Here is a 115,343-nt window from a genome sequence, read left to right as displayed (position 1 = left end):
GAAGGACTCCTGGACATCGATGACGACGAGGGCTCGGTTCATGACCCCAGTCAACGCCGAGCCGGTGTGACCCGGGAAGCCCGGATCAGGTCCGAGACCGGACGCATCTGGTCACCCTGGTTTGTGGGCAGGTGATCGGCAAAAGGTCAGGTGATCGGTAACCCGGGTTACCGACCACCTGACCTCTTACCGATCACCCGCGGGGGCGTCGCTCACTTCAGTTCTTGACGAACCGCAGCAGCGCCTCGTTGACCTCGTCCGCGTGCGTCCAGAGCAGGCCGTGCGGCGCGCCCTCGATCTCCACGTACTCGGCCTCGGGGAACGCCTTGTGGAACGGGCGGGCGGTGGCGTCGATCGGGAGGATGTTGTCCTCGGTCCCGTGCAGGATCAGGGACGGCTTGCCGGCGGCGCGGACTGCCTCGACGTCGGCTCGGAAGTCCTCGATCCAGGCGGAGACAACCGCGTAGGCCGCGACCGGGGCGCTGCGCGTCGCCGTGTTCCAGCTGGCCGTGACGGCCTCCTGGCTGATCCGCTTGCCGAGGGTCTCGTCCAGGTTGTAGAAGCCCTGGTAGAACTCGGTGAACCAGGCGAAGCGGTCGGAGCGGGCCGCCTCCTCGATGCCGTCGAAGACGGACTGCGGCACGCCGTTCGGGTTGTCGTCGGTCGCGACGAGGAACGGCTCGAGGGAAGCCAGGAACGCGAGCTTCGCGACGCGCTCGTGGCCGTGGTTCTTCACGTAGCGGGCCAGCTCGCCGGTGCCCATCGAGAAGCCGACCAGGATCACGTCGCGCAGGTCGAGGGTGTTCAGGACCGTGTTCAGGTCGGCGGCGAAGGTGTCGTAGTCGTAACCGGCCCCGACCTTGCTCGACTGCCCGAACCCGCGGCGGTCATAGGTGATGACGCGGTAGCCGGCGGCGATCAGCTCGCGGGACTGGCGCTCCCAGCTGTTGCCGTCCAGCGGGTAGCCGTGGATGAGAACGATCGGCTGCCCGGTGCCGTGGTCCTCGTAGTAGAGCTCGGTGGTGGTGCTGTTCTCGGTGCCGACCGTGATGAAACCCATGATTCGTTCCCTTTCCCAGTCCTTCGCCCGGCGGAGAACGGTCGTTCTCTGCCGCTGTCCGCTACAGTAGAGAACGATCGTTCTCCGCGCAAGTCGTGCGGGGACGGAAGATGGGTGAGATCGCATGATCGACGAGAAGACCGCTCGGGAGAACGTGATCCGGGCCGCGGACGAGCTGTTCTACGCGCACGGTGTCCAGGCCGTTGGCATGGACGCGGTGCGCACGGCGGCGGGTGTGTCGCTCAAACGCATCTACTCGCTCTTCGCCTCGAAGGACGAGCTGATCGTCGCCGTGCTGCACCACCGCACCGAGACGTGGGACAACGGGCTCGCGGGCGCTGCCGAGCGGGCCACGACGGCGCGGGAGCGCATCCTCACGATCTTCGACTTCCTCGACGGCTGGTTCCGTGAGCCGGACTTCCGGGGGTGCGCGTTCATCAACGCCCACGGCGAGCTCGGCGCGTCCTCGTCCGCGGTGACGGGCGCCGTCCGCGCGCAGAAGCAGGCCTTCCAGGAGTACGTCGCCCGGCTCGTGGCCGACGCCGGCGCGCCGCCCGCCCTCGCCCCGCAGCTTGCGATCCTCGCCGAGGGCGCGCAGACCACGGCCGCCATCTCGGGCACGCCGGACGCCGCACGCCACGCGCGGGCGGCTGCGGAGACGCTGCTCGACGCCGCGGCACGTGTCCGTGGCTGACGGCGCGGGTGCAACGATTGGTCCCATGACGACGGACGAATCCACTCCGGAAGCGACATCGATCGCCGCCCAGAGCGCAGCGCCGGTCAGCGGCCACGACCCCGAGTTCGCGTTCCGCTGGGCGTACGGCAACCCCGAGGCGCCGTTCACGATCGTGGAGTTCGGCGACTTCGAATGCCCGTACTGCGGTGCGGCGAAGCCCGTGCTGGCCGAGCTGATCAACGGGTCCGAGGGCCAGGTCCGCCTGGTGTGGCGCCACTTCCCCCTGTTCGAGCCGCACCCGTACGCACTGACGGCGGCTCTCGCGGCCGAGGCCGCGGGCCATCAGGGCGCGTTCTGGCCGATGGCCGGCCTGCTCTTCAAGAACCAGGACAAGCTCGACGACGCGTCGATAGTCCGCTACGGGGAGCAGCTCGGGCTCGACACCGCCAGGCTGGTGGGCGACCAGGCCCAGCGCTTCGCCGACGCCGTCCGCACCGACTACCAGGACGGCATCGACGCCGGCGTGCACGGCACGCCCACGCTGTTCATCAACGGCGAGCCGTACACGGACGGCGTCACGGTCACCGACCTGCGGGACACGATGGGACTGTCCCGCAAGCGCGCATCCCGCTTCCGCCGGTAGGGCGGCCCGTCGGTCACGCCGGCGGGCGCCATGTCCCTTCGGGCAGCGGCGGCGGGCCCTGGGCCTCGTTCGGCGAGCACAGCGGCAGGCGGTCGCCGAAGTACCGGAGGATCACCGCGCCGATCACGCCCGACAGGATCGACCCCACGAGGATGCCGACCTTGGCCTCGTTGATCAGGGCCTCGTCGTCGAACGCGAGCTCGCTGACGAACAGCGCGATGGTGAAGCCGATCCCGCACAGGAACGCGCCCCCGGCGAGGTGCCCGTAGCGCACCTGGCCCGGGAGGGTGCCCAGCCCCGTCACCAGGGCGACCATCGCGCCGGCGAAGACACCGATCCCCTTGCCGAGCACCAGGCCGACGAGCACGCCGAGCGTGACGGGGCTGGACATGGCGGCGCTGATCGACTCGCCGGACAGCGCGACGCCCGCGTTGGCGAACCCGAACACCGGCACGACGACGTACGAGCTCAGCGGGTGGAGCGCGTCGAGGAGGCGGTCGCTCGTCGGGACGGCGGATCGCGCGGCGCTCACCGCGAGGCGCGAGCGCGCGGGGTTGAGCTCCTCCATGAGGGCACGCCCGTAGAACCCGAGGTGCCTACGCGCCTCGTCGTCGCGCCCGCGGAGGGCGGTCGGGAACGCGAGGCCCACCATGACGCCCGCCAGTGTCGGGTGCAGGCCCGACTCGAGGACCGCCACCCACAGGACCACGCCCACGAGCAGGTACGGGGCGATCTGCCAGATGCCGAGCCAGCGCATCGCGAACAGGATGACCACGAGCAGCGCCGAGACCGCCAGCGCGCCCATCGAGATCGCGTCGGAGTAGAAGATGCCGAGCAGGGCGATGGCCCCGATGTCGTCGAAGATCGCCAGCGTCAGCAGGAAGACGCGCAGCTGGTCGGGGCAGCGTGGCCCGACCAGCGCGAGCACACCGATGACAAACGCCGTGTCGGTGGACATCGGCAGGCCCCAGCCGGACGCGTCGGGCCCGGACGGGTTGAGCAGCAGGTACATCCCGATCGGGACGGCCAGCCCGCCGATGGCCCCGAAGAGCGGCACGGACGCGGCGCGGAACGTGCGCAGCTCGCCGACCGTGAGCTCGCGGTTGACCTCGACTCCGACCACGAGGAAGAACACGGCCATGAGGAAGTCATTGACCCAGTGGTGCAGCGTGAGGGACAGGTCCCAGGTGCCGACCGTGAGGTTGATCGGCGTCTCCCACAGCGCGTGGTACGAGTCGCCCGCGACGTTCGCCCAGACCAGCGCGATGGCCGACGCCGCGAGCAGGAGCGTCGCTCCCCCGCCCTCGGTCGCGAAGTAGCTGCGCAACCCGGGCGACAAGCGCGGGTACGGGATGTCGACCCTGGGCCTGGGACCGGGCCGGGTAGGAACTCCGGTGGGGATCCGGTCTGTCACGGCTCAAGAATGCCAGACGCCGGGGGTTGTCATCCGATCGTCCGGGTGGCGGCCAGCGTGCCGAGCAGGGACAGCGCCTGCGCGGCGGGCGAGCCCGGCGGCGCGTGGTAGACCACGAGCTCCTGCCCGGGCGCGCCGCGGACGTCGAACACGTGCACGCGCAGCTCCAGGTGACCGACCTCGGGGTGCAGGAAACGCTTCGTGGTGAGGCGTTTCCCCCGGGCGTCGTTCTGCTCCCACATCGTCACGAAGTCGGGGCTCTTCACGCGCAGCTCGTCGACGACCTCCCGGATGGCCGGGCTGCCCGGCGTGAGCCCGTCGGCCAGGCGCAGCCCGGCGACGGTGTTCTCCGCGACGAGGTGCCAGTCCGGGTAGAACGTGCGCGCCCGCGGGTCGAGGAAGGTCGAGCGGGTCAGGTTCCGGGAGAACTGGAACCCGCCGAAGAGCGCCTCGCCGAGGGGGTTGCTCGCCAGCACGTCGAACGCCCGCCCGAGCACTATCGCGGGGCTGTCCCGCCAGGAGAGCATGAGCTCCAGCAGCGAGGCATCCGCCTCTTCGACCGGCGCCGGCGGCTCGGGCCGGGGGCTGAGCCCGGCCAGCCGGTACAGGTGCTGCCGCCCGTCGTGGTCCAGGCGCAGCACCTCGCCGAGCGAGTCGAGCACCTGTGGTGACGGGCTCACCTCCCGGCCCTGCTCCAGCCGGACGTAGTAGTCCACGCTGACGCCGGTCAGCATGGCCACCTCCTCGCGGCGCAGGCCGACGACGCGGCGCCTCCCGTAGACCGGCAGCCCGAGCGCTTCCGGCGTCAGCTGAGCCCGCCTTCCGCGCAGGTAGTCGCCGAGGGGTGAGGAGGTCATGCCTTCGAAGGTACGCCTCACGCCGGGCGTATCCAGGGTGTGTCGCACCCAGGAAGACGGCGTCCTTCCTGGCCGCCCGGCGGCGCCGCAGCCTGGACGCATGACAACAACAGCACTCCCATCCAGCACCCCCCGCGTCGTCCTCGTCACCGGTGCGAGCAGCGGTATCGGCGAGGCCACGGCTGTCCGGCTAGCGTCGGAGGGCCACCAGGTAGTCCTCGGCGCACGGCGCACGGACCGCCTGGAGGCGGTAGCCGCCCGCATCCGGGCCGACGGCGGACGGGCCGGCGTCCGGCGCCTCGACGTGACCGACCCCGACGACGTCCGCGCCGTCGTGGACCGCATCGTCGAGGAGCACGGGCGCATCGACGTCATCGTTAACAACGCCGGCGTGATGCCGCTGTCCCGGCTCGACGCCCTTCTGGTCGACGAGTGGGACCGGATGATCGAGGTCAACGTCAAGGGGCTGCTCCACGGCATCGCCGCGGTGCTGCCGCACTTCCAACGGCAGGGCGGCGGGCACGTCGTGACCATCGCCTCGGTCGGGGCGCACGAAGTGGTCCCGACGTCGGCCGTCTACTCCGCGACGAAGTTCGCGGCGTGGGCGATCACCGAGGGGCTGCGGCTCGAGTCGGACCCGAGCATCCGGGTCACCACCATCACGCCGGGCGTGGTCGAGAGCGAGCTCGCCGAGCACATCTCGGACCCCGGGGCGCAGAGCGCCATGCGGACCTATCGCCGCAACGCCATCCCCGCGGACGCGATCGCGCGGGCGATCTCGTTCGCCCTCGCCCAACCCGCCGACGTCGACGTGAACGAGATCATCGTGCGCCCGGCGGCCCAGCGATGAGCACACCGCACGATCTCGACGGCATCGCACCACCTCGCCGGGTGCGCCAGGTGGCCTGCTAGCATCTCGGGAAACCGGTTACCGAGAGGCAAAGACGCCATGAATCGAAAGTCCGACCCGAGCCGCCGCACCTTCCTCCTGACCGGCCTCGCTGCCGCGTCGCTAGGAGCCACCGCCGGACCCGCGGCAGCGGCACAGGCGCCTCGGACCGCCGCCGGCAAGACGTCCCCCGTCGGCACCATCTACATCGCGGGCGACTCCACCGCCGCGCCCAAGGACCTGGCGAACGCCCCCGAGACCGGCTGGGGCATGGCCCTGCCGTTCTACCTGTCACGACGCATCGCAGTGGCCAACCACGCGCGCAACGGCCGGAGCTCCAAGAGCTTCGTCGACGAGGGCCGCCTGGACGCGATCGCCAGGACGATCACGGCGGGCGACGTCCTGGTGACCCAGTTCTCGCACAACGACGAAAAGATCGCGGATCCCGCGCGCGGCACCGACCCCTGGACCACGTACCAGGAGTACCTGACCATGTACGTCGACGTGGCCCGGTCCGCCGGCGCCCTGCCTGTGTTCGCAACCAGCGCCGAACGCCGCCGGTTCGACGCGAGCGGGAACGCCGTAGAGACCCACGGCGAGTACCCGCACGCCATGCGTGCCCTCGCGGAGCGGCTCGAGGTGCCGGTGATCGACGTCCAGGTCCAGACCCTCGCGCTGTGGCAGGAGCTCGGGCCGGAGGAGACCAAGAACTACTTCCTGTGGACCGACACGAAGCAGGACAACACGCACTTCAAGCCGCATGGTGCATCCGCGGTAGCAGTCATGGTGGCGCGTGGGCTGGCCCGCACGAGCCTGCTGGGCCCGCGTGACCTGCGCCGGCTGGACGAGGTGCCCGCCGACGACTGGTTCACCTGGCTTCCCGCGCCGCCTGAGTGACCGGTGAGCTCGTCGGTTACGCTCGCCGAAGTCAGAGGACCGCGGCCCGGTCGACGCGACCGGAAGATGCCGCACGGCGCAGAGGGGCAGCGGACATGGCGCGGCAGACAGTGATCGTCGGAGCAGGAGTTGTCGGGACCGCCATCGCCGCGGAGCTGGCCGCGCTCGACGGTTTCGAGGTGACGGTGCTCGAACGGGAGACCGGCAGCCCGCGCGGTTCGACAGCCTTCGCCCCGGGGCTCGTCGGCCTGTACAACGAGGCGGCGATCCTCACCACGCTCGCGCGCGAGTCCGCGGAGGTCTACTCGTCGCTCGGCTCCGGGTTCGCGCGGTCCGGCGGGATCGAGATCGCCACCTCGACCGACGGCGCCCACGAGCTGGCGCAGCGGGCGGAGCAGGCCCGCGCCGTCGGTCTGCTCGTCACGGAGACGGCGCCCGGGGACCTCCCCGCGTCCGTCGCCGCGGTGGTGAACGCGGATCGCGCCGTAGCGGCATGGCAGTACGCGCTGGACGGCACTGCCGCTCCCGTCGTCCTCACCGCGGCGCTCCGACGTCGGGCGGCCGACGCCGGCGCCCGGTTCGTCACGGGCGCCGAGGTCGTCGGCATCACCCCGGGGCAGCCGACCCGCGTCCGCACCCGCGACGGCAAGACCTGGGCGGCCGACGACGTGATCCTCGCGGCCGGTGTGTGGGGCCCGACCCTCGCGGATCTGGTCGGCCTCGACCTCCCTCTGGTCCCGGTCGCCCACCCGTACGTCTACGGACCCCGGCGCGCGGACCTCCACGAGGGGCCGTTCCTCCGCTGGCCCGAGGACCACGTCTACGGCCGCGTGCACGGCGATCGGCTCGGCCTGGGGACCTACGACCATGCGCCCGTCGTGATCGGCCAGGACGGCCTCGACCAGGGCACCGGGCTCGCCTGGTCAGCGAACCTCACCCCGGCGATCGACGAGGCGCAGCTCCTGCTCGATCCGGCGGTGCGCTTCGAGCCCGAGGAGCGGGTCAACGGCGTCTTCGCGATCACGCCCGACAACCTGCCGTTCCTGGGCCCCCACCCCGAGGCACCCGGCGTGTGGGTCGCCCAGGCGATCTGGGCCACGCACGCGGCGGGCGCGGCCCGGGCCCTCCGCCACGCGCTGACCGGCGCCGCACCTGTGCCGGCGGCCCTGGCGGTCGGCCGGTTCGCCGGCCACGACCGCCAGGAGCTCACCACTGGCGCGCTGCGCCTCTACCGGGACATCTACGCCAACGACACAGCGTCCACCACCGCACCGTACTGAAGGGTGTTCAGCAGGCCCGAGCGACCATTATCCCCGGGATAATGGTCGTCCAGAGCCTGCTGAACACCGGTCAGAAACCCCCGGCGGCCGTACGGAGAGCGGCGCCCGTCAGCGCCGCCGGGGCAGGGGCCTCGGCTCGTCCGGGCCGGCTCCGCCGTCGGACCCCGCGCCCGGGGCCATGGCCGTGGCCAGCTCGCTCTCGTCCGCGGTCGCCCGGCAGTAGACGCGCCTGCCGCTGCCCTTGCACAGCTCGTGCAGGCCGGCGGCGAAGGCGTGCAGGTCCTCCGGGGCGGAGCGGCGGAACCGCCGCGACAGGGACCAGTGCCTGACGACGTCGTCCAGCGTCGTCGGCCGCACCATCCCGAACAGCGACACCAGGTGGTTGGACAGCCGGATCACGAGCCGGGCGCCGTCAGGGCTCTCGGCGACGAGCTGTGCGCTGCGCAGGCCGTCGTCCCCGACCGGACCGCCGAGCAGGCGCTCCAGCTGCCCGAGCACCGAAGCGGGGTCGACGACGTGGGATCCCACACTTCCGACGATCGCCTCGCCGTCGATGGTCTGGGCCGCGGTCTCGTCGTCTGGGACGGAGAAATACTCGAACCTCATGCGCGCATCTTTCCGCATGTCAGGGGGTGCTCAGTGCCACGGCCGCCGTCGGTCCCTGGCCGAAAGTCCGCCCCGACCACGCGGTTGCGCATGCTTCTGGCGCCAGAAGCATGCGCAACCGCGTGGTCGAAGCGGACTTTCGCATGATCGGCGCCGGGTCAGCCGCCGTTCGACTGGCGGATGCCGTCGGCGAGCGCCTCGAACTCGCCGCGAGCGCCGACAGCGCGACCGGCAGCGCGCCGAGCCTCATTCGGCGCCCACCAGGACGTCGCTCAGGTCGCTCGCGCGCCAGTCCCGCAGCAGGCGGTGGAAGGCGACCGGCCCCGGGCCGTAGGCGGAGCTGCCCTGGGTGCCAGCGCCCTCCCGGTTGTAGTAGCCGGGGGTGCACTCCGCCTGGAAGGCGCTGTTGTCGTGGCTGGAGTCGCGGATGGTCTGCGACCAGCCGGCCTGCGCCTGTTCCGAGGGCTCTACGTAGCGGGCGCCCGCCGCGCGGCTCTCGGCGATGACGGCGGCGATGTGCTCGGCCTGCTCCTGCAGGATGTGCACGAAGTTCACGGAGTTGGCGTTCTGCAGGGATCCGAGGTGGAAGAGGTTCGGGAACCCGTGGCTGTAGAACCCGTGCAGCGTCATGGGGCCGCGGCGCCCCCAGGTCTCGAGGAGCGTCTGGCCACCGCGGCCGGTCACGGGCATGGTCCCGGACAGGACGCCGGAGACGCCGACCTCGAAACCCGTGGCGAAGATGACGCAGTCGACCTCGTACTCGACGTCGCCCACGACGACGCCGGTCTGAGTCATGCGCGTGATTCCGCCGAAGTCCGCCGTGTCGACGAGCGTGACGTTGGGCCGGTTGAAGGTCGGCAGGTAGAGGTCGCTGAAGGTCGGTCGCTTGCACATGTAGCGGTACCAGGGCTTGAGCAGCTCGGCGGTCGCGGGGTCGGTGACCACCTCGTCGACGCGGGCGCGGATCTGATTCATCTTCGCGAGGTCGACGAGATCGTCGATCCGCTCGCGCTCCTCGGCGGACACGCTGGTGTCCACGGCGCCGGAGACGACCTTGCGCTGCAGCTGGGCGGTCGACGTCCAGCCGTCCTGCGTCAGGTCCCCGTCGACGGGCTCACCGGAGACGACGGCGAGGAAGTTGTCCATGCGTTCCCGCTGCCAGCCGGGGCGGAGCGATGCGGCCCACTCCGGGTCGGTGGGGCGGTTGTCCCGGACGTCGACCGACGAGGGGGTGCGCTGGAAGACGACGAGCTGCTCGGCGTCGCGCGCCACGAACGGGATGACCTGCACGCCGGTGGCGCCCGTGCCCACCACTGCCACCTTCTTGTCGGCGAGCCCGGTCAGGCCGCCGAACTGGTCGCCGCCGGTGTAGCCGTAGTCCCACCGGCTCGTGTGGAAGGTGTGGCCGCGGAAGGTCTCGATGCCGGGGATGCCCGGGAGCTTGGGCTCGGTGAGCGTGCCGGAGGAGGTGATCACGTAGCGGGCGCGCATGCGGTCTCCGCGATCGGTCCGCACCACCCACTCGTCCGCCGCCTCGTCCCAGTCCAGCGCGGTCACCCTGGTATGGAACACCGCGTCGCGGTACAGGTCGTACTTCCGCGCGATGGCGACGGCGTGCCGCCGGATCTCCTCGCCGGGCGCGTAGCGCCACTCCGGCACGGAGCCGACCTCCTCGAGGAGCGGCATGTAGACGTAGGACTGGATGTCGCAGTGGATGCCGGGGTAACGGTTCCAGTACCAGGTCCCGCCGAAGTCGCCGGCCTCGTCCATCATGCGCAGGTTCTCGACGCCGGCCTGGCGCAGGCGTGCACCCGTGACAAGGCCGCCGAACCCGCCGCCGACGACGAGCACCTCGACGGTGTCCGTCAGCGGCTCGCGCTCGACCCGAGGGGTGTACGGATCAGTGGCGTAGTAGCCGAAGGAACCGGCCGTGCGCCGGTACTGGGTTGCCCCGTCCGGGCGGATGCGCCGGTCCCGCTCCGCGGCGTACTTCGCCCGGAGCGCGTCGACGTCCAGCTCCTCGATGGTCGGCGTCGCCTGGGAAGAGGTTGTCATGTGTGGCCCCTCGCTGGGATCGGTTGGTCCGGCCACCGTAAACTTAACCTGGTCCTAAGTAAATAGGTTAGGCTGATCCTAAGTAAACACGGCCGGACATCCCTGCACGAACTACGGTGGGCACGTGAAAGAGACCGGCGACGACGAGCGCATGCGGCTGGCCGAGCAGATCCGCGTCCTCAGCATCGCGTTCGAGACCGGGGCGCTGCCTACTCTCCTCACGCCGTTGCTGACGGTGGAGCTCACGATCCAGCAGCTCAAGGTCCTCACGATGCTGGTCACCACGGACGAGGGCATGACGGGGAGCGGGCTCGCGGAGGCGTTCGGCGTCTCCATGGCCTCGATGTCCGGGCTGCTCGATCGGCTCGTGGCGCAGGGCATGGCCGAGCGCTCGAGCGACCCCCACGACGCGCGCGTCCGCCGGATCCACGCGACGGAGCACGGCCGGTCCGCCATGCGTCGCCTGGTCGCCGCGCGCCCCGAGTTCGCCGACGACGTCCTCATGCGCATCCCGCTCGACGACCTTCGAGGGCTCGCCCGGGGCATGGCCGCCGTCGGCGCCGAGCTGGAACGCCTCCACTCCCGGAACCAGTGAACCGACCGGGTCAGGCCCCGAACTCGCGGGCGCGCAGCCGCTCCAGGTGGGCGTGGATCAGCGGCAGCACCGACGCGCCCTCGCCGCTCGCTGACGCGACACGCTTCATGGACCCGGCGCGCACGTCGCCGACCGCGAAGATGCCCGGCACCGTCGTCTCCAGGCTCGCGGGCGGGTCGCCGTCGATCCAGGCTTCGCGGGGCACGTCCCGGCCGGTCAGAACAAAGCCTCGCTCGTCGAGCGCCACGCCGTCGGGCAGCCAAGAACAGTCCGGCTCGGCGCCGAGCAGGCAGAACAGGCCGTCGGCGAGCGTCTTGCCGGCCTCGCCGGTATCGAGGTCCTCGAGGCGCAGCCACTGCAGCCGCCCGTCCCCGCCGCCGTCGGCGACCACGGTCCGGGTCCGCACCTGGATGTTCGACGTCGCCGCGATCTCGCGCACCAGGTAGTCCGACATCGTCTCCGCGAGGGCCGCGCGTCGGACCAGGATCGTCACCGCGCCGGCGAACTTGGCGAGGTGGACGGCGGCCTGGCCGGCCGAGTTCCCGCCCCCGACCACGTAGACGTCGCGGTCCTGCATCTCACGCGCCATCGACGTCGCGGCCCCGTAGTACACGCCGGCGCCCACGAGGTCGTCGACGCCGGGCACGCCCAGGCGCCGATAGGTCACCCCGGTCGCGAGGACGACGGTGCGGGCGCACATCTGGGCACCGGCGACGTGCACGTGCTGGTGCTCGGGCTCGTCGGCGGGACCAGGCGCGACACTGATCGCCGGGCGCCCGGTGTAGAAGCGCGCGCCGAACCGGCCGGCCTGGATGCGGGACCGCTGCGCGAGCCGCATGCCCGAGATGCCGCGCGGGAAGCCGAGGTAGTTGCGGATCATGGAGCTCGACCCGGCCTGGCCACCGATCGCGTCGCGTTCGAGCACTACCGTGGCCAGCCCCTCGGACGCCGCGTAGACGGCCGCCGCGAGGCCCGCTGGACCGGCGCCGACGATAGCGACATCCGCGATCACACCCTGCGGGATCGTGTCGAACCCGCCGTACATCGCCTCGGCGACCGCAGCCGGCGTCGCCGCGGACAGGACCCTGCCGGTGAAGGCCCGGACCAGGGGCAGCTCCGCCCCGGCCCCGGCCGCCTCGACGATCTCCTCCGCCTCGTCGTCGCCCGGAGCGAGCACGCGGTGCGGGATGCCAAGTCGCTCCAGGAGGTCCCGGATCGCCGCCGCACCACGGTCGCCCGACTCCGCGACCAGGTCCGTCACGGTCACCAGCGGCCGCCCCACCGACCATCCCCACTCCGACAGCAGCTCGATCAGCGCCGTGTGGAACTCCTCGTCCCGCGGGCCGCGCGGGATGAGGATGAAGGTGTCCATGTCGCGCCGCAGAGCGGCCGCACGCAGGTCGCCGATGGCGTCGGCGAAGTCCTCGAACCCGACGAGAGCCACGCGCCGCGCCGTCGCGACGATGGCCGGCACATGGTGCAGGAACTCGATCGACGTGCCCTCGTCCAGGTGGTGCTCGGCCGCGATCATCGCGATCTGCGCGCCGTCGGCCACGAGCTCGCGCGCACGGTCCAGCCCCGCGTCGAAGCCCACGGCCGTCTCGATGCGGTAGTCGCGGTCGTACCGGGCGCGGAACTCCTGCTCGACGACGTCGGCGTGCTCGCCGACGACCAGGAGGATGACTGGCCTGTCGTCCATGGCGCTCAGCGTAGAGGCTGCCGATTGCGAGTGCGCCCGGCCGGGCATCTCATCGAAGTGTCGGAGGACCGGCCGCACGCGGGGGGCACAGGGTTGGGGACGAGCACACGACACATCGAGGACGGCGTCCTGCTCGAGCAGGACGTGGAGATACCGGCACGTGACGGCACGCGGCTGCGCGCGAACGTCTTCCGCCCCGACGACGCCGAACGCCGGCCCGTCGTCGCGTCCGTCACGCCGTACGGCAAGGACCTCATGCCGAACCAGATCGGCATGGCCTTCATGCGGATCTCGGGCGTGCGCTTCGGCCGCCTCGCGCACTCCCGGTGGACGAGCTTCGAGGCGCCGGACCCGCTCTTCTGGACCCGCGCCGGCTACGTGGTGATCCAGGCCGACGTCCGCGGGATGCACAGCTCCCCGGGGAGCGCCGGCCTGCTGACCAGGCGGGACGCGGACGACTACGAGGACGTCATCACCTGGGCCGCCGAGCAACCCTGGTCGACGGGTGACGTCGCGCTGTGCGGTGTGTCGTACCTGGCGATGTCGCAGTGGCGGGTCGCGGGGCGCCGCCCGCCCGCGCTCCGCGCGATCATCCCGTGGGAGGGCGCCACCGACCTGCTTCGCGAGTTCGGCTATCAGGACGGCATACCCGAGACGCGGTTCATCAAGGTGTGGTGGCGGTTCCGGATGCGGCGTGGGCGCCATATCGGCGGCCACATGGTCGAGAACTTTCCGCGGGACCGCGACAAGCACCCGCTCGACGACGCGTACTGGGCGGCCAAGCGCCCCGCGCTCGAACGGATCGAGGTGCCTGCACTCGTCGGCGCAGGATGGGGCGACCACGGCCTGCACACCCGCGGGTCGATAGTGGGCTTCGAACGCATGGCCTCGGAGCGGAAGTGGCTGTACACCCACGGTGGACGCAAGTGGGAGACCTTCTACAGCGAGGAGGCGAAGCAGCACCAGCGGCGCTTCCTCGACCATGTCGTCAAGGGCGAGGACAACGGCTGGGCGGACCAGCCGCGGGTGCGCCTCGAGACGCGCCGGACCCGCGACGACCGGCCCGTGCGGTACGTGGACGCGTGGCCGGTGCCCGCGGACCACCGGCCGCTCTACCTGACGGCCGACGGCCGGCTCGCCCCGGCGCCGCCTGCGGAAGCCGGCTCGGTGACCTACCGTGGGGAGGGCCACCGACCCGGTGACCGCGCCTCCTTCTCCTACCGGTTCGAGCAGGAGACAGAGCTCACGGGCGGGATGAACCTCGTGCTCTGGGTGAGCACCGACGGTGACGACCTCGACCTGTTCGCCGTGATCAGGAAGTTCGACGCCGCAGGCCGCCACGTGCCGTTCTTCGGCTACAACGGCTTCGCGGACGACGCCGTCGCCAAGGGGTGGCTCCGAGCGTCGCACCGAGAGCTCGACCCCGAACGCAGCCGGCCGGACCGCCCGTGGCACACCCACGCCCGCGAGGAGCGCCTCCTGCCAGGACAGATCGTGCCGGTCGAGATCGAGATCCTGCCCTCGAGCACGGTCTTCGAGGCAGGATCGCAGCTGCGCGTGGACGTGCTCGGCCACGACGCCGACCGGTACCCAGGTTTCCGGCACCGCCGCAACCGCAACCGCGGCCGGCACCACATCCACGTCGGCGGACGCTACGACTCGCGCCTCGTGGTCCCGGTGGTCAGCCGGCCGGGATGAGCGGCGCGCCCTGCCTCACCACGCGACGCCGTCGTGCCGGGTAGGTCAGCGGGTGGGCGACCACGAACGCGGCGCCCGCGCAGACCAGCTCCTTGTACCGGGCGGCGAGGCGCCCGCCGGGCGCGGCGGGCTTGGCACGGTCGTCTGCGGTGACCAGCTGGATGAGGGCGTCGTTCCGGCCCAGGCTGATGCACTGGTGCACGTAGCCCAGCGGCATGTTCGGGAGCTTGCCGCCGGTCAGGCGCGCGACGATGGAGTCGGCGGCCTGCCACGCCATCGGGATGCCCGACGCGCACGACATCCGCAGCGGGGTGCTCAGCGGCCCGTGGGCGAGGGCGGCGTCGCCCACGGCGTAGACGTCCGGGTGGGAGACGGACCGCATGCTTCCGTCGACGACTATCCGACCGCGCTCCGAGACCTGCAGGGCCGTGGCGGCGGCGGTCGGGTGCACGGTGAAGCCGGCGGTCCACACGGTGACGTCCGACGGGATCCTGGTGCCGGTGTCGGTCACCACCTCGCCTGCGCCGACCCGCTCGACGTCGGCGTGCTCGTGGACCGTGACGCCGAGGCGACCGAAGGCCGCGCGCAGGTGCCGACGCCCCGCGGGCGAGAGCCAGTCGCCGAGGCCGCCCCGGACTGCCAGCGCGACGTCCAGGTCGCCGCGCGCCTCCGCGATCTCGCTTGCCGTCTCGATGCCGGTCAGGCCGCCCCCTACCACCACCACGCGCCGTCCGGGGGCGAGATCCCCCAGCCGCTCGCGGAGCCGGAGCGCACCCGGCCGGCTCGCGACGTCGTAGGCGTGCTCGGCGACGCCTGGCACGCCGCAGTCGTCGAGCGAGCTGCCCAGCGCGTAGACGAGGGTGTCGTAGCCCAGCTCGTCCGCGCCGTCGGCGCCGGTGAGGGCGACGGTCCGGCGGTCGACGTCGACGGCCGTGACGCGCGCGACGCGGAGAGTGGCGCCCGTGCCGGCGAGCAGATCGCGCAGCGGCCGGTGGCGCAGATCCTGTCCGGTCGCTACCTGGTGCATCCGAACCCGTTCGACGAAGTCCGGCTCTGCGTTGACGAGGGTGACGTCCACGTCGTCGGCGTGCAGGCGGCGGGCCAGGCGTCCCGCGGCGGAGGCCCCGGCGTACCCGGCTCCGAGGATGACTATGCGGTGCTTCATGGGATCTCAGCTCCCTGTCGTGGGGTGGGTCATGCCCCCTGAACTGGGCGGCGGCCCGATCCCTGACACCTGCACGGTGTGACGCCGGTCACCAGCCGCTGAGCACCGGCTCGCCGTGGTCCGCCGCCGCCCACTGCCGGCCGGCGCGGCCGAGCTTGTCCGGGTTGACCTGGCTGAGGACTGCGGCGATGCCGTCGGGGGTCACCTCGAGGGTCATCACGCCGACCAGCCGGCCGTCGACCACGGCGACCAGCGCCGGGCTGCCGTTGGCGGTCCAGGCGTAGATGTCGGGGCTCCCGCCGAGGAGCGCCCGCTTGGCGGCGGCAGGCCGGAACAGGCCGCGCAGGAACTTGGCGACGGCCGGGGCGCCGAAGAACGGCTTCGCCCGCGCCGGGATCTTGCCGCCGCCGTCGCCCACGCCCATCGCGTCGTCGGTCAGCAGCCGCACGAGCGGCTCGGTCCGCCCGCTCGCGGCGGCCGTGAGGAACTCCTCCACGACCTGCCGGGCGGCGGCCAGGTCGACATCGGCGCGGGTCCGCTCCGCGGCCACATGCTGCTTGGCACGGTGGAACGTCTGCTGGCTGCCCACCTCGGTGATCCCGAGCATCTCGGCGATCTCCGCGTGCGAGAAGGCGAACGCCTCCCGCAGCACGTAGACCGCCCGCTCGTTCGGGGTGAGGCGCTCCATCAGCACGAGCACCGCGGTCGAGACCGTGTCGCGCTGCTCTGCCGTCTCCGCCGGGCCGAGCATCGGGTCGCCGCCCAGCACGGGCTCCGGCAGCCACTGGCCCACGTAGACCTCCCGCCGGGCCCGGGCGGACCTGAGCTGGGTGAGGCACAGGTTGGTCAGCACCCGGGTCAGCCACGCCTCGGGCACCCGGACCTGCTCGCGGTCGGCGGCCTCCCACCGCAGGAAGGTCTCCTGGACGGCGTCCTCGGCCTCCGCGGCGGAGCCCAGCAGGCGGTACGCGATCGCCTCGAGACGGGCCCGGAGGCCCTCGAAGAGCACCAGCTCGTCCTGCCGAAGCGGCTCCTTGGTCATGTGCCCGACCCTACGACGTCGGCGCGCCGGGCTGGAGCGACGCGGCAAGTTCGCCCACAGGCGCGGGCCTGTTCCACGCGCACCAGGGGGACCGGCGGCAATACGCTGTCCCAACAGCCAGTCGGGGCCGGGGAGCTCGGCCCGGTCGACCAGATGGGAGCCGGCATGTCGTTCGCCACCCGTGGTTTCTCCGGCCGCAGACGCGCACCGGACGACCGCCTCCCTCCCGGCCAGACCCTGGTCCAGGACTGGCCGGTCCTCTCCGCGGGGCCCACCCCGCACGTCGATACCGCGGACTGGGAGTTCACCATCCGCGACGAGACGGGCGACGACCACCGGTGGACCTGGGACGAGCTCCTCGCGCTCGGGGCCGAGGACGTCACGCTGGACATCCACTGCGTCACCCACTGGTCGAAGCTCGACATGCCGTGGCGCGGCGTCAGCCTCGACAAGCTGTTCGAGAACGTCGAGTCCGAGCACGAGTTCGTCATGGCGCACTCCTACGGCGGCTACACGACGAACCTGCCGCTGGAGGACCTGCTGGACGGCAAGGCCTGGATCGCCACCGAGGCCGAGGGCGAGCCCCTCGACCCGGAGCACGGCGGGCCCGCCCGGCTGCTCGTGCCGCACCTCTACTTCTGGAAGAGCGCGAAGTGGATCCGCGGCCTGACCATGATGCCCAGCAACGATCCCGGGTTCTGGGAGCAGTACGGCTACCACATCTACGGCGACCCGTGGAAGGAAGAGCGGTACTGGTGAGCGCCCAGCCGGTAGCGCCACTCCGTCGGTCCCGGCCGCGCCCCGCGTGGCACGTCGCTTCCGTCGTCGAGACCCGTCCCGAGACCCCGACTGCCGCGCGGCTCATCCTCGACGTACCGACGTGGCCCGGGAGCGACGCGGGCTCCCACGTCGACCTGCGCCTCACCGCTCCGGACGGCTACCAGGCAAGCCGGTCCTACTCGATCGCCTCGTCGACGCCGGCGGGGCGCGTGGTCCTCGCGATCGACGAGCTGCCGGACGGCGAGGTCTCGCCGTTCCTGGTCCGCGAGCTGCGGCCCGGGGACAAGCTCGAGCTGCACGGCCCACTGGGTGCGTTCTTCGTCTGGCGGCCGGGCGAGAGCAGGCGGCCGGTACAGCTCATCGGGGGCGGCTCCGGCGTCGTCCCGCTCTACGCGATGGCCGCCGCGCACGGTGCCGGCGACGACCCGTCGCCCTTCCGGCTGCTGTACTCCGTCCGCACGCCCGCGGACGTCTTCTTCGCCGACGAGCTCGCCGCTCTCGCCGGGCAGGCCTTCGGGCTGGACCTCGTCTACACGCGCGAGGCACCGGACGGCTGGCCGGATGCGGCAGGGCGTCTCACCAGGGAGACCCTCGCCGCCCGCACCATCCCGGCGGAGCAGCGACCAAGCGTCTACGTCTGCGGCTCGACGGGGTTCGTCGAGGCCGTCGCGAGCTGGCTGCAGGATCTCGGCCACTCCGCGACGGATATCCACACCGAGCGCTACGGAGGCCTTTAGATGACACATCACCTCGACGGCAACGTTCTTGCGGGCGCACTCTCCGAGGTGTTCACCACCGACGTGACCGCCGCGCGCGCACGATGCGGCGGCTGCGGCCGCATGTCCCCGATCGCCGAAGCGATGGTGTACACCGACGCGCCCGGGCTCGTGGCCCGGTGCGCCGGGTGCGACCAGGTGCTCGCGACGGTCGTCGACGCGGGCGACCGCCTCATCCTCAGCCTGGCAGGGCTGAGCGCTATCGAGCTCCGGCGCTGACCACGTCGGTCGCGGCGGCCCGGTCAGCCTCGCGCCCGGCCGCACGGCGGGTGAGGAACTCGTCCAGGCCCGCCAGGTCGTCGGTGTTGATGTGGTCCACGCCGGCGTCGGCCAGCTCGGCCCACACGGCGTCGCGGGCGGCGCCGGCCTGATCGGGCGTGGCCCAGAACCGGACCCGGTAGCCGGCGGCGTGCGCCTGGTCCACGAGCTGGTGCAGGCGCTCCCGCTCGGCGTCGGGCATGGCGCCCACGCCCTGCCAGGTGAAGAGCTTGGTCCAGTTGTCGCTGACCAGCGGCATCAGGCCGGCCGGAAGGCCGGAGCCCAGGTCGCCGGACCGCCCGTCGTAGAACGCGTACCGCACGGCCTGCGAGCGCATGGTCTCCAGCGGCCGGTTGCCGCTGATGACCGCGGTCACCGGGCCCGGCCGCACACGGCCGTGCACTGACCGCTCCAGGATCGCCCGGTGATCGGCGAGCGCCTCGTGGACAGCGGCATAGGTGGGCTCGCCGGCGGACTTGATGTCGATCAGGAGCTGGAGGCTGCCGTCCCAGCCGGGATAGACGCTCCGGCCACCGCTGCCGACGAGGTCATGTAGCGGGTCCAGGTACAGGCTCTCCAAGGTGCGCGACGGGTCCACGTCCGCAAGGTCGTGCGCAACGAGCAGCTCGCCGTTGACCAGCCACACGTCCGCCTCCACGCTGGTGAAGCCGTGGGCCAGGGCATCGTAGAGCGGCCGCTCGTGCTCGTAGTCGTTGTGGGCGTGCGCAGCGTCGTGCGGGTCGCCGAGGGCGACGCCTCCCGCTGGCGGCGCGGCCGACGACGGCGCCGCCAGCCCCGCGAACAGGGTCACGGCCGCCAGGGCCGCGCCGACGATGGTTCTTCCGCGCATGGTCGTCTCCTCGAGACTCTGTGGTGTCGGCTGAACCAGCTCATGCAAGCGCCGCACGCTGACCCGCAGGTGAACGCGGCGCGACCTGGACCCGTCGGAGAGCGAAAACCCGAGGGCTGTATCGAGTCACTCGACACTCCGGCAAGGCCTACGCCGTCAGGCTTACGCGGGTGGCAGAAAGGCGCGCGGATGTCAGTGGTGAACCATATGATCGAACAAACGTCCGTAGCAATGAGATGCTTTCACAGTCTCATGGGCCTGACAGGGGAAAGGTGTCGGCATGGGTGAAGGACGGTCCAACGACGGTGTCGGCGGCGCGCTCCGGAACGACATGTTCGTGGGCGGCGCCGTCATGGCTGACGTCGTCGTGGACGAGGACGTTCCTGGCGAGGTGGTCGTCGACGGTGTGCTGGTGCGCCGGGTGCCTGATGGGGTGCTGCCGCCGGGGGAGCCGTTCGAGGACGCGACGTTCGACGATGCGTGGTTCGAGGGCGCGTGGTTCGAGGGTGTGGTGCGGGCTGGGGAGCCTGACGTGTCAGCGCGGCTGGATTCCGTGCCGAGTGCTGGGCTGGACTGGCCGCCGGATACTGTGCCGGTCGTGTTGTGGCCCGTCGAGGTCCTGCGGGCGGCGTTGAGTAATGCGCCGGGTGCTGGCCTGGCGAGGGTGGTGGCCGAGGTCACGGACCCGGACATCGGTGTCCTGGCCGACCTGCCCGACGACGCCCTGGGCGACCTGGTCGCCGCGTGCGGCCGGTTGCAGTCGTGGTCGGCGGGGGTGCAGGCCGGGGTGGTTGCCGAACGCGCCGCCCGGGAGAACAGCCCGTTGGCGCACAGCTCGCTGGTGGGCCAGGTGACCAGTGAGCTGATGGTGACCGAGACGGAAGGCACGGAAGTCGTGGTCCGTGCCGAGTCCGGGGTCCAGCACCCCACCGTGATCGGTGCCCTGTTGGCGGGGCGGATCGATATGCGCAAGGCGCAGACCCTGCTGCGCTCCGCGTCCCAGCTGACGATCGCCGAGCGGACCGAGGCGATCGCAAAGTTCCTGCCGCACGCACCTCGGCGGACCTGGAAGTGGCTGCAGGCCCGGATGCTCGCGTTCGCCAAAGCCCGCCACGGAGCAGCCGAGGCAGCACGGGCTGAGGCGCAGCGGCGGGCGGTGCATCTGGACCGGGCGGAGAACGACATGGGGTGGCTCTCGGCCTACCTGCCCGCCACTGACGCGGCGGCGGTGTGGGGCGTGGTGGACGACATGGCGCACCAGCTCCGGCACGTCACCGGTGAGGACCGCACCCTGGCCCAGCTGCGCGCCGACTCCCTGACCGGGATCATCACCGGGCGCCTGCTGCCCGCCGACCGGTTCACCGACACGGACACCGACCCGGACAGCCCGACCGCAGGCGGCGACACCGCACGCAGCGACGGGGCGTGCGACGACACCAGCACGGGCGCTCCCGCGTGTACCTGTGGTGGCAAGGCACCCGTCCAGCAGGTCGTCCAGGAGGTCTCGCAGGTCGTGCGGGTGACGCCGACCCGGCCGGTCGTTCGGGTCACAATCCCGGCCAGCGCACTCCTCGGTGTGGACGACGCGCCCGGCGACCTGGCCGGGTTTGGCCCCATCCCCGCCGAGACCGCACGCATGATCGCCCAGGACGCGACCTGGCAACGGCTGGTCACCGACCCCGTCACCGGAGTCCTGACCGACTACTCCACCACCACCTACAAGCCTGGCAAGGTCCTCCGCGCAGCCGTCGAAGCCAGGGACGACACCTGCACGTTCCTGACCTGCGACACCCCAGCCACACACTGCGATCTGGACCACATCGTGTCCTTCGACCACGACCTCAACCCCGCGACAGTCCTGCCGGGCACACCGGGCCAGACCCGCGCGGCAAATCTTCAACCCCTCTGTCGCCGGCACCACCTTCTCAAGACCCACGGCGGCTGGGGCGTCGTCCGCGACCCCTACACCGGGATCACCACCTGGACCACTCCCACCGGACGCGTCCACACCGGACCACCGACCGTGCTGGACACCCATGTTCAGCTCGACCAGGTCGACCAAGACACCAGCTACGACCTCACCCTCCACGCCCTCACCGGCCAGCACCTACCCCGGCAGTACGCCACCGCAGAACCCGGCGCAGCACCGATCGACCCCGCCAGTCCCACCGACTCCGACGAGCCACCTTTCTGACCTCGTCACCCTGGACCTGATCGACTGCTACGGGCGCCGACCGCTTCATGCAGAGCGAGCGCCAGCGGCGAGCCCACCGACGGCACCACCAGTGCGGGGACCCACGACGCGGCCGGTTCCGCGCCGGGCAACCGGTGCACCGACCCGAACCACGCGCGGGTCTGCCTGGTCCTCCCGGAACCACGAGAGGTCAGCCTCGTGGTCGTGCGGACGCCGTTCGCCCCGCAAGGGCTGGTCGTACAGCTGCTCGACGCCGAGCATCGGACCCTGCGCAGCCGTGCCGTGGAAGGGGAGGCGTTCGACGAGGTGTACCCGGTCCGTTTCAAGAAGCCCGTAGAGGCCGGCTTCGTATGCATCCACGACGAGGCCGGGACCAGCGGCACCCTGAGCGAGGTCTCCGTCTGGTAGCAGGCAGCGGGGCTGGACCGCACTCGTGTCAGTGGCTCGTGCAAGCATCGAGGCATGGAATCCATCCAGCGCCTCCGCCCGCCGGGGCTCGTCTCGAGCCCGGCCTTCAGCCACGTCGCCGTCGTGCCGCCGGGCGCGACCACCATCTACGTCGGCGGTCAGAACGCCGTCGACCAGGACGGCTCGATCGTCGGCGCGGGCGACGTGGCCCTGCAGTCCACCCGCGCCCTGGAGAACGCGAAGATCGCGCTGGCCGCGGCCGGTGCCACCTTCGCCGATGTCGTGCAGTGGACCGTGCTCTTCGTCGACGGGGTCGACCTCGCGGCGGCGTACGGGGCGATCGCGCCGATGCTCGCGTCCGATGAGCCGCCACTGGTGCTCGGGGCGCGTGTCGCCGGGCTGGGGGTACCCGGCGCTCTCATCGAGATCAGCGCGGTCGCCGCTGTGCTGCGCTAAGACAGGTCAGGTCTCGTCGGCGGTCCGATCCTCCTTTGCGACCAGCGTGAGCACGTCGTACGTCGCGACGACCTCATCGCGCTGATTGGTGAGCACGGCGTCCCACCGCACCTCGCCGTACTCCTCGTTCTCGCGAGGCGTGATCTCGGCGGCCGTCAGCCGCACCCGAATCGCGTCTCCCGGCACCACGGGCGTGAGGAAGCGCAGGTTCTCGAGGCCGTAGTTCGCGAGCACCGGCCCCGGTGCGGGATCGACGAACAGCCCCGCCGCGAACGACACGAGGAGGTACCCGTGCGCAACGCGCCCCGGAAAGAACGGGTTGGCCGCGGCTGCGTCCTCGTCCGTGTGCGCGTAGAACGTGTCGCCGGTGAAGTCGGCGAAATGAGCGATGTCGTCGAGGGTGACCACACGAGCCTCGGACTCGACCGCGTCGCCGATCCGGAGGGCGGACAGCGACTTGCGGAACGGATGGACCGAGCCGGTCTGCGACGGGGCACCTGCCCGCCACCGGCCGGTCAGACCGGTGAGTGTTTTGGGTGTCCCCTGGATCGCCGTGCGCTGCATGTAGTGCTCCACCGCACGGACGCCGCCGAGCTCCTCGCCCCCTCCGGCACGGCCCGGGCCGCCGTGGACCAGGTGCGGCACCGGCGAACCGTGGCCTGTCGACGACCGCGCGTCGTCACGGTCGAGCACCAGCACCCGTCCGTGCATCGGCGCGATACCCACGACGAGATGGCGGACCACGTCGGGATCGGCGGACGCGACAGTGGCGACGAGCGAGCCGCCGCCGAGGTTCGCGAGGCGAACGGCGTCGTCGAGGTCGCGATAGCCGACGACCGATGCGACGGGCCCGAATGCCTCGATGTCGTGCACAGCGCGCGCGTCGGGGTCGGCGAACCGCAGCAGGACGGGCGCCACAAAGGCGCCGCCCGGTGCGATCGCCACCGTTCCGTCGGCGTGCACCACCTCGGGCTCGGCAAGGTCGCCGACCACGATCTCTCCGCCGCCGGCGACGAGCTCACGGATGCTGCGCAGCACCTCTTCCTTCTGCGAGACGCTCGCCAGGGCACCCATCGTGACGTTGTCCGCGCGCGGATCGCCGATGACGACGCGCTTGGCCACGCGCTCGCGAACGGCGTCGATGAGGGCGTCCTGGCGGTCGGCCGGAACGATCACTCGCCGGATGGCCGTGCACTTCTGCCCGGCCTTGACGGTCATCTCCGTGACCACCGAGGCGACGAAGGCATCGAACTCCGGGCTCCCCGGCTCCGCGTCCGGGCCGAGGATCGCAGCGTTCAGCGAGTCCGTCTCCGTCGTGAGAAGAACGCCCCGGCGGAGGACGCCGTCGTGGGCGGCCAGCAGTCTCGCCGTGGACGCCGACCCGGTGAAGCTCACGGCGTCGCGCACGTCGAGGAAGTCCATGAACCCCCGGGCGGGGCCGCTGACCAGCTGCAGCGAACCCTCCGGGAGGATCCCGGAGTCGACGATCGCCCGCACCGCCGCCTCCGCGAGATACGCGGTCGACGACGCCGGCTTGACGATCGTCGGCACTCCGGCGAGGAACGCAGGCGCGAACTTCTCGAGCATGCCCCAGACGGGAAAGTTGAACGCGTTGACCTGGAAGGCGACGCCCTGCCGACGGACGCGCACGTGCTGCCCGCCGAACGACCCGTCGCGCGACAAGCTCTCCGGCGGACCGTCGACGAGGAGTCGCGCATTGGGGAGCTCGCGGCGCCCCTTCGACCCGTAGGTGAAGAGCACGCCGATGCCGCCGTCGATGTCGACCATGGCATCTCGCCGGGTACCGCCGGTGCGCAGGCTGACTTCGTAGAGCTCCTCCTTCACGCCGGTCAGGTACTGCGCCAGCTGCTTGAGGAGGAGCGCCCTCTGGTGGAAGGTGAGCTCGCCGAGGGTGTCCTGGCCGACTCGCCGGCCGTAATCGACGGCCGCCCGCAGATCGATCTCCTCCCAGGCGACCGCCGCGATCGGCTCGCCGGTCGACGCATCGCGGACCACCTGTGCCTCACCGTCCGACGCCGGTCGCCGCCACGATCCCAGGATGTAGCTGTCGAGCGGGCGAACCGGGGTTTCAGTCGCGGTCATGACTCATCCTTTCAACTGTCGATGCGTTCATCGGTCTGTCTCCTCGTCCCATCGGAAGAACCCCTCGCCGCTCTTGCGACCCAGCCGGCCCTCGGCAACCATCGCCCGAAGTAGCGGCGGCACCGCGAACCGCTCCCCCAGCTCGCGCTCGAGGTGCTCCGCGATGCCGAGCCGCACGTCGAGGCCGACGATGTCGGTGAGGCGGAGCGGCCCGACCGGGAACTTGTAGCCGCGCACCATCGCGGTGTCGATGTCGTCGGCGGAAGCGACGCCCTCCTCGAGCATGCGGATCGCCTCGAGCGCGATCACGACGCCGAGACGCGAGCTCGCGAAGCCGGGCGAGTCGCGCACGACGATCGAGGACTTGCCGAGGGCGGCGACCCACTCCCCCGCCTCCTCGACGAGCATCGGGTCGGTGGCCCGGCCCCTCACGATCTCCACGAGCGTCGAAGCGGGGACCGGGTTGAAGAAGTGGAGCCCGACAAAGCGCTCGGGCCGCTGCAGGTGACCAGCGAGGGCATCGATGGACAGCGACGAGGTGTTGCTCGCCAGCCATGCGGTCGGCGACAGGCCCTTCTCGATGCGGGTGAGGACGTCGACCTTGGTCGTGATGTCCTCGGGCACGGCCTCGACCACAAGATCCGCTGCGTGGACGTCCGCCATGTCGGTGGTGACGCGCGCATGGCTCAGCAGCTCCCCGGCGGGGCGCGGGGTGGTCTCGCGCTCGACGCTGGATGCCACCGCACGTTCCAGCCGCGCAAGCGCCGTCGCCGCCGACTCCGCGTCGCGCTCGAGGACTACGACGTCGGCTCCCGCGAGCAGGAAGGCGTGGGCTATCCCGACGCCCATCCGGCCCCCACCCGCCAGGCCGACGGTCTGCGGCAGAGTCATCGCTTCTTCCGTTCCAGAAAGTCGGTCATGCGCTCGCGCTTCGCAGGCGACTCGAACAGCACCGACTGCGCGAGCTCGTCGACGTCCGGATGCGCCTCACGCGGGGCGCGGAACACCCGCTTCGTGTAGCGGACGGCGAGCGGGTCCTGCTCCGCGATCCGGTCGGCAAGCCCGTCGGCCGCGGCGATCAGGGCGGACGGCGGATGTACCTCGGTCACCAGACCCGCCGCCAGGGCCTCCTGCGCATCAAGGACACGTCCGGCGAGGAGGACCTCGAGCGCGAGCGACTCGCCGACGAGCTCCTTGAGCCGCCAGGTCGCACCTGCCGCGGCGATGATGCCGAGGCCGACCTCGGGATTGCCGAACCGGGCGTTGTCGCCGGCGAGGCGAAAGTCGGCCGCGTAGGCGAGCTCGGCGCCACCGCCGAGCGCCCATCCGTCGACGGCGGCGATCACCGGCATCGGGAGCGTCGCGATCCGCAGGAACAGCCGCGAGTTGATCCCGGCCAGCGCATCGTCCCGGCCGCGCTCACGCAGCTGGGCGATATCGGCCCCCGAGGCGAAGACCCGCTCCGTCCCCGACAGGATGAGGATGCGCGGCCGGGCCTCGAGCTCGCTGCAGACCTCGTGGAGCTCGTCGACCATCGTCTGATCGATCGCGTTGCGCACCTCGGGTCGGTCGAGACGGATGTGCAGGCGGTCGGCCCGGTCGTCGACGCGCCGCAGAGAGGTAGCCATCACACGGCCTCGATCGCGAGTGCGGCGCCCTGCCCGACACCCACGCACATGGAGGCGAGACCTCGCGTCGCGCCTTCGCGCTCCATGCGGCCGAGCAGGGTGACGAGGATGCGCGTGCCCGAGGCCCCGAGCGGGTGCCCGAGCGCGATCGCGCCACCGTCAGCGTTGACGATCTCCTCGTCGAGCCCCAGGCGACGCACGCACGCGAGCGCCTGCGTCGCGAACGCCTCGTTGAGCTCGACGGCGCCCATCGCGCCGATGCCGAGCCCGAGCCGGTCGAGCAGCTTCGTCGTCGCCGGAACGGGCCCGAGTCCCATGACCGACGGTTCGACGCCCGCGTTCGCGCCGCCCAGGATGCGGGCGCGCGGCGTGAGCGCCAGCCGCTCGACGGCTCGCTCGCTGACGACGAGCACGGCGGCGGCTCCGTCGTTGAGGGATGACGCGTTCCCGGCCGTCACGAGCTTCCCGCCGCGAACGACGGGACGCAGTCCGGCGAGGATCTCGGCGGAGGTGTCGGAACGCGGACCTTCGTCCGTGTCGACGACTCCGCTCGTCGTCGGCACTCCGACGATCTCCGGCGCGAAGCGGCCGGCCTCGATCGCGGCGACCGCGCGCTGATGGGAGCGCAGGGAGAAGCCGTCCGCGTCCTCGCGGCTGATCCCGTCGATCTCGCCGACCTTCTCCGCCGTCTCGGGCATCGAGAACGTGGTGTCCGGGTCGAACGCCTCGGTGTCGCGAAAGCGCTTGTTCACGAAGCGCCAGCCGATCGAGGTGTCGACGATCTCGCCGGGCCGTGCGAAGGCCTTGTCCGGCTTCGCGAGCACCCAGGGGGCACGCGACATGGACTCGACGCCGCCCGCGATGACGACGTCCGCCTCGCCGGAGCGCACGAGAGCCGACGCCAGGTGCACTGCGCTGAGACCGCTCGCGCAGAGCCGGTTGACGGTGATCCCGGGAACGGAGTCGGGAAGCCCCGCCAGCAGGGCTGACATTCGACCGACGTTGCGGTTGTCCTCGCCGGCCTGGTTCGCAGCGCCGAGCATCACGTCGTCGATCGCCGTCGGCTCGATCCCGGTGCGAGCGACCAGCTCGCGGACCACGAGAGCCGCGAGGTCGTCGGGCCGAACCGATGAGAGCGTGCCGCCGTACCGCCCGATCGGGGTGCGCACCCCACCGACGAGGAACGCTTCTGCCATGGCTTCATCACCTTGGGAACGCATCGGCGTAGCGCCGTCGGGCTACTTACTGACCGTTCGTTCTGCTGCAGCATCGCATGCGTGACGGCCTGGTTCAAGGGCAGGGGAAGGAGCGCCGACGGGCTACGCGCGCAGCCCCTCGAACGCCATGGCGACAACATTGTCCGCGAGCCGGTCCGCAGTGAGCCCTCCGCCAGGCCGGTACCACTCGACCACCGAGTTGACCATGCCGAAGAGCAGTCGCGTCGCGGTGCGCGCATCGACGTCGGAACGGAGAGCGCCGTCCTCGATCGCTTCTTCGACCAGCTTTGCGACGGCGTGGTCGAACTCGCGCCGGCGGGCAAGAGCTTCGCGCTCGACGTCGGTGTTCCCGCGGAGCCGCAGCAGGAGCGTCACGAAGGGCAGCTCCTGCACGAGCACGTGCACGGCGCCCCGAATCACGCGCTCGAGCCGCTCCGTGGCGGCCGCCTCGACCACGTCCGGCTGCACGAGGAGGCGCTCGAGGTTGCCGAGCGCGTGCTCCAGCGCGAGCCGCAGCAGCTCCTCCTTGCCGCTCACGTGGTAGTAGATCGCTGACTTGCTGGTGCCAAGGCGCTCCGCGAGCTCGCCCATCGACGTCGCGTCGTACCCGCGCTCGTTGAAGGCCTGAACGGCCACGGACAGCACCGCGTCGAGGTCGTACGCAGCGCGCCCCGCGCGCCCGTTCCCGCCCCGTCGCGCAGGGGCAGGAGGGCTGGTCGACTCGTCCATACGTCGCAATTTAGTGGACTCCCGGTTCGTTGCCGTCGCTCCTGCACCGATGATAGCCTGACTGAACGATCGGTAAGTAGGGTCTCAGGTCAGGAGACGGCATGTCCGCAGCAACCTCGCCCACGGCCTCCCCCAGCGAGGCTTCGAAGCTCGCGGCGTTCGACGCGCTCATCGCCGAGAACCAGCGGATCGAACCCTCAGACTGGATGCCGGAGGCGTACCGGAAGACGCTCGTCCGGCAGATGTCGCAGCACGCGCACTCCGAGATCATCGGCATGCAGCCCGAGGGCAACTGGATCACGCGCGCACCGAGCCTCAAGCGCAAGGCGATCCTGATGGCAAAGGTGCAGGACGAGGCCGGACACGGGCTCTACCTCTATTCGGCCACCGAGACCCTCGGCATCACCCGCGACGAGATGCTCGACCAGCTGCACACCGGCAAGGCGAAGTACTCGTCGATCTTCAACTACCTCGCACCGTCCTGGGCGGACATGGGTTCGATCGGCTGGCTCGTGGACGGCGCCGCCATCGCGAACCAGGTGCCGCTGTGCCGCGCGTCCTACGGACCGTACGGGCGCGCGATGGTGCGCATCTGCAAGGAGGAGTCCTTCCACCAGCGACAGGGCTTCGAGATCCTGCTGGCGCTGATGAACGGCACCGAGGCCCAGCAGCGCATGGCGCAGGAGTCGGTCGACCGCTGGTACGCGCCGGCGCTCATGATGTTCGGCCCGCCCGACGCGGAGTCGCCGAACTCGCAGCAGAGCATGGCCTGGAAGATCAAGCGCTTCTCGAACGACGACCTGCGCCAGCGGTTCGTCGACATGATCGTTCCGCAGGCCGAGTTCCTCGGGGTCACGCTGCCCGATCCCGACCTGAGATGGAACGAGGACCGCGGGCACTACGACTTCGGCGAGCTCGACTGGGACGAGTTCTACGCCGTCCTGCGCGGTAGCGGGCAGGCGAACGCCCTACGTCTCGCGAAGCGCCGCGCCGCACACGACGAAGGCGCATGGGTACGAGAGGCCGCCCGGGCGTACGCCGAGCGCGCCGCATCGAGCGAACGGCTCGCGTCATGACCGGGGCGGAGCGCCGCGAGACGTGGCCCCTCTGGGAGGTGTTCGTGCGCTCCTCGCGCGGCCTCTCCCACGTCCACGCCGGCTCGCTGCACGCGCCGGACGCCGAGCTGGCGGTGCGCAACGCCCGCGACCTCTACACCCGCCGGAGCGAGGGCGTCTCGATCTGGGTGGTACCCGCCTCCGCGATCACGGCGTCGGACCCCGACGAGAAGGACGCGTACTTCGAGTCACCCCGCGGAAAGGACTTTCGGCGCGCCACGTACTACACCGCGTCCGAGTCCGTTCCGCACCTCTGATCCGGGAGAAGCATGGAGCATCAGCGCCAGCCCCCCACCGAGGTTCTCACGCCCGAGGCCCTCGCGGCGTCGGTGGGCCAGCAGGGCGGTTCTCCGAGCCCGCCCGACGCGGTCGCGCGGTATGCGCTCGGCCTGGGTGACGATGCCCTGATCCTCGCGCAGCGGCTGGGCGAGTGGATCGCCAACGCGCCCGAGCTCGAGGAGGACGTCGCCCTCGGGAACATCGGGCTCGACACCCTGGGTCACGCCCGGAGCCTGCTGACCTACGCCGGTTCAGCGTGGGGCAAGACCGAGGACGACCTCGCCTACTTCCGGGACGAGGCGGACTTCCGCTGCCGGCAGATCTTCGAGCAGCCGAACGGCGACTTCGCCCAGACGATCGCCCGTCAGCTCATCGTGTCCGCTTATTTCACCGTGCTCTACCGCGGGCTGGTCGACAGTGCCGACGGCACGCTGGCGGCGATCGCGGCCAAGGCCGCCAAGGAGGTCGACTACCACCTCGACCACAGCGAGATCTGGTCCGTGCGCCTCGCGCTCGGCACCGAGGAGTCACGACGGCGGACGGTCGCCGGGCTCGAGGCGATCTGGCCGTTCGTCGACGAGCTGTTCGCCGACGATCCCGCCGCCGACGCCGTCCCGGCAGTCGCGGTTCGGCCGGGCACCCTGCGCGAACCGTTCGACGCGATAGTGCTCCCGGTGCTCGCCCGCGCCGAGCTTGCCGTCCCGACCACGCCGGCCGTGGCCGGCGGGGGGCGGCTCGGCGTGCACTCCGAGGCGCTCGGCCACCTGCTCGCGGAGATGCAGGTCCTGGCCCGTCAACACCCGGGGGCGGTGTGGTGATGAGCACCCTCGATCAGGAGCGGGTCGCACGCCCCCGCCCGGACACGGAAGCGGAGCGCGCCGTGTGGGACGCCGCGGCGACGGTCAACGACCCCGAGGTGCCGGTCCTGTCCATCGAGGATCTCGGTGTCCTCCGCGCTGCGCGGCTCGTGGAGGGACTGCCGGTCGTCGACATCACGCCGACGTACTCGGGCTGTCCCGCCGTCGACACGATCCGCGACGACATCGTCACCGCGCTCGACGAGCACGGATTCCCGGGGGGCCGAGTGAACGTCGTGCTCTCCCCCGCGTGGACAACCGACTGGATGAGCGAACAGGGTCGCCGCAAGCTCGAGGAGCACGGGATCGCACCACCCGCGCGGCGGGCCGGCTCAGTCGTGTCGCTGGACTTCGGCATCCGGTGCCCCCGCTGCGGATCGCTGCATACCCGCCAGCTGGCGCGATTCGGCTCGACGTCGTGCAAGGCGCTGTACGTCTGCCAGCGCTGCCGGGAGCCCTTCGACCACTTCAAGGAGCACTGATGCCGCTCACTGACGCCACGGTCCCGGCCGCATCCGTCGGGCGGCGGCGCGCACGCTTCCATGCGCTCACCGTCGCCGAGGTGCGCCCGCTGACCGAGGACGCCATCGAGGTGACCTTCGACGTTCCCGACCACCTCGCTGACGCGTACTCGTACGCACCGGGGCAGTACATCGCGATCCGCGCGGAGGTCGACGGCGAGCAGGTGCGCCGCAGCTACTCCATCTGTCACGCACCGGCACACGGGACGCTCAAGGTGGGCATCAAGCGCGACATGGGCGGACTGTTCTCGCCCTGGGCGATCGACAACCTCGCGCCGGGAATGACCCTCGACGTCATGAGCCCCGAGGGCCGGTTCGTCTCGCACCGCCGGCCGGACGGGAGCGGGCGCGTCGTCGGGGTCGCAGCCGGCTCCGGCATCACTCCGATGATGTCGCTCGTGGAGCACACGCTCGCCTCGGACTCCGAGAGCACGTTCGACCTGGTCTACTCCAACAGGACGACGATGGACACGATGTTCGTCGACGAGCTGGCCGACCTCAAGGACCGGTACCCCAGCCGCCTCGCCCTCCACCACGTGCTCACCCGCGAGCGCAGGGGGTCGGAGCTGCTCTCGGGCCGGCTGGACGTCGATCGGTTCCACCGGATCGTGACCGTCCTGATCGGGCCTGACGACGTCGACGAGTGGTTCTTGTGCGGTCCGTTCGAGGTGGTGCAGACCTGCCGCGACGTGCTGAACGGTCTCGGCGTGCCGCCGGAGCGAGTGCGATACGAGCTGTTCACCACCGGCCGGGTCGATCGTCCGACCCCCCAGCGCGGAAGCCCCCCGCCGCAGGGCGGGCCCGACCACGAGTCGCACACGATCGCATTCCGGCTCGACAGCACGACGGCGACCGTGACCACTCCCGTGCACGCACGCGAGAGTGTCCTCAACGCGGCCCTCCGTGTCCGCGGTGACGTGCCGTTCGCCTGCGCCGGCGGTGTGTGCGGCACGTGCCGGGCGAAGCTGGTCTCCGGCACCGTCGAGATGGTCGAGAACTACGCGCTCGAGCCCGAGGAGCTGGAGCGTGGTTACATCCTGACCTGCCAAGCGATCCCGACCAGCAAGGAGATCTCCGTGGACTACGACTCATGATCACGCTGACCATCGACGACGGGATCGCGGAGGTCGTGCTCGACGCTCCCGGCAAGCTCAACGCGCTGGACGAGGTGGCGCTGGCGAAGCTGGACGACTCCTACCAGCGGGCGGAAGCGGCCGGTGCGCGGGCCCTGCTCCTGCGGGGAGAGGGGCGCGCCTTCTGCGCCGGCCGGGACATCTCGGCGGTCGACCCGGCAACGGACGACGCGCTCGGTTATCTCCGGGACCGCGTGACTCCCCTCCTGCGGCGGATGGCCGCCTTCCCGGCGCCGACGTTCGCGGCGGCCCAGGGCGCGTGCCTGGGAGTCGGGCTCGGCCTGCTCATCGCCACCGACGTCGTGTACGTGGCCGACGATGCCAAGATCGGGTCGCCGTTCGCCGGCCTCGGAGCGACGCTCGACTCCGGCGGGCATGCGCTCTTCTTCGAGCGCCTCGGCGCGCATCGCACGCTCGACCTCATCTACACGGCCGAGCTCATGAGCGGTTCCGAGGCAGTCGCCTCGGGTCTGTTCTCGCGTGCCGTGCCGAAGGACAAGCTGCTTCCCTTCACCCGGGCACGCGTCGAGAAGGTCGCGCGCGGGGCGACGGGCGCCTTTCTGGCCTCCAAGCGCCTCGTGACGGAGCTGCGCGACGAACGTGTCGCGTTCTGGACCTCCGTGGCCCACGAGAACGAGGCGCAGGGGGACCTGTGCCTGACGGAGGACTACCGCGAGGGCTTCGCCGCCTTCCAGGAGAAGCGCGCGCCGCGGTTCACGGGCTCAGAGCCGCACGATCGCTGAGGCGGGGTTCTCGATGGCGTCGGCGACGGAACGCATGAAGCCCGCCGCCGTGCCGCCGTCGCAGACCCGGTGGTCGAAGACGAAGGACATCTGCGTGATCTTCCGCGCCACGATCTGGCCGTCGACCACCCACGGCCGGTCGATGATGCGGCCGAAGCCGATCATGGCGACCTGCGGGTGGTTGATGATCGCCGCGCTGCCGTCGACCCCGAGACTGCCGTAGTTGTTCAGCGTGAAGGTCCCCGCGGCGAGCTCCTCGGCCGTCGCCTTGCCGACGCGAGCGCGCGCGGTGAGGTCGCGGATGGCCGCATCGAGCCCGGCAGTGGTCATCGAGTCGGCACCGAGCACCGCCGGGACGACCAGCCCGTGCTCGCCCTGGACGGCAATGCCCAGGTTGACGACATCGGGCACGACGATCTCGTCACGCTCGACGTCGAGCTGCGAGTTCAGCACCGGGTACGCCTTGAGGCCGGCGACGACGAACCGGGCGAGGTAGGCGAGCAGGCCCGGCCCTGGGTCGGTGGCGGTACGGGCGGCCTCGCGCAGGTCCCAGAGGGCCGTGGCGTCGACGTCGACCCAGACGGTCGCCTCAGGGATCTCCGCGCGGCTCCGCGACAGCACCGCGGACGCCGCCTTCCGGAAGCCGTTGAGCGGGATGCGTCGCTCGCCGGGAGCGGCGGCGGGAGCGGCGGCGGGGGCGGGGACCGGGGCGGGGCGCGCGCTCTCGAGAGCGGTCTGCACGTCGGACCTGGTGACGACCCCGCCGGTCCCGGTGGGCCGGATCGCGCGCAGGTCCAGACCCGCCTCCTGGGCGAGCCGCCGCACGATCGGCGAGATCACCTTCACCGGCCGGTTGTCCGGCGCGGCGGCAGCGGGCGCCGGCTGAGCCCCGCGTGGCCGCCGTCGGCCCGGCTCGCCGGGTGCCGACGTGCCGTAACCGATGAGCACGTTGCCCGAGCCGGCCTGCTCGGGCTCCGGCTCGGCCGCACCAGCGCTCTCGGCGACGATCGTGATCAGCGGCTTGCCGACCTCGACGGTCTCCCCCTCGGCGGCATGCAGGGTCAGGACCCGGCCGGAGTACGGGCTCGGCACCTCGACCACCGACTTCGCCGTCTCGACCTCCGCCACCGGCTGGTCGGCGGCGACGAGATCGCCCTCGGCGACGAGCCACTGCACCACCTCAGCCTCGGTCAGCCCCTCGCCGAGGTCGGGCAGGAGAAAGGTCTGCTGGGTCGCGGCGCTGGTCATGCGTCCTCCCACTGGAGGTCGTCGACGGCGTCGAGGATCCGGTCGACCGACGGCAGCTGGAAGTGCTCCAGCTTCGGTGGCGGGTACGGGATGTCGAACCCGGTGACACGCCGCACCGGCGCCGACAGCGAGTGGAAGCAGCGCTCGCTCACCCGGGCCGCGATCTCTGCGGCGACGCTGGCGAAGCCGACCGCCTCCGCGATGACGACGGCGCGACCCGTCGACTCGACGGCCGCGCAGACGACTCCATCGTCGAACGGCACGATCGAGCGCAGGTCGACGACCTGCAGGCTACGCCCGCCGCGCGCGGCCTCCTCGGCGGCCTCGAGCGCGACCGGCACCGCCGGGCCGTAGGCGATCAGGGTGGCGTCGGTGCCCGGGCGGCGCACGACGGCCTTGCCGATGCCCGGCTCTCGACCGCGGCCCAGGGCGACCTCGCCCTTCGCCCAGTAGAGCTTCTTCGGCTCGAGGAAGACCACCGGGTCCGGCGACGCGATCGCCTCGCGCAGGAGCGAATAGGCGTCCGAGGGGTTCGACGGCGCGACGACGTGCAGGCCGGGCGTGTGCGCGAAGTAGGACTCCGACGAGTCGCAGTGGTGCTCGACCCCGCCGATACCGCCGGCGTATGGGATCCGGATGACGAGGGGCAGCTCGACGCGTCCGCGGGTCCGGTTCCGCATCTTGGCGATGTGGCTGACGACCTGCTCGAAGGCGGGGTAGGCGAAGGCGTCGAACTGCATCTCGATCACGGGACGCATGCCGTTCATGGCGAGACCGGTGGCGAACCCGGCGATCCCGGCCTCGGCGAGCGGGGTGTCGAAGCAGCGGTCCTCGCCGAACTCCGCGGTCAGCCCGTCGGTCACCCGGAAGACGCCGCCGAGCGGGCCGACGTCCTCGCCGAGCACGAGCACCGTGGGGTCCTCGGCCATCGCGTCGCGCAGGGCGCGGTTGATCGCCTGCGCCGTGCTGAGCGTCTCGTGCTCAACGGCTGTGCTGGTCATCGCCTGTCCTCCTCTCGGCTCAGCGCGTCTCTGCTCATCTCGTCGTGGACCACGGCGAGCTGGTCCACGAGCTGGGAGGTCGGCCGGGAGTAGACGAAGCGGAACAGGTCGTCCGGGTTCGGCTCGACGTCCCGGTTGAGCCCGTCACGCGTGCGGCGGGCGATCTCCTCGGCGGCCTCCGCGAAGGCGGCTGCGCGAGCATCGTCCAGGATCCCCTCGGCGCGGAGGTAGGTCTCCAGCCGTACCAGCGGGTCCTTGGCCACCCATTCGGTGACCTCGTCGTCGGTGCGGTAGCGGGTCGCGTCGTCGGCATTGGTGTGGGCCTGTATGCGGTAGGTGCGGGCCTCGACGAGCTGGGGTCCCTGGCCGGCTCGCGCGCGCTCGACCGCCCCGGAAAGGACGGTCAGGAGCGCCGCCAGGTCGTTGCCGTCGACCTGCTCCCCGGGAATGCCGTAGCCCACGCCTTTGTGTGCCAGCGACGGAGCTATCGACTGCCGCGCCAGTGGCACCGAGATCGCGTACTGATTGTTCTGGATGAAGAAGACGACCGGCGCCCGGAAGACTGCCGCGAAATTGAGGGCTTCGTGGAAGTCGCCCTCGCTCGTGGCGCCGTCGCCGCATATCGCCATCACCACGGTGCTCTCCCCGCGTAACCGCGCCGCGTGTGCCACGCCCACGGCGTGCGGCAGCTGCGTGGCGAGCGGTGTCGTCAGGGGCGCGACACGGCGCTCGTACGGGTCGTACCCCGAGTGCCAGTCGCCCTTCAGCAGCCCGAGCGCCTCGACCGGGTCGACACCTCGGGCGACCACGGCAGCGGTGTCGCGATACGTCGGGAAGAGCCAGTCGTCGTCCGCGAGCACCTGCGCAGCGGCCACCTGGCAGGCCTCCTGCCCGTGGGACGAGGGGTAGACGGCCAGGCGCCCCTGCCGGACCAGCACGTAGGCCTGCTCGTTGAAGCGGCGGGCAGCGACCATCCCCGCCAGACCACGGAGAAGCTCCTCGCCCGCAGGAAGAGAAGCCTTGCCGGCGGCCGTCGGACGGCCGTCCGGATCAAGAAGCATGACCGGCTCCAGCGACGGCAGCATGCGATCTACGTCACTCTTCATACAGATATACTCGCCACTGCTCCATTCGGATTCTACTTATCGTAAAGATCTGAGAAACCGTCCAGCACTTTTCGCCAAATGCGAACCAAATGTCCAACTCAGAGAGGAGTTGGGGCGTGGCCGCGAGACAAGTGGCCGGGGGTCTCGACGACGTCGACCAGCGCATCATCGACGAGCTGCGCCGGGACGGCCGCATGTCCATGAGATCGCTGGCCGAGAAGCTGCACATCTCGAGAGCGAACGCGTATGCGCGAGTGCAGCGACTCGAGTCCAGCGGCGTCATCCGCGGCTACGGCGCGGACATCGATCCGGTGCTCGCCGGCCTGGGCACGTCGGCCTATGTCACGGTCAACATGAGACAAGCGGAGTGGCGCTCTGTTCGCGAGGAGCTCCGGAACCTGCGGGGCGTCGAGCACATCGGGCTGGTCGGCGGGGAGTTCGACCTCGTCCTGCTCGTTCGGGCAAGGGACAACGCCGATCTGCGGCATCTGATCCTGGACCAGATACAGGGCATGAAGGGCATCGTGAACACCCACACGCTGCTGGTGTTCGAGGAACCGATCCCGGCTGGGCCCACGCCGACCGCCCCCGTCGACGACTGAGCCGGCGCGAGACTTTTGGCCGGAGATGTCTTGTATGCGGCACGACAGATCGCTACTGTAACGGTAAACCTACCGCTGCCGAGAACCGTTCGCGACAATGATGTTAGCGCTCACATAGTCCGGTTCCAGGCAGGCGGCTCCCATGGGCCGCGGCACTGATCATGCCGCCGGTAGGGCATCTCACCATGCCCAGGCACAGCCGTTGCAGGCTGCGCCCTGACAGGAACAGGAGCGAAGGATGAGGAAGTCCATCGCACGTATCGCACTGGGATTGGCCACAACCCTGGCGCTGGTCTCGGCGGCAGGGTTGCCGTCCGAGGTCACCACTCCTGCCGCAGCGGCGAGCAGCAACCTGCTCACCAACGGCGACATGGAGAATGGCACGACCGGCTGGTCGGCCTTCGGCGCCGGGTCGCTGGCGTCCGTCACGAGCCCGGTCCACGGTGGGTCCCGCGCGCTGTCGCGGACCGGTCGCACAGCGGCGTGGAACGGCCCGGCCCAGACCGTGACCTCGGCGCTGACGAACAACAACAGCTACACGGCGAGCGTGTGGGTGCGGTCGCAGAGCGGGACCCCGACCGGCCGGGTCACGTTGCAGGTGACCGCCGGCGGCACGACGAACTACGTCAACCTGGCGCAGGGGACCGTGAACTCCTCCGGCTGGACGCAGCTGACCGGCACCACGAACGTGTCCTGGACCGGGACCCTGTCGTCCGCCACGTTCTACGTGGAGACGGCCGCAGGTACCGACAGTCTTTTCGTCGACGACGCCTCGCTCATCAACAACTCGACGCCGTCCGGGACGTGCGACCTGCCGTCCACCTACCGCTGGACGTCCACCGGCGTCCTCGCGAACCCGAAGGCTGGCTGGGTCTCGCTCAAGGACTTCACCACCGCGCCGTACAACGGCCAGCACCTCGTCTACGCGACGACCAACAACGGGGCCGCGACAAACTCGTGGGGCTCGATGAACTTCAGCCTCTTCAGCAACTGGTCCGACATGGGCTCCGCCACGCAGAACACGATGTCGTCCGCGACCGTGGCCCCGTCGCTCTTCTACTTCGCCCCGAAGAACATCTGGGTGCTCACCTACCAGTGGGGCCCGGGGGCCGCCTTCTTCTACCGGACGTCGAACGACCCCACGAATGCCAACGGCTGGTCGTCACCCAGCGCACTCTTCACCGGGTCCATCTCCGGCTCCAGCACCGGTCCCATCGACCAGACGATCATCGGTGACGGCACAAACATGTACCTGTTCTTCGCCGGGGACAACGGGTTCATCTACCGGGCCAGCATGCCGATCGGCAACTTCCCGGGCAGCTTCGGCAGCTCGTCGACCGTCGTCATGAGCGACACCACGAACAACGGGTGGAACCTGTTCGAGGCCCCCCAGGTCTACAAGCTCAAGGACCAGAACAAGTACCTCATGATCGTCGAGGCCATCGGTGCCAACGGCAGGTACTTCCGCTCGTTCACCGCGACCAGCCTGTCCGGTTCATGGACGCCGCAGGCCGCGACGGAGAGCAACCCGTTCGCGGGCAAGGCCAACAGCGGGGCCACCTGGACCAACGACATCAGCCACGGTGAGCTCATCCGCACCAACGCCGACCAGACCATGACCATCGACCCCTGCAACCTGCAGCTCCTGTACCAGGGTCGCTCCCCCAGCTCCGGCGGGGAGTACGGCCAGTGGCCGTACCGGCCGGGTCTGCTCACGCTTCAGCGATAGGTCCGAGACGTCACGGCGCCGCGCACCCGTGGGTGCTCGGCGCCGGCGACGACATCAAGGAAGAGAAGCCGTGCCCGATCGACGACTAACCGCGTACGCGAGAGAGCGTCGACTCCCGCACCACGATCCGAGCCGACATCACCGCCTCCACCACCTCGCCGACGGCGGGCGCACCGGTCTCGAGGCGCTGCAGGAGCAGCTCCATGATGCGTTCGGCCATCAAGTCGTTTTCGGGGTCCATGGTGGTCAGGCGTGGGATGAGGTACTCACTCTCCGCGTCGTTGTCGAAGCCGACCACCTGGACGTCGTCGGGGACGCGCAGGCCGACGTCGGCCAGCGCGCGCAGGGCACCCATCGCGGCCGCGTCGGTCAGGGCGAAAGCTCCGTCGAACGAGACGCCGTCGCGATGGAGCCGCATGACGGCCTCATAGCCGTCCTTCGTGTTGTACGAGGCCGCGTCGACGATGAGCCGCTCGTCGACCGGCACGCCCGCCCCGGCGTGCGCCTTGCGGTAGCCGCGACTGCGCAGCGTCGCCATGCTGTCGACGCCGTCCTCTCGGCGGCCACCGATCAGGGCGATGCGCCGAGCGCCGCGTTCGAGCATGTAGGACGTCGCGAGCTCGGCACCGCCGACGTTGTCCATCATCACGTGGTCGAACTCGCCGGACAGGCGCCGCTCGCCGAGCAGGACGACCGGGACCTCGATACCAGCACGGCGCACGTCCGCCGTGTCGACCTGTACCGGGCTGAACACGACGCCGTCGTAGGGCTGCACCCGCTCGGCGGAGATGGCAGCAAGCTCTCCCTCCCTGCTCGCGCCGGTGCGCTCGAGGATCACGTGGTACCCCCGCGACTGCGCCAACGTGTCCAGGCGAGCCGCGAGGTGCGAGTAGTAGGGCCCGTCCAGGTGAGGAACCAGCAGACCGATCGCGCCGCTGCGGCCGGCCCGCAGCTGCCGCGCGGTCGCGTTCACCTGATAGCCCAGCCGGGCCACGGCGTCGAGCACGCGGGCACGCGTGTCATCGCTCGCCCCCGGCCGCCCGTTGATGACATTCGAGACCGTCATCTTCGAGACCCCGGCTTCGAGTGCCACATCGCTCATCTTCACCACGCCGACATCATGACACCCCGCGATCGACGGCCTCGTCGGTTGTCCGTGCGCATCCCGATTCGCTACCGTGAAGGTTCACGGACCGCCCGTGCCTTTTCCCCAATGGAGTGAGACAGTGACGTCTACCGAGCCGCAGCACCGCGACCGCGAACCTGCCATCGAGTGGGCCCAGCCCGGACTGCACCTGCGGTTCGACCACGGCGACGACCACCCCGTCCGGCTCGTCCACTGGGCGACCGGCCCGGACTCCGCCTCCGTGGCCGCGCCCTCGGCGATCGTCGACGTGAGCACCGCCGGGGAGCACCGCGCCCGCCACAACCAGAGCCTCCTGCTCTGGGGGGCCGGGCTGCGGCTCCGCTACACCGGCCACGAAGCGCTCGGCGACGAGCTGCGGATTCGCCAGCACGATCCGGCGAGCGGCCTCGAGGTGACCAGCGTCTTCCGGGCGGCAGGGCCGGGAGTCCAGATCCGGCACACCGTTCGCAACGGCACCCCGAGCGATCTCATGCTCCTCTCCGTGAGCTCCGGGCTGGTGTCCGTCCCGGAGGGGGCGCACGACCTGCTCTGGGGCGAGAGCGAATGGCTCGCCGAAGGGCGCTGGCAGCAGCGCCCTGTCGCGGAGCTGCTGCCGAATGTGAACCCGGAGTTCCACGGCCGGCGCAATCGCGGGAACTTCGCGGTGACCAGCCACGGCTCCTTCTCGAGCGGCGAGTTCCTGCCCACCGGCGTCCTCGCGATCGATGACGGGCCTTCGATCGCTTGGCAGGTCGAGACCAGCGCGGGCTGGCACTGGGAGGCGACTCAGAACGAGGGCGCGGTCACCGTCGGTGTGTACGGCCCGACCGACCTGTACCACCAGTTCGCCGAGCGCCTGGCGCCCGGCGACGAGTTCACGACGGTGCCCGCCGGGTTCTGCGTCGCGGACGGCGGACGGGACGCGGCCTTCGCGGCGCTGACCGACTACCGGCGCGCGATCCGCCAGCTGCGGCCGGTCGATGCGGGGCTTCCCGTGGTCTACAACGACTTCATGAACACGCTCATGGCCGGTCCGTCGACGGAGAAGGAGCTGCCGCTCATCGAGGGGGCGGCCGAAGCGGGCGCGGAATACTTCTGCATCGACGCCGGATGGTTCGGCAGCGGCAACTGGTGGACGGACGCGGGCGACTGGCACGAGGCCCCCGGGCAGTTCGACGGCGGCCTCATCTCGGTCATCGACGCGATCCGCGCCAAGGGGATGCGCCCGGGGATCTGGCTCGAACCCGAGGCGGTCGGCGCCAATGCGGCGCTGGGACAGCAGCTGCCCGAGGAGGCGTTCTTCCGGCGGTTGGGCCGGCGTGTCAGCGAGACCGGGCACTTCCAGCTCGACTTCCGGCACCCTGCGGCGCGTGCCCACCTGGACGAGGCCGTGGACCGGCTCGTTGCGGAGTTCGGGATCGAGTTCTTCAAGCTCGACTACAACGTGAACTCGGGCGTCGGCACCGACGTGGACGCCGTCGGGCCCGGGGCCGGGCTCCTGGGGCACACCCGGGCCTTCCGCGACTGGCTGAGCGACGCCCAGGTGCGGCACCCCGAGGTCCTGTTCGAGAGCTGCTCCTCGGGCGGGATGCGCATGGACTACAACCTGCTGTCCGTGGCGCACCTGCAGTCCACCAGCGACCAGCAGGACTTCCGGCGGTACGCGCCGATCGCAGCCGCCGCGCCCGCGAGCGTCCTCCCCGAGCAGGCCGGTAACTGGGCCTACCCGGCCGAGTCGATGAGCATCGATGAGACAGCGTTCGCGATGACGGCGGGAGTCATGGGCCGGCTCTACCTCTCCGGGTTCCTCGGCGGGCTCAGCGAGGAGCGGTTCGCGCTGGTGCGCGAAGCCGTCGCGCTCCACAAGGACTGGCGGCACCGCATCGCCGAGGCGCACCCGGTGTGGCCGCTCGGCCTCCCGGGTTGGGACGACGACGTGATCGCGCTGCAGCTGGACGCCGGTTCCGAGTCGCTGCTGGCGCTGTGGTCGCGCGGCGCGGCCGCGGAGATCACGCTGCCGGGGCTGCGTGGGCGGACCGTCAAGCAGGTCTATCCGGTCGCGTTGCCGGAGTGGCCGGTCCGCACGGCCGGTGGTGTGCCGGTCGTCGAGGTGCCCGCCGGTCCCGCCGCGCGGATCTTCGAGATTGAGTGACGCCGCCGTCGCCCTCACCCGAACCGGACTCAGATTGAGACGATCGCACCCGGACCTCGAAAGAGGCGAATGAAAGACCAAGGGCCCCAAGCTTGAAGCTTGGGGCCCTCGGCGTCGAGCAGCTAGGCCCTTCTCAGGCCGGCGATCGCGTCGGCGAGATCTCCGGCGGCAGCGTCCACCTCCTCCTGGGTGGCGCCCTTGTCATCGGCGACGGCTAGGGCGGCGTCACGCGCGGCCGTCAAGGCGGCCCAGGACTCCGGGGTCCAGTCGGCCTCGGTCAGCCCTGCGGCGTCGTCCAGATATACGGCGAGGCCGGACTTGTCGATGACCTCCACGATGAACTGGAGCTCGGCCACGTTGCAGAAGCCGTTGCCGCCGCTGAGGCGCAGGCCCCCGTAGTGGACGGGTTCGGTCAGGTTGACCGTGTTCCAGCCACGGACCGGGGTCCCCGTGCTCGCGAACTGCGTCCAGGTGGCGCCGTCGTCGTTGGAGCCCTGGATGCCGATGCCGGTCGCCCGCGCATACGCTCTGTCCCGCGGGAAGTACTTGATGCCGACCACCTTGAACGCGGTCCCGTCGGTCGGGAGCACCGTGTTCGTGCACGACGTCGTGGTCGTGTCGGTGTACGTGCCGGTGTTCCCGTCGAACATGCGCCAGCCGTTCGCCGCCGCGCTCGTCGCGCCGTCGGCGGTCGCGGTGCTCGCGGTGACCCAGGACTGCTCGAACGTCGCGGGCGCCTCGGTCTCCAGGGTGTCCAGGAGGTCCCAGGCGTCGACGAGACGCTGTGCGAGCGCCTGCTCGTCGGCGTCCGGTTCGGCGAGCGCCTCGCGGACCGCGGCGACCTCGCGCGGGAACAGGAGCCTGGACCCCTGGGTGTAGGTGCTCAGGTCCACGGCGTCGGCGCGCTCGAGGAGCGGGTCGATGTCGTACACGGGCTCACCGAAGAGGCGGAGCTCGGCGATATGGATCAGCATGCCGTTCCTGACCCGGAGGTAGCGGTAGGCCTCGTCTCCGGAGGACTCGAGGTTCTGCCACGCGAGGGTCTTGCGCGTCGGGTCGGTCAGGGTCGTCCAGTTCTCGAGGTCGTTCGAGCCTTCGAAGACCAGGTTGTCCATCTGCCGCATGCCCTCGTCGTGCTGGCGCGCCAGGTAGTCGAGGCGGTCGACGGCGATCTGCGTGCCCTCGCCGAAGTCCCAGACCAGGTCGGCCTGGCCGGCGACGGTGGCGATGTTGCTGAAGGTCGAGGCCTTCCCGTCGAACATGGTCGCCGACTGGGTGGCCTTGTCCGGGTCGGGTGAACCGTCAGCCTTGATCACCTGGGCCTCGGAGAGGTCGACGAGGTTGCTCTCGTCCGAGGCGTACAGCTGTTTGCCGTCGGTCGTGCCGAGCACAGTGGCCGCCGTCGTGCCGTCCGCGGTGGTGTGGTCGACGGTGATCGGGACCATCCCGCCGCCGGTCACGTCGGCGAGCTCGGTCGTGGCCGCCCAGGTGGTGCCCTGGTCCGGGCTGGTGACCTCGGCTTCCTGGCCGCCGATGGTCACCGCGACGTCCGAGACCGGGGTCGGGCTGAGCAGGTTGACGGTGACGGTGTCACCGTTGGTGACCCTGCCGTCCACGGCGTCCGCGGAGGCCATCGTGACATCGGTGATCGTCCCGGGGACCTCGCTGCGCTCGCCGAAGATGTGGAATTCGGCGAACGACCAGATGCCCGGGTAGGCAGGGTCGATCGGCGGCGCAGGCTCGTCCAACTGGACCTTCAGGTAACGGAACTCCTTGCCGCGGTGCTCTTCGACGACCGGGATGGTCTCCATCTCATTGGTGTCCGACGTCATCCGCTCGGTGAGCAGGACCCAGGTGACGCCGTCGTTCGAGCCGTACACATTGGTCCCCGCCGAACGCATCCCGAAGGTGAAGCGCGCCTGGACACCGAACTCCTCGGGCGAAACCCGGTACCGGGTCCCGAAGTCGAGGGTGAAGTACCCCGCTCGCAGATCGCCGACGCTGGAGTCTGCGTCATCGGTGAGCGCGTCGACCGCACCGTCGTTGATCACCGTGGGGGTGACGACGCCGTTGCCGTAGTCGAGCGATCCGTCCCCCAAGGTGGGGTTGAGCAGCTCGAGCTCGTCGATCCCGACGAGCAGCGCCTCGAACGCGGTCCGGAACTCCTCGTCCGTGCCGCTCTCGGAGGCATCCCGGGCCGCCCTGAGCATGGTCTCGTACGGTGCGTGCGTCTCGGTCGTGTAGACCGCGTCCGCATCGACACCGTCGGCGACGGCCCTGTCGATCATCTTGGGACGGTTCTTCTCCACGATCAGCTCGAACGTCCGCGCGGCGATCGACTCGCCGTCGTCGGCGACGATCTGCACCTCGTGGCTGCCCCGGTCGCCGTCCGCGGGATTCCAGCTGACCTTGCCGGTGCCCGCGTCGAGCGTGGCGCCCTCGGGGAGGCCGGCGGCTTCGTAGGCGACCGATCCGCCCGCGTCGGCGGCGGACAGATCGAACTGGGACTCTGCTCCCGCCCATAGGTAGTAGGCGTCCGTGGTCTGCTCGAACTTCGGCGAGGTGAGGGACTTGTCCGCCTGGAGCCTGACGGAGTCGAGGTCGACGGTGGTGCCCTCAGCGCCGATGAGGCGGTAGAAGCCGGTGTAGGACCCGCCTTCCGGGTAGGTCACGTATCGCCACTCGCCGCCGGTGTCCGGAACCTCCACCGTTGCCATGGCCGTGGCCTCGTCCTCGTAGGGGTTGAGCCCCGAGGCCTCCTCCTTGTCGAGCACTTCCAGGGTGGCCCGGCCGTCGCTGCGCAGCAGCAGCCCGTTGACGCCGTTGTGGTCGTGCATGAGGCGGCTGATGACGCTGGTCGTGCCCTCCTCGGTGACGTGGGCGCGCGCGAACGTGGCGTCGCCCTCGGTCACGATCTCGGTCCGGTCGTCGAGCTGGAGGCTCCAGCGGTCGAAGCCCAGGTCCGGATCGGCCGGCTGCGCGACCGGCGCCGTCCCGGCGAGCTCCTCGGGGAAGGCGACCCAGTACTCGGGGTTCTTGTCCCCCTGGCCCCAGAAGTTCGACGCGCCGGTGCCGTTGTAGTACAGCGGCCCGTCGCGGCGCGAGTGGAGCTTAGCCAGCCAGGGCGCTTCGGCCTCGACGTCGACGCCCCGCTCGTACTTGTACTGGTAGTACAGCTCCGAGAGCGGGTCGAACAGGCGACCGCGGTAGGCCTGGGAGATGGTGCCGTTCCAGCCCTCGCCGCGCTCCTCGACCCAGGGCGTGAAGGCGCCTTGCATGAAGCCGTACATGGTGTTCGCGCCGTCGAGCAGACGCTTGTCCAGGAAGTCGTAGGAGCTCACCGCGTCCTCGGCGGTCGAGACCGTCCCGGCGGCCGGATCGACCTTGGTGTCCTGCACGTGGAGCATGCGGGCCAGGGCGGTGAAGTTGTCGATGTTGGCCTCGCCGTGGGCCTGGTCGCGGCCCATCTCGCGGACCTGCACGAAGTCGTGGCCGTACGGGTTGATCGGGTCGTCGGCCTCGATGAGCGGCATCAGCGGGGCCATGGCGCCGTTGTCGTACGCGGTGTCACCGGAGTTCACGGTGAACCACTCGACGCCCTTGGCGTAGCCCTCGGTGTCGTCGGCGTAGATCGCGGTCGCGACGCGCCCGATCACGCCGAAGTTGTGCTGGTTCATCCAGCGCTCGTTGGAGAACAGGAACTTCTCCACCACGGGGTTCGCGAAGTTGGTCAGCAGGCGTGCGTCGTCCTCGGCGCTCCAGACGACGTCGTAGCCGTCCTGGGTGCCGGGGGTGTCGTCGGCCAGCGGTTCGGTGGCCCGGACGATCTCGGCTGCCATGAGGAACTGGTAGAGCGGATGCCCGGTGTGGATGTGGGCGTCCGCGAAGTACTTGTAGCCGTCCGGGTTCATGCTCGCCCAGGTGCGCAGGACCTGGATCGTGTTCTTGCGGTAGACCTCGTTGCCGGTCATGACCCACATGAGGGACTGCGTGAGCGCACCGAAGGAGTCCCTGGTCTCGCGGCCGCGCAGGCCCCCGTGGTTGAAGTTGGGGTCGAGGGCCACGTCGGGCTGGGCGGCGGACTTGGAGTTGGACGCGCGGTAGGTCGTGGACGCGGCGCCGGTCGTCGTCATCGCGTCGAAGTAGGAGGTCCATGGTTCATGGCCGGTGCGGACCATCTCCTGGGCGTTGCGGAGGTGGTTGGCCGACAGGCCGACACCTGGGTGGACGAAACCGGCGTCGCTCACGGTCTCGTTGATCGACACCACATTGTCGGTGAGCAGGTCCTCGTACCCGGCGGCCGCCGCTGAGGGTGCCACTACGAGAGTGGTCGCCACGATCGCCAGTGCGGCGATCGTGGCCGGTACCCGTGATCGTTCACGTCTGCGAGCTTGCTTCATTGCAGGCTTCCTTTCGGGGACTGGGGCGCGGCTCGAGTATTGCGGGAAATCCGGGTCTCGTGCCAATTTCTTCGGGATATCGTTATCCCGCGCTCGAAGGCTAGCGGCTGCGCCGTCGTGTGACCAGTACTGCTAGCGTGAAGGTTCACGGACGGACTCGAAGGAGAGCTTGTGTCACCTGAACTTCAGCCCGATGACCAGGCGATCAGTCTGGAGCGGCCGGCCGCCGGGTTCCCCGAGGCCTTCCTGCTCGGCAACGGCTCGCTCGGCGCGACCGTCTACGGACGACCGGGGGTCGAGGAGTTCGACCTGAACCTCGACACCGTCTGGTCCGGCGGCCCGGGTCGAGGGCCGCTGAACGAGGTGCGCCCTGTGGCCCTCGCCGAGCTGCGCGCGGCGGTCGCCGCCGGAGAGCACGCGAGAGCCGACAAGCTCGCCCGAGAGCTCCAGGCCCAGGGCTGGACCGAGTCGTACCAGCCGCTCGGACGGCTGTCCTGGCGGTGGGGTTCGCACGACGAGTCCGGCCCCGACGAGTCAGGCACCTATGGGCGCCAGCTCGACCTGGCCTCGGCCACCGCCCGGGTCGCCACCGGATCGGGTTCGATGGAGACGTACGTCAGCGCCCCGGACGGCGTGATCGTCGCCGAGGCCGACGGCGCCGAGGCCCCGCCCGGTGCCGCGCTCGGCTTCGACTCCCCCCATCCCGGCGTCGACGTCACCGTGTCGACGCAGGACGGCGTCGAGTGGCTGGTAGCCGTCGGACGCGCGCCGAGCACTGCCCTGCCGAACTACGTCGCGAGCGATGACGCGCTCGCGTACGACACGACCGCGCCCGACAAACACGGCCTGGTCGACGCCGGCATGGGCTGGGCGGTCGTGGCCGCCGTCACTGGTGACCGCCGGCTCGTCGCCTCGGCGGCGAGCGGCTTCCGGGGCGTGGGCGAGCGGCCGAGCGCCAATCTGGCGGCCCTCGCCTCCGAGGCGCGGGCCCGGGTTCGCGCCGCGCTCGCGCGGGAGGCCGCCGACCTGCGACGTCGCCACCTCGAGGACTACACCGAGCTGTTCGACCGGGTCCGGCTCGACCTGTCCGCGTCGGACGACTCCCGGGCGACCGCGGCGCAGCGGTACTTCGACCTCGGCCGGTACCTGCTCATCTCCAGCAGCCGCCGCGGTACGCAGGCGGCGAACCTCCAGGGCATCTGGAACGTCGACGTCCGGCCGGGCTGGAGCTCCAACTACACGACCAACATCAACGTCGAGATGAACTACTGGGCCGCCGAGTCGACAGCCCTGCCCGAGCTGCACGAGCCGCTCTTCGACCTCGCCCGCGACCTCGCCGAGGCCGGCCGCGCCACCGCTCAGGCGGTCTACGGCGCCGGGGGCTCGACGACACACCACAACACGGACATCTGGCGGTTCACGCCGCCCGTGGACGGCGAGCCGCAGTGGTCGAACTGGCAGTTCGGCCTGGCCTGGATCGCCGCGCACGTCGGCGACCGGCTCGAGTACAGCTGGTCCGACGAGTTCGCTCGGTCCGTCGCGCTGCCGGTCACCCGCGCGGTCGTGGAGTTCGCGCTCGACCAGCTGGTCGAGGACGCCGAGGGCAAGCTCGTCGTGAGCCCGTCGACGTCCCCGGAGCATCCCTTCCTCGCAGGCGGCGAGCGCGGCACCGTGACCGCCGGGTCCACGCTCGACCAGGAGCTCGCGGCGCAAGCGCTCGACCGGTACGTCCGGCTCGCCGAGCGCCTCGACGACGTCGGCGACCTGACAGAGCGCTGCCGCGACGCCCTCGCCCGCCTCCGGCTCCCCACGGTGGACGACGCCGGCCGCCTCAGCGAGTGGGCGCAGCCGCTGCAGCCCAGCGAGCCCGATCATCGGCACCTCTCGCACCTGTACGGCGCGTACCCGGGCACTCGCATCACGGAGACGGCCACGCCCGCCGAGTACGAGGCCGTGCGACGGGCGCTGGCCTACCGCCTCGAGCACGGCAGCGGGCACACGGGCTGGAGCCAAGCGTGGGTGCTCTGCCTGGCCGCGCGGCTGCGCGACGCAGAGCGGGCCGAGCGGTCGATCGGCATCCTCGTCGACGAGCTGAGCTCGGCATCGCTGCTCGACCTGCACCCGATGGGCAGCGGTGCCATCTTCCAGATCGACGGGAACCTGGGCGGAGCTGCCGGGCTGGCCGAGCTGCTGGTGCAGAGCCACGACGGCGCCGTCTCGCTGCTACCGACGCTGCCGCCGTCGTGGCGAAGCGGTAGCGTCCGGGGTCTCCGTGCGCGCGGGGACCGGACCGTCGACGTCACCTGGGAGTCGGGCGTCCTGCGACGCGCCCGTATCCGTACCGCTGTCGACGACGAGCTCGTGATCGAATTGGCCGCCGGACCTCGGCCGTCGGTCCTCGACGACACGGGCGCAGCGATCGAACCACAGCCCGCCGGACCCGCACCGCGCGGCCGCGCGCGCTGGGCCTGGAGGTCCGTGGCGGGCCGGACCTATGAGATCGAGAAGGGTTGATCGGTGGGCAAACGTGTGACGATCCTCGACGTCGCCGCAGAGGCCGGGGTGTCCCGGCAGACGGTGACGCGAGCGATGAACGACATGGCCGACATCAGCGTGTCGACCCGGCAGCGTGTGCTCGACGCGGCCGACCGCCTCGGGTATCGCCCGAGCCGGTTCGCCCGCAACCTGGTGACCCGGAAGAAGACGAACGCGCTGGGACTCGTGGTCGCGTCGTTCCGCAACCCGTACTACACCGACATCGCCGCGGACATGCTGTCGGGGGCCGCCGAACGCGGCTGGCAGGTGCTGTTGGCGCCCGCCGTCGGCGAGCTCTCGGACATCCTGGAAAGGCTGTCCGGACAGGTCGACGTGCTGGTTGGGCACTTCGGCGGGCCCGAGGCCGACCTACGCGAGGCGTGCCGCGGCCTCCCGGTGGTGAACCTCGAGACCGTGAGCACCCTGCCTGGCCTCCACTCGGTCCATGTCGGCCTCGAGGCGGGGATCGTGGAGGCGATCGGAGCGCTGCGGGAGCGCGGGGCACGTCGGTTCGGCATGGTGGACGCGGGGTACTCGCGGGGAACACTCGGTGCCTACGAACCCACGCCTCGGCGGGGATGGTTCGAGCGCGCGGTCGGGGACCAGCTGACCGGTGTCGTCGTCGCTGACGAGGACACGATCTCCGGGGGCGGCCACGCGTTCGGGGAGCTCCTGCGCAGGCACCCGGACACCGACGCCGTCCTGATGTTCAACGACCTCATGGCCCTCGGCGCGGTGCAGAACGCGCACGCCCTCGGCATCGACGTCCCCGGCCGCGTCCGCATCGTCGGCGTCGACGGCCTCTCCCTCGGCGAGGCCGTCAACCCGCCCCTTACGACGATCTCCATCGACCGGCAAGGGCTCGCATCCAAGACGCTGGACATCGCCGAGATCCTGGCGGAGGCCGATTTCGCTTCGATCGCTCCGATTCATCGCACCGTCCGCACCGAAATGCTCTGGCGCGCCTCGGCCTGACTTAAAAATCTCGGCGTCGCCGCCTTGACACAGATGATGCCGTTTCCCTACCGTGAACCTTCACGGTGCCGTGAATGTTCACGGCACGTCGCAAAGGAGCGATGATGACGATGAAGGCGACGGCCCCATGACGGCCGTGCTCGACCGCCGGTTGGCGGCACCCCCGGGCTCACGGGAGGTCCGAACGATGAGCCGCCGGCGATCCCTGGAACGCAGCCTGCGCCGGCACTGGCAGCTCTACGTGCTGCTCATCCTCCCCGTGGCGTACCTGGTCATCTTCGAGTACATCCCCATGGCGAACAACGTGATCGCGTTCAAGGAGTACAACGTGGTCGCCGGAATCTGGGGCAGCCCCTGGGTCGGGTTGGAGAACTTCGAGCGGTTCTTCGCCAACCCGGTCGCGTGGGACCTGATCAACAACACGCTGATGCTGAGCCTGTACGGCTTCCTGGCCGGGTTCCCCATCCCGATCATCCTGGCCCTGGCCCTCAACGAGGTGCGGCTGCGTTTCTTCAAGCGGACAGTCCAGCTCGTCACCTACGCGCCCCACTTCCTCTCGACCGTCATCGTCGTGTCGATGATCATCCTGATCTTCTCGCCGCGGATCGGGTTCATGGCGGACGTCCTCGGCTTCTTCGGCATGCCGACGAACCTCCTGGCCGACCCCGACTCCTTCCGGCACGTCTACGTCTGGAGCGACGTCTGGCAGACCGCCGGGTACTCGGCGATCATCTTCATGGCCGCGCTCGCCGGCATCGACCCGAGCCTGTACGAGGCCGCCCGCCTCGACGGGGCCAACCGCCTGCAGAAGATCTGGCACATCGACCTGCCCGGGATCGCGCCGACGGTAGTGGTCGTGATGATCCTCAGCGTCGGCAGCATCATGGCGATCGGCTTCGAGAAGGCGTTTCTGCTGCAGAACCCGCTCAATCTCTCGCAGGCGGAGATCATCGCGACCTACACGTACAAGATCGGCCTGCTCAGCGCCGACTTCAGCCTCGCGACGGCGATCGGGCTGTTCAACTCCGTCATCAATCTCATCCTGCTCCTGGCCGTCAACACCGTGTCCAAGCGCGTGACCGGCAACGGGCTGTGGTGAAGGGAGCGCATGCAATGACCCTCGAGACCGCAACCCGACCGGACTTCGGAGCCGAGCCGGAGACCGAGCGCCGAAAGCCGCGCCGCCGCACCCGGATGCACGACACCGGCTTCGACCGGGTCTTCATGGCGGCCGTCTACATCCTCCTGACAACCTTCCTGCTCATCGTGCTCGTCCCGCTGATCAACATCCTGGCCAGCTCGTTCTCCAGCCCGGCGGCAGTCTCGGGCGGACGGGTGTTCCTGTGGCCGGTCGACTTCACGCTCCGCGGTTACCAGGCGGTGCTGGACAACTCCGCCATCCTCACCGGTTTCGGCAACTCGCTGTTCTACGTCGCCGCCGGGACCCTGGTCAGCCTCGCGCTGACCGTCATGATCGCCTATCCGCTCTCGCGCTCCGACCTCGTGGGGCGGCGCGTGCTGACCGGCGGCGTCCTGTTCACGATGCTGTTCAGCGGAGGACTGATCCCGACCTACATGGTCGTGCAGTCGCTCGGGATGCTCGACACCCGGTGGGCGATGATCATCCCCGGCGCGCTCGGGGCCTGGCAGGTGCTGATCGCGGCGACCTACTTCCGGTCGTCGATCCCCGGGGAGCTCTACGAGGCCGCCCAGCTCGACGGCGCCAGCGATCTGCGGTTCCTGTGGTCGGTGGTGCTGCCGCTGTCGAAGCCGCTGCTGGCGGTCATCGCGCTCATGTACGGCGTCGGGCAGTGGAACCAGTACTTCAGCGCGCTGATCTACCTCCGCGACGAGGATCTGTATCCGCTGCAGCTGGTGCTGCGAAACATCCTGGTCCTCAACAACAACGCCGGGGGCTCGGACCTCACGAACCTGCTGGAGCGCAAGCAGCTCGCCGACCTCATGAAGTACTCGCTCATCGTGGTCTCCACAGTGCCCGTGATGCTCGTCTACCCGTTCGTGGCCCGCCACTTCACCAAGGGCGTGATGATCGGCTCGGTCAAGGGCTGAATCTGTGCGGGCTCAACAATCACCCCTAAATCCCATCAGCTCGTCAACGAAAGGCAGTCAAAGATGACCAGCAGATTCGCCCGAGCGGCGGCGGCCGGAGCGGCGTTGGCCGTTTCTGCGGGCGCGCTCTCCGCCTGCTCGTCGGGGCCGGAGACCTCGCCCGACGACGTGATCACCATCTTCGCCCCCCAGGGTGCCGATGCAGACTTGGACGAGAACGCGTTCACGAAGGTGCTCGAGGAGAAGTTCGACGTCGACCTCCAGTTCGAGACGACTACCTACGATGCGGCCGCGGCCGCCGAGAAGCGGCAGGTCTCGCTCGCCAGCGGCGAGTACCCGGACGCCTACATGCTCGTCCCGTGGGTCAACCAGTTCACCAACGAGGAGCTGGTGAAGCTCGGCGGTCAGGGTGTCATCCTGCCGCTCGACGACCTGATCGGGGAGGACACCCCGAACATCACCGCCGCGTTCGAGAAGGAACCAGACTTCAAGGAGATGGCGACGTCCACGGACGGGACCATCTGGGGCCTTCCCACATGGAACGACTGCTATCACTGCTCGTACGGTGCGAAGCTGTGGATGAACTCCGCCTGGCTGGAGACCCTCGACCTCGAGCAGCCCACCACGCCCGAGGAGCTGAAGACGGTGCTGGAGGCGTTCAAGACCGAGGACCCTAACGGCAACGGAAAGGCCGACGAGATCCCCCTCACCGCGGATGTCGGCAGCTCGCCCCTCCCGTACCTGATGAACCCGTTCGTCTACACCCCGCTCGTGAACCCGCAGGGCACCACCCCGGCCTCCCTCGGGGCCGTCGACGGCGAGGTCGTCCTGCAGCCGACCCGCGAGGCATGGCGCGCGGGGATCACGTATGTCGCCTCCCTGTACAAGGACGGACTGATCGACGAGGCCACCTTCACGCAGAACGGCGAGGCGCTCAGCGCCAAGGGCAACAGTGCGGACGGGGTGGTCGTCGGATCTGCCACCGTTCTGCACCCGGGCTTCGTCAGCGCCGACAACGAGGACGGGCGCTACGAGCAGTACGACGCGGTCCCGCCGCTGACCGGACCGAACGGCTCCGACACGACCTGGGCCGGCCCCGTCAGCGCGGGCGGCGCGACCTTCGTCATCACCAACCGCGCCAGTGAGGCCAAGCAGCGCAAGCTCATGCAGATCGCGGACTTCATCGTCTCCTACGAGGGTCACCTCCAGGCCGAGTACGGTGTCGAGGGCGTCAACTGGGCCAAGCCCGAGGCGGGCGACGTGGCCCTCGACGAGAGCATCGAGCCGCTGTTCAAGACCCTCGCGCCGCCCGAGGGCGAGGGCCAGAACAACTCTTGGGGCGCGATCGCGCAGATCTACAGCAGCGCGGAGTTCCGCGGCGGACAGGTCACCGCGACCGACATCTACGACCCCGCGGGCTACGAGCGCCGCCTCTTCGAGGCGACGAAGCTCTACGAGGGCCACGAGTCCGACGAGGCGTTCCCGTACTGGGACGTCCCGGTGACCGGCGACACCGCGAAGGAGCTCGCGACGGTCCAGACCAACGTGGAGGGCTTTGTCGTCCGGGCCGGCGCGGAGTTCGTCACCGGCGCTCGTGACATCGAGAGCGACGAGGACTGGGCCGAGTTCCAGCAGAACCTCGCCGAGCTCGGCGCCGAGCGTTACGTCGAGATCTACCAGGAAGCCTGGGACGCCGCCAAGTAGTCGTACCCGATCAACGCCAGGCGGGCCGTCCACGAGTGGGCGGCCCGCCTGTCGCACCAGACACCCTGAAAGGCCGGAAACCGAGTGATCCGCGAGCAGCGCTTCATCAACGACGACTGGACGTTCGGCTACGGCGAGCATTCCGGCGCCGAGCTCGAATCTCCTGACCCTGAGTGGTACGACGTCGGACTGCCCCACTCGTTCGACCTGCCGGACTTCCGCGAGCCCCGGTTCTACGTCGGCCACGGCTGCTACCGCCGGAGCATCGACGTGCCCGAGGCGTGGACGGGCAAGTGGATAGCCCTGGAGTTCCTCGGGGTGTTCCAGGTCGCCGAGGTATTCGTCAACGGGCGGCTCGTCGGGCGCCACGAGGGCGGCTACACGCCGTTCGTCGTCGACATCTCTGACGCGGTGGTCGCAGGGGTGAACGGCGTCTTCGTCCGAGTGGACAACCACTGGAACCCGCGCCTGGCACCCCGGGCCGGCGACTACAGCTTCGCCGGGGGCATCTACCGCGACGTCAGCCTGATCGTCGCCGACCGGGTCCGCCTCGACTGGTACGGCATCGGCGTGACCACCCCGGTGGTCGGCGCCGAGCGGGCCGAGGTGAACGCCTCGGTCGAGGTCGTCAACGACGAGCCCGGTCCGGTCGCGGTCACCGTCGCGGCCGTCGTCTCCGACGCCGCTGGGTCGGTCGCGTCGCTCGCGCCCGTCCGCCGCACGATCGCAGCCGGCTCGACCGAGGTGGTCGAGCTCGCGGGCGCAGTCGACCAGCCAGTGCTGTGGCATCCGGACCATCCCGACCTGTACACGCTGACCGCCTCGGTCGTCGTCGACAGCACGCTGCGCGACCAGCAGACGACCGCGTTCGGCGTGCGCTGGTTCGAGTTCACCGCAGACCGCGGGTTCTTCCTCAACGGCGAGCACCTCGACCTGCACGGCGCCAACGTGCACCAGAACCGGGGCGGCTGGGGCGACGCGGGGACCCGCGCAGGGATCCGCCGGGACATCGCCATGGTCAAGGACCTGGGCATGAACATCATCCGCGGCTCCCACTACCCCCACCACCCCTACTTCGCCGAGGAGTGCGACCGTCAGGGGCTCCTGTTCTGGTCCGAGCTGCACTTCTGGGGCATCGGCGGCGAGAACGTCGAGGGCTACTGGTTCGCCAGCGCCTACCCGGTGAACCCCGAGGACGAGCCGGAGTTCGAGGAGAGCCTGCGCCGCGCGCTGCGCGAGATGATCCGCTCCCACCGCAACCACCCGAGCATCGTCACCTGGAGCATCGGCAACGAGGCCTTCTTCAGCGACGACCACGTGATCGGCAAGGCGAAGGCGTTGACGAGCGAGCTGGTGGACCTCGCGCACGAGCTCGACCCGACCCGTCCGGCCGCGGTCGGCGGTGCGCAGCGCAAGGGGTTCGACGTCCTGGGTGACATCGCCGGCTACAACGGCGACGGGGCCGAGATCTTCCACGACCCGGGCATCCCCAACCTCGTCTCGGAGTACCACGGCGTGCTCGGTCGGGGTCCGGGAGAGTACGAGGTGACGTGGGAGCACGGTGTCGAGGTCGACCACCCGTGGCGCTCGGGCAAGATCCTGTGGTGCGCCTACCACTACAAGTCGATCGCGCCAGGCGCCGGGCTCCAGGGCCTTGTCGACTACTTCCGGATGCCGCGCAGACCCTACTACTGGTACCGCGAGAAGCTGCGCGGCATCGCCCCGCCGACGTTTCCCGGACCCGGTACGGCGGTCGCGCTGCGCCTGAGCTCCGACGCGGAAGAGATGCCGACGGACGGCACAGGCGACGTGCGGCTCGTGGTGGAGCTCCTCGACTCCGGCGGCACTCGCGTCGCCGACGACCGGGAAGTGACCCTCACCCTCGTCGAAGGCGAAGGCTTTTTCCCCTCGGGTCGCAGCATCACGCTGTCTCCTGAGACCGACAGCCTGTGGGGCGGCGCGGGCGCGATCGAGTTCCGCTCGTACGCGCCCGGCATGCAACGCATCCGCGCGACCGCGCACGGCGTGACGCCCGCCGAGCTCGTCGTCTTCGCTACGGGGCCGGCCAAGCCGCAGCGCACCTGGCGGCTCGCGCCGCACGCTCCGTGGGTCACGGGACGGCCCGCCGGCACTGGTGAGGTGTCCCTGACCGCTTCCCGCCCGGTCGCCGCGAGCAGTGCGTTGCCAGGTTACGAGGGTGCCAACGTGACCGCGCTCGGCAGCCGCACGTTCTGGAGGGCGGCCTCGAGCGAACCGGGTGCGTGGATCGCGGCGCGTCTGGAGTTCACGTACGAGATCAGCCGGATCGTGATCGTGTTCCCCGAGGTCCCGAAGCAGCCGTGGCTGGTCGAGACCAGTACGGACGGCCGCGTGTTCGAGCCGATCCATGAGGCCGGACCGGGCGGTGAAGAACTGTCGGTGCGGCTCGAGTTCGAGCCGCGCCGGGCCTCTACCGTGCGCCTGACCTTCCCGGAGGCGCCGGTCGACGTGGAGGAGATCCGTGCCTATTGAACAATCTGAAAGGCCTGGTTGGACCCCATGACATCCGATGAAGCACGCCGACAGCCCCAATACGCCGGCTACCTCTACGTGCACTTCAAGCGCGAGTCGGTCGACGGCGAGCAGATCCACTTCGCCCTGAGCGCGGGCAACGACCCGCTGCACTTCGACGACCTCAACGGCGGCAAGCCCGTCCTGTACTCCAGCCTGGGCGAACGTGGCGTCCGCGACCCGCACGTCGTTCGCTCCCCGGACGGCGACCGGTACTACCTCGTCGCGACCGACCTGCGGGTCCACGGCCGTGACGACTGGGATGAGATGCAGCGCTCGGGCAGCCGCTCGATCATGGTCTGGGAGTCGACGGACCTGGTGGACTGGGGCGAGGGCCGGCTCGTCGAGGTCGCGCCGCCCGAAGCCGGCAACACCTGGGCACCGGAGTCGGTCTGGGACCCCGAGCAGGACGCCTACGTCGTCCACTGGTCCTCGATGCTCTTCGACAACCCTGAGCACAAGGGCCAGAGCTACAACCGGATCATGTGCGCCACCACCCGCGACTTCCGCGAGTTCTCGGAGCCGCGCGTATGGATCGATCGAGGATGGAGCACGATCGACGCCACCGTCATCGAGCATCGGGGCGTGCACTACCGGTTCCTGAAGGACGAACGCAGCCGCATCGCGGGCGCGCCGCTGGGAAAGTCGATCTTCTCCGAGACTGCCGCCTCGCTGACGGCCGCCGACTGGAAACCCCTGGCCGAAGGCATCGGCCTGGGCGCGGTCAGCCGGGGCGAGGGCCCCCTGGTGTACAGGTCGAACACCGAGGAGAAGTGGTACCTCTGGATCGACGAATTCACCCCCGAACGCCGCTACGTCCCCTTCGAGACGACCGACCTCGCCGGCGGTGAGTGGGCTCCCGCAAAGGAGTACCGCCTGCCGCCAGACCCGTGCCATGGTGTCGTGCTGCCGGTGACCGCCGCAGAGTACGACCGGCTCAGCGCCGCCTGGGCCTGACGAATCCGCGAACCCGAAAGGAACGCTCTTGACCGAGTCTCTGCCACCACTCGACATTGCCGCACTGCCCGATCCGGTCGATGTCGCAGACAACACCGAAGCACTCGCCGACGTCCAAGCCGTCATCGACGCCGGCCCCTACACGGACACCTGGGAGTCCCTCAGCGGTTACACGCCACCGCAGTGGTACCAGGACGCGAAGCTCGGCATCTTCATCCACTGGGGCGTGTACTCCGTCCCCGCCTTCAACAACGAGTGGTACTCGCGCAACATGTACCGCGAGGGCACCGCGGAGTTCGAGCATCACGTCGCGACCTATGGTGACCACCGCAAGTTCGGGTACAAGGACTTCATCCCTTCCTTCACGATGGATCAGTTCGATCCCGACGAGTGGGCGGAGATCTTCCGACGGGCAGGTGCGCAGTTCGTCGTGCCCGTCGCCGAGCATCACGACGGTTTCGCGATGTACGACACGCAGCGTTCCCGGTGGAGCGCAGCGCGGATGGGGCCCGAGCGTGACGTGTTCGGAGACCTGAGCGCCGCCACCGACCGGGCGTGGATGGTGCGCGGCGCCTCCTCGCACCGCGCCGAGCACTGGTTCTTCATGAACGGTGGAACGAAGTTCGACTCCGACGTGCTCGCTGGCCAGACGCAGGACTTCTACGGTCCGGCGCAGCGCGAGGAGACCGCGCCGAACGAGCGCTTCCTCGAGGACTGGCTGCTGCGCACCGTCGAGATCATCGACCGCTACCGCCCGCAGGTCTTGTGGTTCGACTGGTGGATCGAGCAGCCCGCGTTCAAGCCATACGTGGCGAGGCTCGCCGCTTACTACTACAACCGCGCGGCCGCCTGGGGCCGCGAGGTTGTCATCAACTACAAGTGGGACGCCTTCGCCGAAGGCTCCGCCGTCTACGACATCGAGCGCGGCACGATGGGCGCCATCCGCCCCACGGTGTGGCAGAACGACACCTCCGTGTCGAAGACCGCGTGGTCGTGGGTGACGAACCACGAGTACAAGAGTGCCCACGACCTGATCGTCGAGCTCGCCGACGTCGTCTCCAAGAACGGCATCCTGCTCCTGAACATCGGCCCGAAACCGGACGGCACCATCCCCGCGGCGGAGCAAGAGCTCCTGCTGACGATCGGTGGCTGGCTCTCCACCAACGGCGAAGCGATCTACGGCACCAGGCCCTGGGTCATCTCCGGAGAGGGACCGACACAGGTGGCTGTCGGATCGTTCGTCGATTCAGAGTCCCGGAAGTTCACCGGAGCCGACTTCCGGTTCACCAGCCGCGCGCACGTGACCGGCGACTACGTCTATGCGATCCCGCTGGCCGAACCCGACGACAACGAGCTGCGCATCCGCGCCTTCGGCAGCGGCGCGGGACTTCTCACCCGCCCGGTCAAGGAGGTCACCATCCTCGGCGAATCAGGTCCGGTCGCGTGGGAGCAGACAGCCGGCGAGCTCGTCGTCCACACCTCTCGCGCCGCCGTCGTCAAGCTGTTCCTCGAGGCCGAGGCCATCCCGCCGCGCAAGGACTTCCTGCACCAATGACGCATTCACCACCGAACGAAGGAACCATGGCATGACGACGACGACGCCGTCCGCGACCACCGGACCCGGGTCACAGACCGCCGCACCCTGGCACGTGGACGGGACACGGCTGACATGGCGCGGAGGGGGTGAGGTCCTCGTCGTCGAGCCGTGGGGACCGAACAGCGCGCGCGTCCGGTCGGCGATGGGCGAGGTCGTCGACGCCGACTGGGCGCTGCTCCCGGCACCGGAGGTGGAGCACGCACGCGTCGAGGTCGACGGTGCCGTAGCCACCCTGGTCAACGGTGGGCTGCGCGTCGTCGTGAGCGCGTACGACTTCTACCACTGGCAGGGTGGACAGCGCCGCTTCGGGTGCCGCGTCAGCTTCCAGGACGCCGAGGGTCGCGAGCTGCTGTCCGAGCGCGACTCCGGTGGCGCACTCGCCCTGAACGCCCGCCAGTACGACGCGGTCGCCACAGGCGGCGGGAAGGCCGCGCTCTTCCTGGAGAGCCCGGCCGACGAGAAGCTCGTGGGGATGGGCCTGTACCAGCAGGACCACATCGACCTCAAGGGGTGCTCCCTCGAGCTGGCGCACCGCAACTCGCAGGCCAGCGTCCCGTTCGTCATCTCCAGCGCGGGGTACGGGATGCTGTGGCACTCCCCCGCCATCGGGCGAGCGACGTTCGCCCGCAACGGCACCGAGTGGTCGGCCGAGTCCGCCCGCCAGATCGACTACTGGGTCACGGCGGGCGAGACGCCGGCGCAGATCACCCGGGCGTACGCCGACGCGACCGGACACGCGCCGGTGATGCCCGATCGCGGGCTCGGCTTCTGGCAGTGCAAGCTGCGCTACTCCTCTCAGGCCGAGCTCCTCGAGGTCGCGCGGGAGCACCACCGACGCGGCCTGCCGCTGGACGTCATCGTCGCGGACTTCTTCCACTGGCCGGCCATGGGCGACTTCCGGTTCGACGAGGAGTTCTGGCCCGACCCGAGCGGGATGGTGGAGGAGCTGCGGCAGATGGGCGTCGAGCTCATGGTCAGCGTGTGGCCCCAGGTCGCGCTCACGTCGGAGAACTTCGACGAGATGTCCCGCCTGGGCCTCCTGGTGCAGAGCAACCGGGGCATCGACGTCCAGATGTGGTTCGAGGGCCCGAGCCGGTTCGTCGACGCGACCAACCCCAGGGCTCGGGAGTACCTGTGGGACAAGCTCCGCGCCGGGTACGGGCGGCACGGCATCCGCACATTCTGGCTCGACGAGGCCGAGCCCGAGTTCGGGCTGTACGACTTCGCCGCCTACCGGTACCACGCAGGCCAGGCGCTGGAGGTCGGCAACCTCTACCCGCAGGCGTTCTCCCGCGCTGTCTTCGAGGGCCAGCAGGGCGACGGCGAGACCGACATCGTCAACCTGGTGCGCTGCGCATGGGCGGGCAGCCAGCGCTACGGGGCGCTGGTCTGGTCGGGCGACATCCACTCGTCGTGGACGGCGATGCGCCGGCAGATCACCGCGGGTATCCACATGGGCGCCGCCGGCGTGCCGTGGTTCACCACGGACATCGGCGGCTTCGGCGGCGGGCGCACCGACGACCCCGCGTTCCAGGAGCTCCTGGTCCGCTGGTTCCAGATGGGCGCGTTCATGCCGGTGATGCGCCTGCACGGAGACCGTGGCCCGCAGGTGCCGGTCGTCGCGGCTGACGGGACCCGTCGGTTGCCGTCGGGCGCCGGGAACGAGCTGTGGAGCTTCGGCGACGAGAACTACGAGATCCTCGCGCGCTACGTCCATCTTCGGGAGCGCCTGCGCGACTACACCCGTGCGGTGATGCGCTCGGCGCACGAAGACGGGCAGCCCGTGATGCGGGGCCTCTTCCACGACTTCCCCGGCGACCCGCAGGCGTGGGAGGTGGGTGACCAGTTCATGCACGGGCCGGACGTGCTGGTCGCGCCCGTCATCGAGCCCGGCGCGACGTCGCGGTCCGTGTACCTGCCGGCGGGCGCGACCTGGACCGACCTGCACACGGGTGCCGTGCACACCGGTGGCCAGTGGATCGAGGCCGACGCCCCGCGGCACCTGGTTCCCGTGTTCACCCGTGACGGCGCCTTGCCCGAGCTCCGCGGGTTCCTCCTGCCCTGACTCACCCGCAGTCCGGTGCGGCTCGGGCAGGCATACCGCCTTGCTCGAGCCGCCTCGGGCCGACGGTCAGTGCATCGCGTCGAGGACCTCGGCGCTGTCCGTGATCTGCTCGAACTTGACGGCCCTGCCGCCCTGTACTCGCCAGATGTGAGCGACACGAGCGCTGCAGGACTTACCCGTCGCCTTGTTCGTCCCCGTATAGGTGCCGATCCCGACCACGGTCTCGCCGTCGACCACGAGCTCGTCGATCGCGACGGCCCAGCCGTCCCATTCCTTGGCGAGAGCGACGAACACGTTGTCGCGCACGGAGTCCACGCCGACGTACGTGCCGGCCATGGGAAACCCGTCGGCTTCGGTCCAGACGATGTCCGTCGCGAAGTCCGCGAACATGCCGGGCAGATCGCCTCGCTCTCCGGCGGCGTAGTGCGACTCGATGACCTCACGGGGGCTCTTCATGGTTGCGACTCCTTGTGCTTGGCGGATGCGGTGATTGGTGGGTGCGCCAGTCAGTCGGCGAGGACCAACACGGCTTTGATGACGTCGTCACGTTTCTCACGCACGACGTCGTACGCGTCACGCACCTGCTCCAGCGGATACCGGTGCGTGACGAGATCTGCATACGGGTATGCCGCGTCGGTGAGCGCGGCGATCGACGGCTCATAGCCGCCCGCTGAGAGAAACGAGGGCAGCACGTCGATCTCTCGTGTGAGCAGGTCGCGGTCGGCACCGAACGTGACGTCAGCACCCCACCCGCACGCGCCGGCCAGCACAACGCGGCCACCACGGCGCACGAGGGTCACCGCCAGCGACTGCGCAGCCGTGACTCCGGCGCTCTCGATCACGACATCGGCCAGCCCGTCGAGCTCCTGCGCGACAGCGTCTCGCACGTCATCCACGACCCGGGAGTTCACCGCCGCGTCCGTACCGAAGCGGCGGGCAAGATCCAGCCGGTTCTGCCGGGTGCCCACCATGACGACGCGCGCCGCACCGGCGATCTTCGCCGCGGCTGAGATCAGCAGGCCGACCGGCCCTGGCCCGATGACGACGACCCGGTCACCCTGGGCGACCCGGCCGCGCTGCACCGCCCGGAACGACACCGCGAGCGGCTCGACGAGCGCGGCAGTGTCCCACGGGACGGTATCGGGAAGGCGGTGGACGATCGCTTCGGCCGGTACGTGCAGATAGTCCGCGTAGCCGCCCCACAGGCCCGGCGCTGCTGTGCGCGGAATGTTGACGCCGTACTCCCGGCCGACGGGAACCCCGGCCGCCGGGTCGTCACGGTCGCACAGGTTGTACCGGCCCTCCGCGCACCGCGAGCAGGCACCGCACGGCAGCAGCATCTCCACAGCGATGCGATCGCCGACCGCAAGGCCACGACGGTGCGCCGCGTCGCCGCCGATCGCAGCGACCTCTCCCACGAACTCGTGCCCAGGCACCAGGGGGAAGGGATCCCCGATGTGCCCTTCGAGGAGATGCAGGTCTGTTGCGCAGATACCCACTCGCCGTACCCGCATGATCAGCTGATCCGATGCAGGCGGCGGCACCTCGATAGTTGCTAGCTCAACGACGCCCCGCTCGGGGAACACGGCTTGCCGAGAGAATGTCGGAGTAGGGGCAGCGACCACGAGAAGCTCCTCACGGCGTCGGGGCTCGTTCGACGCCGCCCCCACCATCCCTCGCGGCGACCTCGACCTGGTTGTCCCAGGCGGAACGTCCCTTGTCTCACAGCGAACAGAGACCCGTCCTGCCTGGTCTGGCCTCGTGCGCCCTGCCACGGTCGTGCCCTGGAGAGACCTTGATCGGTCAAGTGGTCACCGAAGTCCACCTGCCGCCGAGAGTCCCCTTGCACTGACCGTTTCGAGAGAAGGGAAGGCAACGATGTCCGAACAGATCCCCGGAAACACCCTCGGCGAGGAGTCCGCCGACTGGCTGAGCATGGAGGACTTCTCGGCCGGAATCGACGCCAACCGCATCGCGCCGAGCGACGACCTTGCGGGCCGCTCGCTGGTCGTGCGCGGCGCCGATGGCGCACTGAGCCTCACGTTCGGCGAGAGCGGAACGGTGACGTGGAGTGCTGAGAACTTCGCCTGGGCCGGCTCGGGAACGGACCCCTACGAGGCGGTCCCGGTCGGCGACGGCGCCTTTTGGATCGACTTCTCGCTCGGGGAGCGACAAGTCGAGACCCTTACCGTGGCAGTCCATCCGGATCGGGGGTGGGCACTCATCGTGCACTCACGCATCCACGACGACGGCGCGGACGTCGAGACGCGTGTCATGCAGTCGTTCCACGGCGGACGGGTTGATGGTGCCCCTGGTTCCCCCGAGACGCCCGCCCCGACACGTGACCTCATCGGACGACGCACGCTGTTCCGCTACAGCCCGAACCACCTGTACGAGCACATCTATCTGAGCTCACGGCGCTTCGTCTGGCACAACCTCGTCGGCGAGCAGCGCGGCCACGCCGCCGCAGAGCTCGCTACGACCTACAGGCTCGACGACGGTCTGTACCTGTTCACCTGGCGCGAGGAGAAGATCCCGGTCGGCACGGTGTTCGTCTTCGACTACGCGGGCGGCCGCTCGACCGGCAAGTTCATCGGGCTCGAGAGCGACGGGACGGTGTCGAACACGCCCGGCGGCGCACTCATCATCCCCTTCGGCGCATCCGACTACTCGGAGCACCAGGATCCGGTCTGATCCGGTTCGAGCTCATGCCGCAAGCGCAAGTGCGAAGGCCCTGACCTGTGCATCTGCACTGGTCAGGGCCTTCATTTTGTAGCGGGGGCAGGATAGAGACGGGCGAGCCCGCGGAGCGGAGTCCACCCCGCGGCCCGTCAGATCCCACAAAAGGGGCATCGAGTCAGCACAACTCGATGCCCCTTCGTGATGGAAGAATCGGCGTGGCCTCGTATCACGACACTCCCTAGATGCCTCGCCGGAAGGACGGCGACCCCGCGCGCTGGGCGTTCTTCTCCGTGAGGTTGTGGACGCCGGAGGGGGCGCCTCGGCACGCGTCTGCGCCGTCGCAGTTCCACGCACTCTCCTCGATGACGTCCCGTGGGACGTCGGAAGCCCGGTCCCGAGGCTGGCCTCGGGACCGGGTTCTGAGTGACACGGACCTGGTCGCAGGGTCCGTGCCGCTCAGATCAGTTGCATGTGCGAGCCGAGTACGGCGTCTCGAAGGCGACCGTGATCGGCACCTCCTCCGCGTTGGCCGCGAGCACCGTGACGACCACCTTTCTGGCCACGCAGCGGGTGCCGGAAAGGTGGTCGTCATCGAGTCACGGCGCCGGTGCCTTCAGTGTTCCGAGGCGGGCGAGCTCATAGCTGAGCGCTCGCTCGGGGGCGTCGATCTGGTTCTGCGTGCCGACCACCCCTGCCGCCACCGTGCGCGCCTTTGCAAGTACGTCGCGCATCGCCGCCCACGCCTCGGCGGGATAGTCACCCGAGTCGAGCGATTCGGCGTAGGCGATCGCAGCATTCAGGTCGCTCTTGTCGAGCGGCTGGTTCTGCGAGGTCAGCGTGTCGCTCAGCAGGAAGCGGTCGAAGTCGACGTGGCCGCCTGTCTGCTGGGTCGCGTAGTTGAACAGTGCGACCCGGTGCCCCATGAAGTGTGTCGATCCGGCGAACTCGAGCGGCCCGACGGCGTTGCCGAGCTTGGTCCAATCGGTCCCGTTCAAGCTGTAGTAGAAGGTCGTGAAGAGCTGCCCCGGACTGCGGGCGAAGTCCAGATCTGCCTTCAGGTGCACCTGCGTGGCACCCCCGAGCGCCGTAGCGGTGCCGGGGACGAAGCTCTCGATCGCCGACTGGTCGACCGGTGCGGTGAAGGGACGTCCGCGATGGACGACCCCCACCGTGTTCACCCCGCTCACGCGCTTGACCGCGATGTAGGAGAAGTCGTGGCCGAACGCTGCAAGACCGGCGACGTCGCCGTTGTTCATGCCCGAGATGTCCAGCTTCGTCTCGGCCGACGTCCGAGGCCCGAAGGAGCGCTGCGAGAGCGTGTTGCGCGCTTCTTCGAGCCAGGTGAGCTCGCCACCGGGGTCGCGGTGGGTGTACGCACCGGTCACGACCTTGCCGGCCGTCAACCGCAGCCACCCCTGGCGGTCGGTGAGCGACCAGTACCGGTTGTCGGGCGCGTGGTTCCACTCCCAGGCCAGGTCGAGGTTCGACCCGTTCGGCGCGATCTCATCGGGATGCGGCGGCTCGGCGGCTGGCCGCCCGACGAGTGACACGTCATCGACCTTGTAGTCCATGAGGTGCGTGTTGGGGTCTGCCGACGGATTGCTCACCCAGGGGGTCTCGATGAAGATGCGCACGTCGGAGAGGGCCTGGGATGCAGGAATCGTGAACGACCCGGACACCTTGCCCCAGCTCCCGCGGGTCACGGCCGTGGCGGGCGTGAGGTTGGTGAAGGTGGTGTTGTTGCCGCCGTACCGAGCAGTGATGAGGAACTGCTTGGTCGCCGGGCTCGCCGGGTTGTCGTACTTGATCCACGCCGAGATGTCGTACGTGACGTTGTGCTGCACCTTGCCGGTGACGTTCTGCGCCGGCCCCGACCCCGTGGCGTTCCGCCCGGTGACCGCGAGAGCCCTCGAACCCGTGTGCGCGTCCGTCGTCGTCGAGAGCGTCGCACCGTCGTTGGCGATCCAGCTCGCCGTGCTTCCGGACTCGACGCCGGGATTGCCGAAGAGTTCGACTCCGACCAGCGTCTCGTCGATGTCGGGCGCTGTCGGAAGCGTCCACCGCTCGTCCTGGAAGGCACGGTGCGGTGCATCGTTGTCGAAGTCGTCGGACACGACGACGCTCTTGAGTCGTTCGAAACGCTCCTGCTCGGGGGTGAGCCTGATCGGCTTCTCGAAGACGCCGTCGACCGGCACTACGCCGTTGTTGCCGAAGGTCGGCCACCCGTTGCTCCAGGTCGCCGGGATCAGCGCCGGGATACGACCGACCGGATACGAGTCGCGGAAGAAGAAGCCGTGCCAGTCGTCGCCGCCCGCGTCATTCTTGATGGGCACAAGGCTGCCCTGCGCGAATCCGTTCGAGGCCAGCGCCCCATAGGACTCGTAGGGCGCCGGGGTGGCCGCGAGGCGGCCGAGCAGCTCGGGCGAACGGAACATGACGACCTGGCGGCCGTTGCTGCGCCAGGTGATCATCACCACGTAGTAGTAGCCGTCGATGTAGGACACCTGGGCGCCCTCGAAGATCCCGTCGCTGCCGACGTACGGCTTATCCGCGTAGTCACTGCGCCGGATGAAGTCCGGGAAATCCTCCTCGACCGCCGTCAGCGTCGGGTTGAGTCGAACGGCGCTGACGCCGCCGTAGATGATGTACGGCGTTCCGCCGTTGGCGTCGTCGAAGAAGAGCGATGGGTCGTGGAAGCCTCGACCGAACGCCGTCTTCGTCCACGCTCCGTTCTCGATGTCGTCGGTGCGGTAGAGGAAGGCGCCGCCGAGGTTCAGCGAGTTGATGAGCACGTAGTAGGTGCCGTCGTGGAAGCGGATCGACGACGCCCATTGCCCCTCCCCGTAGGAGTTCTTGCCGTTGCGCAAGGACGCGGCATCACTGATGTCGAGGCGATCGAACGCGTAGCTCACGGTCTCCCAGTTGACCAGGTCGTACGACTTCATGATCGGTGCGCCAGGACTGAGATGCATCGTCGTGCTGACCATGTAGTAGATGTCGCGACCTTCGTCGTTCTGCGACGCGGGGACGCGCTCGACACTGACATCCGGCACGTCGGACTTCAGCATGGGAACCGTGTAGGTGCCGTCGCCGGCATCCGTCGTCGTATACGACGAATCGGGATTCCATTCTTCGGCGACGCGGACGAGCTGCCACTGCTGGTTGCTGCCGCCCCAGTCGCTGTACTGCACGACGCCTGCGCCGTCGTTGGTCGCCGCGTTCTGGACCTCGACCGCCTTGTTGCTGTTGCGGTTGATCAACCGGACGTAGCCGTTGTCGGAGTCGGCCAGCCGGAACTGCTGGTTGGCGCCGCCGGTGTCGGTCCACTGGTGGATGGCGGCGCCGTCGGCCGTCGACCAGCTGGACACGTCGATGACCTTGCCCGAGTGCCGGGCCTTGAGCTTGTAGTAGCCGCCGCCGGCGTCCACGAACTGGAACTGCTGGTTGTTGGCGTTGGTGCGGGTCCACTGGTGGAGCAGGGCTCCGTCGGCGGTGGACACGCCGCTGACGTCAAGGGCCTTGCCGCTGTTGCGGTTCAGCAGCACATACCAGGCGGTGGGGTCGACCGTGGCGGCTGCGGCCGTCTCGGTGACCGCGAAGATGCCGCCTCCGGCCACCAGTGCCGCCACGGTGGCGGCGACGAACCGCTTCAACCACCGAGGTCGCCGCGACGGCGGCGCGATCGATTGAGAACTGGAAATCGATTGGGAACTAGAATGGGCAGACATGATCCTCCTTGATCAAGAGAGCCGGACGGTTCACCCGGAGAGGGGTGCACCGCGACCCATACCCGTGCGCATGCGGGAGAACTGTTAGGACATCTGTGCTGCTCATGGCGCGGCCACGCCTGATCGAAACTCCAACGAAGCAGGACGCCCTGTCACCCAGACTTCGTCGGCTTCGACCAGATTGTGAGCGCTAACACGCCAGCTCGTCAAGGCGTTCGCGCCTTCCCGCAACCCACTACAAGGCTGGATTCCGCTACTCGACGACTCGTACGTCGGATAGGGGACAGGAGGCCGGGCTCCGTGTCCGGCAACGTCATGCCTCCGCGAGCGGCGCCTTCCGGTTGGTCCGGATGAACGCCTTCGACGCGGCAGGCGCCAGATCGGCGCCGGCAAGTGCCTCGCCGTTGCGCAGGTCGACATGCTCGACCTCGTACGTCCCGCGGGTCGGTTCCTGGAACTCCGGGCCCGACCGCAACGCCAGGTCCATCGAGACAACCCGCGCGAGAAAGTAGTGGTGCACCGCGACCCCGGCGTCCTTGGGCTGGGCCGTCGCACCGAGCTCCTCGGACAGCTCCCGCCCCTAGGGGTCTCCACACCAGGCAAGTGGAGGGTTTGTGGTGACTGGTTCAGGTTCCAGATACCTCACAGGCCCGGGAATCCAAGGATTCCCGGGCCTGATTTCGTAGCGGGGGCAGTGTTGAGTCTCAGGACATCGGAATGGGGTGTCTCGGGTCATCGGAATGGGCGTGTCTCGGGACATCGACATAGCCGGGCCAGTACACCCCGGCCATGTCGAAACGACGTCTGGTCATCACCGCGGTCGCCCGCCGCTACGGCGTCTCCCAGGGTTGGGTTTCCCGGCTCCTGAAGCGCTACCGAACCGAGGGTGAGGCCGCGTTCGAGCCCCGCTCCCGCCGCCCGCACACCACCCCGGCAGCGACTGCGCCCGAGGTCGTCCAACAGGTTCTGACGCTACGCAAGCAGCTGCGCGACAAGGGCCTGGACGCCGGCGCCGACACCATCGCCTGGCACCTGACCCACCACCACCAGACCACGCTCTCACGGGCCACGATCCATCGGATCCTGTCCCGCGAGGGCGCCGTCACCCGCGAGCCGAAGAAACGCCCCAAGAGCTCGTACATTCGGTTCGCCGCAGCCCAGCCCAACGAGACCTGGCAGTCCGACTTCACCCACTACCGACTGGTCACGCCCGCCGGCCGCCCGGGGCCCGACGTGGAGATCATCACCTGGCTGGACGACCACTCGCGCTACGCCCTGCACATCAGCGCCCACCAGGCGATCACCGCCCCGATCGTCCTGAGCACCTTCCGGCAAGCGTGTGACCAGCACGGACACCCCGCATCAGTGCTGACCGACAACGGCATGGTCTACACCGTGCGCCTAGCCGGTCACGGACGCCAGGGCGGTCGTAACCATCTCGAGCACGAGCTACGCCAGCTCGGCATCGTCCAGAAGAACGGCCGGCCCAACCACCCCACCACCCAGGGCAAGGTCGAACGCTTCCAGCAGACGATGAAGAAATGGCTCCGCGCCCAACCGGCCCAGCCGGCCACACTCACCCAGCTGCAGACCCTGATCGACGCCTTCGTCCAGGAGTACAACCATCACCGCCCGCACCGATCCCTGCCACACAGGCAGCCCCCAGCAGTCGCCTACCGCACCACACCCAAAGCCACGCCCAGCACCAGCGCCCGGACCGACAGCCACGACCGGCTCCGCACCGACAAGATCGACAAGACCGGCTGCGTCACCCTCCGCATCGCCGGCAAGCTACGCCACATCGGCGTCGGACGAACCCACGCAGGAACCCACGTCCTGCTCCTGGTCCACGACCTCGACGTCCAGATCATCAACGCCGCCACCGGCGAGATCCTGCGCGAGCTCACCATCAACCTCGCCCGCGACTACCAGCCACGCGGCACCAACCCCGGACATGACAATGGCCCGAACCCATATTTCGTGGGTTCGGGCCATTCCGATGTCCTGCGACATCACATTCGTAGCGGGGGCAGGATTTGAACCTGCGACCTCTGGGTTATGAGCCCAGCGAGCTACCGAACTGCTCCACCCCGCGGCGGTAACCCCTACTTTACGCACCCCCAGCAGCTGAGTGCAAACCGGGCCGGGCGGTAGAGACGCAGGTCACAGGCGATCGAACCGATCCGGCCTGGAACGATCGTCCCCATGACGACGGAGCTGAGCGATACCACCCTGACCGCGGACCGGATCGTCCACCTCACCGACCAGCTTGCCGCACTGCCCCACCTGCGGCCGGATCCCCGCACTGACGCACTCTTCGGCGACCTGGTGCAAACGGTCCTCGCGACGCCGGACCGCCAGGCACAGGACATCCTGACGCACCCCGGGGTGCACCGTCGCAGGGCGGCCGTCCGCGACCTCGCCGCGCGCGGCGAGACCGCGCTCGAACACGCCTGGGCGGAACAGATAGTCACCGCGTCCGACCCGCGGGCCGCGCTCGCCGCGTTTCCCTACCTCGACAACTACCGCCGGCTCACTGCCCTCGAGGCTCGCCTGCTTACCCACTCGGGTGGCACGCCGACGTCGGTGGCCGTCCTCGGCAGCGGACCGCTTCCCCTCAGTGCCCTCGGGTACGCCGACGCGCTCGGCGCCTCCGTCGTCGGCCTGGACCGGGATGCCACGGCGGTCGCCCTCGCGCGGCAGGTGGCGGACCGGCTCGGGTCGACGGCGGTCCGGTTCGAGCAGGCCGACGCCGCCGACGTCGGACTTACGGGGTACGACGCCGTGGTGCTCGCGGCGCTGGTGGGCGAGACGCCGTCGGCCAAGGCCGGGATCCTCCGGAAGGTGGCCGCCTCGATGCGGCCCGGGGCACTGCTGCTCGCGCGCAGCGCGCGCGGCCTGCGCACCCTCCTGTACCCGCCCGTGGACCTGGGTGCCATGCCGGACTTCCAGGTGCTCGAGGTGGTGCACCCCACCGACGAGGTCATCAACTCGGTGGTGGTCGCCCGCCGGCTCGGCTGAGAGCGACTTCGGGAAAGGCAGAGGCTCCCCGGTGCGGACACCAGGGAGCCTTCGCCGTCAGCGCTCAGGGCGCGAGGGACGTCACGGAGCGGAGTTCTGCGCCTCCTCGGCCGCTATCGCGTCCTCCAGGGCCTGCTGGAGGCGGTCCTGAGCCTCGCCGTAGGCGGCCCAGTCACCTTCTCGCTGTGCCGCGTTGGCGTCCTCCATGGCGTCGGCCGCCTCCCGCAGCGCGGCCTCCAGCTCGGTGGAAGGCTCGCCGGTCGGCGCTTCGGTGGGCTCCTCCGTGGGCTCGGTGGTCGGCTCCTCGGTCGGCTCCGCGCCCGGTTCTGCGGTGGGCGGGGCGGTCGGCGCCTCGTCCTCTGCGGTGCCCGCGTCGCCCGCCTGAGCACCCGAGTCACCGCCGAACACCTGGTCCAGCGCCTCGTCCAGCGTGTCGGCGAAGCCGATGTCGTCACCGAACGCGACCAGGACCTTGCGCAGCAGCGGGAACTGCGTGCCACCGGTCGACTGGATGTACACCGGCTGCACGTACAGCAGACCGCCACCCACGGGCAGGGTGAGCTGGTTGCCGCGCCGCACCGTGGACGCGCCGATCTGCAGGATGTTCAGCTGCTCCGAGATCGTCGGGTTCGAGTCGAAGTTGTTCTGCACCTGGCCGGGGCCGGGCACCGTCGTATCTCGTGGCAGCTCGAGCAGGCGTAGCTTGCCGTAGTCCTCGGCCTTGACGCCGGCCTCGTTCCCGGCGTCGGCGTCCACGGCGAGGAACCCGGTGAGCACCTCACGGTCCGTGTTACCGCCCGGGATGAAGGTCGACGTCAGGGAGAACGACGGCTCCTCCTGCCCCGGCATCTGCAGCGTCAGGTAGTACGGCGGCTGCAGCGGCGCGGTGGTCGACTCCGACGTCGGGTCGGTCGGGTTGTTCCAGAAGTCCTGGCCCGAGAAGAACTCGGCGGAGTTCGTCACGTGGTACTGGCTGAGAAGGGTGCGCTGCACCTTGAACAGGTCCTCGGGGTACCGCAGGTGGCTCATCAGGTCGCCGGAGATCTCCTCCATCGGCTTGACCGACGTCGGGAAGACGTTGGTCCAGGCCTTGAGGATCGGGTCCTCGGCGTCCCACGCGTACAGGTCGACCGACCCGTCGTACGCGTCGACCGTGGCCTTCACCGAGTTGCGGATGTAGTTGACCTCTTCGGGCAGCTCGACGGGAGCGCCGGTCTGCGTGGTGAGCGTGTCCGCCACCGCCTCGTCGAGCGGGGTCGACGACGAGTACGGGAACTCGTCGGTTGTGGTGTACGCGTCGATGATCCACTTCACGCGGCCGTCCACGACCGCCGGGTACACCCGGTTGTCGAGGGTGAGCCACGGCGCGACCTTGTGGACGCGCTGCTGCGGGTCACGGTCGTACAGGATCTGCGACTCGCTCGTCACGCGGTCGGAGAACAGGAGCTGCTCCTCGCCGAACTTCAGCGCGAACAGCAGCTTGCTCCCGAACGAACCGACGCTGGGGCCGGCGTCGCCGGTGAACGTCGTGTTGACCTGGCCGCCGTCGTCCGCCTGGTCGGCCTGGTAGTCCAGCTCCCATGCCTTGGTGCCCTCAGGCGCGCCGACAACCGAGTAGGTCTCGGTCTTCGGGCTGAAGTAGATGCGCGGCTCGTAGCCGCCCTCTTCGTCGGTGATCGCACCCTGCGACGGGATACCACCCTCGAAGAACGCGGGGCGTCCGTCCGGGCCGGGCTGGTTGCCGTAGGCGGCGACGACGCCGTAGCCGTGCGTGTACACGGTGTGGTCGTTGACCCAGTTGCGCTGGTCCTGGCCCAGGCCGTCGAGGTTGAGCTCGCGCACCGCGATCACGGTGTCGCGGGACTCGCCGTCGATCTCGTACTTGTCGACCGACAGGGAGTCGTCGAAGTTGTAGTACTGCTTGTTCTGCTGCAGCTGGCGGAACGAGGGCGACACGACCTGCGGGTCCAGCAGGCGGATCGACGCCGCGGTGTCGGCGTCCGACCGCAGGGCACCTTCCTCCGCCTGGGTCGTGGCGTCGTACTGCTCCTTCTCGACGTCGTCGATATCGAACGCCGAGAGGGTCGCGTCGATGTTGCGCTGGATGTACTCGGCCTCAAGCTCCTGCGCGTTCGGGTTGACCTGGAAACGCTGGACGACGGCCGGGTAGATGCCGCCGATCGCGATAGCGGACACCACCATGAGCCCTACGCCGATCGCCGGCAGGCGCCAGTCGCCACGGAACGCGGTGACGATGAACAGGGCGGCGACGAAGATCGCGACCACCGTGAGGATGCCCTTGGCGGGGATCACGGCGTGCACGTCGGAGTACGAGGCGCCGTCGAACCGGTCGCCCGCGTTCGTCAGGATCGAGTACCTGTCGAGCCAGTAGTTCGCGGCGATGAGCAGCAGCAGCACCGCGCCGACGATGGCCAGGTGGATGCGCGCGGCAGGCGTGGTGCGGGGCCCGCCCGCGGCCGCCGGGCCGACCCGGAGCCCGCCGTACAGGTAGTGCGTGATCAGCCCGGCGATGCCCGCGATCACCACCACCGAGATGAGGAACCCGACGCTGAACCGCAGCGCGGGCAGCAGGAAGACGAAGAACCCGAGGTCCATGCCGAACTGCGGGTCGGTCTCGCCGAACGGCTCGCTGTTGAATGCGAGCAGCACCGTGCGCCACTGCGCCGACGCCGCGACACCCGCGAAGAAGCCGACCAGGACCGGCGCGGCGATCATCACGACCCGGCGCAGCGGCTCCACCGCCTCGCGGTACTGGTCGAGCGTCGCCTGCTCAGGGGTGCTCGGCGCGTAGATGGGGCGCGCGCGGTAGGCCGCGGTGAACGACCAGAACACGGCGCCGGCCATGACCACGAAGCCGACGGCGAACAGGGCTGCCCGCATGCCCCACTCGGTCCAGATCACCCGGGAGAAGCCGGCCTGCCCGAACCACATCACCTCGGTCCAGAACTGGGCAAGGAGGAGCAGGGCTGCGATCACGATGGCGACCGCAACGATCGCCACCCCCAGCGGACTGCGTCGTCGGGCTCGGGGGGCGCCGCCGGAAGGGCGGCGAGGTGCTGCGGCGAAGGACACGACTGCGTTACCTCACGTCATCAAATGGTTGGGCCGTACCCAGATGGAACGGCCAGGCGCTGCTCAAGGTTCCCAGCACAAGGTTCCCACATCCTCCAGATGTGCAACACGTGGTCAACGGTTCGACACCCAGGTCACGAACACATCACGCGCACATCAGGAGCACGTCGGGAGGTCCGCGCCCTCGCCGCGCCCGATCTGCTCGACGGCGTCCCGCGCCTCCGCGAGCGTCGCCACCTTCACCACGTTGAGCCCGTCGGGCACGTTGCCCACCACCTGCTCGCAGTTGTCAGCGGGGGCGAGGAACCACTCCGCGTCGTCCCGGACGGCGCCGTACAGCTTCTGCTCGATGCCACCGATGGCGCCCACCGTGCCCTCCGGACTCATCGTCCCGGTGCCGGCGATGATCTCGCCGTCGGCCTCGTCCTCGGGTGTGAGCTTGTCGATGATGCCGAGAGCGAACATGGTGCCCGCGCTGGGTCCGCCGATGTTCTCGATCTCGATGGAGACGTCCACGGGGAAGTCGTAATGCGGGTCGATGAAGACGCCGAGCACTGCGCGCTGGCCGTTGCCGGCGGTCGTGATCGTGACGTCCAGCGTGCGGTTGCCGCGCTGGACGCCGAGCGTCACGTCGTCGCCCGGCGTCGTCTCGGCGAGCCCGTCGATGAGGTCCGCGTAGGTGCCGACGGGCTCGCCCTGGAACTCCTCGATGACGTCGCCCTCGTTGAGCTTGCCCTCGGCCCCGGAGCCGGGCTCCGTGCCCGCGACGTCCAGGACGGCGGGCACGTCGTAGCCGAGCTCGGTGAGCGCCGCGGCCGTGGCCGACTCCTGCGACGACACCATCTCGGCCTGGCTGACCTCCTGCTGCTCCTCCTTGGTGGTCGCCTCGGGGAAGACCGCCTCCACCGGAAGCACCGAGCGCCTCGGGTCCAGCCAGCCCTGGATCACCTGTCCCGACATCATCGGGTAGCCCGGTCCGCCCAGCACCGAGACCGTCGTCAGACGCAGCTGCCCGGTGGACTCGTACGTCCGGGCGCCGTCGATCTGGATGAGGTCTCGCCCCAGCGTGTCCTCGGTGGGCCCCGGCGAACGCATCGCGTACGGGGTGGGCACCACCAGCGCGACCGCGGCCAGGACGGCCGTGGCCAACAGGGACACACCCAGCGTCACGGTGCGGCGCGTGATCGGTGCCACCTCCACCTGCGAGTCGTCGAACGGCGACGGCTCGGGATGCGAGGCGTGCTGGAGGTCGCGCATGTCGGTCACCGGCCCATCATTCCTCAGTTGACTGAGGGTTCCGTGAAAGCTGCCCCGACGGCGGTTCCGACGGGCGTTCGGCCAACGCTACCCATTACGACGTTGTGCAAAGATTTGCCACCAGAACGGTGTGTTATGCCCCACGTCGCGCCGATAACCGCTACGGTCATTCCGTGGCCCACGACGCCCTGACGTCCGTGGAGGTGCGCCGGAGCCGCCGTCGCACCGCCACGGTGAGCGCATATCGCGACGGTGGACGAACCATCGTCGCCATTCCCGCGCGCTTCTCTCGGGCTCAGGAGCGGGAGTGGGTGGCCAAGATGGTAGCCCGGCTCGAGGACAAGGAACGGCGCCGCCGTCCGTCCGACCAGGAGTTGATGGACCGCGCGAGCGAGCTCTCCACCAAGTACCTCGACGGCAGGGCCAGGGCGTCCAGCGTGCGGTGGTCGTCGAACCAGGGCCGGCGCTGGGGGTCGTGCACGCTGCTGGACGGCTCCATCCGCGTCTCCACCCGGCTGCAGGGCATGCCCTCCTGGGTGCTCGATTATGTGCTGCTGCACGAGCTCGCGCACCTGCTGCACGCCGGCCACGGCCCGGAGTTCTGGAAGATCCTCGAGGTCTACCCCCGGACGGACCGGGCGCGCGGCTTCCTGGAGGGTGCGTCGTTCGCGCAGGACGAACCCGGCCAGACCACCTCCGACGACGAAGAAGACGACGGGGAAGACTGAGCTACTTCGCCTCGTCGGTCGGGCCGTCGGCGGGGCCGTCCTCGTCGGCCGGCAAGTCGTTCGCGGCCGGGTCCTCACCGAAGATCTCCTTGAGCGCCGCGTCCACGTCGGCGTGCTCGTGCTCCGTGGCCTCCCGGCGCACCAGGTAGCCCGACGGGTCGTCCAGGTCCTCGGTGCCGGGCAGCAGGTCCGGGTGGTCCCACACGGCGTCGCGCCCCGCGGGACCCTGCGCGCGGGCCACTATCGAGAACAGGGTCGCGGCGTCGCGCGACCGGCGCGGCCGCAGCTCCAGGCCGACCAGCGTCGAGAACGTCTGCTCGGCAGGCCCGCCGGCCGCGCGCCGGCGCCGGATCATCTCGCGCAGCGGGATGGCGTGCGGGAGGTGCGGCAGGGCGGCGATGGTGCTGACCTCGTCCACCCAGCCCTCCACCAGCGCGAGCGTGGTCTCGAGGTTGAGCAGCACCGCCTTCTGCTCGGCCGTGTTCTGCAGCCCGAACACCCCGCCGGACAGGGCGCTGCGCAGCGCCTCGGAGTCGGCGAGGTCGATGTCGCGCACCTGTGCCTCGAGCGCGTCGAGGTCGATGGTGATACCGCGCGCGTAGCGCTCCACGATCGACAGAAGGTGCGACCGGAGCCACGGGACATGGGTGAACAACCGGGCGTGGGCGGCCTCGCGCACGGCCAGGAAATGCCGGACCTCCTCGATCGGGGCGTCCAGGCCCTCCGCGAAGGCGGCCACGTTGGTGGGCAGGAGCACGGTGTCGGGGCTGTCGAGCAGCGGCAGGCCGACGTCGGTGGCGCCGAACACCTCGCGCGAGAGCGTGCCGGCGGCCTGGCCGACCTGCATCCCGAACACGGCCGAGCCGAGCCGCCGCATCATCTGGGCCGGGTCGATCGCGCCGCCGAGATCATGCAGCACGCCGGCGGGCATCCCGGGGATGGCCTCGCCGTCGTCGACACCCTCGGGGAGCTGGTCGCGCAGCACGGTGGCCAGCGCGTCCGAGACGGACGAGGCGACGGGCGCCGCGAGCTCGTTCCACACGGGGAGCGTGGCCTCGACCCACTCGGACCGGTTCCACGCGTGCCTCGTCCCGCCCGCGGGCGGGAGGTCCGTGACAGCGTCGAGCCAGAGCTCAGCCACCGCCAGCGCTTCCGTGGCGTCCTTGGCCTGCTTGCCCGTCAGGGACGGGTCGCCCTCGCTGACGGCTACCTGCCGCGCGACGTCGTGCGCGACGTCGGCGTTGACCGGTCCGGTGCCCTCGGCCGAGAGCATCTTCTGCACCTGGGCCAGGGCGTACTGCATCATCACCGGGTCGGGCGGTCCGCCGAGCGCCGTCGGGTCGATGCCCCGCTCGCGCATCTCGGCCATCACTTCGTCTGCGCCGTCGCCGAGCATGGAGCGCAGCATCTCCTCCCAGGACTGGGGAGTATCGCCGGGCTGGTGCTGGTCGCTCATAGTGTTCACCGTAACGGGGTCGGCAAGCCCTGTGTCGTCCATTTGGCTCTGGGCGCACAGGGGAACTTCCGGTCCGCGCGATGCTTTGGATATACCTCTGGAACTGTGGACGAGCGCCGGGGGTGAGCAGCGGCGTCGGGCATCGTGGTGGCATGAAGCGCACACCCCTCCTCCGGCTGCGGCCCGGTACGCCCGTGCTCAGCCGGGGCGGCGGCCAGAAGCAGTGCGGATCGGACCCCCGCTGGTCGTTCGTGCTGTCGGGCCTGACCCCCGCCGAGGAGACGTGGCTCGAGGAGATCGCCGAGCGGCGGCACGTCACGGTCGAGCAGTCGGCGGCGCGGTGCGGGGTGCCCACCGAACGGCGCGACGAGATCATGACCGCCCTGTTCCGGGCGGGCGTCCTGGTCCCCGTGCCGGCCACCGTGGGCGCGGTGACGGCACCGGCCGACGGTGCGGCCGACGCGACGGTGCTCGGCATGCTCCGGCCCGACGGCGCCGGGCTGGCCACCCTGGCCGAGCGCGCCGAGCGAGTGGTGGGCCTCGTCGGCCTCGGGCGGCTGGGCACGGCCGTCGCGCTGCACCTCGCGACAGCCGGGGTCGGCGGGCTGGTGCTGCACGACCCGCTGCCGGTGCAGACCACCGACGTCGGGCTGGGCGGCCTGCGGGTGGTCGACGTGGGACAGGCACGCGACGACGCCGTGCGGTCCCTGCTCGCGGAGCGTTCCCCGCGCGTCGCGGTCCGGGTGGACGACGCCGGCGGCGCCGGCACAGGGTTCGACCCGACGGCCCTCGACCTCGTCGTGGTGACCGAGCCGCATGCCGCGCACCCGGCGCGGTACCAGCGGCTGCTCGGCCTCGGGGTGCCACACCTGCCGGTGGTGGTGCGGGAGGCCGACGTGGTGGTTGGCCCGCTCGTGAGGCCGGGCCGGTCCGCGTGCGTGACCTGCGTGGACCTCGCCCACGCCGACGCCGACCGCGAGTGGCCGGCGCTGGCCGCCCAGCTGCGCAAGACGACCGAGCCCACGCACGAGGCGACGCTCGCCGCCTTGGCGGCGGCGACGGCCGCGGGCCAGGTGCTCGCCCAGCTGGACGGGCACCGGCCCGCGGCCGTCGGCATGTGCCTGGAGATCTCTCTCCCGGCCGGGCTCCCCCACGCTCGGCCGGCGGAGCCGCACCCGCGCTGCGGGTGCGTGGTCCTACCTACGTGAGCGGAACCGCAGGCTCAGGCTGCGGTTCCGCTCACGCCGCGGCGACGTTCTCCGACTTGCGCGGCCGGCCACGGCCACGCTTGCGGGCGACAACGGCGCCGTCGACGAAGACCTCGCCGCCCCAGACGCCCCAGGGCTCGTTGCGCTCGAGAGCGCCGGCGAGGCAGCCCTCGATCAGGGGGCACGTACGGCAGAGCGCCTTGGCCTGCTCCACCTGCGTGCTGTGCTCGGCGAACCACAGCTCCGGGTCGTTGGTACGGCACGGCAGCAGTGTGTCCATGAGCCGGTTGAACTCCGCCGAGTCCGAACCGGTCCCGCTCGTGGCGGGGAGTTGAGGCGGGTCCCAGGGGCCCGAGCCGCCCTGGGGAAGAGTGTCGAGGAGCGCAGTGAGGCGCACGGTTGTCTCCTGTGTCCTGTAAGGATGAACGTCGTCGGTGAACGTCTTGGGGAACAGGACCCCGGGCTAGATCCTCTGCCGGCCGGCCCTCATGGGGCTGGAGCTCCGGACAAGAATTAAGGCCGCGGGTCCTAGATGGACTCCGCGGCCTGGATCTCTTCGGTCGTTAGACCGGCGAGTCTCCTGGAGATGCGGAGTCGGGTGCGAGAGCGGACGGCTTGACGCCTCCGCGGTGAGTGCGCGCGCGGAAAGACAGAGCTGCGCCGGTAGCCGGAACGGGCTCGTTGCCGAGCACATACGCGCACACCTGCAGATCCGTCTGCGGAATCATGTTCATCTCCAAGACACCCACCTCCTCACTCGAATCCGGGCCAGACCTTCTCGGTCTCGCCCACTGCTGTCAGGGACATGTGAACACTATGCCGGGCCGCCGTAGCGGGCCAACTCTTTTTCCAAACTTTCTTGAGAAGTTTTTCGGATAGCCCGGGGCGGCCCACTGGCTGGCCGTTCCAGGCGGACCCGAAGCACTCGAAAGGTCCTCCGACGAACCGCTCGAGGGACCACTCAGGAAGCCGGTGCACTCGCCACGATAGAGAGGATCGCGGCACCGTACCTGTCAATCTTGGCCGGGCCGATGCCATTCACGCGAGCCAGTTCGGCTGTGCCCGAAGGTCGGATCTCCGCGATGGCCGCCAGCGTGGCGTCCGTGAGCACCGTGTAGGCGGGCTTGTCCGTCTCTCGTGCCACCTCGAGCCGCCAGTCGCGCAGGGCGTCGAAGAGCGCGGCGTCGTGCTCACCGGTCAGCAGCGCGCGAGCCTGGCCCTTCTGGGTCGTGCGGGCGCGCGGCGCGCGCGGCTCGTCCGGCCACAGCCCGTCGAGGAACCTCGTGCGCTTGCGCGTGGCACGACCGCCCGGGTTCCGTGAGCGCCCGAACGACAGCTCCAGGTGCACGCGCGCGCGGGTGATCCCCACGTAGAGCAGGCGACGCTCCTCGTGCACGGCGTCGTCGCGCTCCGCCAGCGAGATGGGCATGAGGCCCTCGCTCATCCCCGCGAGGAACACGGCGTCCCACTCCAGGCCCTTTGCCGCGTGCAGCGAGGCGAGCGTGACGCCCTCGACGGTCGGCGCGTGCTGTGCGGCGGCGCGCTCGTCGAGCTCGGCCACGAGGCCTGCGACCGTCGCCGGGCTCTCGGGGGTCGCAGCGCCGGCCAGGTCGTCGGCGAGGGAGACCAGCGCCTGCATCGCGTCCCAGCGCTCCCTGGCGGCACCGCGGGCGGTGGGCGGCTGGTCGGCCCAGCCGGCGGCGGAGAGGATGTCGCGGACCTGGTCCTGCATGGGCAGCTCCGGGTCGGCCGAGCGGGCGGCGCCGCGCAGCAGCAGCATCGCGTCGCGCACCTCCTTGCGCTGGAAGAACCGCTGGCCACCGCGCACGAGGTAGCCCACACCGGCGTCGGCGAACGCGGCCTCGAACGCCTCCGACTGTGCGTTGGTGCGGTACAGCACCGCGATCTCGCTCGGCTTCACGCCCGACCCGATCAGGCGTGCGGCCCGGGTGGCGATGCCCTTCGCCTCGGCCTCGTCGTCGTCGTACGCCATGAAGGTGACGGGCGGGCCCGGCTCGCGCTGCGCGACGAGCTCGAGCGCCTGGTGCGCGCCGCCGGCGCGCCCCGCGCGCTTGAGCACCTGGTTGGCGAGGTTCACCACCTGGGGCGTGGAGCGGTAGTCGCGCACGAGCCGGATCTCCTGCGCCTCGGGATAGGTGCGCCGGAACTGCAGGAGGTGACGCGGCGAGGCGCCGGTGAAGGAGTAGATGGTCTGCGACGGGTCGCCGACCACGCACAGCTCCTTGCGGCCGCCCAGCCACTGGTCCAGCAAGAACTGCTGCAGCGGCGAGACGTCCTGGTACTCGTCCACGACGAAGCGCCGGTACTGCGAGCGGACCTCGTCGGCCACGATCTTGTGGCTGTTCAGCATGTCCGCGAGCATGAGGAGCACATCCTCGAAGTCGATGACCTCGCGCTCCGTCTTCACGTCCTCGTATGCCGTGATGAGGCGGGCCACCGCCTGCGCGTCGTAGCCCGACGGCGCCTCGCGGCCGGCCGCGTACGACGCCTTCTCGTAGTCGTCCGCCGTGATCAGCGAGACCTTGGCCCACTCCACCTCGCTGCTCAGGTCGCGGACCGCCACCCGGTCGACGCTGAGGCCTACGCGCCGCGCCGCCTCCGCGATGATCGGTGCCTTGTACTCCTGCAGGCGCGGCGGGGCGCCGCCCACCACGCGCGGCCAGAAGTAGCCCAGCTGGCGCAGCGCCGCGGAGTGGAACGTGCGGGCCTGCACCCCCTGTACGCCGAGATCACGCAGGCGCGTGCGCATCTCGCCCGCCGCGCGAGCCGTGAACGTCACGGCCAGCACGCTGGTCGGCTGGTACGCCCCGATGCGGACGCCGTACGCGATGCGGTGCGTGATGGCGCGCGTCTTGCCCGTACCCGCTCCCGCGAGCACGACCACCGGCCCGTTGAGCGCGAGGGCTACCTCGCGCTGCTCGGGATCGAGGGCGGTCAGGATCGCGTCGGGGCTCATCGGCCCAGGATGATTTGAACCATCGGCCGAGTTGGTCTGGGTGAGCATCGCCTGCGATTCTCGCAGCAACCACTGACAAGGAGAACAGATGTCTGAGACGACCACGCCGATGTCCACGCCGGTCCCCGAGACCGGCACGGTCCTCATGTACTCGACCACCTGGTGCGGGTACTGCCGTCGGCTGCGCACGCAGCTCGACTCGGAGGGCATCGGCTACACGGTCATCGACATCGAGGAGTGGCCGGAGGCCGCCGCCTTCGTGGAGCAGGTCAACGGTGGCAACCAGACCGTGCCTACCGTGGTGTACCCGGACGGCTCGGCTGCAACGAACCCGTCACTGGCGGCGGTGAAGGTCGCGCTGGCGAACTGACTCCGGGCCTGTGGCGGAACAGACCAGACGGTGCCAGGCCTGACGCGGACGGCTCCTCGGTCAGTCCTCGATCCGGCCGCCGAACCACTCCTCGATCAGGGAGCGTGCGATCGAGGCCCGCCCGGGCATGCCCAGGTCGCCATCGGCCACCGCCGTGGCGACCTCGTCCCGGGTGAACCAGTCCGCCTCAGCGATCTCGTCCTCCTGCCGCACCAGCCGCGTGGTGGTCGCGCGAGCGCGGAAGCCCAGCATGAGGGACGCCGGGAACGGCCACGACTGGCTGCCGCGGTACTCGATCGACTCGGGGTCCACAACGACGCCGACCTCCTCCAGGGTCTCGCGCGCCACCGCCTGCTCGAGGCCCTCGCCCGGCTCCACGAAGCCGGCCAGGACCGAGCGGCGACCCGGGCCCCACTGCGGGCCGCGCGCCAGGAGCAGGCGGTCCTCGGCGTCGGTGATCGCCATGATCACCGCGGGATCGGTGCGGGGAAAGTGGTTCGAGTCGTCTACGGGACAGTGCCGGACCCAGCCGCCCTGCGTCACCTCGGTCTCCGCGCCGCATCGTGGGCAGTGAGTGTGCACCGCGTGCCACTGGGCCAGGGCGATGGCCTCGACGGCGAGGCCCTGCTCCAGATCGGGCATGTCGAGCGTGCGCATCCCGGTCCAGCCGACGTCGAGGTCGGGCTCACGCTCGGGCTGATCGTCCGGCGCAGGCTCCGGCAGGACCGCCGAGAGGTACGCGACGCCGTCGGCCTCGCCGAGGAAGAAGTGCGTGCGCACGGCGAGGTGTGCGACGTCGTCGGGCGCGAACAGCGCTACCCGCTCCCCCACCACGGCCACGCTGCTCCCGCGCAGCACCAGCACCCGGGTGTCCTTCTCCTTCAGAAGGTCGTCGACGAGCCGGGGCTCAGCGCGCCGGTGCGCGGCACGGTCGTGGGCGGCACGGGCGAAGGGGAGGTCGAGGAAGCGCACAGGACGACGGTAACCGTCCGCCGGGGCTCGAGATGCCCGATGTGTCACAGGGACACGCCATCGTCCTGCCCCGTGGCGCGGCGGGCGCTGCTCTACGGTGAGCACGTGTCCCGCACGCCCCTCGCTCTCGCCGCCCTCTCGACCGCCGCCGTACCCGGTCTCGACGCCCAGTCGGTCCGTGTCGGCGAGCTGGCCGGCGACTACGACGTCGCCGTCGTCACGGGCCAGGACGACCAGGAATGGGTGGTGCGCGCGCCGCGCAGCACGGTGGCCGGCGCAGCTCTGGAGGCCGAGATCGAGCTGCTCGACGCGCTCAGGCTGTACATCGACACGGGTGTGCTCCCGTTCGTGGTGCCGCAGGTCGCGGGCTACGCGCTGCTGCCGGAGGGCGGCCGCGCCGTCGTGCACCGCCGGATCATCGGCAGCAACCTCGATGTCGAGGCCTTGGAGCCGGGCCCGGGGCTGGCCGCCGACCTGGGCCGGGCCATCGCCGCGATCCACGAGCTGCCGACGTCGGTGGTGGAGACGTGCGGGCTGCCTTGCTACACCGCGTCCGAGTACCGCGAGCGTCGGCTGACCGAGGTGGACGAGGCGGCGAAGACCGGTCGGGTCCCACCGACGCTGCTGCGCCGCTGGGAGATGGCGCTCGAGGACGTGTCCCTGTGGAAGTTCAAGCCCGTCGTGGCGCACGGCGACCTGGCGCCGGACCAGCTGCTCGTGGACCGGCAGCGAGTAGTTGCGGTCTCGGGCTGGGCGGAGGCCCGCGTGGCCGACCCCGCCGACGATCTCGCCTGGCTCATCGCGGCGGCGCCGCTGGAGGCCGTCGACTCGATCATGGAGGCCTACCAGCTGCGCCGCACCGAGCTGAGCGACCCGCGCCTGGCCGAGCGCGCGATGCTCGTGGGGGAGCTCGCGCTCGCGCGCTGGCTGCTGCACGGCGTGCGGCACAGGCTGCCCGAGGTGGTCGAGGACGCGACGTCGATGCTGGAGGACCTCGACGAGGCGACGCGCGACGAGGGCTGACGCCGGCTAGCCGATGATCAGGGCCTCCAGCTCCGCCTCGTCGAGCAGCCGGTCCGGACGGACGGTCGTGTCCGAGCCCACGTAGTAGAAGGCCGCGCTCACCTGGTCCAGCGGCAGCCCGGTCCAGCGGGACCATGCCAGCCGGTACACGGCGAGCTGCACCTCGCGGGCGGCCCGCGCCGCGGTGTCGAGCGGCTCGCGGCCGGTCTTCCAGTCGACCACCACTACGGCGTCGGGCCCCGTGGCCGGGTCCTTGAAGACGGCGTCCATGCGGCAGCGCAGCATGACGCCGGCGACCGGCGTCTCGACGTCGGCCTCGACGGCTATGGGCATGCGGGCCGACCACTCCGATCCCAGGAACGTGTCGCGGAGCTTGTCGAGGTCCGTGTCGTCGGGCAGATCGTCGTCCTCGGCGCTGGGCAGGTCGTCGACGTCGAGCAGCGTTGCCGACGTGAAGAACTGCTCGACCCACTCGTGGAACCGGGTGCCGCGCCGCGCATGCACGGTGGGCTGCACCGGCACGGGGCGCCGCAGCTGCAGGGCGAACGCGTCGCGGTCAGCGGCGAGCCGCACCAGGCCCGACGCTGACACGTGCGCCGGGAACGCGACCTCCCGGTCGGCGTGCCGGTTGCGCTCGGCCAGGAGCATCCGGGCGAGGTCGACCAGGTCGTGGCCGGCAGCGTCGGTCAGCACGCCCTGCGGCGCTGTGAGCGCGTCGGCCGGCAGCCGCACGGCGGCTAGCGCGACCAGGCGCTCCTCCGCGGCCTCGTCCACGAGCGCAGCCGTGGCGCGCAGGACGTCGCGGGCGGTGCGCTGCTGCTGCGCGCCGGCGCCCGACTGGTCGGTTCCGTCGGGCCGCTGGTCCGGAGCGGGCCAGACGGCCGTGAGCTCCTCCGCGTTGCGCGGGTTCTCGGCGTCAGCGTCCGGCATGGGCGCCCAGAGGTCGGTGGCGACGATTCCGGCGTCGGCCAGCTCGGCGAGGAACGGGGAGATGCCGCGCGGGCGGTTTGCGGTGCCCCACCACGACGCGGTGAGGAAGAGCTCGCGCCGGGCGCGCGTGAACGCGACATAGGCCAGCCGTCGCTCCTCGGCGAGGCGGTGCTCGCCGCACTCGAGCTTGAACTCGTCCCGCAGCGCGACCAGGTCCTTGGTGTCGGAGGCGTGCTGCCAGGCGAAGCTCGGCAGATCGTCCGCGTCGCCGCGCAGGTGGTAGGGCAGCTCGCCCAGGTCGGACAGCCAGCCCGACGACGACTCCCCCGACCGCGAACCCCTGTCCCACGTGGGGAACGCGCCGTCGGCCAGGCCCGCAACGGCCACTGCGTCCCACTCCAGGCCCTTCGCGGCGTGCGCGGTGATGACCTGGACGGCGTCGGGGTCGGGCTCGTGCACCGGCATGTCGAGCCCGCGCTCGCGCTCGCCCGCGACGCCCAGCCAGGCGAGGAACGCGCCGAGCGTCGCCGTGTCGGACGACTGCGCGAACGACGCCGCCACGTCCCGGAACGCGTCGAGGTGCTCGCGGCCGCGGTCGCTCACCGCTCCGCCGACCCCGGCGCCGGCCAGCGCGAGCGCGGTGGCCGCCTCGACGTCCAGGCCGAGCGCACGCTCCGCCTGGACCACCAGCTCGGGCAGCGAGAGGTAGGTGAGGCCGCGCAGGTCGCGCAGCAGCCGGGCCAGCGCCGCGAGACGCCGGTGCGCGTCGGCGGAGAGGACGCGGCCGTCGCGGGCCGGCTCGCCCACCGGCGGCAGGTCGTCGAGCGCGTCGACGATGGATCGGTGGTCGGAGACGTCGCCCTCGACCACCCGAGGGTCGTCGTCCCCGGTCTCGTCTCCCGCTGTGGCGGCCGCGGCGGCCCGGCGCGGGTCGTCCAGCCGCGCCAGGTCGGCAGCCCAGGAGCCGAGCGCGTGGAGGTCCGCGGCGCCGAGGTTGAGGCGGGGACCAGTGAGCAGGCGCAGCAGGGAGTCGCCGCGGGACGGGTCGTGGGCAGCCTGGAGCAGCGCGACGACGTCGACCACCTCAGGCGTGGACAGCAGGCCGCCCAGGCCCACCACCTCGACCGGGAGGCCGCGGCGGCGCAGTGCCACCTCGATGGTGGGGAACTGCGCTCGCGCCCGGCAGAGGACGGCGGCCGTCGACCGTCCGTCCGGGTGGGCGCCCGAGCGCCAGCGCTCCGCCACCCACTCGGCGATGGCCTCGGCCTCCTCCTCGAGGGTCGCGGCGACGTGCGCCGACACCACGCCGTCGCCCGCCTCGGGCCGCAGGTCGAGCGGCGGGACCTCGACGTTCGTGCCGGCTCCCGTCCGCGAGCGCAGCGGGCCCGACACCACGTTTGCGGCGGTGAGCACGGCGGCGTCGTTGCGCCACGACGTGGAGAGGTAGTGCACGGCGGCGGGGACGCCGTCGTCGCGCTGGAAGCGGCCGGGGAAGCGGGCCAGGCCGGCCGCGGAGGCGCCGCGCCACCCGTAGATGGACTGGTGCGGGTCGCCGACGGCGGTCACGGGGTGCCCGCCGCCGAACAGGCCGGACAACAGCTCGACCTGGGCGTAGGACGTGTCCTGGTACTCGTCGAGCAGCACCACCTCGAATCGCGCCCGTTCCACGGCGCCCACCATCGGGACCTCGCGGGCGAGCTGCGCGGCGAACGAGACCTGGTCGCCGAAGTCGAGTGCCTCGGCGATGCGCTTGCGGCGTCGGTACTCGACCACGAGGTCCACGAACCGGGCCCGCTCGGCGACGGAGCTGATGAGCTTTTCCACGTCCTTGGTGCGCTTCTTCTGCCGCGGGCCGAGCGGGACGGACTCGAGGTGCTCGGCCATGTCGGTGAGGCGGTCCCGCGCGTCGGCCGGGTCGACGAGGTGTTCGCCCAGCGCGTCGGACAGCGCCACGACGGCGCCGGTCACGGTGCTGACGGCCTTGTCCGTGCCGAGGTCCTCGTCCCAGGACTCCACCACCTGTGACGCGAGCTGCCACTGCTCGGCCTGACCGAGGAGGCGGGCGCTGGGCTCGACGCCGAGGCGGAGCCCGTGGTCCGCCACCAGGGAGGCGGCGTACGCGTTGTACGTGGCGACAGTGGGTCGGTCGAGGTCCAGGCCGGCCAGCGCCTCGCCGGACTCCTCGCCCAGCGCGCGGTTGAGCTGCGCCAGCCGGGTCTGCACGCGCTGGGTGAGCTCGCCCGCGGCCTTGCGCGTGAACGTCAGGCCGAGCACCTGCTCCGGCTGGACCAGCTTGTTGGCGATGAGCCACACCACGCGTGCCGCCATGGTCTCGGTCTTGCCCGAGCCGGCACCCGCCACGACGAGTGCGGGCTCCAGGGGCGACTCGATGACACGGACCTGCTCGTCGGTGGGCTCGTGGCGGCCGAGCAGCCGCGCGATCGCACGCGCGGACAGTCGGATCTCCGGCTCGTGCCCGGTCACTCGACCACCTTCCGTCCCTCGGGCTGCAGCGGACAGGATCGCCGCACCGCGCACACCTCGCACAGGTCGTTGTTCCTGGCCGCGAACTGCGCCGCGGCCATCGTGTGGGCGGCGCCCTCGACGGTGTCGCGCGCCCAGCTGTTGCCGTCGTCGTCGGGGACGAGCGCCGGCTGGTTCCGCACGCTCGCCGACACCGTGTCGGTGCCGACGTAGACGAGGCTCGCGCCCTTGCTTACCGTGCCCTCGGGCAGGTCGAGCGCGCCCTCCTCGACGGCGAGCTGGTACGCGCCGAGCTGGGGGTTCTCCGCCGCCTTGTCCTTGCTGGCCGCGGTCTTGCCGGTCTTGAGGTCGGCCACGGTCACGCTGCCGTCGCCCGCGTCCTCGACCCGGTCCACCTGGCCGCGCAGGCGCGCGCGACCGACCTGGAGGTCGAAGTCCGCCTCGACGAGCAACGGCTCACCCGAGTCGCCGAGGTAGTCCGCGAGCCGTTCCACCATGCGCTCGGCGCGCTTGCGCAGCTGCAGCGACGGCCAGCCGTCGGGCAGCGCGAGCTCCGGCCAGCGCCGGTCCAGCTCCTTCTTCAGGTCAGTGAGCGAGCCCTTCGGGTGGCTCTGCGCTATCGAGTGCAGCAGCGTGCCGAGGGTCTGGTGCGTCGCGTCGGGCTTGGTACCACCCGCGGCCTCGAACGCCCAGCGCAGGGCACACGTGGTGACTGTCTCGACCTTCGACGGCGACACGGTCACCGTGTCCAGGGCGCCCCACAACGGGATCTCGCTGGAGACGCCGGCGACGCCGTACCAGGTGCTCGTGTCCGCCTCCGCGATGCCTGCGGCCGAGAGATCCGCGAGGAGCGCGGCGGCGGGCTGGGCGGAAGCGCGCTGTCTACCGGAAGCGGGCTGCGCGCCGAGCCCGGACCGGGCCACCGTACGCACCAGCTCCGAACGCGCTGCGGCCACGACGCCGCGCAGGTCCAGCGGCGGGCCGACCGGGACCCGTCGCGGGTCCGGCCCGTCGCCGCCGTCGTCCCGGGGGGACACGAGGTCGCAGAACACGCTCGGTGCGTCCTCCGTGTCCTCCACGGCGGTGACCAGGAGTCGCCGCCTGGCGCGCGAGACCGCCACCGCGAAGGCACGCAGCTCGTCCGTGAGGACCTGGCGCCGGGCCTCCGACCCGACCACCCGGCCGTCCTCGGACCGTCCGGCGATGAGCTCGACGAGCGCCTGCGAGCCGAGCAGCGAGTCGCGCAGGCGCAGGTCGGGCCACACGCCGTCCTGCACGCCGGCCACCACGACGACGTCCCACTCCCGCCCCGCCGCGCCCGGGGGCGTGAGCGCCTCCACCGCGCCCGCGCCCTGGGCCGACGCCGCCAGGGAGTCGGCGGGGAGGTCCTGCGAAGCCAGGTAGTCGACGAACGCGGCGACGGGCGCGCCCGGCATCCGGTCCACGAACGTCTCCGCCGCGCGGAACAGCGCGAGCACGGCGTCGAGGTCACGATCGGCCCGCAGGCCCGCCGGGCCGCCGGTGAGGGCGGCGGCGCTCCACCGCTCGGCCAGACCGGTCGCGGCCCATGCGGCCCAGAGCACCGTCTGCGCGGTGGCGCCGGGCTCCCCCGCGGCCTCCCTGCCCGCGGCCAGCACCCGTGCCACGGCGAGCGGTCCGCGCCGTACCTGCGTGGGCAGCAGGGCCGCACGCGCCGGGTCCGCGAGCACCTCCACGAGCAGCGCGTCCGACGTGCGCCCGCCGCCGGCCGACAGCTCCTCCGACCGCAGCGCGCGGCGCAGCCGGCGGAGCGCCACCGCGTCGAGCCCGCCGATCGGCGAGATGAGCAGCAGCGCGGCCGTCTCGGGATCCAGCACCGGCTCGTGGCCGTCCAGCTCCTCGGCGATCAGCGCCTCCAGGCTCCCGCGGGGCGCGCCCGCGCACGTCTTCACGGCGGCCAGCAACGGCGCCACGGCGGGCTCGTCGCGCAGCGGCAGGTCCGACCCGAGCAGCGCCACCGGGACCGACGCCGAAACCAGCTCCCTCCGCAGCGCCGCCAGCCGCGTGCCGCTGCGCGCGATCACCGCCATCCGCTCCCAGGGCGTGCCGCGCAGCAGATGCTCCGCACGCAGCTCGCGCGCGATCCAGGCGGCCTCCTGGGCCGCGCCGGCGAGCACCGCTACCTGCACGGACGGCGCGGAGTCGGCATCCGTCCCGGCGTCCGGACCGCCGGCGGGCAGGTCACCGGCATCCGGCTCGGCCACGTACGCGGTCGCACGCCGGTGCAGCGCGCTCGCCGACACCGGGATCCGGTTGGTCACCGCGCTGGTCACGGAGCGCAGCTCCGGCCGCTGCCGCCAGACCGTTCCGAGCACCACCGTCTCGGCGTCGAACGCACCGAAGGCGCGGCCCCGACCGGCCGGCGCGGCGGCGCGGCCGGTGAGCCCAGGCGCGGCGCCGCGGAACGTCTGGACGGCGGAGTCCGGGTCGGACAGCAGCACCAGGCGCGCGCCGTCATCGTGCAGGACGCGGAGGAGGCGGACCGTCGCCGCCGTTGCCTCCTGGTAGTCGTCGACCACAACCAGGTCCCAGGTCGGCCGGGGCGCGCCCGGCACCTCTGCTTCCCAGGAGCGCAGGGACTCCGCTGCCTCGTCGATCACGACGGCCGGGTCGTAGCGCGGCCCGGCGTCGGGCGTGGCGAGCCGCAGCGCCATGGTGTCGAGGTACTCCTCGTAGATCTGCGCAGCCATGACCCACTCCGGGCGGTCGTTCGAGCGCCCCATCTCGTCGAGCTCGACCGGCCCGAGGCCACGCTCGGCGGCGCGCATCAGCAGGTCACGCAGCTCCTGGCGCAGCCCGCGCAGACCGAGCGACTCCTCCGGCAGACCGGCGGGCAGCGTGAGCGGGCGACCCTCGCCGGCGACGTGCCCGGCGAGCAGCTCGGCCAGGACCAGGTCCTGCTCCGGGCCCGAGACCAGGGTGGGCGTGGGCTGCCCCAGCGCCGCGGCGCGCGTGTGGAGCACGGCGAACGCCGCCGACGACGCCGTGCGCACCATCGGCGCGCCGACCGTGCGCCCGGCCTGGGCCGCTACCTCGTCCCGCAGACGCGCGGCCGCGCGGCGCGACGCCGCCAGGACCAGCACGCGCTCCGGACGGAGCCCGGAGGTGAGCGCCCGGACGGCGACCTCGCAGGCGACCGTCGTCTTACCGGACCCGGGCGCCCCCAGGACCAGCGTCGCGCGATGGCTCAGCGCGGCCTCGACGGCAGCCGCCTGGCTGTCGTCGAGCGGCACGGAGGTGGCGCCGCCGGGACGGTTCCCGGGCGGCGCCAGCCGAGGTGCGAGGGCGAGGGTCGGTGTCACGCGGACGATCGAACCACGAGCCACTGACACTCCCCGACGCCCCGCGCGGAGGCGCCGGGAATGCCTGATTCGTCCTGAGGTGAACTTGGCCGGACGACCTGCCCAGTCAGGGGTTTCAGGTCCGTGCGAGAAAGTCGCTGATGAGCTTCGACCACTGCTGTGGGTCCTCGACGAAGGGCAGGTGCCCGGTGGAGAGCTCGGCGATCTCAGCGGAGGGGATGGTGGCGGCGAGATCGCGCTGCAGGGCCGGGGAGATGAGCGGGTCGGCGGTGGTCACGATGACGAGTGTCGGCACAGCGATGCCGGCGAGGTCGTCACGGACGTCGATCCTTCGGACCAGGTCGAGCTGGTCGCCGGTCCCGGAGGGCAGGGCGGTGGCCAGCTGCTCGGCGGCTGCGTGGACCTGAGCCGGGGTGAAGGAGTTGAGGGCCGGTTCGCTGAACGTCATCAGGTTCAGGTAGCGGGCGAGCTCGGTGTGCTGACCGGTCTCGAACAGGTGGTGCGAGTGCGAGGTGGCGAGGGTAGTGCGGGTGTCGGCGTGCGAGAACGTGGCACTCAGCACCAGTGCGGTGACGCGTTCGGGGTGGCGCGCGGCCAAGCGGATCGCGACGGGACCGCCGAGCGAGTAGCCGCTGACGGAGAAGGTGTCGAGCCCCTCGGCGTCGGCCGCTGCGACCAGCTGGTCCGCCAGCACGTCGAGGTCGAGGGACTCCTGAGCCTTCGGGGTGGAACCGGCGCCGGGGTAGTCGACGCCGACGACGGTGTGCCGGGCGGCGAGCCCGTCCAGGATCGGTCCGTAGTTGGCCTCTATGCCGCCGCCCGCGCCGTGGGCGAGGAGGAGGCCGGGGCCGGTACCGCGGCGTGTGCGGGCGAAGGCGGTGAGTGATGGCGTGGTCATCAGGGTGTCCCTTGCGAGGTGAGGGCCGGTCGGTACGGCCAGTTAGATTTAGCGATCACTAAAGCTAGCGATGTCCAGACCGTATCAGAGATTCTTTAGCGATCGATACAGATGGCGGTAGGATGCAGTCATGAGCAGCGGACACACCTCGGTCAAGGCCGCCTCTCGACGTAGTCGCCGCGCCTTCGACCGCGACGAGGCGCTGGCTGTCGCCCTGCGGGAGTTCTGGACGTACGGGTACGACACGACGTCGGTCGCCTCGCTCACCGAGGCGATGGGGATCAATCCGCCGAGCCTGTATGCCGCCTTCGGCGACAAGCGGCAGCTGTTCGACGAGGCCGTCCAGCTCTACACGCGCACCTACGGAGCTCCTCCGCCGCAAGGCCCGGACGCACGCTCGGGCATCGCCGCGATGCTGCGGCACCTGGCCGCTGACTACACCGACCCGAGCCACCCACCGGGCTGCATCATCATCACCGGGGCTACCAACTACACCCCCGGCTCGCAGGACGTTCAGGCCAAGCTGCGTGCCATGCGCGAGGAGACCAAGGCTGCGATAGCGACTTGTATCCGCGCTGACGTCGATGCGGGACTGCTCCCGGCCGACACGGACGCCGACGGGCTGGCGACCTTCTACGCGGCAGTCATCCAGGGGATGAGTCAGCAGGCATGCGACGGGGCAGGGCGGGAGACGCTGGAGCGTCTGGCCGACACGGCGATGGCGGCGTGGCCGCACGACTGACGCGCGTAGTGCCGCTGTGCTGCGACTTGCTCAGTCCGCGTTCGGCGCGGGCCAGGCCTCCGGGACGCAGCCGCTCGTCGTCAGGGTCTGCTGCACCATGATCGTCGCGTGCTTGCCCTTGCCCGCGCACAGGTCGTGGTGGTAGCCGATCACGTGCCCCACCTCGTGGTTCACGAGGTACTGCCGGTAATAGGCGATGTTCGCCCACGCCTTCGACCCCGTGGCCCACCGCTTGAAGTTGAGCACCGCGGTCTCCTCGATGCCGCACGACAGCGAGCCCGCCGTGTCGAGCGGGAGGCAGAGCTTGTCCGTGGTGGCGGGGCTCGCGAGCACTACACGCGCGTCGTACCGGTCGGAGTCGGTCCGGGCGAAGGTCGAGCCATCCGCGCCGTTCCAGCCGCGCGGGTCGTTCAGGGTGGTCAGCACGGCGTCGGCGAAGGCCTCCGGGTCCACCGGCAGGCCCTTCTCGACCGCGACCTGCACCCGCCAGACCTTGCCCTCGGCCGGCGCCCGACGAGACCCGTTCGCCACCACGAGCTTTCCGGAGAGCTTCGGCTCGACGGTGATCCTGGCGCCGATCAGGCCGGAGCCGCGCTCCGGCGTCAGCTCGCTGCTCGTGCTCGTACCCAGGCCGGGGCGCGGCGGTGCCGACTTCTCGCCGAACGGCACGGCGGCCACCGACGGCTCCGGAGGTTCTTTCGTGCCGACTGAGCCCGAGCCCGCCCCGCTACCCGATGCGGTGGCAGCGGCATCGGCTCCCGGCGGGACAGCCGGCGCAGGCGGCGACGTGCGGCTGCCGGACCGGGCAGCTTCGTACGCGTTCCGCACCGCGTCGCCCGCCTCGGCGCCAAGGCTGTCCTCGACCGCCCCGGCCACGACGGCGGCGGACGCGTCCGGCTCGGTGGTCATGGTCACAGCCACGCCTCCGCAGAGCCCCAGCACGAGGCACAGGCTGAGCGCGATCATCGCGCGCCGTGGAGACGTCGGACTACTCACGCGACCATGGTGCCACGCCCGGTCCGTCCGCCCACGGCCCTTCCGCAGGATGCTCCGCGCCCGCTCCGGGCGGATGCTCGAACGGGTCCGGCACCGGGACCCATATCGGCTCACGTATCGGCTCACGTATCGGCTCACGTATCGGCTCACGGCGAAACGGCGGGCCGACGGCCCCGGAGCGTGACTAGGATCGTCAAGCCGGGCCCTCGGACAGTCGGGTACCCGGCGCAATCCCCGACCGAACTGGAGTAAACGTGGACGTCACCATCGGTGTGCAGAACCTGCCGCGCGAGGTCATGGTCGAGACGGACGAGAGCGCGGACGCCGTAGCGACGGCCGTCAAGAAGGCCCTGACGGGTGGCCCCCTCGAGCTCACCGACTCCCGCGGCCGCCGCGTGATCGTCCCCGGCGCCGCGATCGGCTACGTCGAGATCGGCTCCGAGGAGCAGCGCAAGGTCGGCTTCGGCGCGGTCTGAGCCTGTTGTACCCCTACGCCACGTGGCGGACGGCGCCGGACAGCGCCGTCCGCCGCGTGGCGTTCGTTACTAACGGGGCTTCGAACGCGTTTCGCTAACCACACGGAAACATCGTGCGCGTACCATGAATGCCGTACATCGGTTGCCCGGTCGTCACGTTTCCGACCCCCGATCCTGCGCTCCGGTCTCTCACGAGTCCGCCCCGACAGGACGCGCAGCCTGGGCCACATGCCCCGGCGCGCGATCATCTTCACGATCGGCTGCCGCACGAAGGCGCGATCGCCGGGCCATGAGGGCCCACCGCGCCGCGAGAGATGAAGGCGCCAGTGACTACCACCGACACCCCGGCCGCGAGCGCGGCCACTGTGACAAGCCCCGAGCCGACCATCGGTACGGGGCCCGACTACTCCAGCCCGTCCGCCATCCAGGCGCAGAACGTGACGTTCGCGGACTTCGGTGTCCGCCCCGAGATCGTCGAAGCGCTGAAGGACTCGGGCATCACGCACCCGTTCCCCATCCAGGCCATGACGCTGCCCGTCGCGATGAGCGGGCACGACATCATCGGCCAGGCCAAGACCGGTACCGGTAAGACGCTCGGCTTCGGCGTTCCGCTGCTGCACCGCGTGGTCGCCCCGGGCGAGCCCGGATACGAGGACCTCGTCGCCCCCGGCAAGCCGCAGGCCGTCGTCGTGGTCCCCACCCGCGAGCTCGCGGTGCAGGTCGCGAACGACCTGGGCACGGCGTCCGCCCACCGCAGCGTCCGCATCGTGCAGGTCTACGGCGGCCGTGCCTACGAGCCGCAGATCGAGGCCATGAAGTCCGGCGTCGACGTCGTGGTGGGCACGCCGGGCCGCATGATCGACCTCCTCAACCAGGGCCACCTCACGCTGCTGCGTGCCGCGACGGTGGTGCTCGACGAGGCCGACGAGATGCTCGACCTCGGGTTCCTGCCCGACGTCGAGAAGATCCTCGCCCGCACGCCCGCGCAGCGGCACACCATGCTGTTCAGCGCGACCATGCCCGGTGCTGTGGTCTCGATGGCCCGCCGCTACATGAAGCAGCCCACGCACATCCGCGCCGCCGAGCCGGACGACGAGGGCGCGACCGTCAAGAACATCAAGCAGGTCGTGTACCGGGCCCACGCCCTGGACAAGGTCGAGGTGCTGGCGCGGCTGCTCCAGTCCGAGGGCCGCGGTCGCAGCATCGTGTTCGCGCGCACCAAGCGCACGGCAGCCAAGGTCGCGGAGGAGCTGCAGACGCGCGGCTTCGCCGCCGGCGCTATCCACGGCGACCTGGGCCAGGGCGCCCGCGAGCAGGCCCTGCGCGCGTTCCGCAACGGCAAGATCGACGTACTCGTCGCGACCGACGTCGCCGCACGCGGCATCGACGTCGAGGACGTCACGCACGTGGTCAACTACCAGTGCCCCGAGGACGAGCGCATCTACCTGCACCGGGTGGGCCGCACCGGCCGCGCGGGCAACACCGGTACCGCCGTCACCTTCGTGGACTGGGACGACGTGCCGCGCTGGTCGCTCATCGACAAGGCGCTCGACGTCGGGTTCCCCGAGCCGGTCGAGACGTACTCCACGTCGCCGCACCTGTTCGCCGACCTGAACATCCCCGAGGGCACCAAGGGCCGGCTGCCCCGGTCCGCACAGCACCTCGCCGGGCTGGACGCCGAGGACGTCGAGGACCTGGGCGAGACGGGCAAGCGCAACAGCGGCTCCCGCTCCGGCGCCGGACGTTCCGGCGGCGCTCGCTCGGGCGGCCGCCAAGGCGGCTCGCACGGTAGCTCGCACGGCGAGCCCCGCTCGGCGCCCCGGGCGGCGCCCCGGGCGGACGTCGCCGCCGTGACCGGCCCCGACCACGCCGGCGTCCCGGGCGAGCCGGCGTCGGGCGGCGAGGACGACGGTGGCCAGCGCCGCCGCCGGAACCGCAGCCGCCGCCGCACGCGCGGCGGCCAGTCGGAGAGCTGACCGACACCGCATCGGTAGTCGAGCCTGTCGAGACCTCGGTCTCGGCAGGCTCGACCCGTTAGAGGGGGCGTAGGTTGCTCCTCGTGCAGATCGAGTTCACCGCTCCCCTGTGGCAGTGGCAGGTGCGTACCGACTCCTGGTGGTTCGTGACCGTCCCGCCGGAGCACTCCGACGAGCTGGCCGACCTCCCACTGCCACCGCGCGGGTTCGGCTCGATCCGGGTGCGCGTGACGGTCGGCGGGACAACGTGGACGACGTCCGTCTTTCCGAGCGACCGCGACGGCGGCTACGTGCTGCCCATGAAGAAGAAGGTGCGGCAGGCCGAAGGGCTCGTGCCGGAGAAGGCGGTGTCGGTCACCCTGGAGACGATCGACATCTGAGCCATCGTTGTTTCAGACGGTGCGCACGAACTCGATCACGCCGTTCGCGATCATCTGCGTGGCGATCGCCGCGAGCAGCACACCCGCGATCCGGGTCACCAGCGTCACGCCGGAGTCCTTGAGGACTCGGTGCACCAGCCCCGCGAACCGCATGGCCGCCCAGGTGCACACGCAGACCGCCACGATGCCGATGCCGATCGACGCGTAGTGGCCCACCGGCGAGTCGCCTGCGCTCACCCCCTGCTGGACGAACACCATGGTCGCGACGATCGTGCCCGGCCCGGCGAGCAGCGGCGTCGCCAGGGGCACGAGGGCGATGTTCTTGGCGGTGCCCGAGGAGTCGGCCCCGGTCGCGTCCAGCTTACCCATGAGCAGCTCCAGGGCCACCAGCAGCAGGAGCAGCCCGCCGGAGGCCTGCAGCGCCGCGAGCGAGACCCCGAGGTGCTCCAGCAGGAGCTGGCCGAACAGCGCGAACACCACGATCACGCCGAACGCCACGAAGATCGCGGTGCGTGCGGCCCGCTTGCGGTCCTGCGCCGTCATCCGCGAGGTCAGTGCCAGGAACACCGGCACCGTGCCGGGCGGGTCCATGATCACGAACAGAGTGACGAAAACTTCGGTGAAGAGCGCGACGTCGAACCAGCTCACCGGAGCACCTCGAGGGCGCCCTGTTCGGCGATCGCCTCGAGCACCTCGGGCTCGGTCGTGTTCTCGCCGATGAGATTGTGCTTGCCGGCCCCATGGAAGTCGCTCGACCCCGTGACCAGCAGGCCCAGCGACTCGGCGATGTCGCGCAGCCGGCGGCGCGTGTCGGGGGTGTGGTCGCGATGCTCCACCTCGAGCCCAGCGAGCCCCGCCGCGGCGAGCTCCTCGATGGTCGAGTCCGGGACGATCCGGCCGCGGCCGTCGGCCCCCGGGTGCGCCAGGACGGGCACCCCGCCCGCGGCGCGGACCGCGCGGACGGCGGCGACGGCGTCCGGCGCGTAGTGGCCCACGTAGTACCGGGTGCCGACGCGGAGCATCGTCGCGAACGCCTCCTCCCGGTCGCGCACCACGCCGGCCGCCGCGAGCGCGTCAGCGATGTGCGGGCGGCCGATGGTGGTGCCGGGCTTCGTCTGGGCGAGCAGGTCTTCCCAGGTGATCGGGTAGTCCTCGCCCAGCAGGTCCACCATGCGCCGGGCCCGGGACTCGCGGTCCGCGCGGGTGCGCTCGGTCTCGGCCAGCAGGGCGGGGTGCGTCGGGTCGTGCAGGTAGGCGAGCAGGTGGACGCCGGTGCCCCAGCCCGTCGTGCGGGCGAGCGCGGAGATCTCGGCGCCGCGCACCAGGCCCACCTGGTGGCGGCCGGCCGCCTCGGCGGCCCCGGTCCAGCCCGACGTCGTGTCGTGGTCCGTGATGGCCAGCGTGGTGATGCCGGCGCGGGCGGCGACCTCGACCAGCCGCGCTGGCGAGTCGGTGCCGTCGGACGCGGTGGAGTGCGTGTGGAGGTCGATCACTCCCCCAGGGTAGAGATCCCGCAGCCCCGTGGATGCACAGCGCAGGGTGAGGTGCAGCACCCCCCGACGTCGTCGGCCCGCCTGCTCGCGGGCGTCAAGCCCACACAGCACGTTCACTGGCTGTTCCGCCGTCGTACGCCGCCTGCCCCAGGCGATCCCGCATCATCGAGGGGATGACTAGCACCAGCCACCAGAACCCGACCGACGCCCGCCCGAACGTCGTCTTTGTGCACGGCATGCGGACCTCCGGCGCGATCTGGGAGAGCCAGGTCGAGCACGTACGCGCCGCCGGCCACGAGGCCGTCGCGATCGACCTGCCCGCGCACGGGTCCCGCCGCCACGACCGGTTCAGCATGGACGGCGCCTTCGAGGCGCTGGACGACGCCGTCGCCACCCTCCCGTCCGGGCCGGTGGCCCTGGTGGGGCTGTCGCTCGGCGGCTACACGTCGCTCGCCTGGGCCGCCCGGCCCGGCGCCACCGACCGGCTGGTGGGCGTGCTCGCGGCGGGCTGCACGTCGGACCCGAAGGGCAAGCCCGTGCGGCTCTACCGGGACGTCGCGAAGACCGTTGCGAACGCCGCGTACCTCGGCCGCCGCCTGACCGGTCGAGTGGTGCACCCGAGCACACACCGCGCGCGCCTCTCGGTGCCGTCGCTGAAGCCGTCGTTCCGCTCGCTTCGCAGCACGCCCGGCGGCGCGGACCTGCGGCAGGTCGAGATCGCGCCGCGGCAGACCGCCGAGATGCACCGCCCCACCTGGGACGTCGTCACCGACGCGCTGACGCACCTGGCGGGGCGTTCCTCGATCGCGAACGTACGCGCCGCGCAGGTGCCGCTCTGGTTCGTCAACGGCGCCCGCGACGCCATGCGGATCGGGGAGCAGCAGCACCTCGCCGCGGCCCGGGACGGAGCTCTCGTCGTCATCCCGAACGCGGGGCACGACGTCAGCGTGGAGGCTCCCTCAGCCTTCAACCGAGTGCTCACCAGGGCGCTCTCCGACTTCACCCGGCGTGCGTGAAACACTGGGCGCATGAGCGAGCCCACCACCACTTCGCAGCCTGACGAGCAGGACACCGCGGACCGCGGCGCCAACCGCTCGCACCGTCCCGCCTCTACTGCCTTCAAGACCTTCGTGATGTCGCAGTGGGCCCCGCGCGCCGAGCTCGGCCTGAAGGCGTCGGCCGCCGCACCGTTCACCGTCGCCCGCCGCGCCGCACTCTCCGAGCGGCTGCCCGGCATGCGCCTCGTGATCCCGGCCGGCTCGCTCAAGACACGCTCCAACGACACCGACTACCGGTTCCGGCCGCACTCGGCGTTCGCGCACCTCACGGGTCTGGGCACCGACCATGAGCCCGACGCCGTACTGGTGCTGCACCCGGTGGCGGACGGCGCCGGCGACCACGGCTCGAATCACCACGCTGTGCTCTACGTGCGGCCTCTCGCGCCGCGCGACAACGAGGAGTTCTACGCCGACGCCCGCTACGGCGAGTTCTGGGTCGGCGCCCGGCCGTCGCTCGCCGACATCGAGGCCCTCACCGGCATCGAGGCCCGCCACATCGACGAGCTGGGCGACGCCCTGGCGAAGGACGTCGGCGAGGGCGGCGTGCGCCTCCTCGTGGTGACCGACGCGGACGAAGCGATCGAGGCGCTGGTCGAGGAGCTGCGCCAGGAGGCAGGCGAGACCGAGGACGAGGAGATTCTCACCGACGAGATCCTCGTCGAGGCCACCTCCGAGCTACGCCTCATCAAGGACGAGTACGAGATCGAGCGGATGCGCGAGGCCGTGGCCCGCACGATCGAGGGCTTCGAGGCTGTGGTCCGCGCGCTGCCCGCCGCGAAGAAGCACCGCCGCGGCGAGCGCGTCGTGGAGACCACCTTCGACGGGCACGCCCGGCTCGAGGGCAACGCGGTGGGCTACGAGACGATCGCGGCCTCGGGCGAGCACGCCACCACCCTGCACTGGATCCGGAACGACGGCGAGGTCCGGTCCGGCGACGTGCTGCTGCTCGACGGCGGCGTCGAGGTCGACTCCCTGTACACCGCCGACATCACGCGCTCCCTACCCGTCGACGGCGAGTACAGCGATGTCCAGCGCAAGATCTACCAGGCCGTGCTCGACGCCGCCGACGCCGCGTTCGCCGTCGCGAAGCCCGGCGCCAAGTTCCGCGACGTCCACGCGGCGGCCATGGAGGTCATCGCGGCCCGCCTCGAGGAGTGGGGCTTCCTGCCCGACGGCGTCACCGCCGCCGACGCGCTCGACGAGGACGGCCAGCAGCACCGGCGCTGGATGGTGCACGGCACGTCGCACCACCTGGGCCTCGACGTCCACGACTGCGCCCAGGCGCGCCGCGAGCTCTACCTCGACGGTGTCCTGGAGCCGGGCATGGTGTTCACCATCGAGCCGGGTCTCTACTTCAAGTCCGACGACCTCGCCGTGCCCGAGGAGTTCCGCGGCATCGGCGTGCGCATCGAGGACGACGTGCTGGTGACCGAGGACGGCAACGAGAACCTCTCGGCGGCGCTCCCGCGCCGCCCGGAGGACGTCGAGGCGTGGATGGCGTCGTTGCGCTGAGCTCGGTCTGCTCAGCTCCGGAGCTGACTTCGGTCAGTCCCAGCCGATGCGCAACCGACGCAACCGACCGAAGTCGGTGTCGGTGCTGTTCAGGTGACCGAGCTCAGAGCAGGCATCCAGCCACTGGTGTGACAGCGAGCACCAAGGCCCAGGTGGCTGCTGCTACTTCGGGTCGTCGCTCGGCGGCGCGTACGGGTTGGCGTGCCGGGGGGTCGTGCGCGTCGTCGGCACGTCGTCCGGGTCGGCCGTCTCGTCCGGGCGCTGGTCCGGGGTGTCCGACGACGGCTCCGGCTGGGCCGGCGACTCGGCCGGCGCATCAGCATGCGTAGTGCGACCGGCTGACGGCTCGGTCGGCGCACCGGTCGGCGTCGTCCCGCCATTGGTCGGCGGCACAGGCTGCGCAACCGGCGCGTCCACCGGCGCCGCTGCCCCAGCACCAGCACTGCCCGGGCGCATCGCGCCGTAGCGGGGCTCGCCCGTGGGGGTGACCCAGCGCGGGTCGGTCGGCCGGGACGTCGGCGGCGCGACGGGCGCGGCCGGCTCGGCGCCGGGAGCCTGAGGAGCCGGGGCCATGGGCGCCGGCGGCGCCGCGGGAGCCGGGACTCCCACGGTGGCGGTGCCGCGCGTCTTGCCCAGCCCGCTCGGCGAGCGCATAAGGAGCGCCCGCGCATCGCCGGCGTGGTCATGGCCGCAGAGGATCGCGTAGGTCGCGGCCACGATCTGCGACGACGACGTGAAGTCACGCCGCCCGCCCGTGAACGTGTACGACAGGATCGAGAAGAGCAGGCCGAAGCCCGCACCGAGCGCGATGCCGGCGAACATCACCTGGAGGCCCGCCTCGCCCGCGAACAGCGTGATCAGCAACCCGACGAAGAAGCCGAACCACGCGCCGGACAGTGCGCCCGCGAGCGCCACCCGGCCGTACGTGAGACGCCCCGTGACGCGCTCGACCATTCGCAGGTCGGTGCCCACGATGGTGACGTTCTCAACGGGGAACTTGTTGTCGGAGAGGTAGTCGACTGCTTTCTGCGCCTCCAGGTAGGTGGAGTACGCGGCGACCTCGTCGCCGGCCGGCAGGGTCGGGACCTTCGGGACGGCACCCGGGCGAGACATGCTCATACGCCATAGTCTCCCCTACCGGGGCAGAAGTGGCGAGGAGCGTGCCGCAACCCCGGGCCGTAGGCTGACCTGCGTGAGCGCCAGCACCAGGGTTTTTGTCGCACGTCTGGCCGGCACCGCGGTCTTCGACCCCATCGGGGACCAGGTGGGCCGGGTTCGGGACGTCGTCGTGCTGGTCCGGGCCAAGGGTGCGCCGCGCGCGGTGGGCCTGGTGGTCGAGGTCCCGGGCCGACGCCGCGTCTTCCTTCCCCTCACGCGCGTGACGAGTATCGACGCGGGCCAGGTGATCAGCACCGGCCTGGTCAACATGCGCCGGTTCGAGCAGCGGGCGATGGAGTCCTTGGTGCTGGGCGAGCTGCTGGACCGCCGCGTCCAGCTCAAGGACGGTTCGGGCGAGGTCACGATCGAGGACGTCTCGATAGCGCGGCAGCGCACCGGCGACTGGCTGGTGGACCAGCTGTTCGTGCGGCGTCGTTCGGGACGGGGGGCGGGCCCGTTCCGCCGCGGCTCCACCCTGACCGTGCCGGTGGATGCCGTGCAGGACCTCACCACCCGGTCGGCGTCCCAGGGCGCGGCTCGTCTGCTGGAAGCGTACGAGGACATGCGTGCGGCCGACCTCGCGGACGTGATCCGCGACCTGGGGGCTGCCCGTCGGCTGGAGGTCGCCGGCGCGCTCACCGACGAGCGCCTCGCCGACGTGCTGGAGGAGCTCCCGGAGGACGCCCAGGTGGCGATCCTGTCGGGCCTGGACCGTGACCGCGCGGCCGACGTGCTGGAGGCCATGGAGCCGGACGACGCCGCCGACCTCCTGAACGAGCTGCCCGTCGAGCAGGCCGCCCAGCTGCTCAACCTCATGGAGCCGGAGGAGGCCGCCGACGTCCGGCGCCTGCTGGAGTATGCCGAGGACACGGCGGGTGGTCTGATGACGACGGAGCCGGTCATCCTCGGCGCCGACGACACCATCGCGACCGCCCTGGCGTCGATCAGGCGCGCCGAGCTGCCGCCCGCCCTGGCCTCGATGGTGTTCGTGGTGCGGCCCCCGCTGGAGACGCCGACGGGGCGGTTCCTCGGCGTCGCGCACTTCCAGCGGCTGCTGCGCGAGCCGCCGCATGCCGCGGTCGCGTCCGTGCTGGACACCGAGACCGAGTGGCTGACCCCCGACGCGTCGGTGGGTCAGGTGACGCGCCTGCTCGCGGCCTACGACCTGCTCGCTCTTCCGGTGCTCGACGCGCAACGCCGGCTGCTCGGGGTGGTCACCGTCGACGACGTGCTGGACCACATCCTCCCGGACAACTGGCGGGGCAGCGACGACGAACGCATGGAGGCGATCGCCGCCCAGTCCGCCCCGTCCTCACGGCCGGAGTCCGGACGGCAGCAGTCGGGCCGACGGGGGGTGACCCGTGGCTGACCGCCTCGACACCCCGCTCGCGCAGCGCCGCACCCTGGTCCCCCGGATCCGGATGGACCAGGACGCCGTCGGGAAGGCCACCGAGGCCATCGCCCGGTTCCTCGGCACGCCCCGGTTCCTCATCTATCTCACGGTGTTCTGCATCATCTGGCTCACGTGGAACGCCTGGGGGCCCGAGCACCTGCGGTTCGACAGTGCCGCCAACGGCTTCACGGCGCTCACGCTGATGCTCTCGCTGCAGGCGAGCTACGCGGCCCCGCTGATCCTGCTGGCGCAGAACCGGCAGGACGACCGCGACCGCGTCACGGCCGAGCAGGACCGGCAGCGTGGCGAACGCAACCTTGCCGACACGGAGTACCTCGCGCGCGAGATGGCTGCGCTGCGGATCGCCCTGTCGGAGGTCGCCACGCGCGACTTCGTGCGGTCGGAGATCCGCAACCTCCTGGAGGAGCTGGAGGAGAAGGACCGCGGTCAGGGCTCGACATCGTCGTGGAGCACCACGCGCGACAGCTCGTAGGCCCCGCCGGGCAGCTTCCAGTAGTGCAGCCTGCGGGCCGACGGCGTGTTGACCTGCAGCGACACCCGCCAGCACATGGCGCCGTCCTCGCGCGGCCGGACCGGGTCGTCCCCGCCCGCGCCGCTGCGCAGGCGGTGCACCTGCAGGCCGTTCATCTCGGGCGCCAGCCCGGTCAGCACCATGACGATCGTCCAGACCACGCGGTCGTGGCTCACGCCCTCGACGTCGGTCAGGGAGGCAAGGAAGCGGGGGCCGAGCGTGTAGTCGGCCAGCGGGCGCCCGGCCTTCTCCGCGGCGGGGATCGCCCGGGCCCACTCGGCCAGCACCTCGAACCGGAGCTGCTCCTCGTCGTCGAGGAAGTACCGATCCTCGGGCACCTCGACCCCGGCGTCGCCCAGGCGACGGCGCAGCCGCGCGGCCTCCTGCCGCGCTTTGCGCAGGGCCGTCGCCTGCTGCTCCGCGCGCCGCTCGCTGCGCTCGAGTCGTTCCGTGAGCTCGCCGACCCGCCCCAGCAGGCGGTCGACCTCCAGCTCGACCTGGCGCCGCTTCACCTTGTCGTCCAGCAGCTCCTTCGCCAGCGAGGCCACCTGCGACTTCGCGGCGTCGAGGGACAGGCTGAGGTCGCGCGCCGCCTTCCCCGTCGGCTCGGGCAGCGCCTCGGACGCCGCGGGCGACGGCAGGGCATCGTGCCCGCCGGCGTGCCACGCGGCCACGTCCCCGGGCGTCGGCTTCCGCTGGCCGCCCGGGAGTGTCGGGACCGGCCCGGTGTCGACGCTCGCCGCGCGCACCCGGGTCGCCGCGCTCCCGTCGTTCGGCTCCGCGGCATCGCCATTGGTGCGGACGCCGAACAGGTCGGCCGGCGTGGGCGGTGCGGTACCGGTCGACGACGGCGCGGGGCCGGTCCCGCCGTCCCCGGCCCGCGCGGACCCGGTCTCGACAAGCTCGACCAGCGCGGGCTCGACCAGCGGACCCTCGACCAGCGAGGCCTCGAGCAGCGGCGCCTCGACCCGCGTGACCGCTATGCGCATCGGCTCGATCTGCGGGGGCTCGACCTGAGGGGGCTCGAGCCACGGCGGCCCGCCGTCCAGCAGCGCGACAGCGGGGACGGGCTGTTCCTCGGACTCGTCGACGTCGTCCAGCCGCAGCGCCAGGCCGTCGAGCGGCGCGGGCACCCGGCGGGCCACGACCACCTCGCCCCTGGTGAAGAGGTCGCTGAGCAGGTCCAGGTCGTTGCCCGTGATCTCCGCGCGCCGCACGCGCACCAGCACGCCGGGCGCCAGGGCGATGCGGACGGCGTCGTCCTCGACGTCCTCGACCCGGCCGAGCACCACCTGGCCCACGCGGTAGGTGGTGCTCACCGCCCGGCGCAACGCGTCGGCGTCGGGCAGCATGCCGCGGACGTCGAGAAGCCGGCGCACCTGGTCCAGGACGCCAGTGACCCGCATTCCCGGCGCGAGCACGCGCGCCAGCGCCACGTCGGAGAAGACCAGCTCCTCCGCGATCGTCGCCTGTCCGCCGTCGTCGGTGCTGACCAGGGCGCGCGTGCCGAGCACGCCCAGCACCTTGCCGTTCGTGATCGCCGCGTCCGGGGCGGACCGCGCCGCGCCAACGATCCCGGCCCGCACCGCGAACCGCATGACATCGCTGACCAGCCGCTCGCGTACGCGCGCGTCCTCGTCCGAGGAGTAGGCGAAGTGCAGGGGCGACCGGCGCGGCTGGTGCACCCACTCCAGGTCGGTCCCGTAGACCCGCGAGGCGCCGCCGTAGACCTGGGTGTCCGGCGGCATGCCTGACGAGAACGCCCAGGACACGTCGCCCGTGGGGATGACCACGACCTCGGCGAGCCCGGCGACGTCGTCGAGCACCCGCTGCGGGTCCACGTAGGGGCCGTCGTGCCCGGCCGGGGTCGAGATGACCACGACAGGCCAGCGGCGGCCCTGACGCTGCAGGGCGGCGGCGAGCTCGCGCGCCTGGTCCTCGGAGGCGACACGCCGAACTCGCGCGGGTACGCGTGGCTCGGTCATGGGGCCTCCTCACCCTTGGTGGTGACGCAGCGTACCGTTTTCAACTGACCGTCAACGCAACGTCACGGAAGATAACCCCCTGGTACCAGAGCCTATGGACCCGGCCAATAAGATCGAACCATGACCCCTGTCGACTCCCCCACGATCGAGGCGCGCGTACGTGACGCGCTGTCCGGTGTGCTCGACCCCGAGATCCGGCGCCCCATCACCGACCTGGGCATGGTCCGGTCGGTGGACGTGGCCGACGGCGGGCACGTCGCCGTCGGCGTCGACCTCACCGTCGCGGGCTGTCCGATGAAGTCGACCCTGATCAGGGACGTGACGGCGGCCGCGACGGCCGTCGACGGCGTGTCCGGCGTCGACGTCGAGCTTGGCGTGATGACGCCCGAGCAGCGGTCCTCCCTGCGGTCGATGCTGCGCGGCGGTGCCGGAGACCCGGTCATCCCGTTCTCGCAGCCGGGCTCGATGACCAAGGTGTACGCGGTCGCGTCGGGCAAGGGCGGCGTGGGCAAGTCTTCGGTGACGGCGAACCTCGCGGTGGCCCTGGCGGCGGACGGCCTGTCGGTCGGCGTCATCGACGCCGACATCTACGGCTTCTCGATCCCCCGCATGCTGGGTGTGGACCGGCAGCCGACGCGCGTCGACAACATGCTGCTGCCGCCCATCGCCCACGGGGTCAAGGTGGTCTCGATCGGCATGTTCGTGCCGGCGGGGCAGCCCGTCGTCTGGCGCGGGCCGATGCTGCACCGGGCGCTGGAGCAGTTCCTCGCCGACGTGTTCTGGGGCGACCTGGACGTGCTGCTCCTCGACCTGCCGCCCGGTACGGGCGACATCGCCATCTCCGTGGCGCAGCTGCTGCCGTCCTCCGAGATCCTCGTGGTCACGACGCCGCAGGCGGCGGCCGCAGAGGTCGCCGAGCGCGCCGGCGCCGTGGCCACCCAGACGTCGCAGGGCGTGGTGGGCGTGATCGAGAACATGTCGTGGCTGGAGCAGCCCGACGGCACCCGCCTCGAGGTCTTCGGGTCGGGCGGGGGTGCGAAGGTCTCGGCCCGGCTCACCGAGCTAGTGGGCAAGGACGTGCCGCTGCTCGGCCAGGTGCCGCTCGACGTCGCCGTCCGCGAGGGCGGGGACAACGGCACACCGGTGGTCCTGACGGCGCCCGACTCGCCCGGGGCGAAGGTGCTGGCCGACGTCGCCCGCGGGCTCGCGCGGCGCAAGCGCGGGCTGGCGGGCCGCAGCCTGGGGCTGGCGCCGGTCTGACCGGCAACGTGGTGGTCGAGCCTGTCGAGGGCTGAGTCTCGACAGGGACGTGTCTTAACGAGCACGTCGGCAACGGGTGAAATTTCGGGTACCTGTACGGTGGGTTCCGCCCAAAGCCCCCGAAGAAGGACACCATGAGTACCCCGGCTACGACCGAGAGCCCGACCACGCCCACCGTCAGCCCACCGGAAGAACGCCCGCACAGCAGGGTCAATCCCCCCGTGTTCTTCGGGTCGGCGACCCTGATTCTCGTGGTGGGCCTGGCTGCGATGATCTGGCCGGCCCGGACCGAGCAGTACATCGGCGTCGTCGTGGCCTGGATCGCCGACTGGTTCGGCGCCTACTACTTCGTCGCGGCGGCCGCGTTCCTGGTATTCGTCATCGGCGTCGCCATGTCCCGGGCCGGCCGCATCAAGCTTGGCCCGGAGCAGTCCAAGCCGCAGTTCGGCCTCTTCACCTGGTCCGCGATGCTGTTCGCCGCGGGCATCGGCACGGACCTGATGTTCTACTCGGTGGCCGAGCCCGCCACCCAGTACCTGGCCCCGCCCGTCGGCGACGGCGGCACCGTCGAGGCCGCCCGGATGGCCATCGTCTGGACGCTGTTCCACTACGGCGTCATCGGCTGGGGCATGTACGCCCTCATGGGTATGGCCATCGCCTACTTCGCCTACCGGCGCAACATGCCGCTGAGCATCCGCTCAGTGCTGCACCCGCTGTTCGGCGACCGCGTCTGGGGCAAGCTCGGCGACGCCGTCGACGTCGCCGCCGTGATCGGCACTATCTTCGGCCTCGCCACCACCCTCGGCATCGGCGTCGAGATGCTCAACCGGGGGCTCTCCGACCTGGTCGGCGTGCCGATCGGCGTCGGCGCCCAGGTGGCGCTGCTCGCGCTCGCCGTCGTGATGGCGACGCTGTCCGTGGTCTCGGGCGTGCAGCGTGGCGTGCGGCGCCTGTCCGAGCTGAACGTCGTGCTCGCTCTGCTGCTGGTCCTCTTCCTCGTCGTCACCGGCAAGACGACGTTCCTGTTCAACGGGCTGGTGATGAACGTCGGCGACTACGTGTCCCGGCTGCCGGGCATGACGCTGAACACGTACGCGTTCGACGCGCCCACCGAGTGGATGAACGCGTGGACGCTCTTCTTCTGGGCATGGTGGGTGGCCTGGGCGCCGTTCGTCGGCCTGTTCCTCGCGCGTATCTCGCGCGGCCGGACCATCCGCCAGTTCGTGGTCGGCACGCTCACCATCCCGTTCGTCTTCGTGCTGCTGTGGGTGTCGGTCTTCGGTAACAGCGCGCTCGACTACATCCGGAACGGCGGCGCCGAGGGCGTCGCGTTCGGCGACGCCGCGATGAACGACCCGGCGTCCGGCATCTTCACCCTGCTCCAGCAGTTCCCCGCCGCGCCGGCGACGATCGGCCTGGCCATCTTCATCGGGCTGCTCTTCTACGTGACGTCGGCCGACTCGGGTGCGCTCGTCCTGTCGCACCTGACCACCAAGCTGCACGAGGCGGGCGACGACGGGCCGATCTGGCTCCGCATCTTCTGGGCGGCCGCCACCGGCCTCCTCACGATGGGCATGCTGCTGGCGGGCGGCATCTCGACGCTGCAGTCCGGAACGATCATCATGGGCCTGCCCTTCTCCTTGGTGATGTTCGGCGTCATGCTCGCGCTCTACAAGGTGCTGCGTACCGAGGGCCAGAAGCTCGACACGCTGCGCACCTCCCTGCCCTCAAGCCTGTCCGGACGAATCACGCACGCCGGGGCGGCGGGCGCGCCCGGATGGCGGCAGCGGCTCACGCGGCTCGTCAGCTTCCCCGACCGACGGCACACGCTGCGATTCATCGACAAGACCGTGCGCCCCGCCCTCACCGAGGTCTCGGCGGCACTGAAGGAGCAGGACATCGCGACGTCCTGCACCGAGGCCCCGGTGGGCGACAGCGGGCTGCCGGCCCTCACCCTGACCGTCGAGCACGGCGACGAGGCACCGTTCACGTACACGCTGTGGCCGCAGGCGCACCCCACGCCGACGTTCCGTATGAACACCTCCGGCCAGGACGACACGTACTTCCGCGTCGAGGTCCATCTCGCGGAGGGCACTCAGGGCTACGACGTCACCGACTACGCCAAGGAGCAGCTCATCGCCGACGTCCTGGACCAGTACGAGCGGCACCTGCTCTTCCTGCACGCGAGCAGCGCGCCGACCCACGACACCGAGCCGATCGAAGCCTGACGGAGCACCACCATGAGCACACCCACAACCCTGTACGTCGACGGCACCTGGCAGGGGGCCGCCGCGGGCGGCACCCGTGAGATCCGTTGCCCGGCGGACGGCTCGCTCGTCGCAGAGGTGTCCGAGGCCACCGCCGCGGACACCGAGCGTGCGATCCGCGCCGCGCGCCGCGCCTTCGACGCCGGCCCGTGGCGCGAGACCACCGCGCCGGAGCGCGGCGAGCTGCTGCAGCGCGTGGCCGACCTCCTGACGGAGCGGGCCGAGGACTTCGCGCTCGCCGAGTCCCGCGACACGGGCAAGCGCCTGGTCGAGAGCCGCATCGACATGGACGACTGCATCGCTTGCTTCCGCTGGTACGCCAAGCTCGCGGGCGCCGACGCCGGGCGGATCGTCGACGCCGGCAGCCCCGACGTGCTCAGCCGTGTGGTGCACGAGCCGGTGGGGGTCTGCGGCCTCATCTCGCCGTGGAACTACCCGCTGCTGCAGGCCGTCTGGAAGGTGGCGCCCTGCCTCGCGGCGGGCAACACCTTCGTGCTCAAGCCGAGCGAGCTCACCCCGCACACCGCCGTCCTGCTCATGGAGGTCCTTTCCGACGCCGGGGTCCCGGCCGGCGTGGCCAACCTGGTGCTGGGTGCGGGCCCCGAGGCGGGTGCCCCGCTGTCGAGCCACCCGGACGTCGACCTGGTGTCGTTCACCGGCGGCCTCGCCACCGGACGGATCATCGCGGCGAGCGCATCGGCGACGGTCAAGAAGGTGGCCCTGGAGCTGGGCGGCAAGAACCCGAACGTGATCTTCGCCGACGCCGACTTCGACGCCGCCGTGGACAACGCGCTCAACGGCGCATTCGTCCACTCGGGGCAGGTTTGCTCGGCGGGTGCGCGGCTGATCGTCGAGGAGTCGATCCACGACCGCTTCGTCGACGAGCTGGTGCGCCGTGCCCGGGAGATCCGTCTCGGCGGCCCGTTCGACGACGCCGCCGAGACCGGGCCGCTGATCTCCGCCGCGCACCGGGACAAGGTCACCGCGTACGTGGCGAAGGCGGTCGAGGAGGGCGCAGTCGTCCGCTGCGGGGGCGAGTGGGGCACCGGCGAGCTGGAGCAGGGCTTCTACTACCTGCCCACGGTGCTCGACGGCGTCCGGCGCGGCAGCTCCGCCGTCGTCGACGAGGCGTTCGGGCCCGTCGTCACTGTCGAGACCTTCCGCTCCGAGGAAGAGGCTGTCGAGATCGCCAACGACACGATCTACGGCCTCGCCGGGGCCGTCTGGACGCAGGACGCCGGGAAGGCACAGCGGGTGGCGAACGGGCTGCGGCACGGCACCATCTGGATCAACGACTACCACCCCTACCTGCCGCAGGCAGAGTGGGGCGGCTACGGGCAGTCCGGGTTCGGCCGGGAGCTCGGCCTCGCGGGCCTTGCCGAGTACCAGGAGTCCAAGCACATCTACCAGAACCTGCGCCCAGCAGTGACGGGCTGGTTCGGAGGAACCGATGACTGAGCTGCCGGCGAAGCACCCCGAGAAGCAGGCCACGGCGCGGACGAATGAGCGCACGTTCGACTACGTCGTGATCGGCGGCGGCTCCGCAGGAGCGGCAGTCGCGGCGCGGCTCAGCGAGGACCCGGCGGTCTCGGTCGCCCTGCTGGAGGCGGGCCCGTCCGACGAAGGCGACGACGCGATCCTGCAGCTCGACCGCTGGATGGGGCTGCTTGAGTCGGGCTACGACTGGGACTACCCCATCGAGCCGCAGTCCAGTGGCAATTCGTTCATGCGGCAGGCGCGCGCCAAGGTGCTCGGCGGGTGCTCCTCGCACAACTCGTGCATCGCGTTCTGGGCGCCGGCCGAGGACCTGGACCAGTGGGAGGCGCTGGGCGCCACGGGCTGGCGGGCAATGGAGTCGCTGCCGTACTACGCGAAGCTGGAGAACAACGACCAGCCCGGCGAGCACCACGGGCACGACGGCCCCGTGCGGATCCGGCAGGTCCCGCCCGCGGACCCGTGCGGGGTGGCGGTGCTGGACGCCTGCGAGCAGGCGGGCATCACCCGCGTGCAGTTCAACGACGGCACCACGGTCGTGACCGGCGCGAGCTTCTTCCAGATCAACTCCCGGGAGGACGGCGTCCGCTCGTCGTCGTCGGTGAGCTACCTGCACCCGGTCCTCGACCGGCCCAACCTGACCATCCTCACCGAGCACCGCGCCAAGCGGCTCGCGTTCGACGGCACCCGGTGCACGGGGGTCGAGGCGCTCGGGCCGGATCTGATCCACCACCGGATGTTCACCGCGAGGCACGAGGTGGTCCTGTCGGCGGGCGCCATCGACTCGCCCAAGCTGCTCATGCTGTCCGGCATCGGCCCGGCCGAGCATCTCGCGGAGGTGGGTATCGACGTCCTGGTGGACGCCCCCGGCGTCGGGTCGCACATGCAGGACCACCCCGAAGGGGTGATCCAGTGGGAGGCGAAGCAGCCGATGGTCACCACCTCGACGCAGTGGTGGGAGATCGGCATCTTCGCGGCCACCGAGGCGGGCCTGGACCGGCCGGACCTGATGATGCACTACGGCTCCGTGCCGTTCGACATGCACACGGCGCGGCAGGGTTACCCGACCACGGAGAACGGGTTCTGCCTCACCCCGAACGTGACGCATGCCCGCTCCCGCGGCACGGTGCGGCTGCGCTCCCGTGACTTCCGCGACAAGCCGAAGGTGGACCCGCGCTACTTCACTGACCCGTACGACATGGCGGTCATGGTGGAGGGCATCAAGCTCGCCCGGAAGATCGTGGCACAGCCCGCGATGCGGGAGTGGGCGGGCGCGGAGCTGTACCCGGGCCCGGACGTGCAGACCGACGAGGAGATCGCGGACTACATCTCGCGCACCCACAACACGGTCTACCACCCGACGGGATCGGTGCGGATGGGCGCGGCGGACGACGACTCCTCGCCGCTCGACCCGCGGCTGCGGGTCAAGGGGGTCACGGGGCTGCGCGTCGCGGACGCGTCGGTCATGCCGGAGATCACTACGGTCAACCCGAACATCACGGTGATGATGATCGGTGAGCGGTGTGCGGACTTCCTGAAGGAGGAGCGGGCGGCGCTGGTCGGGTGACGCTGCTGGGTCCTCCATGACGCATCTCGCGCGAAACGGGCCTGGCAGCTATTGCTTGTACGGGTCCGTGAGGGTGAAGGGTGTACCGGCTTCCTCGAGGGCGGCCTGTGGGAAGGCGTCCCCGGCGATGTAGTAGCGGGCACGAGTTCTGCCCACCGGCTCCAGCACTCGTGCCGCGACGAGGTCCCGCAGATCACGCTGCGCCTGCTGGACGCGGAGGTTCTCGGACCGTTCGTAGCGGCTGCGGCGCACACGACCTGAGAGCGCGACGTCGTGCAGCGCGCTGACGACGCGAGCGCTCAGCCCCAGGGAGTTCACGAAGGTGTCCAGCTGCTCCAGCACCCGCGTGGACCGCTCGAGCCGCAACCGGACGGACTGGGTCTGCTGGTGGGAAGCCACGAGATTGAACCTGACCCACTCCGACACGTCCTGGTCAGGCAGGTAGGTACTGCCACGGGCGCCGAGCTGCCGGTAGTACTCCCAGGTGTTGCCCGGCCGCCCCAGCCAGGCTTCGATCGACGAGAACTCCGGGGCCAGGACGCCCGCCCGGGCCGTGACAAGTGTCTGCAGGGAGCGCGACATCCGACCGTTCCCGTCCGACCACGGGTGGATCGAGACCAGGTGCAGGTGCGCCATGGCGGCGCGGACGGTGGGATGCGTCTGGTCATCGTCGTTGAGCCAGTCCACCAGCTCGGACATGAGGCCTGGAACCTCGTCCACCGGCGGGGCCGTGTAGACCGCAATGCTCGGGTCACGGGTATCCGTGACGTACACCGACCCTTTGCGCCACTGCCCGGCGGGGCGCGGTGGCGTGTGGTGGTGCCCCTGGAGCATCCAGTGGAGCCCGTTGAGCAGGCCCTTGCTGTAACCGAAGTCCGGTGCGTCGTGCAGGGACTGGATGTACGTCATCGTTCGCTGGTAGGCGAGGGTCTCGTCGCGGTTCACCTCCGAGACGTCGACGTCGCGCTCCCCGTCCATGAGGTCCTCGGCATCGACTGTCGAAACCCGGAAGCCCTCGATCGAGTTCGACGCGGCGACAGCGTCTGCCGTCAGGAAGCGGCGTAGATCGTCAGTCCATTTCGTAGGTGTCGACCGGACCTGCAGGCGCAGGTCATCACGCGCGCGATCGATGTCATCGAGCACGCGCGCGTCGTCCGGCGAGAGCTCTGGAGTCGGGAAGAGCATGCAGCCAGGATAGTAATGACGCAATCATTGCGTCAATGCGTCGAACCCGAGGCCGATACGCCGTCGGGAGATTCGCCACGAGCAGATCAGCGTGCCCCGGCGCGCGGGATGCGGTTCGGTGGGCACCATGCGAATCCTGGTTCTCGGTGGAACGGTCTTCCTGTCCCGCGCGGTCGCGGAGGCCGCGGTGGCCCGCGGGCACGACGTCACGTGCGCGGCGCGCGGCGTGAGCGGCACAGTGCCCGACGGCGCCACGCTCGTCCGCTGGGATCGCTCCGAGGCGGTGCCGGCGGAGCTGGTCGAGGCGCAGTTCGACGCCGTCGTCGACGTCTCGCGCATCCCCTCGCACGTGCGCAGCGCGGTGGCCGCCTTCCCGGATGCCCACTGGACGTTCGTGTCGACCGTCAATGTCTATGCCGACACCGCCACCGTGGGTGGAACGCCCGCCACGCTCCCCCTGCTCGACCCGATCGAGACCGACGAGGACCCGTCGTCCAGGCCCGACGTGTACGGGGCGATGAAGGTGGCGTGCGAGAACCTGGTTCGGTCCGGCACTGCATCCGCGTTCGTGATCCGGCCGGGCCTGATCGTCGGGCCGGGCGACCCGAGCGGGCGGTTCACCTACTGGCCTGCCCGGTTCGCGCAGGCCGCCGAGGACGGACTCCCGGTCCTGGTTCCCGAGCCCGTGGACGGCCCGGTCCAGCTCGTCGATGTCCGCGATCTCGCCGCGTGGATCGTGACTGCGGCGGAGCGGGGCACCACCGGCGACTTCGACGCCGTATGCCAGCCGGTGCCCCGGTCGGAGCTGCTCGCGCAGGTGGCCGACGCCGCCGGGGCCGATCCCGAGCTGGTCGCCGTCGCCCCGGAGGTCCTCGCGGCGCACGAGGTCGCGCAGTGGTCCGGGCCGCGGTCGATCCCGTTCTGGGCGGGTGAACTGGTCGACGCCGGGTTCATGACGCACGACGTCACGTCCTCGCTGCAGGCCGGTCTGAAGATCCGGCCGTTCGCCGAGACCACCCGCGACACCCTCGTGTGGCTCGGCGCCACGCCCGACGCCACGGTCACGGGCCTGACCCGCGGCGAGGAGCAGGAGGTACTGGCCGCCGTCCAGGGCTGAGCAGTCGGGAAGCGTATTCCCACCCGCGCCTCCAGGACCTACCGTTGTCCCGGGTACTCCAGACGCACGTTCCCGACCGGACAAGGAAGTCCTCCTTATGACGCACAGCACAAATGGTCGGCGCGCGCTCGCGGGCAGCGCCGCCCTGGCCGTCGCACTGACGACGGCCGGCCTCGCGATCGGGCCCTCTGCGGCGGGCTACGGCGAGGCCGTGATCGAGCCCGTCGAGACCGACCTGGCCGGCAAGGGCTGGGTCACAGCCCGCGCCACCAGCAACAACGCCGACGCGGGCCTCGCACTCGACGGCGACGAGGGCACCGCCTGGCAGCCGGACGTCGCGTCGGGCCGGACGGCGACCAGCCACGAGGGGAAGCAGGGCCCGGCTCTCACGATCGACCTCGGCGGCGCGTACGACGGTCTGCACAAGGTCGAGGTGGTCCTCGCGGACGCGACACCCGCGCGCTACGTCGTCGAGACGTCCGCGGACCGGAAGCGCTGGGTGACCGTCGCCGACCACAGCGACGGCCGCAGCGGCGCGGCCGGCACCACGGCCCTGGTCGACCGGGAGGGCACCCGCTACCTGCGGGTCCGGTTCGTCGCCGCGACGTCGAGCGCCGGCGTCGCCGAGGTGCACGCGTACAACTACCTGCGCGACGACCTGAAGCTCGGCGCCGACCTGTCCTACGCCGACCAGGAGCGCGACCAGCCGTACTACCTCGACGCGGAGGCTGCGCTGGCCGGTGCGCCAGACCCCGGCCCGCAGCTGCTCGACGTCGTCAAGGACCGCGGCATGGAGCACCTGCGGCTGCGCATCTGGAACGACCCGCGCGACGAGACCACCGGCGTCGAGACCGACCCGGCGTACCAGGGTCCGGAGCGCTCACTCACCGTGGCCAGCGAGATCGTCGACCGCGACATGGGCCTCGGCATCGACTTCCACTACGCCGACAGCTGGGCCGACCCGAGCAAGCAGCCCAAGCCGCGCGCCTGGGCCGAGCTGCCCTTCGACGAGCTGACCCGGGAGGTCCACGACTTCACCGCCGACTACCTGACCCAGCTGATCGGGCAGGGCACCACCCCGGCGAAGGTCGCGGTGGGCAACGAGGTGATCAACGGCTTCCTGTACGGCAGCGAGGCGCAGATCATCGGCACCACCGCGCCGCAGTACTTCACCGACGAGGCCGACGTCTACCAGTCACAGCCGGGCGGCGGCCTGCTCTGGAAGTACTGGCGCAGCGAGGACCCCGCCGAGCAGCAGGCCTACAACGAGCAGTGGGACAGGTTCGGCACCCTCATGGCGTCCGGCATCAGGGCCGTGCGGGAGTCGTCCCCGGAGTCCGAGGTCGAGGTCCACGCGATCGTCGACACAGGCCGCCTCGACAAGACCATGGAGTTCTGGACGCAGCTGCTCACCCGCCTCGAGGCCGCCGACGCCGCCCCGGACGTGCTCGCCCTTTCCTACTACCCCGAGTGGCACGGCAGCCCTGAGGAGCTCGAGCACAACCTGCACACCATCGCGGAGACCTTCCCCGAGTACGCGCTCGACGTCGCCGAGACCGCCTACCCTGCCGAGAGCTGGCCGCCCGGCGACCCGACGCCGCTGCCCAACTCCCCGTTCCCCGTGACCGTCCAGGGTCAGGCCGATGCCATCCAGCGCGTCTTCCAGGTCGCCAACGACGTGCCCGGCAACCGGGTGCAGGGCGTGCTGGTGTGGGAGCCCGCGAACTGGCAGCCGATGTTCACGTGGGTCGAGACCAGCGCGGGCTGGTTCCCCGAGGCCAACGCGTCGCTCGACATCTACCGCGAGAGCGACGTCACGCACGTGCTGGAGGACTCCGTGCACGTGGTCACCGAGGTGGGCGACGGCGTCCGGCTCCCCCGGACGGTCGACGTCCTGACTCCCGCGGACGGGAACGTCTCCGGCGTGCGCGTCCACTGGCAGAAGGTGCCCGACGACGCGACCGCCGCGCCGGGCACGTTCACGGTCGACGGAACGTCGGAGTACGGTCCCGTCACGGCGACGGTCCACGTCGTACCGGACCGTCGCTGAGACCAACCTTGGTGCAGTCGTGCTGTTGCAAGCGAGATACCTGCGAAAGGACCTTCCATGCCTGAGACCCCGAGCTTCGTCCCCGGGCCCCAGT

Annotated in this window: 92 protein-coding genes and 1 tRNA gene (2 of these 93 only partly in view); 53 read left to right on the top strand and 40 right to left on the bottom strand. The window is 70.7% G+C overall.

Going from position 1 to position 115,343, the window contains the following annotated elements; all coding sequences use genetic code 11:
* Both IE250_RS11980 and IE250_RS11975 read right to left on the bottom strand, forming a co-directional pair.
* A protein-coding gene (locus IE250_RS11980) for a cysteine hydrolase family protein (protein WP_189669505.1) crosses the window boundary here: on the bottom strand, nucleotides 1-42 show its beginning. 522 nt of this gene lie to the left of the window's left edge; only the first 42 of its 564 coding nucleotides appear in the window; it begins with the start codon at nucleotides 40-42; its stop codon lies off the left edge, out of view.
* Nucleotides 43-217: 175 nt separating this feature from the next.
* Nucleotides 218-1,060, bottom strand: a complete 843-nt coding sequence (locus IE250_RS11975; RefSeq protein WP_189669504.1) for an alpha/beta fold hydrolase — start codon at nucleotides 1,058-1,060, stop codon at nucleotides 218-220.
* 124 nt (nucleotides 1,061-1,184) lie between these two features.
* On the opposite strand from IE250_RS11975, the gene IE250_RS11970 reads away from it, so the two are divergent.
* Nucleotides 1,185-1,754: a TetR/AcrR family transcriptional regulator gene (locus tag IE250_RS11970; protein ID WP_189669503.1), complete on the top strand. Its 570-nt coding sequence runs from the start codon at nucleotides 1,185-1,187 to the stop codon at nucleotides 1,752-1,754.
* A gap of 25 nt (nucleotides 1,755-1,779) precedes the next feature.
* A complete protein-coding gene (locus tag IE250_RS11965) occupies nucleotides 1,780-2,379 on the top strand; it encodes a DsbA family protein (RefSeq protein ID WP_229872379.1) in 600 nt (199 codons plus the stop codon).
* A 13-nt stretch (nucleotides 2,380-2,392) separates the two neighbouring features.
* Here the strand turns inward: IE250_RS11965 and nhaA are convergent, their stop codons facing one another.
* Both nhaA and IE250_RS11955 read right to left on the bottom strand, forming a co-directional pair.
* Complete coding sequence (gene nhaA / locus IE250_RS11960) at nucleotides 2,393-3,793, bottom strand: Na+/H+ antiporter NhaA (RefSeq protein ID WP_229872378.1); 1,401 nt, start codon at nucleotides 3,791-3,793, stop codon at nucleotides 2,393-2,395.
* Between the two features lie 29 nt (nucleotides 3,794-3,822).
* Nucleotides 3,823-4,650, bottom strand: a complete 828-nt coding sequence (locus IE250_RS11955; RefSeq protein WP_189669502.1) for a helix-turn-helix transcriptional regulator — start codon at nucleotides 4,648-4,650, stop codon at nucleotides 3,823-3,825.
* Between the two features lie 100 nt (nucleotides 4,651-4,750).
* Between IE250_RS11955 and IE250_RS11950 the strand changes: the two genes are divergently transcribed.
* The 3 genes from IE250_RS11950 (at nucleotide 4,751) to IE250_RS11940 (ending at nucleotide 7,716) form a co-directional block, all read left to right on the top strand.
* Nucleotides 4,751-5,500: an SDR family oxidoreductase gene (locus tag IE250_RS11950; RefSeq protein ID WP_189669501.1), complete on the top strand. Its 750-nt coding sequence runs from the start codon at nucleotides 4,751-4,753 to the stop codon at nucleotides 5,498-5,500.
* A gap of 99 nt (nucleotides 5,501-5,599) precedes the next feature.
* Nucleotides 5,600-6,436: a rhamnogalacturonan acetylesterase gene (locus tag IE250_RS11945; RefSeq protein WP_189669500.1), complete on the top strand. Its 837-nt coding sequence runs from the start codon at nucleotides 5,600-5,602 to the stop codon at nucleotides 6,434-6,436.
* A 95-nt stretch (nucleotides 6,437-6,531) separates the two neighbouring features.
* Nucleotides 6,532-7,716 (top strand): NAD(P)/FAD-dependent oxidoreductase, encoded by a 1,185-nt coding sequence (locus tag IE250_RS11940; protein ID WP_189669499.1) that lies wholly within the window; start codon nucleotides 6,532-6,534, stop codon nucleotides 7,714-7,716.
* A 108-nt stretch (nucleotides 7,717-7,824) separates the two neighbouring features.
* Here the strand turns inward: IE250_RS11940 and IE250_RS11935 are convergent, their stop codons facing one another.
* Nucleotides 7,825-8,322, bottom strand: coding sequence for a hypothetical protein (locus IE250_RS11935; protein ID WP_189669498.1), 498 nt, complete (start codon nucleotides 8,320-8,322; stop codon nucleotides 7,825-7,827).
* Between the two features lie 246 nt (nucleotides 8,323-8,568).
* Nucleotides 8,569-10,377 carry a flavin-containing monooxygenase gene (locus tag IE250_RS11930; protein WP_189669497.1) on the bottom strand — a complete coding sequence of 603 codons (1,809 nt, stop codon included), beginning with the start codon at nucleotides 10,375-10,377 and terminating at the stop codon, nucleotides 8,569-8,571.
* Between the two features lie 124 nt (nucleotides 10,378-10,501).
* Between IE250_RS11930 and IE250_RS11925 the strand changes: the two genes are divergently transcribed.
* A complete protein-coding gene (locus IE250_RS11925; protein WP_229872377.1) occupies nucleotides 10,502-10,972 on the top strand; it encodes a MarR family winged helix-turn-helix transcriptional regulator in 471 nt (156 codons plus the stop codon).
* Between the two features lie 10 nt (nucleotides 10,973-10,982).
* Here IE250_RS11925 and IE250_RS11920 read toward each other — a convergent pair whose 3' ends face one another.
* Nucleotides 10,983-12,671: an NAD(P)/FAD-dependent oxidoreductase gene (locus IE250_RS11920; protein WP_189669496.1), complete on the bottom strand. Its 1,689-nt coding sequence runs from the start codon at nucleotides 12,669-12,671 to the stop codon at nucleotides 10,983-10,985.
* 93 nt (nucleotides 12,672-12,764) lie between these two features.
* Between IE250_RS11920 and IE250_RS11915 the strand changes: the two genes are divergently transcribed.
* A complete protein-coding gene (locus tag IE250_RS11915) occupies nucleotides 12,765-14,369 on the top strand; it encodes a CocE/NonD family hydrolase (protein ID WP_189669495.1) in 1,605 nt (534 codons plus the stop codon).
* Here IE250_RS11915 and IE250_RS11910 read toward each other — a convergent pair.
* Nucleotides 14,353-15,534 (bottom strand): NAD(P)/FAD-dependent oxidoreductase, encoded by a 1,182-nt coding sequence (locus tag IE250_RS11910; protein WP_189669494.1) that lies wholly within the window; start codon nucleotides 15,532-15,534, stop codon nucleotides 14,353-14,355. The two genes, IE250_RS11915 and IE250_RS11910, sit on opposite strands and share 17 nt — an antisense overlap.
* Nucleotides 15,535-15,622: 88 nt before the next feature.
* Nucleotides 15,623-16,576: an RNA polymerase sigma factor SigJ gene (sigJ, locus tag IE250_RS11905; protein WP_189669493.1), complete on the bottom strand. Its 954-nt coding sequence runs from the start codon at nucleotides 16,574-16,576 to the stop codon at nucleotides 15,623-15,625.
* A 165-nt stretch (nucleotides 16,577-16,741) separates the two neighbouring features.
* Here sigJ and IE250_RS11900 point away from each other — a divergent pair, with 165 nt between their 5' ends.
* From IE250_RS11900 to IE250_RS11890, 3 genes are read left to right on the top strand one after another with little or no spacing between them, the layout of a single operon-like run.
* Entirely contained in the window at nucleotides 16,742-17,335 is a 594-nt protein-coding gene (locus tag IE250_RS11900) for a molybdopterin-dependent oxidoreductase (protein WP_189669492.1), read from the top strand.
* Complete coding sequence (locus tag IE250_RS11895; RefSeq protein WP_189669491.1) at nucleotides 17,332-18,093, top strand: FAD-binding oxidoreductase; 762 nt, start codon at nucleotides 17,332-17,334, stop codon at nucleotides 18,091-18,093. Before IE250_RS11900 ends, IE250_RS11895 begins: the two co-directional genes overlap by 4 nt.
* Entirely contained in the window at nucleotides 18,094-18,351 is a 258-nt protein-coding gene (locus tag IE250_RS11890) for a DUF6510 family protein (protein WP_189669490.1), read from the top strand. It begins immediately after the preceding gene.
* On the opposite strand, the gene IE250_RS11885 is transcribed toward IE250_RS11890, so the two are convergent.
* Nucleotides 18,332-19,240 (bottom strand): phosphatidylinositol-specific phospholipase C/glycerophosphodiester phosphodiesterase family protein, encoded by a 909-nt coding sequence (locus IE250_RS11885; RefSeq protein WP_189669489.1) that lies wholly within the window; start codon nucleotides 19,238-19,240, stop codon nucleotides 18,332-18,334. The two genes, IE250_RS11890 and IE250_RS11885, sit on opposite strands and share 20 nt — an antisense overlap.
* Nucleotides 19,241-19,520: 280 nt before the next feature.
* Between IE250_RS11885 and IE250_RS11880 the strand changes: the two genes are divergently transcribed.
* From IE250_RS11880 to IE250_RS11870, 3 genes are all read left to right on the top strand, one after another.
* The gene (locus IE250_RS11880; protein ID WP_229872376.1) at nucleotides 19,521-21,434 is read left to right on the top strand and encodes an HNH endonuclease signature motif containing protein; all 1,914 of its coding nucleotides are present in this window, start codon (nucleotides 19,521-19,523) and stop codon (nucleotides 21,432-21,434) included.
* 204 nt (nucleotides 21,435-21,638) lie between these two features.
* On the top strand, nucleotides 21,639-21,842 hold the full coding sequence (locus IE250_RS11875; protein ID WP_189669488.1) for a hypothetical protein: 204 nt from the start codon (nucleotides 21,639-21,641) through the stop codon (nucleotides 21,840-21,842).
* A gap of 54 nt (nucleotides 21,843-21,896) precedes the next feature.
* Nucleotides 21,897-22,298 (top strand): RidA family protein, encoded by a 402-nt coding sequence (locus IE250_RS11870; RefSeq protein ID WP_189669487.1) that lies wholly within the window; start codon nucleotides 21,897-21,899, stop codon nucleotides 22,296-22,298.
* A gap of 6 nt (nucleotides 22,299-22,304) precedes the next feature.
* Here the strand turns inward: IE250_RS11870 and paaZ are convergent, their stop codons facing one another.
* From paaZ to IE250_RS11845, 5 genes are all read right to left on the bottom strand, one after another.
* The gene (gene paaZ, locus IE250_RS11865) at nucleotides 22,305-24,401 is read right to left on the bottom strand and encodes a phenylacetic acid degradation bifunctional protein PaaZ (RefSeq protein WP_189669486.1); all 2,097 of its coding nucleotides are present in this window, start codon (nucleotides 24,399-24,401) and stop codon (nucleotides 22,305-22,307) included.
* Nucleotides 24,402-24,428: 27 nt separating this feature from the next.
* The gene (locus IE250_RS11860) at nucleotides 24,429-25,292 is read right to left on the bottom strand and encodes a 3-hydroxyacyl-CoA dehydrogenase family protein (protein WP_189669485.1); all 864 of its coding nucleotides are present in this window, start codon (nucleotides 25,290-25,292) and stop codon (nucleotides 24,429-24,431) included.
* The gene (locus IE250_RS11855; RefSeq protein WP_189669484.1) at nucleotides 25,289-26,029 is read right to left on the bottom strand and encodes an enoyl-CoA hydratase/isomerase family protein; all 741 of its coding nucleotides are present in this window, start codon (nucleotides 26,027-26,029) and stop codon (nucleotides 25,289-25,291) included. The genes IE250_RS11860 and IE250_RS11855 overlap by 4 nt, the downstream gene beginning before the upstream one ends.
* Nucleotides 26,029-27,225 (bottom strand): acetyl-CoA C-acyltransferase, encoded by a 1,197-nt coding sequence (locus IE250_RS11850; RefSeq protein ID WP_189669483.1) that lies wholly within the window; start codon nucleotides 27,223-27,225, stop codon nucleotides 26,029-26,031. Before IE250_RS11850 ends, IE250_RS11855 begins: the two co-directional genes overlap by 1 nt.
* Before the next feature lie 123 nt (nucleotides 27,226-27,348).
* A complete protein-coding gene (locus IE250_RS11845; RefSeq protein ID WP_189669482.1) occupies nucleotides 27,349-27,975 on the bottom strand; it encodes a TetR/AcrR family transcriptional regulator in 627 nt (208 codons plus the stop codon).
* 101 nt (nucleotides 27,976-28,076) lie between these two features.
* Between IE250_RS11845 and paaA the strand changes: the two genes are divergently transcribed.
* Genes paaA through IE250_RS11815 form a run of 6 tightly spaced genes read left to right on the top strand, consistent with a single transcriptional unit; the run spans nucleotide 28,077 to nucleotide 32,623 of the window.
* Complete coding sequence (gene paaA / locus IE250_RS11840) at nucleotides 28,077-29,051, top strand: 1,2-phenylacetyl-CoA epoxidase subunit PaaA (protein ID WP_189669481.1); 975 nt, start codon at nucleotides 28,077-28,079, stop codon at nucleotides 29,049-29,051.
* The gene (gene paaB, locus IE250_RS11835) at nucleotides 29,048-29,347 is read left to right on the top strand and encodes a 1,2-phenylacetyl-CoA epoxidase subunit PaaB (RefSeq protein WP_189669480.1); all 300 of its coding nucleotides are present in this window, start codon (nucleotides 29,048-29,050) and stop codon (nucleotides 29,345-29,347) included. Before paaA ends, paaB begins: the two co-directional genes overlap by 4 nt.
* Nucleotides 29,348-29,359: 12 nt before the next feature.
* Nucleotides 29,360-30,187: a 1,2-phenylacetyl-CoA epoxidase subunit PaaC gene (paaC, locus tag IE250_RS11830; RefSeq protein ID WP_189669479.1), complete on the top strand. Its 828-nt coding sequence runs from the start codon at nucleotides 29,360-29,362 to the stop codon at nucleotides 30,185-30,187.
* Nucleotides 30,187-30,708 carry a 1,2-phenylacetyl-CoA epoxidase subunit PaaD gene (gene paaD, locus IE250_RS11825; RefSeq protein WP_189669478.1) on the top strand — a complete coding sequence of 174 codons (522 nt, stop codon included), beginning with the start codon at nucleotides 30,187-30,189 and terminating at the stop codon, nucleotides 30,706-30,708. Before paaC ends, paaD begins: the two co-directional genes overlap by 1 nt.
* Nucleotides 30,708-31,841 (top strand): 1,2-phenylacetyl-CoA epoxidase subunit PaaE, encoded by a 1,134-nt coding sequence (paaE, locus tag IE250_RS11820; protein ID WP_189669477.1) that lies wholly within the window; start codon nucleotides 30,708-30,710, stop codon nucleotides 31,839-31,841. The genes paaD and paaE overlap by 1 nt, the downstream gene beginning before the upstream one ends.
* The gene (locus tag IE250_RS11815; protein WP_189669476.1) at nucleotides 31,838-32,623 is read left to right on the top strand and encodes an enoyl-CoA hydratase/isomerase family protein; all 786 of its coding nucleotides are present in this window, start codon (nucleotides 31,838-31,840) and stop codon (nucleotides 32,621-32,623) included. The genes paaE and IE250_RS11815 overlap by 4 nt, the downstream gene beginning before the upstream one ends.
* On the opposite strand, the gene IE250_RS11810 is transcribed toward IE250_RS11815, so the two are convergent.
* Genes IE250_RS11810 through pdhA form a run of 3 tightly spaced genes read right to left on the bottom strand, consistent with a single transcriptional unit; the run spans nucleotide 32,603 to nucleotide 35,978 of the window.
* On the bottom strand, nucleotides 32,603-33,871 hold the full coding sequence (locus IE250_RS11810) for a dihydrolipoamide acetyltransferase family protein (RefSeq protein ID WP_189669475.1): 1,269 nt from the start codon (nucleotides 33,869-33,871) through the stop codon (nucleotides 32,603-32,605). The genes IE250_RS11815 and IE250_RS11810 overlap by 21 nt on opposite strands.
* Nucleotides 33,868-34,872: an alpha-ketoacid dehydrogenase subunit beta gene (locus IE250_RS11805; RefSeq protein ID WP_189669474.1), complete on the bottom strand. Its 1,005-nt coding sequence runs from the start codon at nucleotides 34,870-34,872 to the stop codon at nucleotides 33,868-33,870. Before IE250_RS11805 ends, IE250_RS11810 begins: the two co-directional genes overlap by 4 nt.
* Nucleotides 34,869-35,978, bottom strand: coding sequence for a pyruvate dehydrogenase (acetyl-transferring) E1 component subunit alpha (pdhA, locus tag IE250_RS11800; RefSeq protein WP_189669473.1), 1,110 nt, complete (start codon nucleotides 35,976-35,978; stop codon nucleotides 34,869-34,871). Before pdhA ends, IE250_RS11805 begins: the two co-directional genes overlap by 4 nt.
* Before the next feature lie 116 nt (nucleotides 35,979-36,094).
* Here pdhA and IE250_RS11795 point away from each other — a divergent pair, with 116 nt between their 5' ends.
* Both IE250_RS11795 and IE250_RS11790 read left to right on the top strand, forming a co-directional pair.
* A complete protein-coding gene (locus IE250_RS11795) occupies nucleotides 36,095-36,580 on the top strand; it encodes an Lrp/AsnC family transcriptional regulator (protein WP_268247815.1) in 486 nt (161 codons plus the stop codon).
* A 238-nt stretch (nucleotides 36,581-36,818) separates the two neighbouring features.
* Nucleotides 36,819-38,309 carry a non-reducing end alpha-L-arabinofuranosidase family hydrolase gene (locus IE250_RS11790; protein WP_189669471.1) on the top strand — a complete coding sequence of 497 codons (1,491 nt, stop codon included), beginning with the start codon at nucleotides 36,819-36,821 and terminating at the stop codon, nucleotides 38,307-38,309.
* Nucleotides 38,310-38,394: 85 nt separating this feature from the next.
* Here the strand turns inward: IE250_RS11790 and IE250_RS11785 are convergent, their stop codons facing one another.
* Nucleotides 38,395-39,411, bottom strand: a complete 1,017-nt coding sequence (locus IE250_RS11785; RefSeq protein WP_229872416.1) for a LacI family DNA-binding transcriptional regulator — start codon at nucleotides 39,409-39,411, stop codon at nucleotides 38,395-38,397.
* A gap of 124 nt (nucleotides 39,412-39,535) precedes the next feature.
* On the opposite strand from IE250_RS11785, the gene IE250_RS11780 reads away from it, so the two are divergent.
* Nucleotides 39,536-41,587 carry a glycoside hydrolase family 36 protein gene (locus IE250_RS11780; protein WP_229872375.1) on the top strand — a complete coding sequence of 684 codons (2,052 nt, stop codon included), beginning with the start codon at nucleotides 39,536-39,538 and terminating at the stop codon, nucleotides 41,585-41,587.
* Nucleotides 41,588-41,709: 122 nt separating this feature from the next.
* Here the strand turns inward: IE250_RS11780 and IE250_RS11775 are convergent, their stop codons facing one another.
* Complete coding sequence (locus tag IE250_RS11775) at nucleotides 41,710-45,987, bottom strand: putative Ig domain-containing protein (protein WP_189669469.1); 4,278 nt, start codon at nucleotides 45,985-45,987, stop codon at nucleotides 41,710-41,712.
* Between the two features lie 171 nt (nucleotides 45,988-46,158).
* On the opposite strand from IE250_RS11775, the gene IE250_RS11770 reads away from it, so the two are divergent.
* The 9 genes from IE250_RS11770 to IE250_RS11730 all read left to right on the top strand — a co-directional run bounded on the left by IE250_RS11770 (nucleotide 46,159) and on the right by IE250_RS11730 (nucleotide 60,440).
* A complete protein-coding gene (locus tag IE250_RS11770) occupies nucleotides 46,159-48,501 on the top strand; it encodes a glycosyl hydrolase family 95 catalytic domain-containing protein (protein ID WP_189669468.1) in 2,343 nt (780 codons plus the stop codon).
* Nucleotides 48,502-48,504: 3 nt separating this feature from the next.
* Entirely contained in the window at nucleotides 48,505-49,497 is a 993-nt protein-coding gene (locus IE250_RS11765; protein WP_189669467.1) for a LacI family DNA-binding transcriptional regulator, read from the top strand.
* Between the two features lie 187 nt (nucleotides 49,498-49,684).
* Nucleotides 49,685-50,596: an ABC transporter permease gene (locus IE250_RS11760; protein ID WP_229872374.1), complete on the top strand. Its 912-nt coding sequence runs from the start codon at nucleotides 49,685-49,687 to the stop codon at nucleotides 50,594-50,596.
* 14 nt (nucleotides 50,597-50,610) lie between these two features.
* Complete coding sequence (locus IE250_RS11755) at nucleotides 50,611-51,567, top strand: carbohydrate ABC transporter permease (protein WP_189669465.1); 957 nt, start codon at nucleotides 50,611-50,613, stop codon at nucleotides 51,565-51,567.
* A gap of 63 nt (nucleotides 51,568-51,630) precedes the next feature.
* Nucleotides 51,631-53,271: a type 2 periplasmic-binding domain-containing protein gene (locus IE250_RS11750; RefSeq protein WP_189669464.1), complete on the top strand. Its 1,641-nt coding sequence runs from the start codon at nucleotides 51,631-51,633 to the stop codon at nucleotides 53,269-53,271.
* Between the two features lie 84 nt (nucleotides 53,272-53,355).
* A complete protein-coding gene (locus tag IE250_RS11745) occupies nucleotides 53,356-55,782 on the top strand; it encodes a glycoside hydrolase family 2 protein (protein ID WP_189669463.1) in 2,427 nt (808 codons plus the stop codon).
* 27 nt (nucleotides 55,783-55,809) lie between these two features.
* The gene (locus IE250_RS11740) at nucleotides 55,810-56,778 is read left to right on the top strand and encodes a glycoside hydrolase family 43 protein (RefSeq protein WP_189669462.1); all 969 of its coding nucleotides are present in this window, start codon (nucleotides 55,810-55,812) and stop codon (nucleotides 56,776-56,778) included.
* 28 nt (nucleotides 56,779-56,806) lie between these two features.
* Complete coding sequence (locus tag IE250_RS11735) at nucleotides 56,807-58,333, top strand: alpha-L-fucosidase (RefSeq protein ID WP_189669461.1); 1,527 nt, start codon at nucleotides 56,807-56,809, stop codon at nucleotides 58,331-58,333.
* Nucleotides 58,334-58,364: 31 nt separating this feature from the next.
* Nucleotides 58,365-60,440: a glycoside hydrolase family 31 protein gene (locus IE250_RS11730; protein ID WP_189669460.1), complete on the top strand. Its 2,076-nt coding sequence runs from the start codon at nucleotides 58,365-58,367 to the stop codon at nucleotides 60,438-60,440.
* 66 nt (nucleotides 60,441-60,506) lie between these two features.
* Here IE250_RS11730 and IE250_RS11725 read toward each other — a convergent pair whose 3' ends face one another.
* Together IE250_RS11725 and IE250_RS11720 are read right to left on the bottom strand one after the other, a co-directional pair.
* On the bottom strand, nucleotides 60,507-60,896 hold the full coding sequence (locus tag IE250_RS11725; RefSeq protein ID WP_189669459.1) for a nuclear transport factor 2 family protein: 390 nt from the start codon (nucleotides 60,894-60,896) through the stop codon (nucleotides 60,507-60,509).
* Between the two features lie 50 nt (nucleotides 60,897-60,946).
* Nucleotides 60,947-62,026, bottom strand: a complete 1,080-nt coding sequence (locus IE250_RS11720) for a zinc-dependent alcohol dehydrogenase (protein WP_189669458.1) — start codon at nucleotides 62,024-62,026, stop codon at nucleotides 60,947-60,949.
* A 292-nt stretch (nucleotides 62,027-62,318) separates the two neighbouring features.
* On the opposite strand from IE250_RS11720, the gene IE250_RS11715 reads away from it, so the two are divergent.
* Complete coding sequence (locus IE250_RS11715) at nucleotides 62,319-63,134, top strand: MoaF C-terminal domain-containing protein (RefSeq protein WP_189669457.1); 816 nt, start codon at nucleotides 62,319-62,321, stop codon at nucleotides 63,132-63,134.
* A gap of 584 nt (nucleotides 63,135-63,718) precedes the next feature.
* On the opposite strand, the gene IE250_RS11710 is transcribed toward IE250_RS11715, so the two are convergent.
* Nucleotides 63,719-66,775: an RICIN domain-containing protein gene (locus IE250_RS11710; RefSeq protein WP_229872373.1), complete on the bottom strand. Its 3,057-nt coding sequence runs from the start codon at nucleotides 66,773-66,775 to the stop codon at nucleotides 63,719-63,721.
* A gap of 388 nt (nucleotides 66,776-67,163) precedes the next feature.
* Nucleotides 67,164-67,370, bottom strand: coding sequence for an NUDIX hydrolase (locus tag IE250_RS11700; RefSeq protein WP_189669456.1), 207 nt, complete (start codon nucleotides 67,368-67,370; stop codon nucleotides 67,164-67,166).
* Between the two features lie 269 nt (nucleotides 67,371-67,639).
* Here IE250_RS11700 and IE250_RS11695 point away from each other — a divergent pair, with 269 nt between their 5' ends.
* Nucleotides 67,640-68,890: an IS481 family transposase gene (locus IE250_RS11695; RefSeq protein ID WP_229872372.1), complete on the top strand. Its 1,251-nt coding sequence runs from the start codon at nucleotides 67,640-67,642 to the stop codon at nucleotides 68,888-68,890.
* On the opposite strand, the gene IE250_RS11690 is transcribed toward IE250_RS11695, so the two are convergent.
* Nucleotides 68,872-68,945: transfer RNA gene (locus IE250_RS11690), tRNA-Met, on the bottom strand. The genes IE250_RS11695 and IE250_RS11690 overlap by 19 nt on opposite strands.
* Nucleotides 68,946-69,055: 110 nt before the next feature.
* Here IE250_RS11690 and IE250_RS11685 point away from each other — a divergent pair.
* Nucleotides 69,056-69,871, top strand: coding sequence for a nicotianamine synthase family protein (locus IE250_RS11685; RefSeq protein ID WP_189669455.1), 816 nt, complete (start codon nucleotides 69,056-69,058; stop codon nucleotides 69,869-69,871).
* A gap of 81 nt (nucleotides 69,872-69,952) precedes the next feature.
* Here the strand turns inward: IE250_RS11685 and IE250_RS11680 are convergent, their stop codons facing one another.
* Together IE250_RS11680 and IE250_RS11675 are read right to left on the bottom strand one after the other, a co-directional pair.
* A complete protein-coding gene (locus tag IE250_RS11680; protein ID WP_189669454.1) occupies nucleotides 69,953-72,964 on the bottom strand; it encodes a UPF0182 family membrane protein in 3,012 nt (1,003 codons plus the stop codon).
* 156 nt (nucleotides 72,965-73,120) lie between these two features.
* Nucleotides 73,121-74,221: a YlbL family protein gene (locus tag IE250_RS11675; protein WP_189669726.1), complete on the bottom strand. Its 1,101-nt coding sequence runs from the start codon at nucleotides 74,219-74,221 to the stop codon at nucleotides 73,121-73,123.
* Nucleotides 74,222-74,394: 173 nt separating this feature from the next.
* Between IE250_RS11675 and IE250_RS11670 the strand changes: the two genes are divergently transcribed.
* Nucleotides 74,395-74,949, top strand: a complete 555-nt coding sequence (locus IE250_RS11670) for a SprT-like domain-containing protein (protein ID WP_189669453.1) — start codon at nucleotides 74,395-74,397, stop codon at nucleotides 74,947-74,949.
* A 1-nt stretch (nucleotide 74,950) separates the two neighbouring features.
* Here the strand turns inward: IE250_RS11670 and IE250_RS11665 are convergent, their stop codons facing one another.
* Entirely contained in the window at nucleotides 74,951-76,405 is a 1,455-nt protein-coding gene (locus tag IE250_RS11665; protein WP_189669452.1) for a zinc-dependent metalloprotease, read from the bottom strand.
* A 152-nt stretch (nucleotides 76,406-76,557) separates the two neighbouring features.
* Here IE250_RS11665 and IE250_RS11660 point away from each other — a divergent pair, with 152 nt between their 5' ends.
* Entirely contained in the window at nucleotides 76,558-77,613 is a 1,056-nt protein-coding gene (locus IE250_RS11660; protein WP_189669451.1) for a ThiF family adenylyltransferase, read from the top strand.
* Nucleotides 77,614-77,644: 31 nt separating this feature from the next.
* On the opposite strand, the gene IE250_RS11655 is transcribed toward IE250_RS11660, so the two are convergent.
* Entirely contained in the window at nucleotides 77,645-78,010 is a 366-nt protein-coding gene (locus IE250_RS11655; protein WP_308434127.1) for a WhiB family transcriptional regulator, read from the bottom strand.
* 564 nt (nucleotides 78,011-78,574) lie between these two features.
* Complete coding sequence (locus tag IE250_RS11650; protein WP_189669450.1) at nucleotides 78,575-80,590, bottom strand: ATP-dependent helicase; 2,016 nt, start codon at nucleotides 80,588-80,590, stop codon at nucleotides 78,575-78,577.
* Between the two features lie 88 nt (nucleotides 80,591-80,678).
* Between IE250_RS11650 and IE250_RS11645 the strand changes: the two genes are divergently transcribed.
* Entirely contained in the window at nucleotides 80,679-80,960 is a 282-nt protein-coding gene (locus IE250_RS11645) for a mycoredoxin (RefSeq protein WP_229872371.1), read from the top strand.
* A gap of 60 nt (nucleotides 80,961-81,020) precedes the next feature.
* Here the strand turns inward: IE250_RS11645 and nudC are convergent, their stop codons facing one another.
* The gene (gene nudC, locus IE250_RS11640) at nucleotides 81,021-81,932 is read right to left on the bottom strand and encodes an NAD(+) diphosphatase (protein WP_189669449.1); all 912 of its coding nucleotides are present in this window, start codon (nucleotides 81,930-81,932) and stop codon (nucleotides 81,021-81,023) included.
* Between the two features lie 105 nt (nucleotides 81,933-82,037).
* On the opposite strand from nudC, the gene IE250_RS11635 reads away from it, so the two are divergent.
* The gene (locus tag IE250_RS11635) at nucleotides 82,038-82,955 is read left to right on the top strand and encodes a phosphotransferase (protein WP_189669448.1); all 918 of its coding nucleotides are present in this window, start codon (nucleotides 82,038-82,040) and stop codon (nucleotides 82,953-82,955) included.
* A gap of 6 nt (nucleotides 82,956-82,961) precedes the next feature.
* Here IE250_RS11635 and IE250_RS11630 read toward each other — a convergent pair whose 3' ends face one another.
* From IE250_RS11630 to IE250_RS11620, 3 genes are all read right to left on the bottom strand, one after another.
* A complete protein-coding gene (locus IE250_RS11630) occupies nucleotides 82,962-86,369 on the bottom strand; it encodes an ATP-dependent helicase (RefSeq protein ID WP_189669447.1) in 3,408 nt (1,135 codons plus the stop codon).
* Nucleotides 86,366-89,641, bottom strand: a complete 3,276-nt coding sequence (locus IE250_RS11625) for an ATP-dependent helicase (protein WP_189669723.1) — start codon at nucleotides 89,639-89,641, stop codon at nucleotides 86,366-86,368. The genes IE250_RS11630 and IE250_RS11625 overlap by 4 nt, the downstream gene beginning before the upstream one ends.
* Before the next feature lie 184 nt (nucleotides 89,642-89,825).
* Nucleotides 89,826-90,608, bottom strand: a complete 783-nt coding sequence (locus tag IE250_RS11620; protein ID WP_189669446.1) for an alpha/beta fold hydrolase — start codon at nucleotides 90,606-90,608, stop codon at nucleotides 89,826-89,828.
* 130 nt (nucleotides 90,609-90,738) lie between these two features.
* On the opposite strand from IE250_RS11620, the gene IE250_RS11615 reads away from it, so the two are divergent.
* Nucleotides 90,739-91,350 carry a TetR/AcrR family transcriptional regulator gene (locus IE250_RS11615; RefSeq protein WP_189669445.1) on the top strand — a complete coding sequence of 204 codons (612 nt, stop codon included), beginning with the start codon at nucleotides 90,739-90,741 and terminating at the stop codon, nucleotides 91,348-91,350.
* Between the two features lie 30 nt (nucleotides 91,351-91,380).
* Here the strand turns inward: IE250_RS11615 and IE250_RS11610 are convergent, their stop codons facing one another.
* Nucleotides 91,381-92,346, bottom strand: coding sequence for a DUF3152 domain-containing protein (locus IE250_RS11610; RefSeq protein ID WP_189669444.1), 966 nt, complete (start codon nucleotides 92,344-92,346; stop codon nucleotides 91,381-91,383).
* Nucleotides 92,347-92,600: 254 nt separating this feature from the next.
* Here IE250_RS11610 and IE250_RS11605 point away from each other — a divergent pair, with 254 nt between their 5' ends.
* The 3 genes from IE250_RS11605 to IE250_RS11595 all read left to right on the top strand — a co-directional run bounded on the left by IE250_RS11605 (nucleotide 92,601) and on the right by IE250_RS11595 (nucleotide 95,178).
* Nucleotides 92,601-92,822, top strand: coding sequence for a DUF3107 domain-containing protein (locus IE250_RS11605; RefSeq protein WP_189669443.1), 222 nt, complete (start codon nucleotides 92,601-92,603; stop codon nucleotides 92,820-92,822).
* A gap of 314 nt (nucleotides 92,823-93,136) precedes the next feature.
* On the top strand, nucleotides 93,137-94,798 hold the full coding sequence (locus IE250_RS11600) for a DEAD/DEAH box helicase (RefSeq protein ID WP_373301666.1): 1,662 nt from the start codon (nucleotides 93,137-93,139) through the stop codon (nucleotides 94,796-94,798).
* A gap of 83 nt (nucleotides 94,799-94,881) precedes the next feature.
* Complete coding sequence (locus IE250_RS11595; protein ID WP_189669441.1) at nucleotides 94,882-95,178, top strand: DUF1905 domain-containing protein; 297 nt, start codon at nucleotides 94,882-94,884, stop codon at nucleotides 95,176-95,178.
* 12 nt (nucleotides 95,179-95,190) lie between these two features.
* On the opposite strand, the gene IE250_RS11590 is transcribed toward IE250_RS11595, so the two are convergent.
* Both IE250_RS11590 and IE250_RS11585 read right to left on the bottom strand, forming a co-directional pair.
* Nucleotides 95,191-95,826, bottom strand: a complete 636-nt coding sequence (locus tag IE250_RS11590; RefSeq protein WP_189669440.1) for a MarC family protein — start codon at nucleotides 95,824-95,826, stop codon at nucleotides 95,191-95,193.
* Nucleotides 95,823-96,671, bottom strand: coding sequence for a PHP domain-containing protein (locus IE250_RS11585; protein ID WP_189669439.1), 849 nt, complete (start codon nucleotides 96,669-96,671; stop codon nucleotides 95,823-95,825). Before IE250_RS11585 ends, IE250_RS11590 begins: the two co-directional genes overlap by 4 nt.
* 173 nt (nucleotides 96,672-96,844) lie before the next feature.
* On the opposite strand from IE250_RS11585, the gene IE250_RS11580 reads away from it, so the two are divergent.
* Together IE250_RS11580 and IE250_RS11575 are read left to right on the top strand one after the other, a co-directional pair.
* Nucleotides 96,845-97,687 carry an alpha/beta fold hydrolase gene (locus IE250_RS11580; protein WP_189669438.1) on the top strand — a complete coding sequence of 281 codons (843 nt, stop codon included), beginning with the start codon at nucleotides 96,845-96,847 and terminating at the stop codon, nucleotides 97,685-97,687.
* A gap of 12 nt (nucleotides 97,688-97,699) precedes the next feature.
* Nucleotides 97,700-99,241 carry an aminopeptidase P family protein gene (locus IE250_RS11575; RefSeq protein ID WP_189669437.1) on the top strand — a complete coding sequence of 514 codons (1,542 nt, stop codon included), beginning with the start codon at nucleotides 97,700-97,702 and terminating at the stop codon, nucleotides 99,239-99,241.
* A gap of 162 nt (nucleotides 99,242-99,403) precedes the next feature.
* On the opposite strand, the gene IE250_RS11570 is transcribed toward IE250_RS11575, so the two are convergent.
* A complete protein-coding gene (locus tag IE250_RS11570) occupies nucleotides 99,404-100,360 on the bottom strand; it encodes a YflT domain-containing protein (protein ID WP_189669436.1) in 957 nt (318 codons plus the stop codon).
* Between the two features lie 73 nt (nucleotides 100,361-100,433).
* On the opposite strand from IE250_RS11570, the gene IE250_RS11565 reads away from it, so the two are divergent.
* A complete protein-coding gene (locus IE250_RS11565; protein ID WP_189669435.1) occupies nucleotides 100,434-101,768 on the top strand; it encodes a magnesium transporter MgtE N-terminal domain-containing protein in 1,335 nt (444 codons plus the stop codon).
* Complete coding sequence (locus tag IE250_RS11560) at nucleotides 101,761-102,285, top strand: DUF1003 domain-containing protein (protein WP_189669434.1); 525 nt, start codon at nucleotides 101,761-101,763, stop codon at nucleotides 102,283-102,285. Before IE250_RS11565 ends, IE250_RS11560 begins: the two co-directional genes overlap by 8 nt.
* Here IE250_RS11560 and IE250_RS11555 read toward each other — a convergent pair.
* Nucleotides 102,240-104,309 (bottom strand): hypothetical protein, encoded by a 2,070-nt coding sequence (locus tag IE250_RS11555; RefSeq protein WP_189669433.1) that lies wholly within the window; start codon nucleotides 104,307-104,309, stop codon nucleotides 102,240-102,242. The genes IE250_RS11560 and IE250_RS11555 overlap by 46 nt on opposite strands.
* A gap of 120 nt (nucleotides 104,310-104,429) precedes the next feature.
* Between IE250_RS11555 and IE250_RS11550 the strand changes: the two genes are divergently transcribed.
* From IE250_RS11550 to IE250_RS11535, 4 genes are all read left to right on the top strand, one after another.
* The gene (locus tag IE250_RS11550) at nucleotides 104,430-105,569 is read left to right on the top strand and encodes an Mrp/NBP35 family ATP-binding protein (protein ID WP_189669432.1); all 1,140 of its coding nucleotides are present in this window, start codon (nucleotides 104,430-104,432) and stop codon (nucleotides 105,567-105,569) included.
* A 134-nt stretch (nucleotides 105,570-105,703) separates the two neighbouring features.
* Nucleotides 105,704-107,797 carry a choline BCCT transporter BetT gene (gene betT, locus IE250_RS11545; protein ID WP_189669431.1) on the top strand — a complete coding sequence of 698 codons (2,094 nt, stop codon included), beginning with the start codon at nucleotides 105,704-105,706 and terminating at the stop codon, nucleotides 107,795-107,797.
* Between the two features lie 12 nt (nucleotides 107,798-107,809).
* Complete coding sequence (locus IE250_RS11540; RefSeq protein WP_189669430.1) at nucleotides 107,810-109,294, top strand: aldehyde dehydrogenase family protein; 1,485 nt, start codon at nucleotides 107,810-107,812, stop codon at nucleotides 109,292-109,294.
* On the top strand, nucleotides 109,287-110,897 hold the full coding sequence (locus tag IE250_RS11535; RefSeq protein ID WP_189669429.1) for a GMC family oxidoreductase: 1,611 nt from the start codon (nucleotides 109,287-109,289) through the stop codon (nucleotides 110,895-110,897). Before IE250_RS11540 ends, IE250_RS11535 begins: the two co-directional genes overlap by 8 nt.
* A gap of 48 nt (nucleotides 110,898-110,945) precedes the next feature.
* On the opposite strand, the gene IE250_RS11530 is transcribed toward IE250_RS11535, so the two are convergent.
* Nucleotides 110,946-112,082: a Fic family protein gene (locus tag IE250_RS11530; protein WP_189669428.1), complete on the bottom strand. Its 1,137-nt coding sequence runs from the start codon at nucleotides 112,080-112,082 to the stop codon at nucleotides 110,946-110,948.
* A gap of 127 nt (nucleotides 112,083-112,209) precedes the next feature.
* On the opposite strand from IE250_RS11530, the gene IE250_RS11525 reads away from it, so the two are divergent.
* From IE250_RS11525 to IE250_RS11515, 3 genes are all read left to right on the top strand, one after another.
* On the top strand, nucleotides 112,210-113,199 hold the full coding sequence (locus tag IE250_RS11525; protein WP_189669427.1) for an NAD-dependent epimerase/dehydratase family protein: 990 nt from the start codon (nucleotides 112,210-112,212) through the stop codon (nucleotides 113,197-113,199).
* 97 nt (nucleotides 113,200-113,296) lie between these two features.
* Nucleotides 113,297-115,249 carry a glycosyl hydrolase 53 family protein gene (locus IE250_RS11520; RefSeq protein ID WP_189669426.1) on the top strand — a complete coding sequence of 651 codons (1,953 nt, stop codon included), beginning with the start codon at nucleotides 113,297-113,299 and terminating at the stop codon, nucleotides 115,247-115,249.
* Between the two features lie 57 nt (nucleotides 115,250-115,306).
* Nucleotides 115,307-115,343: the start of a beta-galactosidase gene (locus IE250_RS11515; RefSeq protein WP_189669425.1), read on the top strand. The gene runs 2,030 nt beyond the window's last position; the window shows 37 of its 2,067 coding nt (coding positions 1-37); the start codon lies at nucleotides 115,307-115,309; its stop codon lies beyond the right edge, outside the window.

The sequence above is a fragment of the Promicromonospora soli genome (genome assembly GCF_014653785.1).
In the GTDB taxonomy this organism is placed as follows: domain Bacteria; phylum Actinomycetota; class Actinomycetes; order Actinomycetales; family Cellulomonadaceae; genus Promicromonospora; species Promicromonospora soli.
This window is presented reverse-complemented; position numbering and strand designations above follow the sequence as displayed.

Coding starts and splice junctions, on each gene's coding strand:
- IE250_RS11880 (WP_229872376.1), top strand. CDS start 19,521: ATGGGTGAAGGACGGTCCAACGACGGTGTCGGCGGCGCGCTCCGGAAC.
- IE250_RS11950 (WP_189669501.1), top strand. CDS start 4,751: ATGACAACAACAGCACTCCCATCCAGCACCCCCCGCGTCGTCCTCGTC.
- IE250_RS11530 (WP_189669428.1), bottom strand. CDS start 112,082: ATGCTCTTCCCGACTCCAGAGCTCTCGCCGGACGACGCGCGCGTGCTC.
- paaA (WP_189669481.1), top strand. CDS start 28,077: ATGTCCGCAGCAACCTCGCCCACGGCCTCCCCCAGCGAGGCTTCGAAG.
- IE250_RS11665 (WP_189669452.1), bottom strand. CDS start 76,405: ATGAGCGACCAGCACCAGCCCGGCGATACTCCCCAGTCCTGGGAGGAG.
- IE250_RS11945 (WP_189669500.1), top strand. CDS start 5,600: ATGAATCGAAAGTCCGACCCGAGCCGCCGCACCTTCCTCCTGACCGGC.
- IE250_RS11520 (WP_189669426.1), top strand. CDS start 113,297: ATGACGCACAGCACAAATGGTCGGCGCGCGCTCGCGGGCAGCGCCGCC.
- IE250_RS11575 (WP_189669437.1), top strand. CDS start 97,700: ATGAGCGAGCCCACCACCACTTCGCAGCCTGACGAGCAGGACACCGCG.
- IE250_RS11730 (WP_189669460.1), top strand. CDS start 58,365: ATGACGACGACGACGCCGTCCGCGACCACCGGACCCGGGTCACAGACC.
- IE250_RS11570 (WP_189669436.1), bottom strand. CDS start 100,360: ATGAGCATGTCTCGCCCGGGTGCCGTCCCGAAGGTCCCGACCCTGCCG.
- IE250_RS11975 (WP_189669504.1), bottom strand. CDS start 1,060: ATGGGTTTCATCACGGTCGGCACCGAGAACAGCACCACCACCGAGCTC.
- IE250_RS11810 (WP_189669475.1), bottom strand. CDS start 33,871: ATGACCAGCGCCGCGACCCAGCAGACCTTTCTCCTGCCCGACCTCGGC.
- paaE (WP_189669477.1), top strand. CDS start 30,708: ATGCCGCTCACTGACGCCACGGTCCCGGCCGCATCCGTCGGGCGGCGG.
- IE250_RS11855 (WP_189669484.1), bottom strand. CDS start 26,029: ATGGCTACCTCTCTGCGGCGCGTCGACGACCGGGCCGACCGCCTGCAC.
- IE250_RS11675 (WP_189669726.1), bottom strand. CDS start 74,221: ATGCGCGACCTCCAGCACGCCTCGCATCCCGAGCCGTCGCCGTTCGAC.
- IE250_RS11620 (WP_189669446.1), bottom strand. CDS start 90,608: ATGACCACGCCATCACTCACCGCCTTCGCCCGCACACGCCGCGGTACC.
- IE250_RS11750 (WP_189669464.1), top strand. CDS start 51,631: ATGACCAGCAGATTCGCCCGAGCGGCGGCGGCCGGAGCGGCGTTGGCC.
- IE250_RS11775 (WP_189669469.1), bottom strand. CDS start 45,987: ATGAAGCAAGCTCGCAGACGTGAACGATCACGGGTACCGGCCACGATC.
- IE250_RS11660 (WP_189669451.1), top strand. CDS start 76,558: ATGAAGCGCACACCCCTCCTCCGGCTGCGGCCCGGTACGCCCGTGCTC.
- IE250_RS11525 (WP_189669427.1), top strand. CDS start 112,210: ATGCGAATCCTGGTTCTCGGTGGAACGGTCTTCCTGTCCCGCGCGGTC.
- IE250_RS11725 (WP_189669459.1), bottom strand. CDS start 60,896: ATGAAGAGCCCCCGTGAGGTCATCGAGTCGCACTACGCCGCCGGAGAG.
- IE250_RS11860 (WP_189669485.1), bottom strand. CDS start 25,292: ATGACTCTGCCGCAGACCGTCGGCCTGGCGGGTGGGGGCCGGATGGGC.
- IE250_RS11870 (WP_189669487.1), top strand. CDS start 21,897: ATGGAATCCATCCAGCGCCTCCGCCCGCCGGGGCTCGTCTCGAGCCCG.
- IE250_RS11600 (WP_373301666.1), top strand. CDS start 93,137: ATGAAGGCGCCAGTGACTACCACCGACACCCCGGCCGCGAGCGCGGCC.
- IE250_RS11615 (WP_189669445.1), top strand. CDS start 90,739: ATGAGCAGCGGACACACCTCGGTCAAGGCCGCCTCTCGACGTAGTCGC.
- IE250_RS11930 (WP_189669497.1), bottom strand. CDS start 10,377: ATGACAACCTCTTCCCAGGCGACGCCGACCATCGAGGAGCTGGACGTC.
- IE250_RS11580 (WP_189669438.1), top strand. CDS start 96,845: ATGACTAGCACCAGCCACCAGAACCCGACCGACGCCCGCCCGAACGTC.
- betT (WP_189669431.1), top strand. CDS start 105,704: ATGAGTACCCCGGCTACGACCGAGAGCCCGACCACGCCCACCGTCAGC.
- IE250_RS11645 (WP_229872371.1), top strand. CDS start 80,679: ATGTCTGAGACGACCACGCCGATGTCCACGCCGGTCCCCGAGACCGGC.
- IE250_RS11550 (WP_189669432.1), top strand. CDS start 104,430: ATGACCCCTGTCGACTCCCCCACGATCGAGGCGCGCGTACGTGACGCG.
- paaZ (WP_189669486.1), bottom strand. CDS start 24,401: ATGACCGCGACTGAAACCCCGGTTCGCCCGCTCGACAGCTACATCCTG.
- IE250_RS11715 (WP_189669457.1), top strand. CDS start 62,319: ATGTCCGAACAGATCCCCGGAAACACCCTCGGCGAGGAGTCCGCCGAC.
- IE250_RS11920 (WP_189669496.1), bottom strand. CDS start 12,671: ATGGACGACAGGCCAGTCATCCTCCTGGTCGTCGGCGAGCACGCCGAC.
- pdhA (WP_189669473.1), bottom strand. CDS start 35,978: ATGAAGAGTGACGTAGATCGCATGCTGCCGTCGCTGGAGCCGGTCATG.
- IE250_RS11815 (WP_189669476.1), top strand. CDS start 31,838: ATGATCACGCTGACCATCGACGACGGGATCGCGGAGGTCGTGCTCGAC.
- IE250_RS11755 (WP_189669465.1), top strand. CDS start 50,611: ATGACCCTCGAGACCGCAACCCGACCGGACTTCGGAGCCGAGCCGGAG.
- IE250_RS11740 (WP_189669462.1), top strand. CDS start 55,810: ATGACATCCGATGAAGCACGCCGACAGCCCCAATACGCCGGCTACCTC.
- paaB (WP_189669480.1), top strand. CDS start 29,048: ATGACCGGGGCGGAGCGCCGCGAGACGTGGCCCCTCTGGGAGGTGTTC.
- IE250_RS11790 (WP_189669471.1), top strand. CDS start 36,819: ATGAGGAAGTCCATCGCACGTATCGCACTGGGATTGGCCACAACCCTG.
- IE250_RS11885 (WP_189669489.1), bottom strand. CDS start 19,240: ATGCGCGGAAGAACCATCGTCGGCGCGGCCCTGGCGGCCGTGACCCTG.
- IE250_RS11555 (WP_189669433.1), bottom strand. CDS start 104,309: ATGACCGAGCCACGCGTACCCGCGCGAGTTCGGCGTGTCGCCTCCGAG.
- IE250_RS11900 (WP_189669492.1), top strand. CDS start 16,742: ATGTCGTTCGCCACCCGTGGTTTCTCCGGCCGCAGACGCGCACCGGAC.
- IE250_RS11935 (WP_189669498.1), bottom strand. CDS start 8,322: ATGAGGTTCGAGTATTTCTCCGTCCCAGACGACGAGACCGCGGCCCAG.
- IE250_RS11535 (WP_189669429.1), top strand. CDS start 109,287: ATGACTGAGCTGCCGGCGAAGCACCCCGAGAAGCAGGCCACGGCGCGG.
- IE250_RS11850 (WP_189669483.1), bottom strand. CDS start 27,225: ATGGCAGAAGCGTTCCTCGTCGGTGGGGTGCGCACCCCGATCGGGCGG.
- IE250_RS11845 (WP_189669482.1), bottom strand. CDS start 27,975: ATGGACGAGTCGACCAGCCCTCCTGCCCCTGCGCGACGGGGCGGGAAC.
- IE250_RS11940 (WP_189669499.1), top strand. CDS start 6,532: ATGGCGCGGCAGACAGTGATCGTCGGAGCAGGAGTTGTCGGGACCGCC.
- IE250_RS11540 (WP_189669430.1), top strand. CDS start 107,810: ATGAGCACACCCACAACCCTGTACGTCGACGGCACCTGGCAGGGGGCC.
- IE250_RS11890 (WP_189669490.1), top strand. CDS start 18,094: ATGACACATCACCTCGACGGCAACGTTCTTGCGGGCGCACTCTCCGAG.
- IE250_RS11760 (WP_229872374.1), top strand. CDS start 49,685: ATGAGCCGCCGGCGATCCCTGGAACGCAGCCTGCGCCGGCACTGGCAG.
- IE250_RS11805 (WP_189669474.1), bottom strand. CDS start 34,872: ATGACCAGCACAGCCGTTGAGCACGAGACGCTCAGCACGGCGCAGGCG.
- paaC (WP_189669479.1), top strand. CDS start 29,360: ATGGAGCATCAGCGCCAGCCCCCCACCGAGGTTCTCACGCCCGAGGCC.
- IE250_RS11695 (WP_229872372.1), top strand. CDS start 67,640: ATGTCGAAACGACGTCTGGTCATCACCGCGGTCGCCCGCCGCTACGGC.
- IE250_RS11650 (WP_189669450.1), bottom strand. CDS start 80,590: ATGAGCCCCGACGCGATCCTGACCGCCCTCGATCCCGAGCAGCGCGAG.
- paaD (WP_189669478.1), top strand. CDS start 30,187: ATGAGCACCCTCGATCAGGAGCGGGTCGCACGCCCCCGCCCGGACACG.
- IE250_RS11685 (WP_189669455.1), top strand. CDS start 69,056: ATGACGACGGAGCTGAGCGATACCACCCTGACCGCGGACCGGATCGTC.
- IE250_RS11970 (WP_189669503.1), top strand. CDS start 1,185: ATGATCGACGAGAAGACCGCTCGGGAGAACGTGATCCGGGCCGCGGAC.
- sigJ (WP_189669493.1), bottom strand. CDS start 16,576: ATGACCAAGGAGCCGCTTCGGCAGGACGAGCTGGTGCTCTTCGAGGGC.
- IE250_RS11965 (WP_229872379.1), top strand. CDS start 1,780: ATGACGACGGACGAATCCACTCCGGAAGCGACATCGATCGCCGCCCAG.
- IE250_RS11785 (WP_229872416.1), bottom strand. CDS start 39,411: ATGAGCGATGTGGCACTCGAAGCCGGGGTCTCGAAGATGACGGTCTCG.
- IE250_RS11910 (WP_189669494.1), bottom strand. CDS start 15,534: ATGAAGCACCGCATAGTCATCCTCGGAGCCGGGTACGCCGGGGCCTCC.
- IE250_RS11955 (WP_189669502.1), bottom strand. CDS start 4,650: ATGACCTCCTCACCCCTCGGCGACTACCTGCGCGGAAGGCGGGCTCAG.